Genomic DNA, 114,413 nt, shown 5'->3' on the forward strand with positions numbered 1-114,413 from the left:
GATCAGGCGCCTGCGCAGGAAGGCGTGCCCCTCGCGCGGCGCGACGACGGACATGATGAACCCGCTGATGACGAAGAAGATATCGACGCCGGCCTGCCCGAACGGAAGCGTGCCCATGTGATAGCCGACGACGGCGAGCGCCGCGAAGGCGCGTGCACACTGGAGGTTCCGGAAGATGCCGGTCTGGACGGGGAAGGTTTGCATGTCGGGTTTAGCGGGTGATGTCCTTGTGCGGCAGGCGGGCGGGAGTCGGCGTGCCGTTCGTCGCGGCATCGCGCTTTGGCCGGCGTCGACCGGCACGCGGTTCGAATCCCGCGAACTGAAGCGCGCACAGCAAGGCGACGCTGGACAGGTGGCGTGTATAGCTGCCGAGATCGGGTTCGAACAGCATCGATACGGCGACGTGACCGATGACGACGCAGGCGAGCAGGTCGCGGGCCGGATGTGTGCGATGCCGTGCACGACGCCACACGGCGGCCAGCGCGATCCACACGAACAGCTGCATCGCGACTTCCTTGGGGCCCACGTCGAACAGCAGCGGCAGATTCAACCGCAGCACCGCGTACGCATAGTTCGCGCAAAAGGCGACGAACGAATCGGGCGCGACCGGGTTGTAGAAACTCGTGCGCGCGCCGAACGGCGAACCGTAGGCGAGATAGTCGGCTGCCATGTCGCGGGGATGCTGGAGCAGGTAGTACACGTCCGGCGGCAGCAGGAACAGCGCGATCGCGGCAGTGCCGAGCAGCAAGGTCTTGCCGCGCCATGACAGGTGCCGGAACAGGAGCGCGGCCAGCGCGACCGCGAGAATCAGCGCGAAGTAGCTGCGCACGACGGCCGCGTAGCCGGCGTAGAGCGCAACGACGGCCACGAAGGTCCAGGCGGCCGGGCGACGCCGCGCGATGCTGGCCAGCACGAGCGCGATCAGCACGACGAGCGTGTCCTTGCTTGCGACGAACAGGTTGAAGAACACACACGGCGCCAGCAGTACGACGGTCGCGGCCAGCGACCCGACGCGGCGGCCTTCGCCGACGATCCGCCAGATGAACGCCGTGCCGATCGCGGCAACGAACAGCGACGTGCCGGCCGGGCCGAGCAGCGCATAGAACTTCGCGACCGCATCGAACGACGTGCCCTCGTAGGTGCTGCCGCCGCCGATCTGGCTCTGGATCTTCTCCGCGTCGCGGAACACGAACTCGGGCAGGAACGTGCCGGCCTTTGCGTAGACGATCCAGTAGACGAATACGATCATCGCGCCGACGGCGCGCGTCACGCCGCGGCTCAGTGCCGGGCCACCGGCAATCAGGTTACGCAGCATGCGGGGCGGCCTCCGTGCGTGCGGCCGCACGGGACCGGCCGGTGCGCGCGACGATCAGCGCCAGCGTGGCGACGATGCCGGCGCTTGCCGCCAGATGGGCGATGGCCGCCCCCATCGCACCAGCGTGAACGATCAGGCTCCATGCGAGCGGCAGGTACGTCAGCGCGAGCGCGATCATCGACAACATCGCGGCGCAGCCGGCACGCAGCGCGATCGCGGCCGTCCACAGCACGTCCGCCGCGCCGCGCAGCACGAACGACACGAGCAGTGTGGCGAGCAATGCGACCTGCCCGGTGCCCGCGGGCTCGTGCGCAAACGCGAACAGGTCGCGATGCAGCGCAAGGACCGCGGCCCCCGCGATCGAGGTGACGGCCACGCTGGCCACCGTCGCGCGCACGGCGAGCCGGGGGAACGTGCCCGGTGCGTCGGACAGCACGCGCACGAAGCGCGGGCCGGCCGTCACGACGACGGTCGAGAAGGCGAGCGCCTGGATCGCGTTGGCGATCGACCACGCGAATACGTACCGGCCGAGCGCATCGGCGCTCAGGTGGCCACCGCCGATGAACCGCTCCGCGTATTGCAATGACGCGAGGACGATGCCGGCCACGTAGAACGGCAACCCGTGCCGCCAGATCGACAGGACACCGCGCTCGCGCACGGCCGGTGCGCGCGCCGCCTGCGGGCGGTCGTGCGCCTGGCGTGCAACCGCGCCGATACGCCGCCACGAAAGCACGACGACGCACGTATTGGCCGCGAACCACAGCGCGAAAACCGATTCGATCGAATGCAGGGCGCCGACGAGCAACCCCGCTCCCGCGACGCCGGCCCATGCGCCGGTGCGGACGAACAGCAGCAGCGAGCCGGCGCGAGGTCGATGCAGCGAGAACAGCCAGCCGTTCGCCTCGAATGCCGCATGCTCGGAGAGCGCGACGAGCAGCACGCACCACGCGAGCCGCGTCGACAGGCCGACGCGGGCGAGCAGGGCCGCGTCACCGTTGGCGGTCGCCACGGCGAGCGTCGCGACGAGCGTCAAGTAGAGGCCGCCGTACGCGACGCAGAGGGTGCGCATCGCGCCGAACGCGGGCAGCGGATCGGGTTCGCTGAGCCGCCGGTTGAGTTCGGGACTGAAGCCGAGGCCGAGCAGTTTCGATGCGATCACGGCGGCGGCGACCGCGAGCCCGTACGCGGCGACCGCGTCGAAGCCGAGCGTACGCGCGACGATGATCGCGAGCGTGAATTTCAGGCCGAGCGCCAGGCTGCGCAGGAGCAGGCGCGTCAGCATGGCATGGCCTCGTCGGCTTCGACTTTTGTTTCGATGTCGGAATCCGCACGACGGGCCGCACGCAGTGCGTCGATCACGCGTGCGCGTGCGGCACGGATGCTCGCAAAGCCGCCCTGCGCGGCGTTCCGGAACGCCGCAGCTGCGCCAGGTGCGAGGATCGTCCGGCAGACGCGTGCCGGATCGAAATCCGCGCCGTTGACGACCCAGTCGTCGAGCTTCATGTCCGCATACGCACCGAAGCCCTTGCGCTCGTAGCTGACGTGGAAGGCGGGTACGCCGTGCAGGATCGATTCCAGCGCGCCGTGCAGGCGAACCGATACCGTGACGTCCGGCCGGTCGGTTTCGAGGAGCGTCTTGAGCGGCGTCAGCGGTTCCCGGATGCCGAGGCTGCGGTAGTACGCGGGATCGTCGTTGCCGCGCCCCGTGCTTTGCACGGCAAAGCTGACCCGGCACATTGCGCGCACCTGCTCGATCAGCCGCGCGATCGATGCGTCGTAGCGCGCGCGTCGTTTCGCGCTCCACGCGGGTGCGCGGCGCAGCACGAATGCAACATGGCGCGCGGTGTCGCTGTTCGGCGGGGTTTGCCGAAGGATGGTCTCGCTGCGATACCCGAAGTCGAGCACCGCGAGATCCGGCACGCGCCGCGTATTCGGATTCGCGGCGAGGAAGGCGGCGGAGCGGTCGTCGCGCACGAACACCGAATCGAACGCGCCGAGCAGCGACTGCAGATGCATGGCGACGGCGCGTGAGGACAGCACCGGGCCGATGCTTTGCGGCAGATAGACGGCGGGCTTGCCGGAGGCAAGCGCAACCCGCATTTGCAGCAGGTGGCCGGCTTCGAGCTTGAGCGCTTCGATGGCCGTGCGCGCGCGCAGATAGCCGCCACCGACGCCGACGATCAGGTCGACTTCGTCGAGCAGGCGGCGCAGTGCTTTCAACCTGCCGTTGATTCGAACGGGCAGCGCGGCGGTGGCGGCGCCGATCAGCCGGTTCGTGCCGCGCTCCGCGAGCACGGGCGCCGCGCATACGTCGTCGTACGCCGGAAATGAAGCCGGATCGGCCGCGACGATCGACACGCGGACGGCATCGCCGAAGGCCTCCCGGAGCAGGCCGACGGACAGGTCGACCAGCAGGCCGTCACCGGAATTGCGGGCGCTGTACGCGTGCAGCAGCGCGACGTGAATGGGGGGCGTCATGCCGGGCCTCGTCTGGAAAGGGTGTGATAGAGGTCGAGCGTGTGCGCGACCATCGTCTCGGCCGAGAATTGACCGAGGGCCGCCGCGCAGTTCGCTCGCATCGCGTCGCGTGCGGCCGGATCGTTGGCAAGCGCGACGATCGCGCGGGCGAAGCGCGTCGTGTCGTCTTCGTTCGGCACCACGACGCCGATGCCATGCGTGTCGATCAGCTCGGTCGCGCCGGATACCCGCGTGGCGACGATCGGCACATGCGCGGCCATCGCTTCGAGACACACGTAGGGAAAGCCTTCGTAGCGGCTCGGCAACGCGAACAGGTCGAACGCGGAGAAATAGCGGCTCGCGTGGTTCACGCGGCCGACGACGTGAAGATTCGGCGGAAGATCGTCGGCCTCGTTGCCGGCCGCCGTGACGAAGTCGCCGGACCCGATCGCGACGATCTGCACGGTGCGGCCGCATTGGCGATACACGCCGCGCGCGATCCGCACGAGACGGTCGATGCCTTTCTGATGATCGAAGCGCCCGACGAAACCGACGACGAGGGCGTCGCGCGCGACGCCGAGTGCGTGTCGTGCCGCCTCGCGCGGCATCAGGGCGGGCGGTTGGACGCCGTTGACGATCGTGTCGATGCGCGCGGCCGGAATGCCGAGCGCTTCGTTCAGGTGTTGCGCCTCGTCGCGCGAGACGGCGACGATCCGGTGCGTGCACAGGCGGCCGAGCAGCCGCTCGATGGTGCCGTAGAACCGGCGCTGGCGGTTACCCAGCGTCGGGTTCAGCGTATAGACCGCGTGCGGCGTGTACACCTGCCGCCATGGCCCCGGGCACAGGCGTGCGATCGCGCCGGCTTTCGAGCTGTGGCTGTGCACGATGTCGGGACGGATGCGCAGCAGGTGGCGATAGACGTGGGCGACCGCGAGCGCGTCGCGCCAGCCGACCGCGCGCTGCATCGGCACCGCATGCACGCTTGCACAGCGTGACAGCACGCGCGCATCGAGGATCGTTGTGTCGAAACGCGGGCCGTGCGGCACGATCAGGTGCAGTTCGATGCCGTCGATTGCGGCGAGTCCGTCGATCAGGTCGGCGAGATGGACGGCCACGCCGCCGCCCGCGGCTTCGACGACGAGCGCGATCCGCAGGCGCGCCGCGCGGGCCGGGGCTTGCCGGGAGCCCAATTCGGTCGTGGCGGAAGCGTCCGCCGGCGCGGCATCGCGTATCGCGACGCGTTCGAGGTGACGGGTATCGCTCATCGCGGCTCTCCCCGGCGGCGGGACACGAGCGCGCGCAGCGTGCGGCCGATCGACGATGCCAGGCCGCAACGCGGCGGTGCGTAACGGTACTGCGTATAGCGATAGGCGCCGTAGCGCGAGCCGTACCGGCCGACGTGCGGATCGACGCCGTTGAGCAGCACGCCGCTCGCGGCGATACCGTTGTGCGCGAGGCGCCGCATGGCTTCGTCCAGTTCGGCGACGCGTGTCGTGGCGGCACGCGCCGTGAGCAGCACGGTGCCGGCATGGCGGCCGAGCGTGACCGCGTCGGTCACCGCGAGAATCGGCGCCGCATCGATCACGACGACGTCGTAGCAGGCCGACAGCACGTCGAGCAGCGCGGCGACGCGTTCGTCGGCAAGCAGCTCGGACGGATACTCGGGCACCGCGCCGGTCGGGATGAAATCGAGGCGCGGCACCACGTCGCGGCAGGTCACGTCGGCCGGCGCGGCCGTGCCCGACAGCAGCTCGGCGAAGCCGCGCTCGCGCGGGACACCGAGCGATTCGTGCAGATGACCCTTGCGCAGGTCGCCGTCGACGAGCAGCACGCGCTCGCCGTTGGCCGCGAGCAGCGCCGCGAAATTCGCCGCGACGAACGACTTGCCCGCACCCGGCGCCGGGCCGGTCAGCAGCAGTACATTGTTGCGTGCGCCCTGCATCGCGAAGCGCAGCGCGGTGCGCAGGCTCCGCAGGCTTTCCACGGCCGGATCGTGCGGGTGCCGCGCGCTCAGCAGGTTCGGCCCCGGCGCGTGCTGCGCGATGCGCCGCGCCATCTGCCGCTGGGCCGCCGAATCGGGAATCGTCGCGTAGACGTCGATGTCGAGATGACGCTCGATCTCGTCCGCGTGGCGGACGCCGCCGAACAGGAAGTCGCGCGCAAAGGCGAGCGCGATGCCGAGTGCGAGCCCGATCAGCGCGGCCGCCGCGATCACGACGGGCCGCTTCGGGCGTACGGGATCCTCGGGCACGATCGCCGTATCGACGAGCCGCACGCTGCCGGTCTTGCCGGCCTTGACCAGCTCGAGCTGCTGCGTGTTCGCGAGCAGCGCCGTATAGAGATCGGTGTCGACCTTCACGTCGAGCATCAGCCGCACGGCGTTCTGCTGCAGGTCGGGCAGCCGTCGCACCTGATGCTCGAAGCCGCGCTGCTCGCGGCCGAGCGTGGCGATCTGCGCGTCGAGCGCGACCATGTCGGGGTGGCCCGGCGCGAAGCGCGCGGCCATCTCGTCGCGCTTTTGCTGCAGCTCGAGGCGGCGCGTGGTCGCGTCGGCCGTCTGCTGCAGGATCAGCTTCGCTTCCTCGGTCAGGTCGATCGTGCCGTTCGCGTTGCGCATGTCGGTGTAGCGCTGCTCGGCGTCCTGCAACTGGCGCTTGAGTACCGGCAGCTGCGCGTTGAGGAACGCGAGCGATTGCGCCGCGTCGGCGGACTTGCGCTCGATGTGCTGGCGCACGTAGTGGTTCGCGACTGCCTGAAGCTGCGCCTGGATCCGTTGCGGATCGGGGCCGCGCAGCGTCGCGACGATCACGCCCGACTGCTTGATCTTTTCCTGGACGTCGAGGCCGCGCCGCAGCGTGTCGATCGTCTCGGCGCGCGATTCGCGCACGAGCGTGAAGCGGGTGGCCGGGTTCGCATCGACGCGCGCGACGTCGATCGCGATCGGGCCGCTCGCGGTCGGGAAGGTTTCCACGTGCCCGATGCGGCCGGTGACGGCCGACGGCAGCGCGGGCCCGGTCAGCCGGTAGCGCTGGCCGTCGAGCAGCGTCAGCTCGAAGCGCTCGCCTTCGAGCGGCCGGGGCACGTCGAAGCGCGCGACCGCGATCGCTTCCTCGCCCCACGCATAACCGCCGAACCCGAGGAGGCCGGGGTGCGCGAGGCCGGTGTTGAAACGCGACACGAAATCGCCGACCAGCGGAAAGCGCTTCGGCTGCACGACGATGTAGCTGCGCAGCTCGTCGACGGCACGCGTGACGACGAGCCGCGACGCGAGAATCTGCGCTTCGGCCGCGGCGCTCGACTTGATGTCGAACAGCGACGACACGTCGCCGAGCATGCTGTTCGCGGCGGCTGGGTCGCCGCTGTCCTCGACCTGGAGCAGGATGTCGGCCTGGTATTGCGGCGGGGCGAGAAATGCGTACAGCGTGCCGGCGCCGACGCAGGCGGCGGTTGCCAGCGCGATCAGCCAGCGTTGGGACACGAGCACGTCGACGACGCCGGCGAGGTCGAGCTCGGCGCCGCGATCGTGCGATCGCTCGCGGGAAACAGGAGAGGTCATCGATTCGGTCCGGAAAGCGGGGTGGAGGGGGAGGCGGCCGGCGCGATGCGCGCGCACCACGCGTCGACACCGCGCTCGATGAGCCGCAGGCTGTGTTCGAACGACGCGCGCGGGCCGAGATACGGGTCGGGCACGTCGAAGCCCTGACCGGTGCCGCCGAGGCGGAACACGCGGCCGCACAGGAACGGGTGGCGGCGCTCGAGCCAGCGCTTCTGCTCCAGGTCCATCGTCAGGATCAGGTCGGCGCGTGCGGCGTGCCGTGACGACACCTGGCGCGCGCGGTGCGTGGCGAGGTCGAGGCCGCGCGCGCGCATCAGGTCGATGGCGTGCGGGTCGGCCGGCTGGCCGTCGAGCGCGCCGATCCCGGCCGACTGCACGTCGACGCCGGGCAGGCGCGCGCCGAGCAGCGCCTGCGCCATCGGGCTGCGGCAGACGTTGCCGACGCACACGACGAGCAGCGTGGCGATGGCGCTCATTTGACGGCGAGCGCCGCGGCGGCGCTGGTGCTGACGCCGGGCAGCAGCAGGCTCAGCACGCGGCTGAAGCGCACCAGGCCGTTGCCGTCGACGTAGACGATGTCCTTCGGCTGCAGCGCGAACTCGTTGGCGAGCACCATCGACACGGGGGAGCGCGCGTCGAGGTGGAACACCTGCGGATCGCTCGTCTGCGAGCCGCGGATCACGAACATCTGCGCGGCATCGGCGGTATTGGCGTTCACGCTGCCGGCCTGCGACAGCGCGTCGGACAGCGTCAGCCGGCCGTCGCGCAGCGGTACCGCGAGCGACGGCTTGTTCACTTCGCCCATCACGTACACGCCGTAGTCGCTGCGTGCCGGCACGTGCAGCAGGTCGCCGGCGGCCAGCACGACGTCGGCGGGATTGCGGCCGTCGCGCAGCATGCGCGTCAGGTCGAGCGGATAGGACACGCCGTCGCGCACGAGCGTCATGCGGCTCTGGTCGGCGGCCGTGCCGAGCCCGCCCGCGCGGCCGAGCGCTTCGTAGAGCGTCATCGGCACGTCGTTGACGGGCTGCGCACCCGGCGTGCGGACTTCGCCGTCGATATAGACCTGCTGCGAGCGGAACGACGCAACGCGCAGCGTGACTTGCGGATTGCGATAGACGCGCGACAGCGCGGCGGCGATGCGTGCCTGCGCGGCGTCGGCCGTGAGACCCGCGACCGGCACGCTGCCGGCGAACGGGAACGCCAGGTTGCCGTGCGAATCGACGACGAAGCCCGCGACCGGGTCGGCCGCGCGCGGCGCGTTCTGCTGCGCGGCGCCTTGCGCGGCGGCGAGTTCGGGGTGATCCCAGACGGTGATCTGCAGCACGTCGCCGGGGCCGAGGCGATAAGCGCCGGGCGCGGCCGCCAGCCGGTCGGATGGCAGGTGCTGTTGCTGCGCGGCCTGTGCGTCGAGTTGGCGAATCAGGCTGGCGTCGATCGTCGTGATCCGGAACGGAACGCTCCCGCCGGTGTTCGCGTGTCCGGCAGGCTGGCCGTCGGCGGCGGGGGGCGGTGCGCTCATCTGCATGCCGGGTGAGAATGCACAGGCCGAGAGCGCGACGCTGACCGCTGCGGCCAGCAGCGTGCGCATGCGGTAGGGACGTGCGGATCCGGCCCGCTCGATCGTGGCGGAAGTCATCAGTCATCCTTATCGTGATGCGGCGACGCGCGGTGGCGGTGCCGCGTGCGTATCAGTACGCGTTGCGGTGGGACCAGCCGCGCAGGGCGGTGGCCAGGACGATGCGCATGTCGAGGGCGAACGACCAGTTGCGCAGGTAGTGGAGATCGGCTTCGACGCGGCGCTGCATCTTTTCCACGCGATCGGTCTCGCCGCGCAGGCCGTTGATCTGCGCCCACCCGGTGATGCCCGGCTTGACGCGGTAGCGGTGGATATAGCCGTCGACGATCTTCCGGTAGAGGTCGTCGTGCTCGAGCGCGTGCGGGCGCGGGCCGACGACCGACATCTCGCCGCGCAGCACGTTGAGGAACTGCGGCAGCTCGTCGAGGCTCGTGCGGCGCAGGAACGCGCCGACCCGTGTGATGCGCGGATCGTCGCGCGTCGCCTGGTGCACTTCACTGCCCGTGTCGTGCAGCCGCATCGTGCGGAACTTGAAGATCGTGAACGCCTGGCCGTCCGCGCCCTTGCGTTGCTGGCGGAACAGGACGGGGCCGTGCGACGACAGCCGGACTGCTGCCGCGATCGCGAGCAGCAGCGGCGCCATGCCGACGAGGACGATGGCCGCGAACACGCGATCGAAGATCGCCTTGTGCAGCAGCGCGCGCGACGACAGCGGCGACGCGACCAGGTTGATCGCCGGTGCACCGACGAGGTCGATCATTTCGCCGTCGAACATCGCGAGCTTGCTGACGTCCGGCATGAAGCGGATGTTGACGAGATCGTCGCGGAATGCATCGAGCACGGCCATCACGATGCGCGCCTCGCCGATCGGCAGCGCGAGCCAGACTTCGGGAATCGCGTGCGTGCGGACATGCTGTGCGAACGTATCGAGATCACGGAAGCGCGGCATGCCGCCCGGGCTCGTCGTATCGGCGCGGGCGATATCGAACATCGCCGCCGCGCGGAATCCGGCCGACGGCACACTGGCGATGCGGTCGAGCACGGCGTCGCGATGGGCGCCGGAGCCGACGATCGCGACGAGGCGATCACTTTCCTGCGGGCGGCCGATCCGTTCGAGCGTCGTGCCGGCGACGACGCGCGACGCGACGAGCGCGATGCCGCTCGTTGCGGTCCAGAGCAGGTACCAGGGCAGCGGAATGGCGAGGGTCGGCGCGAGCACCCGCATCACGAGCGCCGCGCCGGCCTGCGCGATCAGCCACGCGAACGCGATGAGCAGTGCGGTGCGGTGCCTGGCGGGGCGGGCCGGTGCGTGGTAGAGGCGGAGTGCGGGAAACAGCATCAGCGCGAAGGTCGCCGCGCAGGCGACGGCGGCCAGTTCGGACGAACGGTCGACGTCCGTGCCAGGCAACACGAGCGCGGCGGCCAGCGCGCCGAACGAAATCAGTGCGACGTCGGCAATGCGCGCGATCAGGCCGCCTGCGGCACGCGCTGCATGTGCGTGCCGTGGTTCGAATGAAGTATCCATATACCCTCCTGCTGCCGTTCTGATTGAGATGGACGCCCGTTGTCCCGATTGCGACGCGATATCGCACGCTCGGCCGGAGCGGAGCGTGACCGCTGTTTCCACTGCATGGGAAATGCATCGGGGAAGGAGGCGCTGCTGCGGTGGTGCCGGTCGGCCTGATGAGTTGCGACGGATCTTTTCGAGCTTGGCGCCATGAAGGGCGAATGCTTGCGAAACGTTGCGGCCGACTCGATGGGGTCAATTTTCAGGAAGCAGGGGCCTGATTTATATAGAACGCCTACTAAATTCCAGGGGAATGGATTAGTACGAGTACGAATCAGTGGAATTTCTGTCCGAATGAACGAATGACGGAGTCGGACTTGACTTTAGAAAGACGTGCGATGCCGGGTCGTCGAGGTGGACGGATCGCAACAAGCGGAGCGCGGCGGGCGAAGAAGGGCGGGATTGTGGCAGCCGAAGAAATGGCGTGCGGGACGGCGGGCGCGTAGAGGGAGCCGCAGCAACGGTGAGCGGGGCGATTGCCGTGATCAACGCGCCGGCGCGCGACTCGTGGCACGCCGGCGTTTCATGTCAATCCGGTCGCCCGTTCCGGAAAATCTCGCTATACGCGCTCAACGCCGGCACGCCGCCGAGATGCGCATACAGCACCTTCGACCCCGGCTCGAATTCGCCGAGCCGGACCTTGTCGCGACAGGTGCGCTCGTTCATGGTACTCAAGGAGATTCTTTCGACGCATGCGCTGCCGGTGTAGCGCATCGTGATGCGGCTGACCGCGCATGCTGTGTTGGCGGCGTGCGGGCAAAACGAAGTGAGCACGATCGGCACACGGAGTCGCACCTGTTGCGCCGCACGACCACGGCCAACCTCCACGCGTTCGAACACGGCGGTAAAGGCATAGCCTCGCTCGTCGCCGTGACAAGTCGACGCGCTACCGCTTGCGCCGTGTCGGGTCGATGCCGTTTTGTTCGAGTAGCTTTCGCAGTCTTGTGTTATTGCCCCACAGCGTAGCGAAGGCTATCAACATCACGAGTTTTGTGGTCGCACCAAGCAATTCCGAGACCGTCGCATCCGGACCTAGCGTCTTTAGCGCGCCCATCATCTCAAATTGTGTGCTCGTGTTCCGCGACTATCTTGCGGGAAATGTGTCGAGTGGAGACTCGACGAAAATTCTTGAGACGGTTGAAAAAGCGCTCGACAACATTGCGTGTGCGCTCAGCGTTGCCACGGCGCTCCGCCGGGCTGCCGCACCGTTTTTCCGAGCCGTTCGCGCGCCGTGTGCAGCATTGCCTCATCGAGTTCACCGTCATCCGCCAGCGCCTTCAACGCGGCGAGCACGATGCTCGCTCGATCGACTTCGAAGAACGCGCGCAGCGCCTCGCGCGTATCGCTGCGGCCGAACCCGTCGGTGCCGAGCGTCACGTAGCGGCGCGGCACGTATGCACGGATCAGCTCGGGCACCGCGCGCACGTAGTCGGTCGCCGCGATCACGGGGCCTTGCGTCGCGGCAAGCTGCTGCGTGACATAAGGCTCGGCCGCCGTGTCGCCGAGTCGCGACAGCCGTTCGGCTTCCATTCCGTCGCGTTGCAGTTCGCTGAAACTCGTGACGCTCCACACGGCGGCATCGATACCCCAGTCGTCCTTCAGCATCCGCTGCGCGGCGAGCACTTCGCCGAGGATCGCGCCCGCGCCGAGCAACTGCACGTGCGCCGTTGCGTTCGAACCGGACGGCAGCCGGTGCATGCCCTTCAGGATGCCTGCGCGTCGCGTGGCCGGATCGTCGTCGGGCATCGACGGCTGCGCGTAGTTCTCGTTCATCACCGTCACGTAATAGAACACGTCGCGCTGTTGCTCGACCATCTCGCGCATGCCGGCATCGACGATCGTCGCGACTTCGTACGCGAACGCCGGATCGTACGCGCGGCAGTTCGGGATCGTGGACGCCGCAAGATGGCTGCTGCCGTCCTGGTGCTGCAGCCCCTCGCCGCCGAGCGTCGTGCGGCCCGATGTCGCGCCGACGAGGAAGCCGCGCGAGCGCTGGTCGGCGGCGGCCCAGATCAGGTCGCCGATGCGCTGGAACCCGAACATCGAGTAGTAGATGTAGAACGGCAGCATCGGCAGGTCGTGCACGCTGTACGCGGTCGCCGCGGCGATCCACGACGACACCGCGCCGGCCTCCGAGATGCCTTCCTCGAGGATCTGCCCGCGCGTGTCCTCGCGGTAGTAGAGCATCGAGCCGAGATCCTCCGGTTCGTAGCGCTGCCCGAGCGGCGAGTAGATGCCGACCTGCCGGAACAGGTTCGCCATGCCGAACGTGCGCGCTTCGTCCGCGACGATCGGCACGACGCGCGGGCCAAGCGCCGGATCCTTCAGCAGCGCGGCCAGCATGCGCACGAGCGCCATCGTCGTCGACATCTCGCGGCCCGCCGCATCCAGCGCGAACGCACCCCAGGCCGGTGTCGGCGGGACGGTGAGCCCCTCCGACGCCACCATCCGCCTTCTGGGCAGATAGCCGCCCAGGGCAGCCCGGCGAGCGTGCAGGTAGCGCATCTCGGGGCTGTCTTCGGCGGGTTTGTAGAACGTGAGCTGCTCGACGTCGAGATCCGACAGCGGCAGCCGGAAGCGGTCGCGGAACGCCTTCAGGTCGTCGACGTCGAGCTTCTTCTGCTGGTGGGTCGTCATCCGGCCCTGGCCGGCCGAGCCCATTCCGTAGCCCTTCATCGTCTTCGCGAGGATCACGGTCGGCTGGCCGCGATGCGCGAGTGCGCGCGCATACGCGGCGTGCAGCTTGCGTGCATCGTGGCCGCCGCGGCGCAGGCGATCGATTTCCGCGTCGGTGAGCTGCGCGGCGAGGGCGTCGAGCGCCGGGTCGCGGCTGAAGAAGCGCGCGCGGTTGTACGCGCCGTCGTTCGCGGAGAAGGTCTGGAACTGGCCGTCGACGGTGTCGGCGAACGCGCGGGCGAGCGCGCCCGCATGGTCGCGCGCGAACAGCGGATCCCAGTCGGATCCCCACAACACCTTGATCACGTTCCAGCCGGCACCGGCGAACAGCGCCTCGAGCTCGTCGATCACGCGGCCGTTGCCACGCACCGGGCCGTCGAGCCGCTGCAGGTTGCAGTTGATCACGAACACGAGGTTGTCGAGCCCCTCGCGCGCGGCGAGCGACAGCGCGCCGAGCGATTCGGGCTCGTCCATCTCGCCGTCGCCGAAGAAGCCCCACACCGTGCGCGCGGCCGTGTTCGCGAGGCCGCGATGCTGCAGGTAGCGCATGAAGCGCGCCTGGTAGATCGCGTTGATCGGGCCGATGCCCATCGAGCCGGTCGGGAACTGCCAGAAGTCGGGCATCAGCCACGGGTGCGGATACGAGCACAGGCCGGGCCCGGCGATCTCGCGGCGGTAGTGCTTCAGGTGCGCGTCGTCGAGGAAGCCTTCGAGATACGCGCGCGCATAGACGCCCGGCGACGAATGCGGCTGGAAGTAGACGAGGTCGCCGCCCGTGCCGCGGTCACCGTGTTCACCCTGTTCGCTGCTGCCGTCGGCCGCTGCCGCGCGGAAGAAATGGTTGAAGCCGACTTCGAACAGGTCGGATGCCGACGCGTAGCTCGCGATGTGGCCGCCGAGCTCGCCGTACGCGCGGTTCGCACGCACGACCATCGCGAGCGCGTTCCAGCGCAGCGCGGCGGACAGCCGCTCTTCGAGCTCGGCATCGCCCGGGTAGGGCGGCTGGTCGTGTGCGGCGATCGTGTTCAGGTACGGCGTGACGGGCCCGCGCGCCGCCGCCAGGCCGCTCGCGTGCGCATGGGCGGCGAGCCGGTCGAGCAGGAACTGCGCGCGGTCCTTGCCGACGTGCGCGAGAACCGCGTCGAGCGCTTCGAGCCATTCGGCGGTTTCTTCCGGGTCGGCGTCGGCGTGCGCGAGGTTCGCGCGCCGCGTGGCGTCGAGTCCGTTCGACAGGTCCGTCATCGCAGGTCTCCCGCGCACCGGTTCGAAGCGGTGCGCAATCAGTGGCAATCGGTCGGATCATGCTACCCGCCGATCTGCAAAATATGCGTCTGATTTCATTGGGATTTCTCGTGCGGATAGTGTAAATATTCCGGTTATGGCCACTCTTCCGGAATATTTCGACCATGAGCGCAAACCCGCGGCGGCTCGACCGCATCGACATCGGCATCCTGAACCAGCTTCAGCAGAACGCGCGGATCACGAACGCGGAACTCGCGCGCGCGGTGAACCTGTCGGCCACGCCCTGCTTCAACCGCGTGCGCGCGCTGGAGAAGCTCGGGCTGTTCCGGCAGCAGGTCACGCTGCTCGACCCGGAGCCGCTCGGGCTGCGGATCAACGTGTTCATCCAGGTCAGCCTCGAGAAGCAGGTCGAGGATGCGCTGCAGCGCTTCGAGGAAGCGATCTCGCAGCGGCCCGAGGTGATGGAGTGCTACCTGATGTCGGGCGACGCCGATTACCTGCTGCGTGTCGTGATGCCCGACATGCGCACGCTCGAGCGCTTCATCATCGAGCGGCTGACGACGATTCCCGGCGTGTCGAACATCCGGTCGAGCTTCGCGCTGAAGCAGGTGCGCTACAAGACCGCGCTGCCGCTGCCGGCGGCGGGGCTGACGCTGGTCGATCCGGACGAGTCGGCGTCCGACTGGAGCTGAATGTGCGTCGGCGGGCGAAACCGCCGGCTTGCCGACGAAACGGCGACAGTCGCCCGACACCGCCGAAAGGGATCGAACGAAACGTGCGCAAGTGCGTTGCACGTTCACGACGCCTCGCGAAACGATCGCGTATGCTCGTCCGTTCCGTGGCACAGGAGGCCATCGGAGTCGGTTCATTCGTGTGACGACCCATCAACGAGCGAGGGCACCATGGCAAGACAGACGATGGCGGAATACCTGGCGAAGACGCTGGCGGCAGCGGGCGTCGAGCGCATCTGGGGCGTGACGGGCGACAGCCTGAACGGCCTGTCGTTCAGCCTGAGCCAGATCGGCTCGATCCGCTGGATGCATACGCGGCACGAGGAAAGCGCCGCGTTCGCGGCCGGCGCGGACGCCGCGTCGACCGGGCGGCTCGCGGTGTGCGCGGGCAGCTGCGGCCCCGGCAACCTGCACCTGATCAACGGCTTGTACGACTGCCACCGCAATCACCAGCCGGTGCTCGCGATCGCCGCGCACATTCCGTCGACCGAGATCGGTCTCGGCTACTTCCAGGAAACCCATCCGCAGGAGCTGTTCCGCGAATGCAGCCACTTCGCGGAGCTCGTGACCAACGCGTCGCAGTTCCCGCGCGTGCTCGCGCGGGCGATGCGCACGGCGATCGACGAGCGCGGCGTCGCGGTGATCGTGCTGCCGGGCGACATCGGGCTCGGCGACGGCCCGGAAGAGCCGCCGGCGTGGAGCGAATCGGCCCCGCCGTCGATCCTGCCGGCCGATGCCGATCTCGACCGGCTCGCGGCACTGCTCAACGCGTCCGACGCAGTCACGCTGCTGTGCGGCAGCGGCACGCAGGGCGCGCACGACGAGGTGGTCGCGCTGGCCGACACGCTCGGCGCGCCGGTCGTGCACGCGCTGCGCGGCAAGCAGTTCGTCGAATGGGACAACCCGTTCGACGTCGGGATGACGGGGCTGATCGGCTTCAGCTCGGGCTACCACGCGATGGAATCGTGCGACACGCTGTTGATGCTCGGCACGGACTTCCCGTACCGGCCGTTCTATCCGTCGAACGCGAAGGTCGTGCAGATCGACTGGAAGGGCTCGCAGCTCGGCCATCGCGCGCCGCTCGCGCTCGGGCTCGTCGGCACCGTGAAGGAAACGATCGCGGCGCTGCTGCCGCGCTTGACGCGCAAGACCCAGCGGCGCTTCCTCGAGAACGCGCTGAAGCACTACGCGGCCGCGCGCAAGGGGCTCGACGATCTCGCGGTGGCCGAGCCGCCGGGCCGCGCGATCCATCCGCAATACCTGACGAAGATCGTCGACGAAGTCGCGGCGGAAGACGCGATCTTCACGGCCGACGTCGGCACGCCGACGCTGTGGGCCGCGCGCTACCTGACGATGAACGGCAAGCGGCAACTGCACGGCTCGTTCAATCACGGGTCGATGGCGAATGCGATGCCGCAGGCGCTCGGCGCGCAGGGCGCGCATCCGGGGCGGCAGGTGGTGTCGCTGTCGGGCGACGGCGGGCTGTCGATGCTGCTCGGCGATCTGCTGACCGCACGCCAGCTCAAGCTGCCGATCAAGATCGTCGTGTACAACAACAGCCTGCTCGGCTTCGTGTCGATGGAGCTGAAGGCGGCCGGCTATCTCGACACGAACGTCGACCTGAGCCCGACCGATTTCGCGGCGATCGCGAAGGGCGCCGGTATCTTCAGCGTGCGCGTCGAGCATTCGGAGAACGTCGAGCAAGCGTTGCGCACGGCGTTCGAGCATGACGGGCCGGCGGTGGTCGATGTCGTCACGTCGAAGTACGAACTCGCGATGCCGCCGAAGATCGAGCTCGCGCATGCGAAGGGCTTCAGTCTGTTCATGCTGCGCGCGATCCTCAGCGGGCGCGGCGACGAAATCGTCGAACTGGCGAGAACCAACTTGCGGTGAAGGTCGGTCGCGCGCCGTGTGGCGAGCATGGCGCGCGGTTCACAGCCCGGGCCGTGCCGCCGGCTCTCGCACGGCTTGGGCTGCCAACCTCCATGCGGCGGGCGGATAGTGGTTTGCGGGAGAGGGACATCGCGGGCCGAAGTCCCGACCCCATTTGTGTCGCCGGGCGCTGACAGTCGACGATTTCGCGGAGACCCGGACGGCGCTGCCGATCCGGCACGAATTAGTCAGGCAAATCAGGGTCAATCTTCACGTCACCTTAAGTTTGCGTTTCCTAGAATCGATTGACCGTCGCGCGTCCTGCGGCGGGTCGATTCGCCCCAGGAGGATGCGCATGAACCTTGCCCGTATCGCCGTAGCCCTGTCCCGCGCAGTCGTCGGCCCGCCGCCGCTGAGCGCGCAAGCGTTCGAGGCCCGCGTATGACGTGGCCGAACGCGTGGCGTGTCTCGGCACTGTTCGTGCGCGAGTGGGTTGGCCGGCCGGCTGCGGTGGGCGCGTTGTGCCCGAGTTCGCGGCATCTGGCGCGCGAGATGGCCGACACGGTGCCGGACGGCGACGGGCTCGTCGTCGAACTCGGCGGCGGCACCGGCGCGATCACCGCGGCGCTGCTCGAACGCGGCGTTGCGCCGCGACGCCTCGTCGTGGTCGAACGCTCGCCGGCGTTCGTGCGGCATCTGCGGCGACGCTTTCCCGGTATCTCGATCGTGTCGGGCGACGCGCGACAGCTCGAACGGTTGTTGCCGCCGGACGCCACGGTCGACGCGATCGTGTCGTGCCTGCCGCTGCGCACGCTGCCGCGCGAGGACGTGACGGCGATCGTCGGTCAATGTCATCGCGTGCTGTCGGCCGCCGGCGTGATGATTCAATTCACCTACGACCTGCGCCCGCCCGGCCGTCACCCGCTGGGCGATTCGTCGTTCGTCGCGTGCGACAGCCGAATCGTCTGGGCCAACCTGCCGCCCGCGCGCATCGTGACCGTGCGTTGCGCCGCCGCATACGCCGGCTGACCGCGCCGGCTTCTGCTTTGCTCGACGCCCCCCGCAGGCGCTAGACGCGCGCGCTGTCCGTCACGTGCACCGCGGGCCGCGACGCAACCCGCTTGATGAAGCGGTCGAGCGGCGTCGCATAGCCGCGTGCGATGACCGCACTCAATGCTGCCGACAGCGCCAGATAGGCGACCAGCAGCGCGAGCTTGTCGTCGCCATGCGTGGCAGACGGCGGCCAGAACGTGCGCAGCGCGCCGAGCACGATCAGATGGAACAGATACAGCTCGTAGCTGAGCCGACCGCTCCAGCGCAGCGGCGCGAGCAGGCGGCCGTGAGCAGATGCGTGTTTCGCATGCGCGCCGATCAGCAGCACGGCCGTGCCGAGCGCCATCGCGGATACGCCGAGCACGTGGCTTTCGGCGATCGGCCACGCGAGATAGAGCGCCGTCATCGCCGTTGCCGCGAGCCATTGCACGGGCGCGGCCGCGAGTCCCTGCCAGCGCGCGCGTTCGGCGAGCAGCGCGGTGCAGCAGCCGATCGCGATGCCGTCGAAGCACGCGAAGTACGCGTACAGGAAGCCGCCTTCGTCGCCGGGATGCGTGTAGCGATACACGGGACCGGTCGCGGCAATCAGCAGCCAGAACGCGAACAGCCGCGTGTCGCGACGCAGCGCGATGCACAGCAGCGGAAACGACAGGTAGAACACCTCTTCGACCGACAGCGACCACAACACGCCGAGCGCGTAGTTGACCCATCCGTATGCGCCGATCAACACGTTCATCCAGAACGTGAGCGACGCCAGGTTCACGAGCCAGTACGACACGGCGATGCCCTGCGGCGCATGGTTCGTGAAGATCGGCACGCCGGCCGCCGCGAGGCCGTCGACGAGCGCGAGCAGCAGAAGCAGGCACGGGACGATCCGCGCAATGCGCGACACGTAGAACGCACGCACGTCGAGCGCACCGAGGCTGCCCCAGCGGCGGCGCGCATTGGACGCGATCAAGTAGCCCGAGATCGCGAAGAACATCGTCACGCCGTAGTTGCCGTTGCGCACGATCGCATGGACCGCGTCCCAGCCGAGCACGCGCGCGAGCGCGGTGTCGCGCAACGGATACGCGATGTTGAAGTGATGCAGCAGGACGAGCAGGATCGACACGCCGCGCAGCAGGTCGATGCGGGCATTGCGGGGACCGGCGCTCATTGTGGCCGGGCCGGTTCGGCGAGCGTCGGCAGCGCCGCGAGGAACGTGTCGCGCGAGCGCAGGCCCGCATTCGGCGTTTGCCGCTCGTCGTCCTGGATCAGGTTCGCGAACACCAGCGTGCGCGGCCCTTTCGTCGCCCAGCCGACGAACCAGCCGTACGCGTGCGCAGCATCGTACCGGGAGCCCGGCGAGCCGGTGCCGGTCTTGCCGTGCACGGTCCAGCCGCCCGGTTGCGCGTCGATCAGCGTGATGCGCTCGGTCATGTCGTATGCGTGTGCGCTGACGGGCAGCGTCCGCTGCGCGATCTTGCGCATGAACGCGACCTGTTCGAGCGGCGAGATCCGTAGCGACGAATTGACCCATGCGCCCATCACGCCGGGGAGTTCGCCCTGCTGGCTGGTGACGTCGGCGTTGCCGTAGCCGAATGCGCTCGTGTACTGCTGGAAGCGTCCTTGCCCGAGCGCCTGCGCGACCTGCTCCGAATACCAGAAGATCGACAGCTTCATCCAGCGCGCCGGGTCGGTCGGTTCGCGCCACGGCGCGCCGCCCCAGTCCGGGTAGCCGGCGTGGAAGTCGAGCGTGGGCGTGTGCGCGTCCTTCAGCACGCCGGCGTCGAAGCCCATCAGGCTGATGGCGACCTTGAACGTCGATGCCGGCGTCACGCGAGTCGTGCAGTCGCCGTGCTGCACGAGCATCTTGCCGGTGGTCGCGTCGGCGACGACGGTGCAGACGGGATGGGCGTGAGAGGACGCGGCGGCCAGCAGGCCGGCGAAGACGAACAGCGTGTCGCGCCAGTGTTTCAAGTGCAGCTCCTTGGAAAGCATGCGGAAGGTGTGCGGGATGGGCGGGAAGCGGGAGGAAGGCCCGTGCGCAATCGAAGCGACGGCCGGCATCGGAGATGAGGTCTATTGCAGCCGTCGGGATGGGCCACAGTGTATCGGCGGATCGCCGGCTGCTGACCTGTCATGGTTGACGGGGCACGCGTGCGGCCTTCGCCGTTACCGCGGCTGCGGTCAGGGGCTGCCCGTGGTTGCGACGCGTTACTGGTCCGGCTCCAACCCGAAGTGCAGGAGCGTTTCCCGGCGACAACGTGCTTCCGCGTCGGCTACCGAGATGACGCTCAGCGTGCTCTTCGATCGGTCGATCGGCCCCACGTCGAAGACTTTTCGTTGCGGTGGCGCAGGCGAGTGGAGAACCGGCAGGGTATCGCGCGCGACGGTAGCCGTATTTGAAGCATGCGTGTGTCCATCACGACGTTCGTGCGTGACGAGCCCGGCAATGAGTGGCTTGAACTGCGAGAAGCGAATGGGACGATTGGCGTTCGGCGCGCGACGGCGTCCGGCCGTGGGCTTCGTGATCCGGAATCCGGCGATTGAACGGTGTTTCTGAGTCGTCCGTATATCCCTTTTTCGATCAAGTATCGTTGCAGCGCCAGGACGGACGCGCCATCAGGCACAACGTTGAACGTCATCACGCGATGCGATCCGGCCGCGCGCCAGAAGTCTCGCCCGGAGCGCGTCGCGTAAAGCGCACGCAGAGACCGAAGCGATCCGTCGGCCAGTCCGACCGGATAGCCCTGAAAATACTGGAACAATGCGGCCTCGTCGCCATGCGGGCCGGGAATGGGCGCATCGAAACCCAATCGTGGCCACGCGTGATACCCGCACAGCCGACGCCCACCGGGCTCGGGTGGCGCTTTACGGCCGCCTATTGCGAATGCGGTGATCCGCGCGATTTTCAACCTATCGCACGCCCTGACGATCCGCCACGGCATCGCCGCACCGAGCCCGACGACAGCGTTATCGGCGAGATCGACGGCCCCGAGTTCGGGTAGGGACGCGTCGTGGGTTTGAAGCACGGATACGCGGTTCTCCGATCGGATCAGTCCCGGATGGGTGACGGAGAATGTCAGTCGATTCGTGCTATCGAGATACACCTGAATATCCGACCCGGCAGGTGTGCCGCACAGCGAAACCGGCAGTTCGTCCGGCACGTCGCCGTCCAGGCCGAGGCGCGCGGCGATATCCAGATCGTTGCGATCGACCGTGAGCCGATCGTCGAAGTACGGCATCTCGTATGGCAGGACGCGACTGAGATCGACGCGCTGGACGATCATGGCTGCAGGCGACGAGTGGAAAGCACCCAGCATATCGCCGCGAACCCGGCGGGCCGAGTCCACCAAACGGCTGATCGGCGTCGAAGGGATTGCCCGACGGCGCAAGCGCGACGTGCGGGGCGCGATCCCTGCACATGCATGCCGTTTTTTGCACGACCGACCCGTTTTTTTGCACGGCGTTGATACGGCCTCTTCTAAGCTGGGCATGTGTCGAACAGCCGAGACGGCCTCCGTCCGCGCCATGACGTTCATTCATCCCTTTCCCACGTTCGATGTCACCGGCCGCCGGTTGCGCGCCGGCGCGCCCGCCAACGTCGTGCCGTCCCCGCCGCCGCGCCCGCGCGTGCAACTGCCCGTCACGCTGACGGCCGACTCCGTCGACGCCGCGCACGCCCGGCTTGCCGCGTTGCTGCATTCCCCGCTCGGCGTGTACGTCGTCAGCGCCCGCGCCGTGCGCAACGTGATCCACGTGCAGTTCGACATCGCGCCGGAAGACCTGGATTTCGCGCTGCACACGCTGATCGCGCAGCAAGTCGACGCGGTGATCGGGCCGGTCGCGCGTCGACTATGCGTCCGGCCCGCCGTCCGTTGAATCGGGAACGGCGATTGCTCGGCTAATCCGCCGCCGACTCGCCCGCCGCCGTGCTGTCCGCCGGCTGGCGACGGCGGACGTTTGTGCGCTGCGTCGAACGCGGCGCTACCCCTGAACAGGGAGGGCCTATGTACCTTACGGAAGAAGTGCGTATTGCGCGCCCGGCTGCCCGTCGCGCGCATACCGCGGCGTTGCCGTCGGGCAGGCAGCTTGCCCGGCAGTTGATGGTGACGGTTCGCGCGGCGGACGTGCTGCTGCGCCAGGCGATTCGCGTGCCCGATCGCCATCAGTGGTCGGTCGACGCCGAACGCGTCGATGCGGCCGGCGGGCCGCTTGCCGCGTGGGATTCCCACGTGACGTTCCGCATCGTCAAGGCATTCGCGCCGGCGTTCGATGCGGACGCGTGCGCGGCCGACCCCGATCAAGCGGCGGTCGAGATCCGATTGTTTCTTCCCGAACAGGCTTACGTCGCCGAGCGGCGCATCGGCGTCTTCGGCCGACGGCACGGCCAGCGGTTCAGCGCGACGCTGTCGGTCACGTCAGGCTCGCAGTGGGGCGGCCGGCGCAGCGAGCACGTTCCGCCGGCCGGGCGGTACGTGCATGGCGACACGCTGGAAGCGCTCGTCGATACGGTCGCCGGCATCGTCAATGCGGCGTTGCGCGCGGACTGGCATGGGTGACCTCGTGGCGAGCGGCCGCCGACGGGCTCACGCGTCGCCGGTCTGCCCGGTCTGCCGCTGCAGGTCTTCCATCAACTGTTCGGCGAGGAAGTCGCACGGCGGCCGTTTCGACTTCGTGCTGCGCGCGAGAATCAGCTCGAGCGGCGGCAGGTCGGGCAGACCGTGCGAGCGGCCGAGCATCGACAGTTGCGCGGGGATCGCGCAGCGGGCGAGCGGCGCGACCGCGAGGCCGGCCTCGACCATGCTGAGCAGCCCGAGCAGGCTCGGGCTTTCATACGACGTCCGGTACGGCACTTTCGCGCGTTCGAGGCTGCGGATCGCGTTCTCGCGCGCGACGCTGCCCGGCATGAACACCGCGATCGGCAGCGGCCGCTCCTCCCAGACGCGCGGCCCGTTCGTCATCGCGGCCCACGCCATCGGCTCGTGGCGGATGAAGTCGCCGGTGAGCCCCTTGATGCGCGTCCCGCAGACGAGATCGACGGTGCCCTCCTTGATCAGCGGCGCGAGCGCGCTGCTCGGCAGCCCCATCACCTGGATCTCGACCTTCGGGTAGGTCGCGGAGAATTTCTTCAGCACCGACGGCAGCAGCGACGACGCATAGTCGTCCGGCACGCCGATCACGACCTTGCCGGTCACTTCCGGCCGCACCACGGCCGCCCATGCCTCGTCACGCAGCGCCAGCATTCGCCTGGCGAACCCCAGCAACACCTCGCCCTCGCGCGTCAGCACGATGCTGCGCGGCTTGCGCACGAACAGCGGCCGGCCGATCGCGTCTTCCAGGCTCTTGATCTGCATGCTCACGGCCGACTGCGAGCGGTTCACGGCCTCGGCCGCGCGGGTCATGTTGCCGGTTTCCGCGACGGCGACGACGGTGGCCAGCACGTCGTGATCGAGCATCTTCATGGGTATCAGGAAAACTGAACGTAACGATCAGCATTATGCGTTTTTATTGTTGCTGTGTGTCTGCCATAGTGCGATCACGCTGGCGTTTCGCCCGAGGGGGCGCGGCGATCGGGCCGGACGATCCGGCGGGCGGGACTGAACAGGAAAGCGTGGTGAATCGATGATGGACCATCCGTTGCGCGCCGCACTGGCCGCGGAATTGCATGCCCGGCCGTTCCTGCGGCTCGCCGAAGCCGTGTCGCTCACGCATTACGCGATCTACGCGGACGGCCAGCCCGACATCCACGAAACGCTGCTGCACGCGCTGTGCCGCGAGACCGGCATCGACGCGCCGCACGAAGGCGCGACGCACTACGCGGTGCAGTCGCCGTGCGGCTGGCACCTGAAGTGGGAGCGCCACACCGAATTCTCGACCTTCACGTTCGTCGCGCCGCGTCGCGACACCGGTTATTTCGACGATCTCGCGATCGACGGCATTCCGGCTGCGTGGTTCGCGCGGCTCGCCGGTATCCGGTTCGTCGCGGTGCGGATGGAACTGCTGTCCGGCGACGCCGCGCGGCGCGTGTGCGGCGACCTGCGCCGCTGGATCGACGGGCCCGCGCTCGTCGGCAGCAACGTGCTCGGCGGCGGCAAGGTGTTCTGCGACTGGCACGTGCGCGACGATGGCTTCATGCGTTTTCTGGTGGTCGACGACGATTTCCGCGAGGAGCAGGGCGGCCGGCTGTTGCAGCGCCTGTACGAAATAGAAACGTACCGAATGATGGCGCTGCTTGCGCTGCCCGTCGCGCGCCGGATGAGCCGCGAGCTCGACGAAATCCACGCGGCGCTGCATGCGCTGATGCAGCGGATGGACGCGAGCGGCGCCGATGGCGACGACACGGCGCTGCTCGTCAAGCTCACGCATCTCGCGGTGCGGGTCGAATCGTTGTCGGGATCCGGCGCGCGCTTCAGCGCGTCGCGCGCGTATGAAAAGCTCGTGCTGGCGCGCATCCACGAGTTGCGCGAGGAGCGTATCGAAGGGATGCCGACGATCGCCGAATTCATGGAGCGGCGCTTCGCGCCGGCGATGGAAACGTGCCGCAGCGTATGGGCGCGCCATGAACAGATCGCCGCGCGGATCGCACGCGCGGTCGACCTGTTGCGCACCCGCGTGAATCTCGCGCAGGAAAAGGACGTCACGCGGCTGCTGGCCGGCATGGAGCGCACCGCGCGCAACCAGCTTCATTTGCAGCACGCGGTCGAAGGGCTGTCGGTGGCCGCTATTTCGTACTACGTGCTGTCGCTCGCGACCGCGGCGTTCAAGGCGCTGCACGTGATGAACCTGCCGGTCGATCCCGAACTGGCGGAAGGGCTGCTGATCGCGCCGGTCGTGTTCGCGGTGATTCACATCACGCGGCGCACGCGTGCGCAGCTTGCGCGGTCCGAGGCGGCGCATGACGGCGCGCCGGTGCCTGCGGCGGCGTTGAAGCAGGCTGGCTAGAACATCAACGACATATCAACGCAAAGGAGTGGAGATGACTTTTTCGCGGAATCAAGCGGGGTTTTACAGCGGTTTCGATGCCGTGTTCGACGAGCCGGTGCCGAACGATGCCGGTGTGCCGGAAGCGGCGCGCGTGACGTCGTATCAGGCCGTGCTGCAGGAACCGATGACGTCGCTCGTCGGGAATACGCTCGATCGGCCGGAGGTCGCGGCGGTGGCGATTCTCGGGTACAACTGACGCGCGTTTCGTTCGCATCGTTTCGACATAACGCCGGCGTGTCATTCGAGCGAAACGCCGGACGTCCGAGCGGAACGGCCTTGTCTTCCGTTCCGTGTGATTGCATTCAGCCGGACGCCTTTTGCGCGTCGCACGAGCGCTGCCTTCCCTCTTCGATCTTTCCGCCCCTGTGCGAGCGCCAGTTCGACGAACGCACGCGCGGTCGCACTCCGATACGCGCCCTTGCGCTGCAACAGCACGGCCGTGACGATCGGCGTGATCGTCGTGAACCGGATGATGATTGCGCACGAGCGGTGCCGGATGGCCGACTTGAAGGCGACGTTCGCAGCGGCGCGAACGCATGACGCCCCGCGATATCGAGCGACCATCACGCGTCGCCACGGAGCATGACGACGCGCTATAGTCGTGCGACGCCGGTCGCAGATGCCCCACGCCCGGTGGTCCTTTCATGCACGTGTTCGCCTCGATGACAGCCCATCCCGACGTTACCCTTCAATTGACCGACACCGAGCAACCGGCCGCCCGAGACTTCATCAGCCGCAAGCTCGGCGAATTCAACCACGCGATGACGGGGCGCGCCGATACGGCGGCGCTCGACGTTTACGTGACCGACCCCGCGACCGGCGACGTATTGGGCGGTCTCACCGGCCGCACGTCGCTCGGCCTGTTCTTTATCGATCTGTTCTATCTGCCCGAATCGCTGCGCGGCGGCGGCTTCGGCAGCCGATTGCTGCGCGAGGCCGAAGTGGAAGCGAAGCGGCGCGGTTGCGCGCGTGCGGTGCTGTACACGATCTCGTTCCAGGCGCCCGATTTCTATCGAAAGCACGGTTACGAGACGTTCGGCGAAGTGCCGTGCGAGCCGGAAGGCGCGGCGCGCGTGTTCATGGTCAAATTGCTTTGAAGCGGTTCGCGTTGCGCGGCAAGCACGCTCGCGCAGCGCGAAAGTCGGCATCCGGGCGTCGGCATCGGGCGTCGGCATCGGGCGTCGGCATCGGGCGTCGGCATCGGGCGCGGGGCGGGCATCGCTGAATGCCCGCCCCGCGCCGGCGGGGACCGGCCTCGTACGAACCCGCACGGGGCGCATGCCACGCGTATCAGCAATGCTCCAGCGCGTACGACAGGTCGGCGATCAGGTCGTCCGGATGTTCGAGCCCGACCGACACGCGAATCAACCCTTCCGACACGCCCGCCGCTGCGCGCGCCTCGGCCGGCACGCCCGAATGCGTCGTCGACGCCGGATGGCAGATCAGCGACTCCGTGCCGCCGAGACTGACCGCGGACTTGAAGAGCGTCAGGTGGTTGATGAACCTGAATGCCTGCTCGCGGCCGCCGTCGAGGATGAACGCGAACGTCGAGCCGGGCCCGCTGCACTGACGCTGGTAGACGGCCTGGTAGGCCGGATCGTCGATGAGCTCGGGGTGCAGCACGCGCACCGGCCGATGCGGATTGTCGGCGAGCCAGCGCGCGACGGCGCTGCCGCTGCGCGCGGCCTGCTGCATGCGCAGCACGAGCGTTTCCATCGAGCGCGTGATCATCCACGACGAATGCGGGTCGAGCTGCGAGCCGAGCGTGCTGCGGAACGCGCGGATCTTCGTGATCAGGGCACGGGTGCCGGTGACGCCGCCGGCGACGAGGTCGCTATGCCCGCCGATGTATTTCGTCAGCGAGTACACGCTCAGGTCGATGCCCTGGCGCGACGGCTTCTGGTACAGCGGCCCGAGCAGCGTGTTGTCGCAGACCGACAGCGGGCGATAGCCGTGGCGTGCCTCGAACGCATCGATCTCGCTGCGCAGCCCTTCGAGGTCGAACAGCGCGTTGGTCGGGTTGGCAGGCGTCTCGATGTAGCACATCCGCACGTGCCCCTTCTGCACGGCGGCTTCGAGCGCGGCGCCGATCGCCCGGGTGGACAGCCCGTCGGCGATCACCCCGGAGCGAATGCCCCACTCGGGCAGGAACTTCGAGATCAGCGTTTCGGTGCCGCCGTATAGCGGCACGGACTGGACGACGCAGTCGCCCGGCCGCAGGAAGGTCAGCAGGATCGCGGCGATCGCGGACATGCCGCTCGACGTCACGACGGCGGCTTCGGAATCGTCGAGCAGCGCGAGGCGATCCTCGACGATCTCGAGGTTCGGGTGATTGAACCGGCTGTAGACGAGGCCCGCGCTTTCACCTTCGGGCAAAGGCTTGCGCCCGGCCACGACGTCGAAGAATTCGGCGCCGTCCTCTGCGGTGCGGAACGCGAACGTCGACGTGAGGAACACGGGCGGCTTCACCGACCCTTCCGACAGGAAAGGATCGTAGCCGTACGACATCATCTGGGTTTCGGGATGGAGTTCCCGGTCTGCAATCTTGCGCTTGTGGTAGTTGCGATAGGCCATGCAGTGCTCCGTGCGGGGTGGTGAGGAACGGCCGTTGCAGCGGTGGCATGACGCGTGCGGCGCCGGGTAGGCACCGTTTGTCGCGACCGCGTGTGGCGATACTACCCCGAAGGCGCTGCTTCGTGACGCACCCCTGACACTATCGTCAGGGTGCGGCCCGCCCGACGATCATGTCGTAGAGCGCACGCGCCGCGGGCGACAGTTGCGCATTCCTGCGCGTGACAAGCACGAGCGTGCGCGACACCGACGGCTCGACGAGCTCGATCGTGCGGATCATCGGATACGCGTTCTTCTGGATCGCAAGCTTCGGCACGACGGCCGCGCCGAGCCCTTCCGCGACGAGCCCGAGCGCCGTCGAACTGCGCTGCACCTCGTAGAACGAATGCAGCGACACGCCGCTCGTCTTCAGCGCGCCCTCGAGCAGCCCGCGATTGCCGCTCACTTCGCCGGCGAAGATCAGCGGATGCGGCTGCAGCGCCGCCCAGCGGATGCGCCGCCGCTTCGCGAGCGGGTGATCGTCGCGGCACACAAGTACGTAAGGATCGTGCGTGAGCGGCACGCTGACGAGTTCCGGGTGCTGGTCGCCGGCGATGCTGATGCCGAATTCCGCCTCGCGCCGCAGCACGGCCTGCAGCACCGACGCCGACGCGTGATCGAGAATCTTCACGCGATCGTGCGGCCGGCGCCCGGAGAACGCGCGCAGGATACGCGGCAGGTACTGCACGCCGACCGTTGGCACGCACGCGATCGTGACGTCGCCGCGCTGGCTCAGGCCCGTCTCGCGGATTTCGGTCAGCGCGTCCGACAGTTCGTTCAGCAGCCGGCGCGCCTGCGGCAGGAAACGTCGGCCGATCTCGGTCAGCGTGGTGCGGCGCGTCGTGCGTTCGACCAGCGCGACGCCGAGATACGCTTCGAGCTTGCGCAGCCGCTGCGTGATCGCCGTTTGCGTGACGTGCAGCGTATCGGCTGCCTGCCGGAAGCTGCCGCCGTCGGCGATCGCGACGAAAGCCTGGACACCGAGCGTATCGATCTTCATCAGAATTTTGAATCAATCACGATATTAAATTCATTTTACTGAAGGTCGCCGGCCGTCGCAGAATGCGCTGCATCGACGGCCCGTTGCATCTCGTGCGCGGATGCGCCGCCGCTCCCCTGTCGACAAGGAGATTCATCGTGACGCCCCCCCTCGATCAATATGCGAACCAGTACGTGCAGTTCGAGGACGAACGCACGCGGCCGGTGCGCGACCTGCTGGCTGCCGTGCCGAACACGCCGATCCACACCGCGATCGATATCGGTTGCGGGCCCGGCAATTCGACGGAAGCGCTGATCGCGCGCGCACCGGACGCGACGATCCATGGGATCGACGCGTCGGCGGACATGATCGCGGCCGCGCGCAAGCGCCTGCCGGCGCTGCGTTTCGACCTTGCCGATGTCGCCGCCTGGGACGATCCGGGCGGCTATGACCTGATCCTGTCGAATGCGGTGCTGCAATGGGTACCTGCGCACGACACGCTGTTCCCGATGCTCGTCGGCCGGCTCGCGCCGGGCGGCCATCTCGCGGTGCAGATGCCCGACAATCTCGACGAACCGGCGCACCGGCTGATGCGCGAAGTCGCCGCGGCCGGGCCGTGGGCCGACAAGCTGAAAGGCGCGGCGCGCACCGAGCGGTTCGATGCGCGCTATTACCATGCGCTACTCGCGCCGCTGTGTTCGCGCGTGGACGTGTGGCGCACGATCTATTACCACCCGCTGCGCGGCGGCGCGGAGGCGGTCGTCGAATGGTTCAAGGGCAGCGCGCTGCGGCCGTTTCTCGCGGCGCTCGACGCGTCGGAACAGCGCGCGTTCGTCGCGCGCTATCGCGATGCGCTGGCCGGGCCGAACGGTTATCCGGTACAGGACGACGGCACGGTGCTGCTGCCGTTTCCTCGCCTGTTCATCGTGGCGACGCGCAAGTAACGCGGCAATGCCCCAGTATTGACGCGACGGATCGCGGTGCGTCAGCGCACCGGCTGCACCGATGCCGGGTCGACCGTGCGGCTTCGCGCGATCTGCCCGTCGCGCAGGTCCTTGTACCAGAACAGTGCGACTTCCCCGGCATGCTCGCCACCGGCGTACAGGAAGCGATCGTGGCCGCCGAGCGCGAAGCCCGCGCGCGCATACGTCGAGCACGCGGCGACGTTGTTCGCCTGCGTTTCGAGCCGCATGAAGCCGAACCCGTAGCTGCGCGCCCACGCTTGCGCGGCCGCGAGCAGGAGCTGCCCGATGCCCTGGCGCCGGCAGTGGCGGTCGACGGCCAGTTCCGCGATCTCGGCCATGCCGTTCCAGCTTTCCTCGATCGCGACGAACCCGGCGAGCCGTTCGCCGGCCGTCGCGCGAAAGAGCGCCGTTCGGCCCGACGCTTCGCTCGCCCAGCCGGCCGGATCGAAGCCGTAGTCCTTGCGCCGCGGCGGCAGCGCGCGAAGATCGAGCAAGTCCTGAAACGGTGCGTTCAGTTCCCACGCGATGTCGAACGAGAAATCGCATTCGTCCAGTTCGTCGGCGGCAAGCGCGATCGCCGGTTCGATGCTGATGTGTTCGGCTTGATCCATAGGTCGGTGTCCTGTCTTCGCCGGGATGGCGTGATGGTATCCGTGATGCAATCGTCGGTGCGATGAACACGCGCCGCATCGCGTCCTTGTCGTTGCTTCGTTCATTGCGCCGGGACGCCGACGCAGCGGCTCGGGTCAGCGCGGGATGGCCGGCGGTGCGCCACCGTCGTGCGATCCGGCGGCGGGGAGCACGGCGGTGGCCGAACCCCACGCGGCGAGTTCGCGCTTCGTGCGTACGCCGAGCTTCGCGAATGCGCGCTTCACGTACGACTCGGCCGACGCGACGCGCACGCCGAGAATGTCGGCGGTTTCCGGCACGGTCTTGCCGGAGAGCAGATGCTTGCAGGTTTCGTATTCGCGTTTCGACAGCTTCACGCCGTCGGCCGCGAGCCGCGCATCGAATTGCGCGAGCGGATGGACGTCGGGCGTCGCGTGCGCGATGCGCCGCGCGGCGGTGGTCGACGCATGCAGTTCGAGCAGCGGAAACAGCATGTCGCTGATGCTGCGAAAGCGGTTCATCTCGGCGAGCGTGAAAGGCGGCCGGTCGCGGCCGCGCTCCAGCGCGATCGAATGCTGCGAATAGCGGGTGCCGCGTGCGAGCACGCATTCATGCCCGATATGCACGTCGTCGAACAGCCGCTGGCGGAATTCGCCGGGCGGGATCGCCGCGATGTCGCGCACGACGAGCATCGTGCCGGTCTTGCCGCGCAGCCCCGCGAACAGCGGGTCGCTGTCGAGAAAGCGCTCGTAGTAGAGCGTCATCACGTCGGAGATTTCGGTGGACGCGGCGCCGATGCCGCCGCTGCCGATCCATTCGCAACGGTAGCCGGTGGGCATTGTGCCGTCGACGCGCGAGCGTTCGACGTGCGCGACGTCGAGCGGCACGATGTCGTTCAGCAGTTGCGTGAGGCGCGGCACGAAGTGCGGCGTGCCGACCGTCTCGATCAGGTCGCCCAATGCCTTGAACGACACGTTGAGGCGATCGTCGTCGCGATGGATGGAGTTCACGTTGAGCAGCATGCGGTTCCGAAGGGCCTGTTCCGCCCGTGACGCGCGTTCCATTGATACGAAAAAAGAAGGGGTTGGGCGGCCATGGGAAGGGCCATCCGTTCGCTCCGTAGAACGTCGCGTGTCACCCCGAAGCGGGCATACCGGGGAAGTGTAAACGAGTCACTGGCCTTCGCCGTTTCCGCGTGCGCCTACGCGTCGATACGCTCCACCTTGCCGACGAGCAGCCCGTACGACAGACTGCCCGCGAGCGCCATCGCGGCGATGTAGGTGATCGCGCGCGAGAAGTCCGCGCCGTCGACCAGCAGCCCGATCACGATCGGCGTTGCAATCGCGGACAGGTTGCCGATCAGGTTGAACACGCCGCCCGTGAGGCCGATGAGCCGCGCGGGCGCGAGCCCCGACACGAGCGACCACGTGATCGACGCGAAGCCGTTGCCGAAGAACGCGATCGTCATGAACGCGATCACCCAGCCGGTGGAGCTCACGTAGTTCGCGCCGACGATGCAGGTCGAGATCAGCAGCCCCGAGATGATCGGCAGCTTGCGCGCGAAGCCTTGCGAGGCGCCGCGCCGCATCAGCCAGTCCGACAGCACGCCCGAGCTGAGTACGCCGACGAACGCGGCGAGGAACGGCAGCGACGCGAGGAAGCCCGACTTGATGAAGTCCATCCCGCGATACTTGACGAGGTAGGTCGGGAACCATGTGAGGAAGAACCACAGCGTCGAGTTCAGCGCGAACTGGCCGAGGTAGATGCCCCACAGCTTGCGCCGGCCGAGCACGACGCCGAGGTCGCGCCACGTCGACGGCGCGCGTTCGGTGCGCGCCGCGATGCGGTCCTCGAGATCGACGAGGCCGCCGCCGTCGCGGATCAGCGCGATTTCGGCCGCATTGACGCCGCGCAACGCACGCGGCTCGCGATACACCGCATACCAGATCGCGGCCCATGCGATCCCGGCGAGACCGGTCGCGACGAACACCATCTGCCAGCCGAGATACGCCTGCAGCCACGCGAGCACCGGCGTGAGAAACGCGAGGCCGACGAACTGGCCCGACGTATAGCCGCCGATCGCGCTCGCGCGTTCGCGGGTCGGAAACCACGTCGTCACCACGCGGTTGTTGATCGGGTAGGCCGGCGCTTCCAGCGCGCCGACCGCGAGACGCAGCACGATCAGCCCGACGAACGAACCGGCGAAACCGAGCAGCAGCGTCGCGGCCGACCACAGCGCGAGCGCCCCCGCATACAGCACGCGCGGCGACACCTTGTCGACGAGCCAGCCGCCCGGAATCTGCATCAGCGCATAGGTCCAGCCGAACGCGGAGAACACGAGGCCCGCGCGGACCGGATCGATGTGCAGTTCCTTGAACAGCTCGGGCGCCGCGATCGACAGATTGCTGCGGTCGAGATAGTTGATCACGACCGTGACGAACAGCAGCGCGAGGATCAGCAACCGTTTGCGGCTCGGCGGCGTGGCCGGGGCTGTGGCCGCGGCTGCAGTCGCGCGGGCGGCGGATAGGGATTCGGACGAGGCGCCGACATGCGCGGATGGCTGCTCCGGCGGGTGGGCATGGGTGCGTGACGTGGATTGGGCCACGGTCGTCTCCTGTGTTCTATGCGCCGGCCGGCGCTCGCGAACGAGGCAGCCGGATCGAATGGCGTTGGGGCGAACGTTAGAGCCGTGGCGCGGCGTGCGTCAACATCTGGACAGGCATCCCTATTAATGGGAAGTTGGGCGTTCAGTATGTGGGAATGAGTGCAGGCGGGCCGGGGGTAGCGTCGTGGCGAAGGACAACGAGCGGACGGTCGGTCAGCCGTGCGTGCTGTCGTCACGATAGCCGCTCTTGCCGACGAAGATCTCCTTCAGCGCGGCGCGCAGCGTGACCGGATCGTATAGACCGGGCGCGAGATGGATCACGTAACGCGTCTGGCCGTCGAGACGCGCGGCGACGCCGGGCTCGATCTCGACGTCGATCGTATCGTCGGTCAGCCGCACCGACAGATCCTTGACGCGTACGTTGAGCTGGTCGCGCACCATCACTTCGATCAGCGTGTCGTCCGGAAAGCGCGACAGCGCGAAGCAATAGTCCTGTTCCGCATCGTGACAGTAGATGTTGGCGAAGCTTTCGTCGTCGTCGAGGTCGGACGTGGCCGCGCCGACGGTAGCGTGAAGTTCCATGAACGTGGTTCCTGCTGAAGGGTTATTTGTGAGCGTGCATCGTCGTTTCGGGTGCAGCCGCGGTGTCGGGTATCGCATCGGCCAGCACATCGCGCGCCTTCAGCCACAGCCCGAATTCGCGCATCACGTCGACCACCGGCCGCAGCCGGTCGCCGTCGGCGGTGAGATCGTACTCGACGCGCACCGGCACTTCCGGGTAGACGGTGCGCCGCACGAGCCCCGCGTCTTCCAGCGCGCGCAGGTCGAGCGTCAGCATGCGCTGCGAGATGCCCGGCATGTCGCGCCGCAGGTCGCTGAAGCGGCGCGGCCCGTCGAGCAGATACGACACCAGCAGCAGCCGCCAGCGGCCGCCGAGCAGGCGCATCGCTTCTTCAACGGAACATCCTGTCGCACTCGTTTTCATCGCGCCGAATCCTGGTCGGTAAATTTTTTGTGACTACGGCACAAACGACTGCCGTCTTCTCAGCACCGCGCCGATGCGAGATATTAGCGCCCGCGTCGCGGCGAATCGATAGATGGACAACCCACGAAGGAAACACATGAAGCTTTATCACGCTCCCGGCAGCTGTTCGCAGGCGATCTGCATCGTACTGCGCGAAGGCGGATTCGACGCGGAGATCGTCAAGGTCGACGCGCGCAAGCATGTCGTCGATGGCGGCCGCGATTACTACGACGTGACCGAACTCGGCTACGTGCCGCTGCTCGAACTCGACGACGGCACGATGCTGCGCGAAGGGCCGGTGATCGCCCAGTATCTCGCGGACCAGCGCCCGGAAGCCGCGCTTGCGCCCGCTTACGGCACACTCGCGCGCTACCGGCTGATGGAATGGCTGAACTTTCTCGGCACCGAGATCCACAAGGGCTTCATCCCGCTGTTGTATGCGGTGCAGGCGGGGAAGTACGTCGAGCCCGTGCGGCAGAAGCTCGACGGCCGCTTCGCGTGGATCGACCGCCAGCTCGACGGCAGGACGTTCGTCACCGGCGACACGTTCACCGTCGCCGATGCGTACCTGTTCGCGCTGACCGGCTGGGGCAAGGCCGACTGGATGCGCTCGGTGTACAACGCGGAAATCGACCTGAGCCGGCATGCGCATCTGCGCGCATGGTACGAGCGGGTGCGCGAGCGGCCGGCGGTACAGGCCGTGCTGGCGGCGGACAACCTGCTGCGATGACGCGCGACGGCCGTGGCGACGCAGCGCCATGCCGCAACAGCCCGCGCTATAATCGCCGCCATGAAACTGCTTCGGACCTTCATCCTGCTGCTGCTGTGCGCGGTGCTGCCCATCACTGGGCTGGCAGCCAGCGGCCTGACCGGCGAATGTCCGATGCAGCAGACGATGTCGATGGAGGCGGACACCGGCATGAAGATGGCCATGTCCGCCGACATGCGCGGCTGCGATTCGATGCAGCCGTCCTCCGCCGATCACGCGAAGGCCAAAGCCAAGGGCATGGCCTGCAAGGTGACGGCCCAATGCCAGTTCGGCAGTCTCTACCACCCGGCAGCCCGCGCCGACGTCAGTCGGCCCGCTGCATTCGCCAGCACGATCGTCTTCCACTACACGCAGTCCGTCCCGGCGCGCGACCCGAACGGGTTGTGGCGCCCGCCACGCATCAGCTGATCCCGATTTGACCGGTTCGCCGCGCACGCGGTGAGGTTCGTCCTGCGCGCAGGACGTGGAATCCCTTTGGGTTCCGATTTGGGGTTACACCATGTCATTCGCTTTCCGCACGCCGCGCATGCCGCGTGCATGTCGGCGCGCGCCCGTACCGTGGGCCGCGCTGCTGATGGCGGGCGCCGTTCACGCGCAGCAGTCGCCGCTGACGCTGGACGCCGCGCTGCAGTCCGCCACCGATCGTTCCGCGTCGATGCAGGCCGCGCAGGCTTCCGTGCTCGCGCGTTCCGAAGCGGCCGTCAAGGCCGGCCAGTTGCCGGACCCGATGCTCAAGGCCGGCATCGACAACCTGCCAATCAACGGCGGGCAGCGCTTCACCGTCGGCCAGGATTTCATGACGATGCGCCGCATCGGCATCGAGCAGGAATGGGTGTCCGGAGACAAGCGGCGGCTGCGTACCGCGCTCGCCGACGAACAGGTCGGCCGCGAGCGCGCCGGCTATCTCGTGCAACTGGCGGCCGTACGCCGGCAGACCGCGACGGCGTGGCTCGATGCCATCTATGCGAAGCAGGCGCTCGCGCTTCAGCAGGCGCTGCTCGGTCACATGAACCATGAACTCGACGCGACGCAGGCGTCGTATCGCGGCGCGAAGGCGAGCGCGGCCGATGTCGTCCAGGCGCGGGCCATGCTCGCGCAGACGCAGGACCAACTGCTGAAGGCGCAGCAGGTCTACCAGACCGCGCTCATTGCGTTGTCGCGCTGGACCGCCGTGCCCGTCGACGATGTCGCGGGCACGCCGCCCGCACCGGTGTCGTTCGTGTCGTCGTTGCCGCCCGATGAATTGCGGCTGTCGCAGCCGGCGCTCATCACGGCCGCGGACGATATCGCCGTCGCCGAGGCCGATACGGCCGTCGCGAACAGCGAGCGCAGCCCGAACTGGACGTGGGAAGTCGCGTACCAGCAGCGCGGCGGCGCGTATTCGAACATGGTGTCCATCGGCGTGACGATCCCGCTGCCGCTCGATCGCAAGAATCGCCAGAACCGCGACGTGGCCGAGAAAGCCGCGCTCGCGACGAAGGCGCGCCTGACGTACGAGGACACGCTGCGCCAGGTGCAGGCCGATATCCGCACGCAGTCCGCGACGCTCGCGAGCGGTCGCGCGCGCATCGCGCATCTCGGCGACGCGTTGCTACCGGCCGCCGATCAGCGCGTGCAGCTCGCGGCGGCGGCATACCGCGCCGGCACGGGGTCGCTCGCCGACACGTTCGCCGCGCGGCGTGCACAACTCGACGCGCAGTTGCAGGTGCTCGATCTCAGGCGCGAGGTCTCGCAGACCTGGGCGCAACTCGAATATCAGGTCGTGCCGTCGGCGACGGCCGCCGCGCAGTGAAGGAGACGCTCATGACAAGGCAATCACTGATGCGTGCGGCGCTGATCGCGTTCGCCGGTGCGGCGCTCGCCGGCGCCGGCTATTTCGCGGGCGTTCGCCATGCGACGCGCGGCGCGGCGACGGCCGCCATGCCCGCCGCCGCGCCGTCGGGCGTGCCGGCTCAGCAGGCCTCGCGCAAGGTGCTGTACTGGCATGACCCGATGGTGCCGAACCAGCACTTCGACAAACCGGGCAAATCGCCGTTCATGGACATGCAGTTGCAGCCCGTCTATGCGGACGAAGGCGGTGCCGCGGCGGGCATCCGGATCGATCCGGGCCTGCAGCAGAACCTCGGCATTCGCTATGCGACCGTGCGCCGGCAGCAGACGGCGGCCGGCTTCGACGCGGTGGGCACCACGCAGTTCGACGAAGCGCGCGCGGCGGTCGTGCAGTCGCGCGTGACGGGCTACATCGATCGTCTGTATGCGCGTGCGCCGATGCAGCGCATTGCGAAGGGCGCGCCGGTCGCATCGCTGTTCGTGCCCGACTGGCTCGCGCCGCAGGAGGAGTATCTCGCGCTGAAGCGCGGCGGGATGGACGGCAGCCTGCTCGATGCGGCGCGCGCACGGATGCGGGCGCTGTCGATCCCGGACGCGATGATCGCGGCCCTCGATCGCACCGGCCGCGCGCAGACGCACGTCGTGCTGAGCGCGCCGGAGAGCGGCGTCGTCAGCGAGCTGAACGTGCGCGACGGCGCGATGGTCGCGCCCGGTCAGACACTCGCGAAGATCGCCGGGCTGTCGACGCTGTGGCTGATCGTCGAGGTGCCGGAAGCGCTCGCCTTGAACGTGCAGCCGGGGATGTCGGTCGACGCGACGTTCGCCGTCGATCCGGCCCGGCATTTCAGCGGCCGCATCCGCGAAGTGCTGCCCGGCATCAGTACGGGTAGCCGTACGCTGCAGGCGCGGCTGGAGATCGACAACGCGTCGCTGAAGCTCACGCCCGGCATGCTGATGCGCGTGAAGGTCGCCGCGCAGGAGAAGGCGTCGCGCCTGCTCGTGCCGTCCGAGGCGGTGATCGCGACCGGCCGGCGCACGATCGTCATCGCGAAACTTGGCGACGGCCGGCTTCAGCCGGTCGCGGTGACGGTTGGCAACGACGTCGGCGGCGACACGGAAGTGCTCGGCGGGCTGAACGAAGGCGACACGGTCGTCGCGTCGGGGCAGTTCCTGATCGATTCGGAAGCCAGCCTGAAAAGCGTGCTGCCGCGGCTGGAGCGGGCGGCAGGCACAAGCGCGGCCGCCTCATCCGCGACGGCAACCGCGCCGGTCTACGAAACCACCGGCAAGGTGGAGAACGTCACGGCCGACGACATCACGTTCTCGCATCAACCGGTGCCGGCGCTCGGCTGGGGCGCGATGACGATGGCGTTCGGCAAGCCGTCGGCGCACGCGTTTCCGGACGTGAAGCCGGGCCAGACCGTGCGTTTCGCGTTCACGCAGACCGATGACGGTTACCGACTGACGAAGGTCGAGCCGCAGGGAGGCGAGCGATGATCGCGCGAATCATTCACTGGTCCGTCCATCACCGGTTTCTGGTGCTGCTGGCCACCGTGCTGCTCGCGGCATGGGGCGTGCAGTCGCTGCGACAGACGCCGCTCGACGCGTTACCCGACCTGTCGGACACGCAGGTGATCGTGAAGGCGTCGTATCCGGGCAAGGCGCCGCAGGTCGTCGAGGATCAGGTGACCTATCCGCTGACGACGACGCTGCTCGGCGTGCCGGGCGCGAAAACCGTGCGCGCGTACTCGTCGTTCGGCGACGCGTTCGTCTACGTGCTGTTCGACGACCGCACCGATCCGTACTGGGCGCGTTCGCGCGTGCTCGAATACCTGAGCCAGGTGCAGAGCCGCCTGCCGGCGGGCGCGACCGTGTCGCTCGGGCCGGATGCGACCGGCGTCGGCTGGGTATACGAATACGCGCTCGTCGATCGCACCGGTCACCACGATGCCGGGCAACTGCGCGCGCTCAACGACTGGTTCCTGAAGTTCGAGCTGAAGGCCGTGCCGGACGTATCGGAAGTGGCGAGCATCGGCGGCATGGTGCGCCAGTACCAGGTCGTGCTCGATCCGGACAAGCTGCGCGCGTACGGCATCACGCAGGCGACGGTCGCGGAGGCGCTCGGCAAGGCCAACCAGGCCTCCGGCGGCTCGGTCGTCGAGCTGGCCGAGTCGGAGTACATGGTGCGCTCGTCCGGCTACCTGCGCACGCTCGACGATTTCCGTCACGTCGTGCTGCGCACCGACGACACCGGCACGCCCGTCCTGCTCGGCGACGTCGCGCGCATCCAGGTCGGCCCGGCGACGCGGCGCGGGATCGCGGAGCTGAACGGGCAGGGCGAGGTGACGGGCGGTGTCGTCGTGATGCGTTCGGGCAAGAACGCGCTGACGACGATCGACGCGGTGAAGGCGAAGCTCGCCAACCTGAAGCGCTCGCTGCCGCCCGGCGTCGAGATCGTCACGACGTACGACCGCTCGCAGCTGATCGAGCGCGCGGTGGACAACCTCAGGGACAAGCTGATCGAGGAATTCGTGATCGTCGGGATCGTGTGCGCGGTGTTCCTGTTCCATCTGCGCAGCGCGTTCGTCGCGATCCTGTCGCTGCCGCTCGGCGTGCTGGCGGCGTTCATCGTGATGCGCTACCAGGGCGTGAACGCGAACCTGATGTCGCTCGGCGGAATCGCGATCGCGATCGGCGCGATGATCGACGCGGCGATCGTGATGATCGAGAACGCGCACAAGCATCTGGAAGCATACGACCGCGCGCATCCCGGCGAGCCGATCACCACTGCGCGCCGTTGGGAAATCGTCGCGGCGTCGGCCGCGGAGGTCGGGCCGGCACTGTTCTTCTCGTTGCTGATCATCACGCTGTCGTTCGTTCCGGTGTTTTCGCTGGAAGGGCAGGAGGGCAAGCTGTTCGCGCCGCTCGCGTTCACGAAGACCTATACGATCGCGGCCGCCGCCGGGCTGTCGGTGACGCTGGTGCCGGTGCTGATGGGCTATCTGGTACGCGGCCGCATTCCGCCCGAGCACGCGAACCCGATCAACCGCGCGCTGATTCGCCTGTACCGGCCGCTGCTCGAAGCGACCCTGCGGCGCCCGTGGGCCGCGATCGGCGTCGCGGTCGTCGCGCTCGTGCTGACCGCCGTGCCGTTGTCGCGGCTCGGCAGCGAATTCATGCCGCCGCTCGACGAAGGCGATTTGCTGTACATGCCGACCGCGCTGCCGGGCATCTCGGCGGACAAGGCGAGCGAGTTGCTGCAGCAGACCGACCGGCTGATCAAGACCGTGCCGGAGGTCGACACCGTGTTCGGCAAGTCGGGCCGCGCCGATACCGCGACCGACCCGGCGCCGCTCGAGATGTTCGAGACGACGATCCGCTTCAAGCCGCGCAGCGCGTGGCGGCCGGGCATGACGCCGGAGAAGCTCGTCGACGAACTCGACCGGACGGTGAAGGTGCCGGGCTTGTCGAACGTATGGGTGCCGCCGATCCGCAACCGGCTCGACATGCTGTCCACCGGGATCAAGACGCCGGTCGGCGTGAAGATTTCCGGGCCGGACCTGGCGGGGATCGACGCGATCGCGACGCAGGTCGAGGCAGCCGTGAAGCGCGTGCCGGGCGTGACGTCCGCGCTCGCGGAACGGCTGAACGGCGGCCGCTACATCGACGTCGACATCGACCGGCTCGCCGCCGCGCGTTACGGGCTGTCGGTGGCCGATATCCAGTCGGTCGTGTCGTCGGCGATCGGCGGCGAGGACGTCGGCGAAGTGATCGCCGGGCGCGAGCGCTTCCCGATCAACATCCGCTATCCGCGCGAGATCCGCGATTCGCTCGAGAACCTGCGGCAACTGCCGATCGTCACCGCGCGCGGCGCGCAGATCCGCCTCGGCGACGTCGCGCACGTCGCGATCGCCGACGGGCCGCCCATGATCCGCAGCGAAAACGCGCGGCTGTCCGGCTACGTGTACGTCGATCTCCGCGGTACCGATCTCAGCACGGCCGTCCGTGCGATGCAGCAGACCGTCGCGCAACAGGTCGCGTTGGCGCCCGGCTATTCGATCGCGTGGTCGGGTCAGTTCGAGTACCTCGAACGCGCGGCGGCGACGCTGCGCACCGTCGTGCCTGTCACGCTCGTCGTGATCTTCGTGTTGTTGTTCGTCACGTTCGATTCGGCGGCCGACGCGTTGCTGCTGATGTCGACGGTCCCGTTCGCGCTGGTCGGCGGGTTCTGGCTCGTATGGGCGCTCGGCCATGCGGTGTCCGTCGCGACGTCGGTTGGTTTCATCGCACTGGCCGGCGTGGCCGCCGAATTCGGCGTCGTGATGCTGCTGTACCTGAAGGGCGCGCTGCAGCGCCGGCTCGATGCCGGCGAACCGCTGACCGATGCGTTGCTGCTCGACGCGATTCGCGAAGGCGCGGTGTTGCGCGTGCGGCCGAAGGCGATGACGGTCGCCGTCGTGCTCGCCGGGCTCGTGCCGATCATGATCGGCCACGGCGCCGGCTCCGAAGTCATGCAGCGCATCGCCGCGCCGATGGTCGGCGGCATGGTCACGGCGCCGCTCTTGTCGATGTTCGTCATTCCCGCCGCGTGGCTTCTGCTTCAGCGCCGTCGTGCGCGAAGCGCGGGCCGCGCGCGGCATTCCGATGCAGTTCCTTCCGGCACGAACGTGCCATCTATCCCAACCGGAGAATCACGTTGAAGATGAATCAATTGATCGCTACTGCCACCGCTGTCGTCGCGCTGAGTGCGTTCGCGGTACCGGCGTTCGCCGCCGGCGAGATGTCGGGCATGGACATGTCCGGCATGAAGATGTCGTCGGACGGTGCGGCGGAATCGAATGCCGCGCTGACGGACGCCGAAGTGAAGAAGGTCGATGTCGCGAGCGGCAAGATCACGCTGAAGCACGGCGCGCTGGAGAACGTCGGGATGCCGCCGATGACGATGGCGTTCAAGGCGAAGGACGCAGCGATGCTTGCGCAAGCGCATGCAGGCGACAAGGTCAAGGTGCGGATCGAGAAGGTCGACGGTACGTTGACGATCGTCAAACTCGTCAAGGGTTCCTGATCGTCCGGATGCGGGCGTTGCCGTCGCCCGCGTCGGGTGCCATGAAACGCGCCGCGCCGACGGGTTCGTCGGCCGGCGCGCCCGACCGGCGCTTAGCGCGTCAGCGTCAGCACCAGATACCCCGCATAACCCGCGCCGTTCGCGAGCAACGCCCAGATCGCGAGCCCGCGCGTGCGTGCATTGACGCGCAGCCAGGCCGCCGCCGCGAGCGTGACGATCACGCCGGTCAGCACTTCGGGGCGCGGCTCCCACGGCGTCAGCATGATGCCGATCGCCGGCAGCAGCGTGCCCTGGAACACCATCGCGCCGGTGATGTTGCCGAACGCGAGCGTGTCCTTCCCGCGGCGAATCCACAGCACGCTGTTGACCTTCTCCGGCAGTTCCGTCGCGATCGGCACGATGATCAGCGACAGCAGCAACGCCGACACGCCGAGCGCGTGCGACACGCCTTCCACACCGTGAATGAAGCCCTTCGCGCCGCCGACCAGCAGCGCGACGCCGATCAGCAGTTGCAGCAAGATCGTCGACAGGTTGGTCGGCAGGCCGACGCGCGACAGGAACATTGCGTGCGGCGCCTCGGTGCCGTGACCGGCGTCGACGAGCCCGGTCGACGCGCGGAACGTCAGCACGACGTACACCACGTAGAGGCCGACCAGCATCGCGGCGAGCAGCGCGCGCACGGCCCAGTTGTGATGCGGGACGAACATCGCGACGGTCGCCAGCGAGAATGCGGCGAGGAAGGTGTTCATGTCGCGCACGAAGCCCGTGCGTTCGGGCGCGATCGTGCCGCGCAGCCCGCGCGAGCGGATCACGGCGAGCGCCATCAGGAGCGTGGTGAGCGTCGCGAGCATCAGCGGCGCGCCGAGAATCGCGCCGACGCCGATCTCCTCGTTCACGGCCTGGTTCGACGTGCCGCCGGCCAGCGCGAGCAGCGGCACCATCGTTTCGGGCAACGCGGTGCCGACGGCCGCGAACAGCGAGCCGGTCACGCCTTCGGAAATCTTCAGGCGTTCGCCGAGATGTTCGAGCGCATTGGTGAAGACTTCGGCGGCGATGAGGATGACGATCAGCATGAACGCCAGTTCGACGAACATGAAGGTCATGCGGCACCTCCGCGGGCAGCGGTGGCGTGAGGGAGACGAGCGGGAAGGAACATGGGGACTCCGTGGTCGGACGCTGACGAACCATGACACATCCGCCGGCGTCCGACCAGGAACGACGCGATGTGCCGATGGTCTCGCCAAGCCGATCAGGCCGAACGCGCCACGGCCGCGGGCCGAGTGTGTTGACGCGCTCGCTTTCCGGTGACGGAAAGCAGGCTACTCCCCAAAGACGAAAACCAGTCTAGCCGAGCGGTTTTCGTTCGACAAGCCTTCGTCTCGAAAAATATACCCCTCCATCCTATAGGGGAAATCGTCCGGAGATATACTCCCCTACCCTATACAGGAGCCATCGATGAGTCATACCGTTCGCGAGAAACAGAAGCTGCTGAACCGCGTGCGCCGTATCAAGGGGCAGGTCGAAGCGATCGAGCGCGCGCTGGAGGAAGAGCGCGGCTGCAACGACGTGCTGCAACGGATCACGAGCTGCCGCGGCGCGATGAACGGCTTGCTGGCAGTCGTGCTGGAAGACCACATCCGGTCGCATCTCGTCGATGCGGATACGCCCGACGCACACGAAGGCAGCGCGACCGAGCAGTTGATCGAGGTCGTGCACAGCTATTTCAAGTAAGTCACCGGATCGAAACATGAACGAATTCAACGGCGCGGCGGCGGGCGGCGCGCACAGCCACGCGTTCCTGGGCGCCGCACATGCGCGCAACGAGCGGAAGACGTGGATGGTCATCGGCCTGTGCACGGCGATGATGATCGCCGAGATCGTCGGCGGCACGCTGTTCGGCTCGCTGGCGCTGGTCGCCGACGGGCTGCACATGTCGACGCACGCGGGCGCGATGCTGATCGCGGCGCTGGCCTATACCTATGCGCGCCGGCACGCCGACGATCCGCGCTTCGTGTTCGGCACCGGGAAGCTCGGCGACCTGGCCGGCTTCACGAGCGCGATCGTGCTCGCGATGATCGCGTTGCTGATCGGCTATGAGGCGATCGCGCGCCTGCTGGCGCCGGTGCCGATCCAGTTCGGCGAAGCGATTCCGATTGCGGTGCTGGGGCTTGCGGTGAATCTCGCGAGCGTGTGGCTGCTGAGCGGCGATCATCATCACGCGCATGGGCACGGCCACCACGATGACCGTGATCATGACCACGACGACGCGCACCACGCGCATCATGCTCACGGTTCGCACTCGGCCGCGCATCGCGACCACAACATCCGGTCGGCCTACGTTCACGTGATCGCCGATGCGGCCGTGTCGGTGCTGGCGATCGTCGGCCTGCTGCTCGCGCGCGCGTTCGGATGGGTCTGGATGGACCCGCTCGCGGGCATCGTCGGCGCGCTGGTGATCGCCAACTGGGCGTATGGGCTGATGCGCGATACGGGCGGGATCCTGCTCGACGTCAACGTCGACCGCAGGCTGACGGACAACGTGCGCCGCGCGATCGAGGCGCTCGGCGACAAGGTCAACGACCTCCATGTATGGCGCGTGGGCCCCGGGCACATGAGTGCGATCGTGTCGGTCGAATCGGGCGACGCCGCGCGCGACGCGCGTTTCTACCATGCGCTGCTCGCGCGCTTCGACGGCGTGTCGCACGTGACCGTCGAAGTGATGACGCGTGGGAAGGCTGCCTGATCGTGGCCGTGAAATCGCCGTGTATCGGGCTGTGCGCGTTCGACGGCCGCACGGGCTTTTGTGTCGGCTGCCTGCGCACGCGCGACGAGGCGCGCGACTGGAAGAAGCTGACCGATCATCGCCGACACCAGATACTGAACGATCGTACGCGGCGGCAGGCGAAGCTGCGGCGCGACGCGGCGCGATAGCAAGCGCGCACGCGCGCACGCGCGCCTCGGTCTGCGATCAGGGTTGCGAGCATGCGGTAGCATCACAGGCATTCGGCATCACGATGCCTGAACCGGGAGCGATCCATGCAGACCGACGCACCGACCGGCATTCTTCGGCAGATTCCGCGCAGCGTGTGGGTGCTCGGCTGCGTCAGCCTGCTGATGGACGTGTCGTCCGAAATCATCCACAGCCTGTTGCCGATGTTCCTGATGGCGGGCCTTGGCGCGAGCGCGACGACGATCGGCGTGATCGAAGGGATCGCCGAGGCGACGTCGCCGGTCGTCAAGGTGTTCTCCGGCACGCTGAGCGACTACCTGCGCAATCGCAAATGGCTCGCGGTCGCCGGCTACGCGCTCGGCGCGCTCAGCAAGCCGCTGTTCGCGATCGCGCCGACGATCGGCGTCGTGGTGACCGCGCGGATCGTCGACCGCATCGGCAAGGGGATTCGCGGCGCGCCGCGCGACGCGCTCGTCGCCGACGTCACGCCCGTTCACCTGCGCGGCGCCGCGTACGGGTTGCGCCAGTCGCTCGACACGGTGGGCGCGTTCCTTGGGCCGCTGCTGGCCGTCGTCATCATGCTGGTGTGGCGCGACGATTTCCGCCTCGCGTTCTGGCTGGCCGTGATTCCCGGCGTGCTGGCCGTGGCGCTGCTCGCGTTCGGCATCGACGAGCCGGCGCGTGCGCCGGGCGAGAAGCGCGTGAACCCGATCCGCCGCGCGGTCGTCGCGCAACTCGGCGCGCGCTACTGGTGGGTCGTCGCCGTCGGCGGCGTGTTCGCGCTCGCGCGTTTCAGCGAAGCGTTCCTGGTGCTGCGCGCGATGGGCAGCGGCGTGCCCGTCGCGCTCGTGCCGCTCGTGATGGTCGCGATGAACGTCGTGTATGCATTGTCCGCTTACCCGTTCGGCAAGCTCGCCGATACGACGAGCCACACGAAACTGATGGTGATCGGGCTCGTGCTGCTGATTGCCGCCGACATCGTGCTGGCGCACGGCGCGCATTGGCCGGCCGTACTCGTCGGCGTCGCGCTGTGGGGACTCCATATGGGGATGACCCAAGGGCTGCTCGCGACGATGGTCGCGCAGGCCGCGCCGGCCGAATTGAGAGGCACGGCGTTCGGCGTGTTCAACCTGATCAGCGGCATCGTGACGCTCGTATCGAGCGTCGTCGCGGGCGTGCTGTGGGATCGGGCGGGCGCCGCGGCCACGTTCTACGCGGGGGCTATCTTCAGCGCGGCGACCATCGTGCTGCTCGTGTGCGTTCGTACGTCGTTCGCCGCCGCGCAGGAACGCTAGCGCCGAGCGCGGCGGCGCGTCGTCTAACTATCGGTGTCGCGCGGAAAGTAGAGCGCGAACGTCGTGCGCCCGTCGCGGCTCGCGACTTCCACCTTGCCGCGATGCAGCTCCATGATCGACTTCACGATCGCGAGCCCGAGCCCCGCGTTGCGCGCCGCGCCGTGCCGCGACGAATCGATCCGGTAGAAGCGCTCGAAGATCCGTTCGACCTGTTCGGGCGGAATCGCAACGCCGCGATTCGTGACTTCGACGACCGCGTAACCGCATTGGGTCGACACGGCCAGCTCGATCGTCGATGCGGCTTCCGCGTGTTCGAGCGCATTCGACGCGAGATTGCTCACCGCGCGCCGGAACAGCGTCGCGTCCGCGACGACCGGCGCTTCGCCATGCACGTCGATGCGCACGCCGGCTTCGTCGGCCAGCGCCTGGAAATACGACGCGAGCCGGCGCAATTCGCTGCCCGCGTCGAGTTCGGCGGCCTTCAGGTGCTGCCGCGCGTTGTCGGTGCGGGCAAGAAACAGCATGTTCTCGATCATCCGCTGCAGCCGTTCGCATTCCTCGATGTTCGATTCGATCAGCGCTTCGTATTCGTCGGCCGTGCGGGCACGCGACAGCGTGATCTGCGACGAGCTGATCACGTTCGCAAGCGGCGTGCGCATGTCATGCGCGAGATCCGACGAGAACTGCGACAGCCGCACGAACGCGCGTTCGAGGCGGTCGAGCATCCGGTTCACCGACGTGGCGAGCTCGCGCAATTCGACCGGGCCGCCGCGCGCGTCGAGGCGTGCGTTCAGGTTGTGCGCCTCGATGCGCGACGTCTGCCGGCCGAGGCTTTCGACCGGGCGCAGGCCGCGCGACGCGACCGCGTAGCCGAGCGCGCCGACCAGCAGCGCGCCGACGGCCGCCGCGAGCCAGATATCGACGCGATAGCTTTCGAGCAGCGATTGCCGATCGGTCGCCGTGCGTGCGAGTGCGACCTGGATCGTTTCGCCGGACGGCAGTGTCTCGCGTGCGGACACGCAGCGCGACGTGCCGATGCCGGGCGGCGCGCAGGTGAACGGGCCGTCGGCGCTGCCTGCCCGATGCGATGCGGCGATCACCGACGCGAGCGTGTTGCCGGCTTCGTCGGAATGCTCGACGAGCGGACGGTTTTGCGCATCGTAGATGCCGAGGTAGACGCCCGGATGCGACAGCAGCACGTCGTGGAACACGGCCGGGTCGGCGCGTAGCGCGGCCGTCGATCCGCTGGCGCGCGCGAGCTGCAGGAACTGGTTGAGCTTGCCGGAGATCTCGATGTCGTCGCGCCGCGTCAGCTCGGCGGACAGCGACCGGTACAGATACGCGCCGGTCAGCGCGAACACGAGCGCCGCGACCGCGGTGAACGCGAGCGTCAGGCGCCGCAGCAGCGAATACGAAGCGGCGTGTGCGGTCACGAACGATCCTCGAGCACGTAGCCCATCCCGCGGATCGTGTGGATCAGCTTCTTCTCGTACGCGTTGTCGATCTTCGCGCGCAGGCGCTTGATCGCCGCGTCGACGACGTTCGTGTCGCTGTCGAAATTCATGTCCCAGATCTGCGACGTGATGAAGGTGCGCGTCAGCACCTCGCCCTCGCGTTCCGCGAGCAGCTGCAGCAGCGCGAATTCCTGCGCGGTGAGGTCGATGCGGGTGTCGGCGCGCCGCACGCGGCGCTTGAGCAGATCGATTTCGAGATCGGCGACGTGCAGGATGTCGCGCACGTTGCGCGGCGCACGCCGCAGCAGCGAGCGGATGCGCGCGAGGAACTCGGCATACGCGAACGGCTTGAGCAGGTAATCATCGGCGCCGAGCTCGAGCCCGGCGACCTTGTCCTCGATCGCGTCGCGGGCCGTGAGCAGCAGCACGGGCGTCTGCTTCTGCGCGCGCAGCCGCTTGAGCACCTCGAAGCCGTCCAGTTCCGGCAGCATCACGTCGAGCACGACGAGATCGAAATCCTCGTGCAGCGCGAGGAACAGCCCGTCCTGGCCGTTTTCCGCGACATCGACCGTGTAGCTCGCCTCCATCAAGCCCTTCCGGAGGTAGGACGCCATCTTGGGTTCGTCTTCGACTATCAGTATCCGCATGGTGAGGCAGGCCGTCCGTGATTCCAGCCGGTCAGTGTAACGCCAGAGCGTACGGCGCCGCGCGTGCGCGAACGATGATCGGCGGATGACGGAATTGTCATGAAAGGCCGGTCATGTTTCGGCCATGTCGTCGTCACCGCGGCGGCGATAAGCTGCGGCCGTCTTGTCCCCGGAGCGCGCCGTCGTGCGACGCGCCGGCCCTAACGATCATTGCCTGCCTGATTTCGCATCCATGTCGTACTGGCGCACCTTCCTCGTCGTCGTGTTGCTGGCGCTGAGCCTGCCGATCCAGTCGTTCGCGGCTGTTTCGATGCCGTGCGCGGGCGCTGCCGTGCCGCATGAGGACCAAGCGCTGCACACGATGCCGACCGCGCAGGACGGCCATCACGATCACGCGCGGCATGCGTCGTCATGTGCCGCGTGCGTGTCCTGCTGCTTCGGCTCCGCAATGCCGGGCGCGCTCGAGGCGCCGGCCGCGGCGAGCGTCGGCGTCACGACCGTCGCGCCGCCGCGTTCGGCCGGGGACGTGTCGTTCCTGACCGGCGGCATCGACCGGCCGCCTCGCAGGATGCCCGTCTAGTTCCTGTCCGCGGCCGACCCGCCGCGATCCGCTATTTGCTCCGGCCACCGCATCACGCTGCGCCGGACGACTTACGACGAGACATGTTCATGCGATTGATCATTGCGGCGCTGTGGGGCGCGGCGGCCCTCGTGCCGTCGCTCGCGCCCGCGCAAACCGCGTTTCCCGACCCGGCGGACGCCGCCGCGTCGGTGCCGGACGTCACCGTGACGTCCGCGTTCGATGGCTACCAGCGGTATGAGGACGACGCAGGCCCGGGCTGGAAGCAACTGAACCGGGACGTGGTGGAGCGACCCGCGAAAGGGCGCACGAGCGGCGGCGCGGCCGGCAACGGCGCCGCCCATTCGACGCACGGAGGGGCCACGCGATGACGACGCTCGCGATATCGCCTCGGATCGGCGCGGCCGCGATCGTGCTGGCGCTCCTCGCGGGCTGCACGACGTTTTCGAAGGACGGCGGGTTCGACGCCGTGTCGTCGCTCGCATCGGAACGCATCGGGAAGGACGCGGTAGTGGTGCGGACTGACGCCGACCGCGAAGCGGTCGACCGGCGGACACGGGAATTGCTGGCGAAACCGCTGTCGATGGACGACGCGGTTCAGGTCGCGCTGCTGAACAACCGCGGGCTGCAGGCGTCGTACGCGGAACTCGGGTTGTCGGAGGCCGACCTCGTGCAGGCCGGCCGGCTGCCGAACCCGCGCTTCGCGTTCAGCCGCACGCGTGCCGGCGACGGCGAGCTGACGCTCGGCCGCACGTTCTCGGCGAACGTGTTCGCGCTGCTGACGATGCCGCTGGCAACGAAGATCGAACGCCGCCGCTTCGAGCAGACCAAGCTCGAAACGGCCGACGCGATGCTGAAGGTCGCGGCCGATGCGCGCCGCGCCTACGTGGAAGCGGTCGCCGCCGAGCAGGCCGCGAACTATGCGCAGCAGGTGCGCGACGCCGCGAGCGCGGCCGCCGAACTCGCGCTGCGCATGCGGCAGGCCGGCAACTTCAGCCGGCTCGACTACGCACGCGAGCAGGCGTTTCATGCCGATGCGGTCGCGCAGCACGCGAAGGCGCGTCAGCAGGCCGTCGCCGCACGCGAGAAGCTCACGCGTGCGATGGGGTTGTGGGGCGAGCGCACGCGGTACGCGTTGCCCGAACGCTTGCCCGATCTGCCTAAAGCCCGCCCGGACCTGCCCGATCTCGAACGCTTCGCGATGAGCAACCGCCTCGACATCCAGGCGGCGAAGCTGCAGACGCAGGGCGTCGCGTCGTCGCTCGGCCTGAGCAAGGCCACGCGCTTCGTCAACGCGGTCGAACTCGGCTACGTGAATGACTACGAAACCGGCAAGGGCCACGAGCACGGCTACGAGATCAGCGTCGAGATTCCGCTGTTCGACTGGGGCGGCGCGAAGGTCGCGCGCGCCGAGGCGATCTACATGCAGTCCGCGAACCGGCTCGCGAAAACCGCCATCGATGCGCGCTCCGAAGTGCGCGAATCGTACGCGGCTTACGTCACCAGCTACGACGTCGCCACGCACTATCGCGACGAAGTCGTGCCGCTGCGCAAGACGATCTCCGACGAACTGCTGCTGCGCTACAACGGGATGCTCGCGAGCGTGTTCGAGCTGCTGACCGATGCGCGAGAACAGGTCGGCGCGGTCAACGGCTACATCGACGCGCTGAAGGACTACTGGCTCGCGGAAACCGATCTGCAGATGGCGGTCGGCGGCCGGTTGCCGTCGTCGGGTGCTACGCCGCGCGCGACGAACTCCGCCGAATCAGCACCCGAATCCGCTTCGAAGGCCGACGCTGCGCCACAGCCGGCTTCCCCTCCCGCGGCGCCGCCGGCGCCCGCCACGCAACCGCATCCGGAAGGTCATTGACATGGTGTCCCGTCGACAATTTCTCAGCGGCTCGGGCGCCGCGCTGCTCGGTGCGGCGATGGTCAGCAAGGCCGGCGCCGCGTCGCTGCCCGAAGCGCCCACGATGGCGAAAACCGGCACGCAGCCGCCGCTCGTGCCGCCGAACGGCCGCCCGTACACGCCCGTCGCGACGCTGAACGGCTGGTCGCTGCCGTGGCGGATGAAGAACGGCTGGAAGGAATTCCACCTGACGGCCGAGCCCGTCGTGCGCGAGATGGCGCCCGGCATGAACGCGAACCTGTGGGGCTACAACGGCCAGTCGCCGGGCCCGACGATCGAGGCCGTCGAAGGCGACAAGGTCCGCATCTTCGTGACGAACCGGCTGCCCGAGCACACGACGATCCACTGGCACGGGCTGCGGCTGCCGAACGGGATGGACGGCGTCGGCGGCCTCACGCAGCCGCACATTCCGCCCGGCAAGACCTTCGTCTACGAGTTCCAGCTCGAAGCGCACGGCACGTTCATGTATCACCCGCACGCCGACGAGATGGTGCAGATGGCGATGGGGATGATGGGCATGTTCATCGTGCATCCGAAGGATCGCGGCACGATGCCGGTCGATCGCGATTTCGTGTTCCTGCTCGCCGCGTACGACATCGACCCGGGCAGCTACACGCCGCGCGTGAACGAGATGACCGATTTCAACATGTGGACCTTCAACTCGCGCGTGTTTCCGGGCATCGATCCGCTGCCGGTGCGCGCCGGCGACCGCGTCCGGATTCGTTTCGGCAACCTGACGATGACGAATCACCCGATCCACCTGCACGGCTACAGCTTCGAGGTCGCGGGCACCGACGGCGGCTGGATTCCGCCGGCCGCGCGCTGGCCCGAAGTGACGGCCGATGTCGCGGTCGGCCAGATGCGCGCGATCGAGTTCACCGCCGATCGCCCGGGCGACTGGGCGTTCCATTGCCACAAGTCGCATCACACGATGAATGCGATGGGCCACCAGGTGCCGAACCTGATCGGCGTGCCGCAGAAGGATCTCGCGAAGCGGATCGGCAAGCTCGTGCCCGACTACATGGCGATGGGCAGCACGGGCGGCGCGATGGGCGGCATGGAGATGCCGTTGCCCGACAACACGCTGCCGATGATGACCGGCACGGGCCCGTTCGGGCCGCTGGAGATGGGCGGCATGTTTACGGTGCTCAAGGTGCGGCAGGGGCTCGGCCGCAACGACTATCGCGATCCGGGCTGGTTCCGGCATCCGAAGGGCACGGTCGCGTACGAATACACCGGCGAATTGCCGGACGGCTGAAGCAGCACGCGGCGGCCGCACCGATGCGGCCGTCGATTTCCATTCACTCACACGGGAGTCGACACGATGAAGAAAGGACTGGTTCTGATGGCGACGGGGTACGCGCTGGTATTCTCCGCCGCGTCGTACGCGGCCGGCGACATGGCCGGCATGGACATGAGCGGCGGCGCGAAGCAGGGCGCCGCGGCGGCGCAGCGCATGTCGCACGGCGAGATTCGCAAGATCGACATGGCCGCCGGCAAGCTGACGATCAAGCACGGTCCGCTGGAGAACCTCGGGATGGATGCGATGACGATGGTGTTCAAGGTCAAGGACCCGGCGATGCTGTCGCAGGTCAAGGTGGGCGATACGATCGATTTCGTCGCCGAGGACGTGAACGGCGCGCTGACCGTCGTCGAACTGAAGAAGCCGTGATGCGGAGCGCGAACATGACCAGCACGATTTCCGGAGGGCTCGCCGCGTTCGCCGCGGCGGCCGCCCTCTTCGCGATGACACCGGCCGCGGCTTCGGCCCACGGCAAGCTCGAAGGCGCGGTGCCAGCGGCCGGCGGCACGGTCGACGCGGCGCCCGACGCGTTGCGGCTCACGTTCAACGAAGATCTCGAACCGGCGTTCAGCTCGGTGAAGGTGTCCGACGCGAGCGGCAACGCCGTCACGCAGGACAAGGCGAAGGTCGATGCGTCGAATCCGCGCGTGATGACCGTCGCGATACCGAAGCTTGCGGCCGGCGCGTACACGGTGCAGTGGGTGGCGATGACGGCCGATGCGCATCGCACGAAGGGCACGTATACGTTCCGGGTGAAAGGATGAACGACGGCCTCGTCGGCCTGCTGAGGCTCGTGGCCGTGGCGACCCAGAACGCCGGGTTCGCGGTCGTCGTCGGCGCGTTGCTCGGCCGGCACTGGCTCGCGCGCGGCGCATCGGTGTGGCAACACGATGTCGGGCGGCGACTCGTCGCGACGCTGCGCAGCGCGTCCGTCGTATCGCTGCTCGCGAGCGTCACCGCGTTCTGGGCGCACTGCGCGCTGATGAGCGAAGTGTCGCTGTTCGACGCGGGGCCGGCGGTTTATTCGATGCTCGCGGGCACCGGGTTCGGCCATGCGTGGCTGGCCGGCACCGCATTCATGCTCGTCGTCGTGCTGCTGTCGTTCGTCTCGCATGCGAACGACACGCGGTTTCCGTTCGCGATGGTGGCCGCGCTCGCCGGTGTCGCGCTCGCTCGCAGCAACGGCGGGCATCCGGTGGACGCCGGGCCGTTCAGCGTCCCCGTGTGGGCCGACTGGCTGCATCTGCTGGCGATCAGCGCGTGGGTCGGGCTCGTGCTCGTGACGGCGTTCGGCGTGATGCCGCGGCTCGTCCGCATGCCGGCGAGCGAACGCGCGACGGGCGCATCGTTCGTGCAGTCGCTGTCCGATGCGTCCACTTACGCGCTGGTCGTACTGTTCGCGACCGGCACGTACAACGGCTGGCGCGGTGTCGATACGCCCGCCAACCTGTTCGCGTCGACGTACGGGCAGATCCTGCTGCTGAAGCTCGTGCTCGTGCTGATTGCCGCGATGCTCGGCGGACACAACCGGTTCTTCGGGATGCCGAAGCTGCTCGCCGCGTTGCAGGACCCGGCCGTCGCGATGCCGGCCGGCGCGTTGAAGCGGTTCGGCACGGTGCTGCGCGTCGAGGCGGTCGTGCTCGGCGGCGTGCTGATGGTGGCGGCCGTGCTCGTGTCGAGCGCGTTGCCGGGGACGGTCTAGCGCGGCGTTTTTTCGGCGGAGGATTCGCGGCATGAGCGACGCGCGGCAGTACGACGCATGGCGATCACGGCATGATGACGACAATTACATCGGCCTGTCTGCCGATTACCAAAAACTGTCACCGAGCGCCGCTAAGCTTTCGCCACCCTCACAACCGGGATTCCCGCCATGCGTTCGACAATCCGCCTGTTTGCCCCGCTATTGCTGCTCCCGACGCTCGCCGCGCCGGTATTTGCCGCCACTGCCGCGCCCGTCAGCGCGAACTGCGGCGGCAGCACGACGCCGATCGCCGATATCCAGGGCCCGGGCGCGCCGTCGCCGCTCGCCGGTCAGAACACGTCGATCGAAGCCGTCGTCACTGCCGATTTCGGCGGCACGGACGGCTTCGGCGGCTTCTTCGTCCAGCAGGCAGACGCGCAGCGCCGCAACCAGCCGGGCGTGTCCGAAGGCCTGTTCGTCTATGCGCCGAAGGTGCGTGCGAAGGCCGGCGATCTCGTGCACGTGACGGGCAAGGTCGAGGAGAAATACGGGCAGACGCAGCTCACGCTGGCGGGCGCGATCGCGGTGTGCGCGAACGGCCAGACGGTCACGCCCGCGACGCTCACGCTGCCGGTCGACAGCCCGAACGCGTTCGCCGCGTACGAAGGGATGCGCGTGCGCCTGCCGCAGACGCTGAGCGTCACCGACAACTACGAGCTCGGCCGCTACGGCAGCGTGATGCTGAGCAACGGCCGCCTGCGTACGCCGACGAGCGTCGTGGCGCCCGCGCAGGCCCGGACGCAGATCGATGCGAACGCACGCAACCGCCTGATCCTCGACGACGGCTCGAACAAGCAGAACCCCGCGACCGTGCCGTATCCGGCGCCGGGCCTCGCGGCCGCGAACACGCTGCGCGCGGGCTACACCGTGCGCGACGTCGAAGGCGTGCTCGAAGTGCGTTACGGCGCATGGCGCGTACAGCCGATGCCCGGCGCGGCCGTGCCGGCGTTCGACAAGCGCGAGAACCCGCGCACGAACGCACCGGCGCGCGATCCGAAATCGAACCTGCGCGTCGCGTCGTTCAACGTGCTCAACTACTTCAACGGCAACGGTCTCGGCGGCGGCTTCGACGATCCGGACAACCGCGGCGCGAAGACGTTCGAGGAATTCCAGCGCCAGGAAGCGAAGATCGTCAGCGCGCTGAAGGCGATCGATGCCGACGTGATCGGCCTGATGGAAATCCAGAACAACGGCTACGGCGAACTGAGCGCGGTGCGCCAGCTCGCGGCGAAGCTCGGTGCCCAATGGCGCGTGGTCGATCCGGGCACGTCGCGGCTCGGCGGCGACGCGATCTCGGTCGCGATGATCTACGACAGCCGCAAGGTCGAACCGGTCGGCCGCGCGGCGACGCTCGCGATCGACGACAAGAACCGCCAGCCGCTCGCGCAGTCGTTCCGGCTGGTCGGCGGCAACAAGCAGGCGCTGACGGTGGCCGTGAACCACCTGAAGTCGAAGAACTGCCCGGATGCCACGAACGACGATCTCGACCAGGGCGATGGTCAGGGCTGCTGGAATCCGACGCGCACGCGCGCGGCGGCGAAGGTCGCCGACTGGCTGGCCGGCAACCCGACGGGCGTCAAGAGCCAGGGCGTGCTGCTGATCGGCGACTTCAACAGCTACACGTACGAAGACCCGATCCGCGCGCTCGAATCGCGCGGCTACCGCAACCTCGTCGCGCGCTGGATCGGCGCGAATGCGTACAGCTACGTGTACAACGGCGAAGCCGGCTATCTCGACCACGCGCTCGCGACGCTGCCGCTCGCGTCGCACGTGAAGGCCGTGCACGAATGGCACATCAACGCGGACGAGCCGCTCGCGCTGCAGTACACGCTCGCGTACAAGTCGGCCGAGCAGCAGAAGACGTTCTACGCGGCCGATGCGTATCGTTCGTCGGATCACGATCCGGTGCTGATCGATATCGCGCTGCCGGGCGGCGGGAAGTGATCGTGGCGTGAGTCATCGCAACGGGCGACGTGCGGCGATGCCGTACGTCGCCGTGCGCACGGCAAAGCCGTTCGAATGCCGGGTAAATAATTCCTCGAAATATTAATCGAACCGGTATTTTATGGATGACGCAGTGCACACCGGAACTGCAATTGAAGCGTGATCGAAGCGAATCGAATCGCTGAATGGCATATATGTCGCGGCATCGCATTAATCGATCGGCGATAATAAAAATGAAAGAAATGCCCGCTCGATCCGAAGGCCTTGGATGCGCCGCGTCAATACAGGAAAGGCTGCTGCTTTGCGCGAGAAAGGCAAAATACTCGACGCGGCAATGCCGATAACGCGTACCTTGCACGAATAATTCCGTTTTCTTTCAAATTCCAGACACTGTCCGCCCTTCGCATCATTGCGGGAATTTTAATATCCGAATGATCTTTGACAACGCGGCGCGGCACCGCCTATTTTTGTGGTGTCGTAAATTTTAGTCATATAAAAGTTGGCCAAACTGCAGGGGGCGCGTCCGAGCACCATTCTCGCCAGCAGTTTGCTGTGTCTGTATCAAGTTCAGTCTCTGAGAAGTCCCATCCCCAATCGCCGACTGCCGACCGTGCAACGCGAGTGGCGGGTCGGCCTGCGCGTGTCGCAGGCGTTGGCGGCCTTTGTGACGCGGTATCCGAAGCCAAAGGAAAGAGATGAAACCAGACAGGAGCAGTACCGGCAGCCGCCGTGTTCGTCGCGGCCGGCTGGCCGGGCTAGGCGCATTGACCTTCATGACACTGGCGCTCGCGGCGTGCGGCGGCGACGATTCGTCGTCCGTCGGCGCGTCGAGCCTCGCGCAGGCCACCGCGAGCCGGCAGGCCAGCGCGCAGGCGGCCGGTACGCAGGCGCCGGCCGCCAACCAGCCGTACGTCGACCCGGTCGCGTACTCGATGAACGCGACCGACGGCCTCGCGCCGTCGCAGGTGTCCGAGAAGGCGGCCGTCATGCATTACCAGTGGACCGGCGGCGGCAAGACGATCGACTACACGACGACCACCGGCCACCTGACCGCGCAGGACGCTAACGGCAATGCGGAAGCGTCGATGTCGTATGTCGCGTACACCGCGCCCAGCACGAACGGCAAGCCGCGCCCGGTCACGTTCGTCTACAACGGCGGGCCTGGTTCGTCGTCGATCTGGCTGCGGCTCGGCTCGTTCGCGCCGACCCGCGTGGCCACGCCCGACCCGCTGTTCGGCAACAACTGGCCGAACTATCCGCTCGTCGACAATGCGGAGAGCCTGATCGACACCACCGACCTCGTGTTCATCGACCCGCCCGGCACCGGGCTGTCGGAAGCCGTGTTGCCGAACACCAACCAGAAGTACTGGGGTTCCGACGTGGACGTGAACATCATGCGCGACTTCATTCAGCGCTACCTGAACGTCAACGGCCGCGGCACGTCGCCGATCTACCTGTACGGAGAATCGTACGGCACGCCGCGTACCGACATGCTCGCGCTCGCGCTCGAATCGGCCGGCGTGCACCTGACGGGGATCGTGCTGCAGTCGGCGATCCTGAACTACTTCGCGGATGCAGTGGAAGCGGTGGCGATCACGCAGTCGACCGAAGGGCTGCTGCTCGATACCGATACGGTGGCCGGCTATCTGCCCGGCTATGCGGCGGTCGCCGCGTACTTCAACCAGGTGTCGCCGGCGCCGGTGAACCAGGATCTGTACGCACTCCAGACGGAACTGTTCACGACGCTGATCTACAGCCAGTTGCAGAAGTACTCGCAGTCGTGGGTATTGAGCCAGCTCGGCATTCCGGATGCGCTCGGCACGCCGGTGTTCCCGAGCGATGCGACGCTGAGGCTGTGGTCGATCCCGTCGAGTCTCACGCAGCAGGCGCTGCGCGACTACTTCAACGCGAATCCGTTCGGCACGAGCCTCGTGCCCGGCACGACGATCGGCCGGTATGACGGGCGCGTGTCGCTGCCGAATTCCGACCCGCGGCTGCAGAACGACGGCGATCCGTCCGACATCCTGATCTCGCAGCCGTTCACGAACGCGCTCGCGACGCAGATGCCGGACTACCTCGGCTATACGGCCCCGAACGCGACGTACCTGCCGCTGAACGACGACATCATCGGCGTCTGGGACTTCTCGCACGACGGCCAGCCGATGCCGGACACGATCCCCGATCTGCTCGGTGCGCTGCAGCTCAACCCGAAGCTTCGCGTGCTCGCGGAGAACGGCTACCACGATCTCGCGACGCCGTTCTTCAACACCGAGAAGCAGCTCGCGCGGCTGCAGACGGTGAAGGGCCTGCATCCGAAGCTGCAGGTGAATTTCTTCCAGGGCGGTCACATGATCTATCTGGACGACGTCGCCCGTCCGCTGATGAAGCGGGATTTGCAGACGTTCTACAAGGGCGCGCGGATTCCGACGGCGCTGACGCTGCACATGCTGCCGCCGCCGTGGCCGGATGAAAACCCGCCGAGCGTACCGACCGGCAGCGCGCCGGGTGCGACGACGGCGACCACGCTGGCGGCCGCCCCTTGAGCGACGGAGTCCTTATCAAAGGAACCTTCTATTCATCCATTGAATGCGAGCGATCATGTCCCTAATCCAATTGATGCGGCGTATGTCTCCGTTGATCGTGCTCGGCGCCGTGATGAGCACTGCCTACGCGTTGCCGCCGCAGGCGGTGGCGCCGGTGAAGCTGCCGCACGGCGGGCGCGGTGTCGACGGTCCGTTCTTTCCGGCCACGCGGGCGGCGCCGGTGTTGCCGTCGACCGGCGCGACGTTGCAGCAGCAGGCGCAGCAGCGCGTCGACGCGCGGCTCGGCGGCAACACCGTGCTGAGCAACGGCGCGGCCGTGACGAAGGCGCAGGCGCAGAGCAGCGGGCTCGGTTTCGTGTCGAAGCACTTCGACGAGATCGACGCGAAGCACACCGGCCGCGTGACGATGAGCGATGTGCGGCAGTTCATCCGGCAGCGGCAGGTGCAGGTGCAGCAGGAACAGCAGGACGAGTGATGTAGCAGGCAGGGTGGCGGCCGGCGCGGCTTTCCGTCGCGCGGGCCGGCTTCGTGCGTGAACGCAGGGGGGCGGGTGTAGTGGCGGGCGGTTTACGCCGTGCGTCGTTCGGACAGCCGATTCCACAGCATGCCGGAGCGGCTGCCGCTGCGGCAATACGCGAGCACCGGCTTCGGCAGCGTGTCGACCAGTGCGCCGAACGCGTCGACTTCCGCGTCGCCGATGCGGTCGCGTTCGACCGGCAGGTAGCGCGCGTCCATGCCCAGTTCGCGCGCGGCAGCGGCGATCTCCTCGAACGCCGGCTGATCCGCGCCTTCGCCGTCCGGCCGGTTGCAGATCACCGCACGGAAACCGGCATTGCGGATCGCCTTCAGGTCGGCCGGCGTGATCTGCCGCGACGCGGTGAAGCCGGTCGCCGCCGCCGACCGACATTGCTCGATCGCCCGCGCGAAACAGGCGACCGCGAAGTCGACCTCCTGTTCCGTCGTGAAACGCCCGAAACTGATGCGCACGGTGCGGCCGGCCGTTTCCGCATCGAGACCGATCGCGGTCAGCACGTGGGACGGCGCGCCGCTGGTCGAATTGCAGGCGGAGGTGGACGACACGGCAAGCGCTTCGCCGAGCATGAACGGGAAAAAGCCCTGCGCATGTACCGTCAGGCTCAGCGTGTGCGGGATGCGGCGGGCCGCGGCTGCGTTCTGCGTGACGTCGCCGAGCGCGAACAGCGCGTCGGTGAGCCGCGCGCCGAGCGCCGCGATCCGTGCGGCTTCGCCGTCGAGTTTGTCGGCGGCGAGTTCGCATGCGACGCCCATGCCGACGATCTGATGCGTGGCGAGCGTGCCCGAACGCAACCCGCGCTCGTGGCCGCCGCCGTGGATTTGCGGGGCGATCCGGCTCGCGATCTCGCGGCGGACGAACAGCGCGCCGATGCCCTTCGGGCCGTACACCTTGTGGGCGGACATCGACATCATGTCGATGCCGAGCGCGCGCACGTCGATCGCCGTCTTGCCGAGCGCCTGCGCGGCGTCGACGTGGAGCAGCGCGCCGGCCGCGTGCACGATGCGAGCGATCGCGCCGATGTCGGTCAGCGTGCCGATCTCGTTGTTCACGAGCATCAGCGACACGAGCCCGGTGTCGGGGCCGATCGCGGCCGCGACTGCGTCGGCGGTGATTTCGCCGTGCGCGTCGGGCGTCAGGAAAGTGACCTGCATGCCGTGCTTCGACAGGTTCGCCATCGTGTCGAGAATGGCCTTGTGCTCGAGGCGGCTCGTGATCAGGTGACGCTTGCCGGTCGCGTTTTCCGCATAGCCCTTCAGCGCGAGGTTGTTCGATTCGGTGGCGCCGGACGTCCAGACGATTTCGTCAGCATCCGCGCCGATGAGTGCGGCGACCTGTGCACGGGCGTGCTCGACCTTGTCTTTCGCGAGCCGGCCGGCGACGTGCGAGCTGGATGCGGGGTTGCCGAAGATGCCGTCGAAGCCGAGGCAGGCCGTCATCGCTTCGATCACGCGGGGATCGGCGGGGGTCGTGGCTGCGTAGTCGAGGTAGTGCAGCGGGGGGGTGTCGCTCATGTCCGTCTCTTGCTGATTGCGTAGTGACGGAAATGATACGGGGGACAGAAGGGAAAAAGGATCCAAAGTTGGCTGAGGATTCAGCTGTAAGTGGAATTAATTTGTCTTTTTATGGGAAGTGGGGGAATTTGTTTCTCCACGGGTTCGCTGGCCGGAATCGTCGCGATTACGTCGCCCCATCGAGGCCGGGTTGGGTCGATAACCGGTGCGCATCCCGTACCCATGCCAGCAGCGCCTGCTCGTACCTCGACGGAATCGTGACCGTGAGCGTCGTGAGGCGGGCGGCGTTGCATGGCAGATCGAGATAGCGTCGCCAGGCTTTTCGCACAAGTTGCGACATCGCGGAGTGCGTCATGCCGAGTTCGGCGGCCAGCGCCCGTTGTGATCGGCCCTTCACGAAAATCTCGTGCAAGGCCCACTGGTTCAGCGGCTTGATCCGCGTATCCTGCATCCGCAACAGCCGAAACTGTTCGTCGGTCATGCGTCGGGGCGTCGGCATTCAGACCCGCCCCGAATGTTGAAGCGACGAGATCAATTCCGCGCCGCACGAAGTCTTGTGGCCGTCGAACGCGGCGGCCCCGCCTTCGATGTCGAAGGCCGGGTCGCCTTCGGCAATCGTGCAGGCGCCATGAATCGGACACGAGCACGCGTCGCCGATACGAGCGACCGCGCGCCCCATCACCGTGCTTTTTCGGGCGCCGGATTCGACCCGGCCGCCGTGGGTGTGCGTATCTTCTACCCGGATAATTCCCCGCATGGGATTCCGTCCTCCAAATGGTTTGAGGTCTGACGCGGGGATCACGTTCGGACGAAGCGATTTGCCGCGCCGGTGTGCGTCACCATGAATAGCCCTGCATGCCGTAATTCGTATCGTGTCGGCGGCCCCACCACGGCAGGTAGGCATTGTTGCCGCCGCGTGCGCGGAACCAGTCCTTGTCGGGGTCGATCGTCGTGAGCTTCGACGGTGGCCGGACAACGACCGCGACGGGATGCTCGGGATCGGTCGTGCCGGCGACGAGTGCGTTGCCGCCGAAGTGGTTGATCCGGCCGATGGCGAGCGCGACGTCGGTCAATGCGCTGCCGGTTCCCATGTCGCCGAGCAGGGCGGCCGTGTTGAAAGTCTGTTTGCTGTGGTCGTATTCGGGGAGGGTTTCGGTCAACGTCTGCGCGAGGGTGGCAAGGCGCGCCGACGATGCGTCGCTGCCTTTACCTGCGTCGTGAACGATGTAGTTGACGCCGGTTGCCGCGATGCCGGCATTGCGCGCCGCTTGCTCGAGGGTCGCCTTCCACGCCTGCACGGCGCGTGTTGTGCCGACCTTCTGCGGAAAATCATGCGTGTTGCCGGTTGCGGCTTTGCCGATCCAGGCGAGCGGTTCGCGCTCGGTGTTGAAGGTTGGGCCGGCGAGGAACAGCACGACAAGGTTCTCGTTGATCTGTGCGTCCGTGGGCGGGAAGTTGGGCGCGTCCCAGTTCACTACCCAGACGCTCTTGTCGGGATTCGCCTGCAAATAGTCCAACGCGTTGTTCAGGGATGTGAATCCGGCGTTCGCGCCGCCTTGCGTGATTTGTACGTCGGGAGGCGTGTCGCGGCTCCACAAAGTCTTGGGTGACGGCGGGCCGATTTCGAAGTATTCGACAATCTCCTTGGTCAGGATAGCTTTGGCATAACCCGGTTCGAGCCTGACGGGTATGGCGAGTTCGACGTGAACTCCGGCGAGTTCGCGCCAGTCTTTTGAATTGTCAGGATTAACTGTGTAGAAGTACTTTGCGTTTGTCGCGTAACGCGTATGCATCAATCCAAGCGCCTCATTGATGTACTTGTGATAAAAACCTTTAAACGTCTCTTCCCCTTCATTGCCATATGCAACACCTGCTACTGATTGCAGCGTTGTGAACGACTTCGGATCGGTTCGTACCATGTCATCGTTCTTGTTCGGTGCGGCGAGTCCTTGGGTCCACAATAATTGCCATTGAGTCGGGTAGTCTTTACGCTCCAATGGATTTAGCCAGATTAGCCCAACGACCTGTGCGACGAACGGCTTCACTGCTTCTTCCGCAGAGGATCCCGCATGCGTTACGGGTTCCGTTGCCGGTGCCGCGTGCGCCGGCCGTACCGTGGCCGTGGTGAACAGGAGCACCATGAGTGCCGCCAGGCTGGGCACGACGAAGAATCGTTTCATCCAATCCCCTATTTCCAGTTGTATCGGGTCCGGTTGTTCTACCTGCGCCATCAACGACGCCATGAGTACGGCCGCGATCATCCATGCCGCGACCGCAACGGCGGCACGTCTAGGCCATGTAGCGATCAGTGCCTTCATCAGTTGCTCCGAGAAACCCCGTCCTTCAGGACGGGGAGGAAAGGCGTGCTGTTAACAGGCAGCTTTTCCCACGGGTTAGGATCACCGGCATGATTCTTGTCTACCGCTACCGGGTGAAATCGCTCAACGGACTGCTTAACAAGCAGAGCCGTGCGGTGAACTACGTCTGGAACTTCTGCAACGACACGCAGAAGCACGCGCTCAAGTGGAACAAGAAGTGGCCGACCGGTTTCGACTTGAATGTGCTCACGACCGGCAGCAGCAAGGCGCTCGGCATCCACTCCGGCACGATCAACGCGACGTGCGAGCAATACGCGAAGTCGCGCAGTCAGCACCGTCGCCCGTACCTGCGTTATCGCGGCAGGAAGTCGCTGGGCTGGGTGCCGCTGAAGGGCCGCGACCTGAAGCGCGAGGGCGACGCGTTTCGCTTTGCCGGCAACACGTTTCGCGTGTTCAACAGCTGGCCGCTTCCCGAAGGCAAGATCAAGGACGGGACGAACTTTGCGCAGGATGCACGCGGTAATTGGTTCTTGAACATCGTGATCGAGATGCCCGATGTGCAGGCTCGTCCGATCCGTTCCGGTGTCGGCATCGATCTCGGCCTGAAAGACTTCGCCACACTTTCGACCGGCGAGAAGCTGCCAAATGACCGGTTCGGCAGGCGCGCGGTGGATAAGCTGGGGAAAGCTCAGCGGGCGCGAAAGCACAAACGACATATCGCGAAGCTGCACGCCAAGGTGGCGAACGCCCGTGCCGATTTCCAGCACAAGCTCGCGCTCGATCTGGTGCGGCGCTTCGATTACATCGCGGTCGGCAACGTGTCGGCCGCAAAACTCGCCAGAACCAGGATGGCGAAGAGCGTCTACGACGCGTCCTGGTCGTCCTTCCGGAACAAGCTCCGCTATAAAGCGATCGCGCACGGGGCCACGTTCGAGGAAGTCGACGAAAGCGGTTCGACCCAGTCCTGTTCGTCGTGCGAGCCGAAAGACAGCACGACGCGGCCGAAAGGTATCGCGGGACTGAGAATAAGAGAGTGGACCTGCAGTGACTGTGGTGCCGAGCATGATCGAGATACCAACGCTGCGTTGAACATTCTCCGATGCGGACGTGCATCGCCAGGTGTGGGAATCCTCTCCCTTTAGGGAGTGGAGGACGTCAAATCGCTCCCCCGACCTTCAGATAGAACTGACCTTCTCGTTCATCCACGATCGTACCGGGCATGTTTCCTTCGCTGTTTTCAGCGTGGACCCATTCATACAACGGCAATCTATCAAGCTCTCCTTTTGTGAAATAGATTGCATATTTCCCGTTTGGATTGTCTTCTGGGATACCCGTGCCCATCCGCCAATCCGCCTCAATCCGTAGCGCTTTCATTTGCTTGGGCGTCAGATAGCAAACCCCGATCGCCACATCGTACGCAAGCGCCTTTTCGGCATGCTCCGGATTGGTCATCGTCGTGGAGTGATTTGTCGGGCTGTTGGTCGAGCCACGATCTAGCCAATCGACAATCTGCTGATCGCGCCATTCCTTGTAGCCTTCCGGCATTTCGCTCTTGCCGTCCTCGCCGATCACGTGGCCATCACCATCGAGCCATTCCGTATTCAGCGTTCGCCGCGCCTCCATCCGCATCAGCGCGCGATCCTCATAACGCTGTCCGGCTTCGCTCTCTGCCGTACCTTGCGCGACGCTGTCATTGTTCTTCGCCTTGTACTGATCGTAGGGATCATCAGCGCGCTTGTCGGCGTCTGTCTTGCTTGCGTCGCGCCATGCGGCCGGCGGATCGTTGCCTTCGTTGAAGTCGCTTGTCGCATTGCCGTCCTTCGTTTCGATGGGCTTGCCGAACCGCAACGCCTTCGGCGGGAACGGTTCGTCGAGTGCCGGAGCGTCCGCCACCACGCTCCAGCCCTTCGGCGGATTGGCGTTCACGCGGAACATATTCAATGCCGAGCTGATCTGGGTCACGAAAAACATGATCGGCGCGGATGCAAGCGTGGCCGCCACCCCGAACACGGACTCGTTTCCCTTGAGTGCACCGATGAGATTGAACTTGGCCGGCGGCGAAGGCGGATACCAGAATCCCGACGTCGTTCCCTCTTTGCCATGCCGCCAGTCATCCTCCCGATACCGATAGCGTTTCTGTACGCCAACCTTGAAGCCGGAGGCAAAGACGCGCTGCGTCAGCACGCCGGGGACACTGATATCGTTCAGCTCGTTCTCGTCGATGCCGCGCCAGCCGATGCCTTGAACCGTGACCGCCGAAATCACCTGATCGTGCGGACAGCAATACGCGGTGACGCGACCATACGTCGATCCGTTCAGGCCGTGGCGAATCCGATCCTCTTGCGCCGAATAAGACCGCTTGCTGGTCGGCGATACCCGTTCGTTGGCCATGTCTTCATCGATCTTGTCGGTGGAAAGTTCGTATGCCTTACGAGTGCCGATGATCGACAGAAACTTGCCGAATGTTTTCGTGCGCGCGGCGTAGGTCTGCCGTCCGCGACGACCGCTGCCGTCCCTGGTCGCGCGTTGCGACCAGGTATCCATGAACGTATCGGATGGATTTGGGCCATCTGCGCGCGCAAGACTGTACGGCGCATTAGCCAGTACGTAGGCATCCGCCACGCAATGCCCGCTACGTCCCCACGGATCTTCGACATCGGGCAGTGCATCGCCGAAGAACGCCGCCGTCAGGCCCACGATGTTGCCCTGGCTATGGCATACGACGGTAATCGGCACGTCGGCCTGCATGCGGCGAATCGACTCGATCAGCCTCGCGAGGCGCAACGCCGCGAGCACGCCATATGCGCGGGGCGGCGCGCGATACAGCGGCCGGTTGGTCGGGTTGATCCCCTGGACGGTCAACCACCCGGCCGCGCGGTCGTCGAGGCCGCCGTGCCAGAGATCGGGCAGACTCGCGCAACCGTTCGTGAACGGGCCGCCGCCCCAATAGTCCTTCTCGTTCAGGAAAATCTTGTCGCCGTACTCTTTCAGCTCTGCGGCGGTTGCCCGATAGCCCCATCGGAAATGAATGACGGGAGAGAAGGACGGGTCAGATTTGATGTAATTGCCGGACCAAAGCTTCGGATTCAGAAACCCGTCCGGCGTCACGCTTTCCGTGTACTTCGCCGGCACCAATTGCCCGGCGTCGATGCCGTGATACATCAATTGATCGTCCAGCCGCCCAAGCCGGCGATTCAGGCCATCGCACAGCCCTTGCTCGGCGGCTTCAAACCATTCGCCTTCGGAGTTCACGCCATGGACGAAGATGACGACACCAGGCAACGGCATTTGCTTGATACAGATCAGCCGGGTGTCTTTCGTCCACATCGAGACTCCGTCGCTCCGACCGACGACGATCTGAGGTGGCTCCGGGCGCGACGCAGCCGCGTCGGGCACATCGGCCCGCGAGGCGTGCTCGTCGGTGCGTGCGTCCTCTTCCGGCCGAGGATCGAGAGATGAATCAATCATCCGGACTCCTGCGCTTGCGTTAAACATTCTTCTTGGCGAACTGCACCGCCAGCCTCTCGAACCGGTCGGTATCGACCGCCGGCAGTTCCCCGGCCGTGTCGGTCGTCAAACTCGACAGCGTTCCCGATGCCTTTCGAATCTGTCCTTCGAATCCCGGCGCCGCGTTACCGTCCGTTGGCCGAATCAGCTTCGGGACGCGGCCGAGCGGACTTTGATCGAATGTCGGCAGGTCGACGCTCATGCTGGCGGGGCCGTCCCACGCATGCCCATCGGATTTCACGGTGAACTTGCCGGGGCATCCCAGTTCGATATCGCCACCATGCAGCTTGAGATACGCGCCGCCCGCCGTGACGAATACGACTTCGTCGCTCGCCGTGCCGGCCAGCCTGCCGTCGGCCGCGGTCAACTGGATGTTTTTGCCGGACTCGATTTGCGTGTCGTCGTGCTGCGATTGCAGGGCCACTTTCCCGTGGTTCGCAATCGCCGATATGCCGTCGCCGTGCGCGAACATCGCGACGCCATGCCCGGCATGCAGATTGATTCGCTCGCCGCTCGTGATTTGCATGTGTTGCTGCGCGATCTGATCGATGTTCTCGCCCGCATACATGACGTGCGTTTTCGGCGTGACGTTCAGCGATCCCGCTTGCGCACCGAACGCCATGAACGCGGAGGCATCGCCGGTGGCGCCGGATTCCGACCCGCCGGGTTTCCAGTGACGGAATGCGTTGGCGATGTTGTCCTGGCCGGCCGTGTCGGCGGATTGCCCGCCATGCTGGCCGGCGTGATCGCCGAGCGACTTGAACAGCGCCGTGCATTGATCGAGCAAATGGATCAGCTCATCACGATCGAGTTGACCGCCGGTTGCGTGCGACCGCGCATAGGTCGTCAGCAGCATGCCTTGGGCGGCGCGCAAGGCCGCAGCGGCGTCGGTGCGCAGCTCCGCGCCTTCGCCTCGATCGTCCCCGTGTCCGTCCACGCGCGGCTGCGTCAGGTAGCCGAGATTCAACTGGGTATGCGCATGTTCGCTTGCCAACTGCGCGGAGATTTGCGACGGCGTATCGTCCAGGCGAAGCTGGTTGTGCCGGCGGCCCTTGATTTCCCGCGTCTTGATCCCGGACACGTAGCGATTGCCCGGCAGCCCGCCGGTATGGCTGAAAGTCGCGGGTGGGTTCGCGCCGTTGCTCAACACGCCGATGATCACCAGACGGTCCGGATCGCCCGACAGGCTCCCCAGCAGGACCTCCATGCCGACGCGCGGCAGGAACAGCGCGCCGAAATACTCGCCCGCGAGACTCGCCGCGACGCGAATCGGCGCGCTGTCGCCGGCCAGGCCGTTCGTGCCGGCGCCTTGCGCGTGCGCATGGTCCGCCGGATCCAGCCCGTGAATCTGCACACGCACGCGGCCGGCCTTGTCGCAAAACACCTCTTCGCCCTGCGTGCCGACGATCGTGCCGGTCAGCAGGTGAACCGGCGGCACGTCGATCGCCGGATCGTAGGCGGGCTTCAGCGGCACACCGCGCTGCACGCACGTGAAACTGTTCTCGTAGCGCGTGTCCGTTTGCGCCGATGCATCGGGCGGCGGGGCGGTCGGCGTCAGGTTGCGGCTTGCCGCGAATAGTCCGCTTGCGCGGCCCGACAGGTCTTTCGGCAGGTTGTTCCAGATGACGTGTCGAATCGACGTGGCGACGAACCGACGACGATCGATCGACTTCATATCCAGTTCGGGGTCGCCCGTCAGCGTGAACCCGTGCCCCACCAGCATGTCGCGCACGGTGCCGATGCCTTCGAAGCGCGCGGCCGCGAACTGGTGGGCCAGCATCCGGTCGTGCGCGATGCGCGCGTGATCGTTCCACGAGTCGCCGACGTGCGGGATGTCGATCGCGACGTCGGTCAGCAGGCGCGCAAGATCGTTCCCCGACTCGCCCTGGTCGAGGCCGGCGACGGCCTCGAAGTCGTCCATGCGAGCGGTCTTGTAATCCCACGACGGGCGGCGGACCTTGCCGGGCGACAGGCTCTGGTCGTACGCAAAGAGGGTGACGGTGTCACGTTGCTCGACGCCGGCGTCGCGCGGGTGAAGGCGGACGATACCGGCCGGCGCGTCCGGCAGACGATGTGGATCGTCGCAGAACACGAGCGTGTGAATCGGGCGCTCATCGGCCACGCCGCGTCTTCCGTCGACCGGCGCGGCCTTTGCAAAGACCGTGATGCCTTCCCGGCGCAGCAGACGCCGGATGAAGCGTGCGTCGGATTCGTTGACTTGCCGCGTCAGCTCGCGTGCCGGATACCGATCGGCCCGCAATGCCGACAGGTCGAAATCGAACGCTCGCGCGAGTGCGGGGCTACGCTGTTTCCACTCGTTCATCAGCGTCGCGAGAATGTCCGGCACGCTGCGCGAGCGGAACAGGCGAGCGTTCGTGCGACGGTCCATCAGTGAAAGGGCGTCGCACACATGCAGCTGATAGACGGTCAGTTCGCCGTCGGATTGACCGGCTCGCACTTCGCGCACGATCGCGTTGATCGCCTGGATGTTGCCCCGATCGGTCGTCAGCCGGACCGATACGGGCAAACCGAGAAACAGCGCAGGCGGCAGATGATCGTAGGTCGACACGCAGGTCAGTTGCCCTTCGATGCCCGACATCAGTCCCTCGCGGATATCGGCGTGATGGAGCGCCAGCAGATGGCCGACTGCGCGTTGCGCCTGCCCGAAATGCAGGGAGACTGGACGCTTGTTCAGATCGATCAGACCCGACGCAAAGTTTCTAAAAGTTGCTGCGATCGACATAACGACAATCTCGTTATTTTTTGTTCCGGATTCGGATGGGTTCGAATCCGCCTATCAGGGTGGCAATGCAACGGCCTTGGGATTTCGGTGCGAAGAATAGCAAGCTATTTCTAGCTTTAATCGATATTTTTATTTTGAGATGTTGAAAAATTCATTTTGAAACAGTGATTAATGATCGTTTGATTAGAATGAACTTTTTTATTTAAATGAGAATGTATCGAATCGAATATTATGAATTGGTATTTGTCATGCCTCGTCTTCGCATATCGTTGGTGTGGGGCTTTTTTGGCTCGGACATGATTGAATTGGAATTTGAAAATTCAGAGTTGTCCCGACTCAAAATGAGTAGCGGTACGTCACGCCATTGAAACCGGTGCGAGCGGGCTTGCGCGCTGGCGCGCGATGTGCACCCCGCCGATCGAATTCGATGGGCGCCGCTGCTCGCTTTCCGTCGGTTGTTGTCGCCAAGGCAACACGGTAGTGTTGTGTTGGCCGTTGACGTGCCGCCGGGCCGACAAGGAGCCTATGGCGAGGCGTGCCGGCATCGGCGAATTTCAAGCGGCGGGTGCGTTGCCGATCGTTCCGCCCTATAGTGCTCGTCGTTTATCGATCCGCAAGCATTCGGGAGTTCGTCGTGTTTCACCGGACATTCAAATTGGGTTGTTCGCGCTTCGCGTGCATCGTCGCCGTGACGACGATGCTGGCGCCCGTCGCGGCGCATGCGGAGGGGGCGGCCGGCGACGCCCCGACGCACGTCGCGTCGGCTGTCGATCACGACACGTCCCCGGCACGACCGATTGTCGGCGACGATCCGGTTGCCATCCGGGAGGCGCTGCAGAAGGTGCATGCCAGCACGCTCGCGCCTTCGTTGCGTGACCGGGTTCGCGGCGCCGTCGCCGGTGCCGCCGGCCGGCACGGCGCGAATCCCGACCTGGCGGCCGTCGGTCTGGACCGTGACGTGACCTTCGTGGTGCCGGTGCGGTACGGGCTGAGATACCGGTCGCGGCGGCAGTTGCTGACGCTGGATGTCGACCTGTTCGATGCGGAGCGCGACGGCCGGGACGGCATCCTGCTCAGCAAGGTGACGAAGGGGCCGCGCGGGCGCGGGCTCGTGATTGCTCCGGAGGCGAAGTCGAAAGGGTACGTCCAGCACGTCGACATCATCGAGCTCGACGCCGGACAAGGCAAAAAGACCACGGTTCGGAGCCGCATGCGGCTTTCGCCCGCCGAGTACGCGCAAACGCATGGCGACTTCGCACTGGTTTTTTCCGGACGCCTGGTTCGGCCTTACCTGACCGAACAAACCGAACATGCCGACCCGAGTATCGAGGAGCCGACGGACATTTCGACGCGGATCTCCACGGTGCACATGGATCTTCGTGACGTCTGGCTGGTGAGTCCGTCGAGTGGCGTCGTGGTGTCGAAGAAGCTGCGGTTGTCGAAGTAGGGGGTTTGGGCGGGCGGGTCGTGCAGGCGCGCGGAGAGGCCTTGGACGATATTTTTCCTGGTAAGTGAGCGGTAAGTCGACTGGTCCTACAGTAGCCCCGGTTTCGACCCTCGACACCAGGAAACGATTGTGAAAATTGCCTCTCGCCGCGCCCGCCCGTTATGGCTGATTGCCGCTTCATTCGCACTTTCATCTGCTTCCGCGTGGGCGGACGACGGCATGAGCCCGCCCGATCCCGATAACTCAGGGCTGACCATCCTCAACAACGCGACGAACGTCACGCATTGGGGATTGGGCGCGGGCGTCGGCATCGAGCCGTCGGCCTACAGGGGCGACGGCACCCGCGTATTGCCTTTTCCTCTGGTCTACTTCGACAACAAATGGGTGCAGGCCATCGGCACCACGGTCGATCTGAAAATCGGCAACTGGAGCGGCGTCAATGTCGCGCTGCGTGGCCAGTTTTCGCTGTTCGATGGATACAGCGGCTCGGATGCCCCGATCCTGAACGGCATGGAAAAGCGCAAGGGCGCGTTGTGGTATGGGCCCGCGCTGTCATGGAGCACCGGCTTCGGCATGTTGTCGGGTAGCTTCCTGCTCGGCGGAAACAAGGGCGAGCGCGCGAAAATCGGCTTCGAGAAGGCGTTCGCGTCAGGCGCGTTCTCGATCACGCCGCATGTCGGCGCGGAATGGCTGAGCAACAAATACGTCGACTACTATTACGGCGTGCGACCATCCGAGGCGCGTGCGTGGCGCGCCGCCTACAGCGCGGGTTCGGCCGTGAACGTATCGGCCGGCACCCGTGTCGACTATCGGTTGACGAAGCAGCAGACGATTTTCGTGGACGTCGGCGTGTCGCGTCTCGGCGACGGCATCACCGACAGTCCGCTCGTCGGCAGGCGGTTCATTCCGGAGGCCCGGATCGGCTACATGTATCGGTTCAAGTGAGTGCGAGCATGCCAAGAGTGGCGATAGTCGAGGATCACGAGCGCCTGGCCGGCCTGTTGTCTCAGGCCTTGGCCGCGGCAGGCATCGAATCCGATCGGTTCGGCAATGCACGGGAAGCCGCTTACGGTATCGACCGGGCCGATTACGCGCTGCTGATCGTCGACCGCGGGTTGCCCGACGGAGACGGCCTGACGTTCCTGCGGACGCTGCGTGCGGCGGGCCGCATGATGCCTTGCCTGATGCTGACGGCACGCGACGCGTTGCATGACCGCATCGACGGACTCGAAAGCGGCGCCGACGACTACGTGACCAAGCCGTTCGAAATGAGCGAGCTCGTCGCCCGCGTACGTACGCTGATGCGGCGCCCGGCGCTGCTCACGACGCTCGTCGCATCGTTCGCGGATGTGACCGTGGACCCGCCGCAGCGCGCGATGCGTTGTGGCGACCGGACGGTGCTGCTGGCGCCGGCCGAGCTGCAGGTCATGCTCTGCCTGATCGGAGCGGCGGGCCGGACCGTCCGGCATGCGGTACTCGAGCATGCCGCATGGGGATTCGCGGAGGCGGTCACGCCGAACGCGCTCGAGGTGACCGTGCACCGCTTGCGCAAGAAACTGACGGCGATCGGCGCCACGACGCGGCTCACCAATATCCGCGGCGCCGGCTTCGCGCTGCGGGACGCGTGACGATGCTTCGCCGCGTTTCGCCAGTTGCCGCTCCCTGGTAAAAAAGCCGCCATGTTCCGTCATTGGATCCTGCGCCTGTCGACACGTCTGTGGGCGACCAACGTCGCCGCGTTCGCCATCAGCCTGGCGCTGCTGTCCGCGCTATCCGTCTATTTTCTGGATCGATATCCCGAGTTCTTGGGAAGGCGGCAGCAGATGGAGAGCATCCGTCATATCGTGGCCGGGATGCGTTTCGATGCGGCCGGGCGCCCGGCATCCGTGCGATTGGGCGAGCATCCGGCGGTGATGTTCCGGCTCTTGCCGGCCGACGTGAAGTATCGCGTGCTCGATGCGACGGGGAAGGTGTTGCTGGCGTCGGTGCCTTCGAGCGAAGATCGACCGTGGCTGACGGAGGACCTTGCGACGGCGGCCGGCAAGGTGCTGCCCGCCACGATCGACGGCAAGGCGTACGCGGTCGCGACGCAGCGCGCGTTGAACGGGAGCGTCGTCTATTACGTGCAGGTGGCGCATAGCAGGCAACTCGTTGATGCGCTCGTCAGGACGCGGATCGATCCGATACCGAAGACCATCGCTTATGTGCTGGTCATCGCGACCGTCATTTTCGGACTGACGCTGCCGTTGACGATCGGTCATGTGCTGAAGCCGTTGCGGGAGGTATCGCGTGCCGCGCGGGAAATCGAGCCACGCAACCTGAAAACGCGGCTGTCGTCGGCCGGGATTCCCAGCGAGATCAAGCCGTTGATCGATGCATTCAACGACGCGCTGACCCGGCTCGAGAATGGTTTTGCGGTCCAGCAGCAGTTTCTTGCCGACGCCGCGCATGAGTTGCAGACACCACTCACGCTGGTCAGAGGGCAGATCGAGCTGCAGCCGGACATCAGCCAGAAGGCGCTTTTGCTTCGCGAGATCGATTTGATGGCTCGGCAGGTGAAGCAATTGCTGCATCTGGCCGAAGTCAGCGAAGCGCAGAACTTCAGTTTCGGCGACGTGAACGGCGTCGACGTCGCGCGGGACGTCGTGAGCCTGCTGGCCGGCAAGGCCGATGCGAAGCAGGTGACGCTTCATATCGAAGCGCGCGATTCCGCGTCGCCGATACGCGCGGACGGCGGGGCGCTTTTCATCCTGCTCAAGAACATTATCGAGAATGCGATCAATGCGTCGCCGTCGGGCGGTGTCGTCGTGCTGACTGTGCTCGAGACGGCGATTCATGTTGAAGATGAAGGGCCGGGTATTCGGCGGGAACATCTGCCGCTGCTTTTCGACCGATATTGGCGGGCGCCGGATTCGCGGTATGACGGTGCGGGCCTCGGGCTGGCAATCTGCAGGGAGATTGCCGAGGCCCATCGATGGAAACTGACGGTCGATGTGCTGATGACGGGGACGCGGTTCAGTGTTTGGTTTTAGTCGGGGCGGTGGTCGTGCCGTGGCCGGCTCCCGCGGTAAAGGGGGGATCGAACGCGCTATCCGGCCGAATTGCGGCTTTCCCGGGGGCTTGTTCGGCGTCGGGTTTTCGGTATAATGGAGCCACGTTCGGAATGTCGAACGTGAGAAATCAAGCATCCAGAGTCGGATCATCCGACGCCAACCTGCCCTCCCGGGCAAGGTGGACGCCCTTGGGGCGATGCGGCCGATTGACGGCAACGAAACGGGAGCAGCATGGCTGGCACCGGTTCGATAACCATTCATCCGGAGCAACCATGAGCCAAGTTTCCTCCGCTTCCCATCCGACAGTCTGTGAAGACTGGTCGCATTTTCTTCCCGGTTTCACGTTGACGCATACGGTTCATCTCGTTTCGAGACGGAATCCGGGTATTGTCTCGACCGCGGCGGCTGTGCTCGAAGGTGAAACGGCGACCGTCGATCGGTGGGCCATCACGCGCTGTGGTGACGTGCTCGAACAAAAAATCGTGCTCGGTGAGATGACGGAAGGGCAAGCGGTTCGGCTGCGTGAACGGCTTGCTGCGCTCGATGGCGTGCTCCGCACGAGGGTGGAGCATCATTTCGTTCGGGGTAGTTCGGCTGTCGCCGAAAGTGCGGCGAGGAGTAACCGTTAGGCGTGGCACGTGCGTCGCCGCCGTATCGGTTGAAAACGACAGGTTCTAACAGTTTTCCTTAAAGCTATGGCCAAGTGAGGGCTTCCTCGCTGAAATCGAGGATTCTCCGACTGATATAGGTCTTTTGCTATTGTGCGCTTCTACTTCGTCGTCCGGGCCCACGGCCGGCTGAATGCCCAAGCCAACGCAGAATGAGTACATCGAATCGTTCAACGGCAATTTTCGCGACGAATGCCTTAACGAGCACTGGTTCACGACGCTCCGGCTGTCATCGCGGCATGGCGTCAGGACTACAACAGTGCACCGAACTGCCTTGCGCCGTCAGAGTTTGCGGCGAAACATCGGGCAACCGCGGATGCTCCTGCCGCTTTCTAGAAGCCGGTTTAAAGGGACTTTGCTAGAAGCCAATCGACCCTATTGAAGCGGGCAGGTCAACATCTGTCGCAAACGCTAGGTGCCGGTGGTAGCATCGAGCGGCGATGCGGTATCGTCTAATCCTGCGGGAACAACAATTGCCGCCGGGGTATCTATGGAGGCGGCTTCGACAAGACTCGTCGGAAGTGTCTTGGAAGGTTTTACACCCATATCACGAAGTAGTTCCGCTTGGCGGATGACATTCCCCTTGCCCGTTGCGAACTTGCTGTGCGCCTGTTCATATGCCTTCTGCGCCTGTCTGATTTCCTTGCCCACTTGCTGTAAATCATCAACGAACCCGCAAAGCTTGTCGTACAGTTCGCCTCCTCTACGCGCGATATCCTGCGCATTCCGACTCTGTTGCTCCTGCCGCCAGAGGTGTGCGACGGTCCGGACCACAAACAGCAGCGTCGATGGGCTCACGACCAAGACATTCTTACGCCATGCGTCCATGAAGAGGTCGTTATCGTTTGCAACCGCGAGCATGAACGCCGGCTCAATCGGTATGAACGCCAGAACGAAATCGAGAGACCGACCATAGAGCGCCTGGTACTGTTTTTCCGAGAGCGACCTGATATGTCCACGAACTGACTCAACATGCTGCCGTAGCGCGGCTGCCCGTTCGCCGTCGGTCGCCGCAGAAGCGTATCGTTCGTACGCATTCAGCGACACTTTTGAGTCCACGACCAGTTTTTTATCGTCAGGCAGATTTATGACAACATCAGGTTGGGCACGAGTCCCGTCCTCACGTACCTGACTGTCTTGGACGAGGTATTCTTCCCCTTTTCGCAGGCCCGACGATTCGAGCACTCGCTCGAGAATCAGTTCGCCCCAGTTACCCTGAGTCTTCGCGGACCCCTTCAGGGCGTTCGTGAGGTTCTTAGCGTCCTCACTAAGCACCTGATTGAGGTCGACAAGTTGTTTCACTTGCGCTGCCAGTGCGGAGCGGTCCTTACCCTCCTGGATATAGACCTCTTCCACCTTACCTTGAAACTCCGACAATCTTGCTTTGAGAGGCTCGAGCAACGCTCCGATGTTCGTCTGGTTCTGCTCGGTAAAGCGTTTCGATTTTTCCTCGAGGATTTCGTTGGCTAACGTCTTGAATTGATTGCCGAGTGCCTCTTTCGCCTCTTGCAACAACGCAAGCTTTTCTTCGCTACTCTGACGTTCGGCGTCGGTCCGCGCCCGAAGCTCAGTCAATTCGTCGGAACGACGTACAGCGTCCTTTTCAAGCGATTGTTTTGCAACCTTTGTCTTGTCGAACTCTTCGCGCATCGACGCCGAAGCCGACCGTTCCGCATTGAGCTCTGCGGTCAACTTCCCTAATTGGTGTCCGCTCGACTCTCGCAACTCCGACAATTCGCGGACCTTCGCCGTCAACGATTCCGTCAGCTGAAGGACCTGTGTCTCGAGACCCGGAATTCGTGAGACCTGCTCCTCGAGCGCAGCCTTACGTTCGTTTGATGCCTGGGATTCGGCTGAAACTCGCGTTAACCTCTGTCGCATGTCCTCGATTTCGGTATCGAGCTCGACGTTCCGGTCTTTCAGCGAGTCTACAAGCTGTTGTTTTTGGGCTCCACTTGCCGTTGCGATACCCAGTTCCTCAGTGCGGGCGGCCAACCTTTCATTTAATGACTGTATTTCACGTTCTAACGTAGGCGTTCTAGAGGCTCTTTCTGATAGTCTCGCCTGCTCCTGACGGGACCCTTCCAGTTCCGCGCGCATATTACTCAGCCTGTGCTCAGCTTCGTCACGTTCCTTATTCGCAGACTTTGAATCTTCATCGGCGACCCGAAGTCGCTCTTCTAGCTGCACCAGTTGAATTTGTGACTCCGATTTGGCTGCTGTTATTGCATTCTGCAGCCGCAGCGCTTCGCGCCCCCGAAATATCACCCACGCAATCAGAACACCACACAAAAGGCTAATAACCGCAATGCAGAAGCCTACAGCCATGTCCATGGTGTTTCCTCTCCGTCTTACTTAGCGCAACGATTTTCTCACGAACTATCTCTGAGAGAAGCTACGCGACGCCACTTTAGCACCAGCTTCCGCTTCTAGCCGCCTTTTCTGTAACGGCCATGCAGGTCAGCAATTCGAGCATCGAACGCATCCGTCAGGCATGCCATGTCCGAACAGCTCCTCGTCACTTTGGCTAGCCAGTTTTCCTGCTCAATCCGCAAGCCAACGTCTTTACCCCCGATTCGTCCCTGCGCCTCTTCATATTCCATGACTTCACGGCTATACGCTGCCGCAAGTGTTCCACTCTTGCAAACGTTACCGCCGAAGAAGGTACCATCGTCGATGCAACTCACGCTACCCGTGCTGACCTGCGGCGATATGCCTTCGCTTTCGGCAGAAATATTGGATTTCTGAATGTCGGAGTCCGCCACCGTCTCCGGAGTGACAATGCGCTCGTTTGACCCCAGCGCCACACTACTATCGGTTTTTTGTTCCGCTGGCGTTGGGTCCAGCTGTACCACATTGCTGGATACAGGAGCTGTTTCGCTTACAACCGTCGGCGCCGAAGCGATGACATTAACGGCGCTTGAAGTATGTGCGCCTTGTCCGGAGGGCGACGACAGACTCGTAACCGCCGCACCGACAATACAAATCCCAATGCCATACAAAACGCGCTTCGCCGAACGGCCGAAATCGCGGTCATCAGGTTCGTTGTTTTTATATCCAGTCTTGAACCGGCGGTCGACCTTGCGTGTATCGAAGAAGCCGCCGATTCCGACCAGCGCGGTCAGTATCCCCAGCAAGACCAACCCGACCCCGAAATTCGCCATTTTTTAGCTCACGCAGGCAATTAGCCTCGCGTGCCATAAATAGTAAGTGAACTGTTCTACTTTTGAACTATTCCGCCGTGAGAAGTGCATGCGTCGCCCGGTGCCTTCATGGCTCGTCGATACCACCGTTGGGCCACCTGCAACGGGTAATGCGTCTGAGTGCCATGAACCAGCCTCTCACGGCTCCGTGCTTTCGAACTGCCCGCAACGCATATTCGGAGCAGGACGGCTCGTAGACGCATGCTTCGCGAAGTCGTACAGGTGCATAGCGTCTATAGACTCCGATAAGCTGCTCACTCGCGCTAATCAGGGCGTCGGAACGTGACAACATAGTAGGTCGCTGACTGAGCTTTACGGCCGAACAGAGCATCGAAGCAACCCGGCTGCACATTCACACCGATGCTGTCTACGCGATAGAACTCCCACCCATCACGAGCATGCTGGTTGACGACACCTTCCAGGTAGACTGCGGCCTCGTTACCTCGATGCTCGCGCGCTCGTACTGCGATGTTAGGTGGTACCTGCACCATCTTGTATTCGAATGTCATAGACTTCAGTCGTGTTGAAATCCAGTTTGACGACACTGACACTAAAAACTTTAGCCGTCTGCTAAATTATTTTTACGTCTTGAGCAGTCGTCAAAGTGACGACAAACGGTTCGCAGCGTAACCCTCAAAGCATTGGAAGCGTTCTTGGGAAATCAACGGGTACCTGCCGCATGCATTGGCGACAGTCTGCTCAAACGTTCGTTCTGATGCCGCGAGGTCAGGTGCGGCTGCAGGCCCTCCTGCCGCTTTCAAACGCTTTAGATAGGTCGTATGTTCCGCTGCTTGCGCAGTGTTCCGCTTGTATTCGCTGGAAGGGTTGAGCTTCGACAGTGACAACGCGATTTTCTGCGCGCCCGAGAGCGACTCGTCGTCGGTGCTAGCGCAATAAAGTAAAGTGGTCGGACGGTTAGCCGTGAGGACGAACGCATACACGCACGATTGCGCTACATTCGACGCCGACGACGACAAACCTGCGGCTGAGCCCCGAATCGCGATGCCGCCCGGGAACTGAATTGGCGTAAGGAGTCCAGCGTTAGTAAACCCTGCCTTGGTAACCGCGTTAGCCTCTCCCCCTAGCTGACGGGTTACGGCATCAGGCTGTAACGCGCGCAGAGATTGAAGGGCATTGTCGAACCATGAAACAGGGACGAAACGGCCTTGCTGCGTAACGACGCGAAGTTGCCACGACGGTGCCTTGTCGACGGTAGTAACTCCCTGACAGATACCAACTTCGTCGTCCGTTGACCCGGGCATCATGCATTGCGCATTTTCACCCGACGACGGAAGCGTCGCTTTGAAGCGGAGCGGCCCAAGGTTTAACGTCAGCAACTTCCATGCCACCGGTGTCTTTCGCTTGGTCTCGATATTTTGCGCCGCCGATGCGGCTGGTGCGCTTGCAGTATCGAGAGAAGGAGTTGCCGTGGACGGCACATTCCTGTTGGCCCCGGATATGAGCACGCCAGCAGCAACAGCCACCGCCAAACCGAAATATGCTGGTGCTTTACTTGCGGACATGATTCTTGGATTATTATCATCTCAAGATTAAATACTAACGCGCGGCTCTGAGCTTAGCCAGCACCGCTTAGCGAGAAGACCATGAGTGAAGCAAATTTCGCTACGCAAGTAGCGTTCGGCACGGATAACTTTGCCGAAAACCCCGAACAGCGATGCCCCTGCATCCTGGTTCTTGACCGTTCCGGGTCTATGGGCGGCCAACCCATTGAGCAACTCAACGCCGGTCTCGTCACCTTCAAGGACGAGCTTGCCGCAGACTCACTTGCAATGAAGCGGGTGGACACTGCGATTGTTTCATTCGGCCCGGCGACACTTGAGATGCCGTTTCATACCGCTCAAAATTTTTTCCCGCCTACGTTGACCGCGCAGGGTGATACGCCGATGGGTTCTGCCATCAACTTGGCGCTCGACACGCTTGAGGCCCGCAAGGCCGAATACAAGGCGAACGGTATCTCCTACTACCGGCCCTGGGTGTTCCTCATTACCGACGGCGGTCCTACGGATGCATGGCAGCAAGCCGCCGCTCGAGTGCGCGAAGGAGAAGCATCAAAGAAGTTCGCTTTTTTCGCGGTCGGAGTACAGGGCGCCAATATGGATACGTTGGCGCAGATATCGACCCGACAGCCGCTGTCGTTGCAGGGTCTCAAGTTTCGGGAGCTGTTCCAGTGGCTCTCTGCGTCGATGGCTGCGGTCTCTCGGTCCGCGCCCGGCACTGAAGTTCCGCTGGTGGCTCCGACTGGCTGGGCCTCGGTGTGAGCTGGAAGGTCATTGGAGCGTCCGTAGTCGGCAGTTCCCACGTTCACAACTCGGCACCCTGTCAGGACAGCTGCTTCTATCATGTCGCATCCGATAAGGCTGGAACGGAGGTCCTGGTTGCCCTAGTCTCTGACGGCGCCGGGAGTGCGCAGTTTGGTGAGGTTGGCTCCGAAATCGCCTGTGAGGCCGGAGGCAAAAGACTTCTCGAAATCGTTGAGACGCGTGGCGAAGCCGGACTGGAGTTGAGCGTGGCAATCGAGGTACTCGACGTCATCAGGACGCGGATAGAAGAGGCTGCACACGCCCGAGGCGTGACGCCGCGCGCTCTCGCCTGCACGCTGCTTGGAGCCGTCGTTGGACCGACGCGCGCGTTCTATTTCCAGGTGGGGGACGGCGCAATAGTGTCACGGGAAGGCGGAGCGCTTGCGCCGGTATTCTGGCCTGAGTCCGGTGAGTATGCCAACACGACTTATTTCGTTACGGACGCAAACGCGACCGAGCATCTCCGGTCTGACCTGCGCAACGCGCCAGACGAGCTATCGCTTTTTAGCGATGGAATTCAGCGACTTGCTTTGGTATTCGCGACTGAAACAGCCCATGAACCATTCTTCGAGCCGATGTTCAAGGCCTTACGGGGCTCCTCGGACGAGCAGACGGATTCACTGTGCGCAGCGCTTGAGCGCTTCCTGAGCAGCGACGCAATCAACGAACGAACTGATGACGACAAGACGCTGATTCTTGCGACGCGTCCGCTGGGGGTTGGCAGTGTCAGTAGCGTTTGACGAACTCGGCAACCAGCTTCAGCTCGGAAAAAAGCTTGGTGAAGGTGGTGAGGGCGCCGTATTCGATACGACGCACAACGGTGAAAACGTTGCTGCAAAAATATACTCGCACGCTCTGCCGCCCGAGCGACAGGCAAAACTGCGAGCAATGGCACAGGTTGGCGATACATATCTCAAGCAGATTGCCGCCTGGCCAATCAACGTCCTGCTTACCAAGCGCCCCGGGCCAGTAGCCGGCTTCACGATGCCCAAGTTCTCAGGCTACCATGCCGTGCATGAACTTTACGGCGTTGGAAGTCGCCGACAGACGTTCCCGAAAGCAGATTTCTCGTTTCTTGTAGGAACGGCTCGGAACATAGCCGCGGCGTTCGACGCTATCCACGCGCATGGGCACGCTATCGGTGACGTCAATGAAAACAACATCATTGTCAGTCATCAGGGAACGGTCAAGCTTCTTGATTGCGACTCGTTCCACGTTAATACGCCAACTATGAGTTTCCCGTGCACAGTGGGCGTCCCACACTACACGCCGCCAGAGTTGCAAGGTCTCGGCTCCTTCCATGGCGTTACACGGACAGCCAATCACGACAACTTCGGGCTCGCGGTCCTGATATTTCAGTTGCTGTTCATGGCCAGGCATCCGTTCTCTGGAATACCGAAGGTGTCGGGCGACCTACCGCTGGACCGGTCTATCAAGGAATTCCGCTTCGCGTATGGGGCCGATCGTCTCGCGCGATTGAACGACATGCCACCAAAGGCCTTGGGGCTGGACTATCTTCCTTCCGGCTTTGGAGACCTTTTCTGGCGTGCTTTTACTGAGACTGGAGTCAAGCACGGGCGCCCCAAGGCGAAAGAGTGGGTGGCAGCGCTTGATAGCCTGTTGCATTCGTTACGGTCATGCAGCGTCGAGCCGCGGCATAAGTATCCGGGGCAACTTCGCACCTGTATCTGGTGCGAGCGAGACAAGCAGGGAACGCCATATTTCACCCCCGCTTCAGCAACCGGGCCAACAATCAATTTTCAGGCTGCAAGTGCCAGCGTGGCTGCGCTCTGGTCTCAGATTCAGGGACTCAGTTCGTTGCCTGCGATGCCTGTGTTCGCCGCTCCTGCCCTAACGCTGGCCGGCCGTCCCGCTCCAGCATCCGCTGGTTCCTCTGTGACCAGGAACCGCCTGGCGTATGCAGGCATCTGCTTCGTTGCCTTCGTGCTTTCAATCGTAGCCCCGAAACTCTGGTGGCTTTGGCTGACTGCGGGTGGATTCGCCATTCACGGCATCAAACCTCGCTCGTCGGTCGAACTAAACACCCGCAAAAGCGCGTTAGCCGTTGCACAGCGAGGATACGACGCGGCTTTATCTGAATATGACCGGGCACGCGGGGACCGTCGGCTTGCTGACGCGTTCCGCAGCCTCGGGCAACTGAAAGCGCAACTGGATGACCTGCCGCAAGTTCTTGCGCGGGAAATGAAACAGTTGCAAGCGACTCTAGTGGCACGACAACTACACGACTTTCTCGACAGGCACCTTATCCGAGGTGCCAAGATTGCAGGTGTAGGGGAACAACGCAAACAGACGCTTGCATCTTTCGGCATTGAAACCGCTGCGGACATCTCTGTTTCGGCCATCGGTGCAATTCCCGGATTTGGCGCTGGTTTGACGAATAATCTGATGGCATGGCGGAGGTCCATCGAACAGAAATTTGTACCGTTTAATAACGTCACGCCGACTCCACAGGACGTGAGCTCCGTCAACGCAAAGATAGCGTCAATGCGCGCGAAGCTTGAACAGCAACTCCGAGACGGAGCCACGCACCTGCATTCCGTCAGGAACGAAGTTCTCGCTCGCCAGAACACCGTTAAGGGAACGCTCGAGGCTGCGTATCACAATCTGGCACAAGCCCAGGCTGACCTCGCTGTCATGCAGAGGTCCCCATGACAAAAACCTCCCGGTACCCGAAGGGGGCAGTCGTGAGGGCGTGCGTCATCATGTTCGTGACGTGCGTCACGGTCGCGGGGCATGGACAGGAGGCACCCAACCCGGTCGGTGAGTTTCTAAATGCGTTCCATGGCAAACCTGTTGGGCCCGTAACCCCTCCGTCAGTCAGCCCTCCCGCCGTTGGCGGATCACAGACGGCCGCGGTCAACGCAACTCCAGCGGCAACGACAGCGGCAACGACAGCGGCAGGGGCCGATGCGCCGGTGAACACGCCGTCCTGTCCTCCCGGCGTTGACCGCTTGGGATGCCCGAACTCGTCGGCCCAACGGATACGAAACGACTGCCCGGCTGGAATGACCACTGGGCCCGGAGGCTGCGTTCCAATGGCAATGCCGCCAAATGCTCACCGAGTATCTGATGACGGGCAGTGGCAATGTGACGACGGCTTTACGAGATTTGGCGCAGTCTGCATGGCAATCCAGTCGACGCCTTCGAACGCTCACTTAACGGGAACGGGAATGAACTGGGAGTGCAATACGGGATACCGACGGCTTGGAAACGCGTGCGTTGCTGTGAGCGTTCCGCCCAATGCGCACTTAGCCAACACGTGGAACGGCTGGGAATGTGATTCCGGATATCGGATGGTCGGCAACTGGTGCATCGCTCACTGAGAATCGGGGGAGCAAATGGGACTTAGTTACAGGAAGTCAATTTCCGCAGGACCATTCCGCTTTAACTTGTCTGGAAGCGGTATTGGTGTTTCGGTCGGGATGCCAGGCTTTCGCGTCGGCACTGGTCCTCGCGGCAATTACGTCTCGATATCAAAAGGTGGATTCACCTATCGCGCGACTCTGCCGTCTTCTGGAATACGGCTGCCCGCCTCCTCCCAACCGGCTTCCCGGACGCCCGAGGCAGACCCCATATATACTTCGCCCGCCACGGCCACAGTCGGTCCGATGATAAGCGTCACATCAGCAACAGCTGACCAACTGACTTCCTCATCCCTAGATTCACTAGTTGACGAAATCAACCAGAAGGCCGGAATGATGCCGCTTTGGCCATGGTGCGCGGCGCTCGCACTTGCAAGCGCCGCGTTCGCCATACTCTCGTCGGACGGCGGCCTGTTCGTTGCGTTCGCGAGCGGTGCTCTTGCCGCGGCTGTATGCGTGGCGTCGCTATGGGCTTACTACTGGGACGTGGCCCGCCGGTCAACGGTACTTTTCTATGACCTCGATGCGACATCGGAGCAGGCATTCTCGTCAGTGATTAGTGGGCTGACACAACTTGCTGCCTCAGCCGGTAAATGGAGAATCGATGCCACCGGCAGAGTTTTAGACGGCAAATACCACGCTGGTGCTTCCAGTGTCGTCCAGCGCAAATCTCTGCAGCTCGGCATCGGACCATTTTCCAAAGTCAAATGCAATCTCGATGTTCCGTACATCGTCGCCGGGGCGAATGTTCTTTACTTCTGCCCTGACCGTCTTTTCGTCGTTACGGGACACAAAGTCGCGGCCGTCCGTTACGATGACCTGAATCTGCGCAATGGCTCAACGCAATTCATCGAGGAGGAAAGTGTGCCCAGAGACGCGGTCGTAGTCGGGCGTACGTGGAGATACGTCAACAAGTCGGGCGGCCCTGACCGAAGATTCAAGGACAACCGGGAGTTGCCCGTCGTTCGCTACGACGAACTCTCGCTCACATCGGCAGCTGGCTTGAATGAACTCTTTCAGTTTTCGAAGTCCGGTGTCGCCGCTGCCTTTTGCCAGTCGACGAGACATCTTTTGACGCTACGACCCGCAGGTACTCCATAACAGAGCCCTTTATCGAGGGGTAGTTGTCATCAGGTTGGAGTAAATCCATTTGCGTCTTAATTTCTGGATTAGATATCCTATCCTTCAAATTGGCTCATGATTTCAGTATCATGACCTCGGCGCACTAAAAATATGACAGGCTCCTCTAGTTCTATTGGTTTCCTTAAACCCAGTTTGCGGTCGGCCTGAAGGCCTTAAGGAAAATTTCTGTAGCGATCTTTAAGTAAAACTATTAGAACTTGCCAGGCTTGACATGAAAGACGGTTGCTCACTCCACCGTCACCGACTTAGCCAGATTCCTCGGCTTATCAATATCCGTCCCCCTTGCCAGCGCAGCGTGATACGCGAGCAGCTGCATCGGCACCGTATGCAGGATCGGCGACAACGGCCCGTAGTACTCGTTGAGCCGAATCACCTCGATCCCGTCACTAGGCACCAACCCACAGTCCACATCCGCGAACACAAAAAGCCGCCCATTCCGCGCACTGACCTCATGCATGTTCGACCTGAGCTTTTCAAGCAGCATGTCATTCGGCGCAACCGCGATCACCGGCATTTCATTGCTGACGAGCGCCAGCGGCCCATGCTTGAGCTCCCCCGCCGGATAAGCCTCCGCATGAATATAGGAAATCTCCTTCATCTTCAGCGCGCCTTCCAGCGCGATCGGATAATGCATCCCGCGCCCGAGAAACAGCATGTTGTCGCGTCGCGCGAGCAACTCCGACCACGCCATGATCTGCGGTTCGAGCGCGAGCACCTTCGACATCGCATCGGGCAGATGCCGCAGCGCGCGCAAATGTTCCTTTTCTTCATCGTCACTCAACCGCCCGCGCACCTGCGCCAGCGACAGCGTCAACAGGAACAGCGCAACGAGCTGCGTCGTAAACGCCTTCGTCGAAGCCACGCCGATCTCGACCCCCGCACGCGTCACGAACTGCAGCGCACATTCGCGCATCAGCGCACTCGTCGCGACGTTGCAGATCGCGAGCGTGTGCATCATCCCGCTGCGTTTCGCGACGTGCACGGCCCCAAGCACATCAGCGGTTTCACCGCTCTGCGACACCGCAACCACCAGCGTGCGCGGATTCGGCACACTGTCGCGATAACGAAACTCGCTGGCGATCTCCACGCTGGCCGGCAGCTTCGCGATGCTCTCGATCCAGTACTTCGCGGTCAGCGCCGCGTGATAGCTGCCGCCGCACGCGAGCAGCAGCACCGAATCGACGTCGTTGAACACGCGCCACGCGCCGTCGCCGAACAGCTCGGGCATGATCGACGAAACGTCGAGCAGCGTATCGGCCACGGCCTGCGGCTGTTCGAAGATCTCCTTCTGCATGTAGTAGCGATACGACCCGAGATCGGCCGCGCCGCTATGCGCGGCGACGCGTTGCACCGCGCGCTCGACGCGCTGGCCGTTCGCATCGACGATCCAGTAGCGATGCAGCTGGATATCGGCGACGTCGCCGTTCTCCAGATAGGCAATGCGATCGGTGATGCCCGACAGCGCAATCGCATCGGACGCCAGAAAATTCTCGCCTTCGCCGACCCCGACGACGAGCGGCATCCCGTCGCGCGCGCCGACAATCCGGTGCGGCTCGTCGCGGCACATCACCGCGATCGCATAGCTGCCGCGCAGTCGCGCCACCGCACGCCGGACCGCATCGAACAGATCGCCGTCGTACAGGTGGTCGATCAGGTGCGTGATTGCCTCGCTGTCGGTCTGACTCGCGAATACATAGCCGTGCGCCTGCAGTTCCGCGCGCAGTTGATCGCAGTTCTCGATGATCCCGTTGTGCGACAGCGCGATGCGCGCATTCGCGTCGCTCGGCGAGAAGTGCGGATGCGCGTTGAGCGTGACGGGCGCGCCATGGGTGGCCCAGCGCGTATGCGCGATTCCCGTGTAACCGGACAACGCCAACTCGGCGATCTCGCGCTGCAGGTTGGCGACACGATCGACGCTGCGGGCGCGCGCCAGCGCGCGGTCGCGGTAGACCACGACGCCGCACGAGTCGTAGCCGCGGTATTCGAGCCGTTTCAGGCCGTCGACCAGGTTCGGCAGGATGTCCCGCTGGGCAACCGCCCCGACGATTCCACACATATCGCGCTCCGTAAATGTCCTGTCTGGATCAGTGAGAGCGATGGTAGAGCCAGTGAAATGGAATTAAATTTCAAAAAACTGCAAAACATGAAATTGGTGGATGATCGCCTATCATGTTGAAATTAAATTTCACTTTCTGACCGGAAGGAGTGCGCGATGGCCGGCATCACCCTCGACGACCTCGACCTGCGCATCCTCGCGATCCTGCAGGACGACGCGTCGGTATCGAACCTGCAACTCGCCGAGCGGGCGCTGTCGTCGCCACCTACCTGCATGCGTCGCGTGCGCCGGCTGACGGAGGCTGGCGTGATCCGTCGGCAGGTCGCGGTGCTCGATCCGGTCGCGATCGGCACGGGCGTCACCGCACTGATCGAGATCAGCCTCGACCGGCAGACGGCCGAAGACTACGACGCGTTCGAAGCGTACGTGTGCGCGGAGCCGGCCGTCACGCAGTGCTATCGCGTGTCGCCGGGGCCCGATTTCGTCGTGATCGCCGATCTCGCCGACGTCGCCGAATACGACGAATTCGCGCGGCGGCTGTTCACCGGCGCGTCGAACGTCCGCAACGTGCGGACGTTTTTCTCGACGCATCGCGCGAAATTCGAGGCGAACGCGCGGGTCGCGCATGCGATGCGCAAGCTCGCGTAGCGTGAGGTAACCGCGTCGTTCGTCCCGCATCACGCAGTCGGGGCCGCGCCCGGCAGTTGCAGCGGCTTGCCGTATCCGAAGCAATGCGCAGGTTCGGGAAACACGCGCTGCCGCACGTCGTGCGCGTACTGGCGGATCGCGTCGCGCATCACGGCGTTCGCATCCGCGTAGCGCTTCACGAAGCGCGGCGTGTACGCATCGAACGCGCCGATCATGTCCTCGGTCACGAGCACCTGCCCGTCGCACGCGGGCGATGCACCGATGCCGATCGTCGGGATCGTCAGCGTTTCGGTCAGGTGGCGCGCGAGCGCTTCGGCGGTGCCTTCGATGACGACACTGAATGCGCCGGCCCGCTCGGCCGCGCACGCGGCGTCGAACACCTGCGCGGCCGAACGCGGGTCCATGCCCTGCGCGCGGAAGCCGCCCGTCGCGTTGGCCTGCTGCGGCATGAGGCCGACATGCGCCATCACCGGAATGCCGCGATCGGTCAGGAAACGGATCGTGTCGGTCATCTCGCAGCCGCCTTCGAGCTTCACGGCCTGCGCGCCGGTTTCGGCGAGGAGCCGCGCGGCGGAGCGATAGGCTTGCGCGGGCGATTCCTGGAACGTGGAGAACGGCAGGTCGATGACGACGCACGCGTGCGCGGCGCCGCGCACGACGGCCGCCCCGTGTGCAATCATCATGTCGAGCGTGACGCGCAGCGTATCGGGCATCCCGTACAGGACCATGCCGACGGAGTCGCCGACGATGATCACGTCGGCCACGTCGTCGACGAGTTTCGCCATCGGCGCGGAATACGCGGTCAGCGACACGAGGCTGCCGATGCCTTTGGTCGAGCAGATCGCGGTGACGGTGTTGCGGGTGATGCGGGTATGAGCGCTCATGGGCGGAAGCCGTGTGACAAAGGAGCCGCCACGGTAGCATCGCGCTCGTTCGTGCAATGACCTTCGGAGGACGTCTTATGTTGCTGGCGGGACAACCCGGCGACCCTTACGCAGTGCCGCCGATGGCGCGCCTGCCGAGGCCGCTGTACGTGCGTGCGTTCGGGATTCCTCGCAACGTGAGCGTCGACGCGCACAGTCATCCGTGGGCGCAACTGATGTATGCGACGAGCGGCGTGCTCGAGGTGACGACACCGTCGAGCCGGCAACTGCTGCCGCCGCACTATGCGATGTGGATTCCGCCACACGTGCCGCACGCGGTGTCGACGCGCGATTGCGTCGCGTTCCACAGCCTGTATCTCGACGCAGCCATCGCGCGCGGCGACGTGAACGACGATTGCACGATCCTCTGCATGACGCCGCTGCTGCGCGAACTGGTGCTCGCGACCGGCGAGTTGCCGGTGAACTACGACGAGACGGGGCCCGACGGTGCGCTCGTGTGCCTGATCGCGGACCGGATCGCCCGCATGCAGCCGGCGCCGCTCACGGTGCCGCTCCCGCGCGATCCGCGCCTGCTGAAAATCGCGCGCGCGTTGCACGCGGCGCCGGGCGATACGCGCAGTCTCGACGAATGGGGCCATCAGGTCGGCGCGACGCGGCGCACGCTGTCGCGGCTGTTCCGGCAGGACACGGGGCTGTCGTTCACCGAATGGCGGCAGGCCGTGCGGCTGCTCGCGTCGCTGCCGCTGCTCGATGCGGGGGCACCGATCGGCACGGTGGCCGCGCAACTGGGTTACGACTCGACGTCGTCCTTCATCGCGCTGTTCCAGGCGAAATTCCGCGTGACGCCCGGCGCGTATGCGAAGCGTGAAGCGCGTCGGCCGGTGTTGAGCGTGTGATGCGTTCCGTCGATCAGAACGCGAGCGCTTGCTGCACCGGGTGCCGGGCATCGCGCGAAAACCCCGCGCCTTCGAGCGACAACAGCGCACGCTTGCGGTCGATGCCGCCCGCATAACCGGTCAGGCTGCCTGACGCGCCGACCACGCGATGGCACGGCACGATGATCGATACCGGATTGCGGCCGACCGCGCCGCCCACCGCGCGCGCGCCGCTCATCGGCAATCCGACGCGCTCGGTGATGTCGCCGTACGACACGAGTTCGCCGAACGGAATCGCAAGCAGTTCCTTCCATACGCGTTGTTGAAACGCGGTGCCGCGCAGGTGGATCGGCACCGAGAACGTGTCGCGCGCGCCGGTGAAGTACTCGGCGATTTCTTCCGCGACCCGGCGTGCGACCGGCGACCTGGCGAGCGCGTCCGCTTCGCGCACGATCGCCACCGACGGAAAGTATTTCTGGCCGACGAAGTACAGGCCGGTCAGCGCATCGTCCTCGATGCGCACGGCGATGTCGCCCAGCGGGCTCGGAATCAGGTGAGCGGGAGTCATCGCGCTACATCTCCATGAAGGCGCCACCCATGCAGGGCGGCATACGCGCGCCACGGCGCCCAGCGCGCCGCCGCGTGCGGTGCGGAGGACGGCCCGCGCGCGAGTTCGGTGCGAGCGGGCAGCCACGCGTCGTCGGCCGGGAACGCGTTCGGCCAGGCCATCGCGCGCATCGCGACGTACTGCACCGCGCGTTCGTCGAAGCCGGGCAGCGCGCGCAGCGCGGCGAGCGTCGCGTCGAGCGGCGCCATCGGTTCGAGCGCGAGCGTGCCGTCGTCGATGGCGCGGGCGACGGACACGATCGCGCGCGCCGTGTCGTGTTCGATGCCGATCGTTTCGAGGGCCGAAGGCGGCAGCGCGGCCAGCGTCGCGGCGCAAGGCAGTGCATGCGTGAGGCCCGGCGGCGCGCCGTCGACCGCCGTGCCGAAGCGTTCCGCGAGGCGGGCCAGCGACGGCGTATCCGCCTGCGCCGACGCAAGCTGCTCGCCGACGATCGCACGGATCGCGATCTCGATACCATCGAACGCACCGGGCACGCGCAGGCCCGGCGAGCCGCTTGCGAGATCGCCGAGATGCGCATCGATCACGTCGGGGCGGCTGTCGAGATCGAACAGCCGGCGCACGCGTGCGAGCACGGCCGGCACGACCGGCGTCAGCGCGGGCGACACGGTGACGGCCAGCGCGAAGCGCTGCGGCAGGTGCGCGACGGACAGCCAGCCGGTCACGCGGCGGCCGTCGTTCCGGTCGGGCAGGTCGACGATGCGGGCATAACGCTGCGCGTCGATCCGCTCGACGCCGTCGATCTGCCGCTGCGCGAGAAAACGCATCAGGTCGGCCCACGCGAACGGCGGCCGGTACGGCAGCGGAAAGGTCATGTCGCCGTCGGCCGCTGCACCGGCCCCCTTGCGCAGCCGCAGCGGATTGAGGCCGTAGCGCTGGCGGAACAGGTCGTTGAAGCGCCGCACGCTGCCGAAGCCGGCCGTCGACGCGACGACGGCCACGGGCAGCGCGGTATCGGTCAGCAGCCGCTTGGCCATCAATAGCCGCTGCGTCTGCGCGAACTCGACGGGCGACACGCCGAACTGCGCGCCGAAGATCCGCCGCAGATGGCGTTCAGTCACGCCGACGCGCCGCGCAAGCGCATCGACGGAATGCGCGTTCAGGAAACCGTCGTCGATCAGTGTCGCGGCCGCGTCGGCGAGATTGCCGGACAGGTCGAGCAGCCCGTGGCCGGGCGCGAGCTCGGGTCGGCAGCGCATGCAGGGCCGGAAGCTGGCTTTCTCGGCGGCCGCGGCGGTCGGGTAGTAGCTGCAGTTTTGCGCCTTCGGCGGCCGCACCGGGCAGACGGGGCGGCAATACACGCCGGTCGTCGCCACGCCGACGAAGAACCAGCCGTCGAAGCGGCGGTTCCGCGAAAGCAGGGCGTCGTAGCAGGTGTTGGGATCGAGGCGCATGCGACGACTGTAAACCATCCTCGCGGTCGATTCTGGCTGGAATCGGACATGTATGTCGGCCGCCCCGCGCCTGCCGCGCCGCGGCGGGAAAATCAGCGGAAAAACGGTTAATGCCACTCTGCGAAACAGTCGTCTCTTTTGCCGCGACCAATTTGAGATGACTCATCGAAATCCCCGACTGACACGGTACCGGCACGCGGCCTATCCTTTTGAAAAACGTTTTCCAGATTGGTTGGTGAAAAGGGCCCGTGCGTCAGCGCGTGGGCCGTTCGCCCCGGCGCCGGTCGCCGGTCAACGAACTTCGTGCGGCGCGACGGGCGCGACCGCGCATCGGAGACATTCATGCCTTCTGCCGTCGTCGGCGCGGTGCGCGCGGCCGCCAGCCGCTACCGCTGGACCGTTTGTGCGCTGCTGTTTTTCGCGACCGTCATCAACTACATGGATCGGCAGATCCTCGGCCTGCTCGCGCCGATGCTGCAGCACGACATCGGCTGGAGCCAGGTGCAGTACGGCCGCATCGTGATGGCGTTTTCGGCGTTCTATGCGCTGGGTCTGCTCGGCTTCGGGCGCATCGTCGACTGGCTCGGCACGCGCGTGTCGTACGCGGTGGCGATGCTGGTATGGAGCATCGCCGCGATGCTGCACGCGGCGGTCGGCTCGGTGACGGGCTTCGCGGCCGTGCGCGCGCTGCTCGGGATCGGCGAGGGCGGCAACTTCCCGGCCGCGATCAAGACGACGGCCGAATGGTTTCCGCGCCGCGAACGCGCGCTCGCGACCGGCATCTTCAACTCGGGCGCGAACATCGGCGCGGTGTTCGCGCCGGCGATCATCCCGGCGATCGCGGTGGCCTACGGCTGGCGCGCGGCGTTCGTGATCATCGGCGCGATCGGCATCGTGTGGCTCGCGGTGTGGCTGGTGATGTATCGCACGGCCGACACGCGCGCGCTCGCCGCGGAATACGACGAGCCGCGCGACGAAGCCGAGGCGCTCGACGCGGCGAACGCGAACGCCGGCGCGCCGCGCTGGGGCGAACTGATCCGCAAGCGCGAGACGTGGGCCTTCCTGGTCGGCAAGTTCCTGACCGATCCGGTGTGGTGGTTCTACCTGTTCTGGCTGCCGAAGTGGCTGAACGAGTCGCGCGGGATGGACATGCAGCACATCGGTTTGCCGCTCGTCTGCATCTATGCGCTGACGACGGTCGGCAGCATCGGCGGCGGCTGGCTGTCGTCGATGCTGCTGCGCGCGGGCTGGAGCGTGAACCGGGCGCGCAAGACGGCGATGCTGATCTGCGCATGCTGCGTGCTGCCGATCGCGTTCGTGTCGCAGGTGCAGAGCCTGTGGATCGCGGTGCTGATCGTCGGTCTCGCCGCGGCCGCGCACCAGGGCTGGTCGGCGAACCTGTTCACGACCGCGTCCGACCTGTTCCCGCGCCGTGCGGTCGCGTCGGTGGTCGGCATCGGCGGGATGGCCGGCTCGATCGGCGGCGTGCTGTTCTCGGAAGTGATCGGCCAGGTGCTGCAGCGCACCGGCCACTACTGGGTGCTGTTCGCGATCGGCGCGTCGGCCTACCTGATCGCGCTGGCCGTGATGCACGTGCTCACGCCGAAGATGAAGCCCGCGAAACTCGATGCGTGATGGCGTATCGGCCAAGCGACAACGCCGCCCTCGGGGCGGCGTTTTCAGTTCGGGGACGTGACGCGCGTCGCGATCGCGTCAGCCGGCCGAGGCCGTCGACGCGCGCATGATCAACCGCGGCTCGAACGTCGAATAGCTCGCGTCGGTGCGCCCGGCGAGCGCGTCGATCAGCTTCTGCATCGCGAGCTCGCCCATGTTCTCGCTCTGGATGTCGACGGTCGTCAGCGCGGGCGCCGCGTATTCGCCGTACGGCACGTTGTCGATGCCGGCCACCGACACGTCCTGCGGCAGCCGGAAGCCGAGCGACGCGGCTTCCTTCATGAAGCCGAGCGCGATCAGGTCGTTGTAGCAGATCACGGCCTGCGGGCGCTGCGGCCCGAGCATCACGCGGGAGCACGCGCGCTCGCCGGCCTCGGCGGTCGGCGCGTGCGCGTCGTGCACGTCGAGCGTGAGCCCCGCTTCGGCGAGGCAGTCGCGCGCGCCCTGGATCCGTTCGTCGTTCACGCGCGCGGTGCCGAAGCCGAGATACGCGATGCGCGTATGGCCGAGATTGAGCAGGTGGCGCGCGAGCATGTAGGTCGACAGCCGGTTGTCGATGCCGACGCTCGGAATCGGCAGGCCGGGGCTGCGGCGCAGCAGCACGAGCGGCTTGTTGAGGTCGAGCATCCAGCCGGCTTCGTCGTCGGGCATCCGCGTGCTGACGATCAGCCCGTCGACGCGCTGCGCGAGCGCCTCGATCAGCGAGCGTTCGCGCGCCTGGCTCTCTTCGGTATCGACGAGCAGCAGCGTGTAGTCGTGCTGCAGCGCGACGCGGTTCGCGCCTTTCACGACGTTCGTGAAGTGCGGGTTGCTGATATCGAGGATCACGAGGCCGATGGTGCGGGTGCGGCCGGTGATCATCGAGCGCGCGAGCGGGTTCGACCGGTAGCCGAGCCGCTCGATCGCCTCCTTCAGCCGTGCCTCGACGGTCGGCGAGAAGCGCTGCGTGCCGTTCACGTACTTCGATACCGTCGCGACCGACACGCCGGCTTCCGCGGCCACGTCGCGGATCGTCGAGGAAACTTTTTTCATGCGAAGGGTAACGTTTTCGTTCGATAACGCCCGATTGTGGCAGAAAAAGCCGGCGCGCAGATCGCAGCCGATATCGGGAAAGTGCGGATGGCTGCGAGCAGCTTCGACCATTGACGCTCGGCGTCGCGTCCGCGTATAGTTGGAAAACGTTTTCCGTCTTAGCCAGATCCAAGGAGATTCGATGAACGCCTCATCCCCCGCCGCGCGCAAACCGTTCGGCCGCCTGTTGCTGACGGGCGCGGCCGGCAACCTCGGCCGCCAGTTGCGCGGCGCGCTCGCCGACTGGGCCGACGTCGTGCGCGTCAGCGACATTGCGGCGCTCGGTGACGCGGCCGCGCATGAAGAGCTCCGCGTGGTCGACCTGGCCGACCGGCCGGCCGTGATGGATCTCGTCGACGGCGTGGACGCGATCGTCCACCTCGGTGGCATTTCGGTCGATGCGCCGTTCGACGATCTGGTCGGCGCGAACATCACCGGCACGTACAACCTGTACGAAGCCGCGCGCAAGCACGGCGTGAAGCGCGTCGTGTTCGCGAGCTCGAACCATGCGATCGGTTTCCATCCGGTCACCGACGTGCTCGACGCCGATGCGCCGCTGCGGCCCGACAGCCTGTACGGCGTGACGAAGTGCTTCGGCGAATCGCTGTCGCGCTACTATTTCGACCGCTTCGGGATCGAGACGGTGTGCCTGCGGATCGGGTCGTCGTTCGAGGTGCCGAAGAACCCGCGCATGCTCGTCACGTTTCTCAGCTATCGCGACTTCATCGAACTCGTGCGCTGCTCGCTGCTGACGAACCGCGTCGGGCACGCGATCGTCTACGGCGCGTCGGACAACCCGGTGAAGTGGTGGGACAACACGAAGGTCGGCTTCCTCGGCTTCCGCCCGCGCGACAGTTCCGAGCAGTTCGCCGGGCTGTTTCCGGTGACGGCGCCGACCGCCGAGTACGACGATCCCGCGCAGCGGTTCCAGGGCGGCGGGTTCGTCGTCGGCGAGCCGATGGAGCGGAAGGCGTCGTAAGCATCGTCGGCGTCGAGCCTCAACGCAGAATGTCGGTCGCCTTGTGCCGCTCGTCGACGCCGTCGATCAGGATCAACGGGCCGCTCGCGTGCCGTGCGCGCAGCGGCTGGATCTGCCGGTACGCATCCGATTCGTACCATTCGCGCGCGGTGTCGAGATCGGGAAACGCGATCGCGATCAGGTCGCCGCGCCACACGCCTTCGCGCACTTCGGGCCGTGCGCCGTGAATCACGAAATGGCCGTCGTACGGCGCGAGCGTGCCGTCGATCCGTTCGAGGTACTCGACGATGTCGTCGCACATGTCGACGTCATGCAGGTGGGCGATGGCGTAGGCGGTCATGGGAGGCTCCTTGGCGGGATGCGGTTCGAGAGTCGATGGAGCCATGATCGCGGCGCGCGCGGCGCGCGTCGATTACCTGCGACGTAAGCAAATCGCGACGACCGCGCTACATCGTGCTTCAGGCCGCGGCGCGCATCGATCGACGGGACGGTGCCGTGCAATTCCGCATCGCAATCGATCACGCCCGCTTGCGCGCCGGCCGCACGACGGGCACGGGCTCCAGCGGCTCGGCGGCCTGCTCGCACAGCCGGTCGAGCATCCGCTGCGCGGCACCCGCGCAATCCTCGCCGGCCGGCTTGTTCTCGATCTCGTCGATCAGCGTTTCCAGATGCTGCCGGTTCTGCGCGAGACGCCGTTCGAGCAGCGCGATTTCGTCGACCTTGTGCCGCAGCGCGACCAGCAGTTGATCGTGCGGCCATGCGCCGAGATCCGGCGGCAGCACCGCACGGATCTCGTCGAGCGAGAAGCCCGCGCCCTGCGCGCGGTCGATGATCGCGAGCCGCGTCAACGCTTCCGGGCCGTACTCGCGATAGCCGTTCGCCTGCCGGCGGGCCGGCTCGAGCAGGCCGCTCGCCTCGTAGAAGCGGATGCGCGACGCCGCGAGGCCGCTCGCCTTCGCCAGTTCGCCGATTTTCATGGTGGGCTCCAAAAGGGCTTGACCTTAAAGTTGACTTTAAGGTTATCGTGGGCCATCGTCAATCGAGGATCTGCCGCCATGAATCTGTTTGCGCCCCTCACACTGCCCAACGGGGCGGTGATTCCGAACCGTCTGGCCAAGGCCGCGATGGAAGAAAACATGGCCGATGCGGACCACGCACCGTCCGACGCGTTGCTGCGCCTGTACCAGGCCTGGGCCGACGGTCAGGTCGGGCTGATCCTGACCGGCAACGTGATGGTGGACGGCCGCGCGATGACGGGACCGAACGGCGTCGTGCTCGAAAGCGACGCGCATCTCGACCGATTCCGTCGCTGGGCGCAGATCGCGCGCTCGGGCGGCGCGCACGTATGGATGCAGATCAATCACCCGGGGCGGCAGATGCAGGCGGCGCTCGGCCAGACGACGCTCGCGCCGTCGGCCGTGCCGCTCGCGCTCGGCGCGCTGTCGAAGCAGTTTCCGGTGCCGAAGGAAATGACGGCAGCCGATATCGCCGACGTGCAGCAGCGCTTCGTGCGCGCCGCGCAGCTCGCGGAGCAAAGCGGCTTCACCGGCGTGCAGGTGCACGCGGCGCACGGCTATTTGCTGAGCCAGTTCCTGTCGCCGCTGACGAACCGCCGACAGGATCAATGGGGCGGGAGCATCGAGAATCGTGCGCGCCTGCTGCTCGATATCGTGAAGGCGGTGCGCGCGACGGTGTCGCGGGCATTCGTCGTCGCGGTGAAGCTGAACTCGGCCGATTTCCAGCGCGGCGGTTTCAGCGCGGACGACGCGAAGCGCGTGGTCGAACTGCTGAATCCGCTCGGCGTCGATCTCGTCGAACTGTCGGGCGGAAGCTATGAAGTGCCGGCGATGCAGGGCGAGGCGCGCGACGGGCGCACGCTGGCGCGCGAAGCGTATTTCCTCGAGTTCGCGCGCGACATCACGGCCGTCGCGCGGATGCCGCTGATGGTTACGGGCGGTATTCGGCGCCGCGCGGTGGCCGAGCAGGTGGTGGACAGCGGCGTGGCGATGGTCGGCATCGCGACCGCGCTGTCGATCGACCCGAACCTGCCGCGCGACTGGCGCGCCGGCAAGGACAGCGCGCCGGTGCTGCAGCCGATCCGCTGGAAGAACAAGGCGCTGGGCGCGCTGGCGAACATGGCCGTCGTCAAGTTCCAGCTCACGCGATTGAGCGAAGGGCGCCGCACGCACCCGCAGGTGTCGCCGCTGCGTGCGCTGGTGCGGCAGCAACTGGCCGCGCAATGCCAGACGCGGCGCTACCGGAAGTGGATGGCGGGCCCGCGTGCGTGACGGGCGCGGGCGGGCCGGCAGCGGCGCGACCGGACACTGACCGGCCCGCCGCCGCGCACCCGTTGCGCGCCGGCGCGCCGCATCAGAACCGGTAGTTCGCCAGCACCTCGAACCGCCGGTCGTTGCCGAGCAGATACTGCGTTTCGTTGTAGTACGCGGACTGCACGTAGCGGCGATTGAACACGTTGTACGCGCGGGCGGTGATCGTCGTGTCCTTGCGCGGCTTCCATGCGAGGCCGAGATCGACGGTCGTGTACGACGGCATCACGAGCTGGTTCGCGGTATCGGCGAACCGCTTGCCGACGTATTTCACGCCTGCGATACCCGTCCAGTCTGGCGCAAAGCGCCAGCTCACCCACAGGTTCGCGAGCCGCTGCGGCACCGACACCGGCACGTTGCCCGCGCGCGACACGGCCGTGCCGCCGGACGACTGCTGGAAATCGTCGTATTTCGCGCGCAGGATCGACACGTTCGCATCGACGCGCCAGTCCTTCGCGATCTCCGCGCCGACCGTCGCCTCGAGCCCGCGCGACGACTGCTGGCCGACCTGGATCGACTGGTTCGGGTTCACCGGGTCGGCCGTCAGCAGGTTGCGCTTCACGATCCGGTACGCGGCGAGCGTCCATTCCGCCTTGCCGTCGAGGAACGACTGCTTCACGCCGATCTCGATCTGCCGGCCGGTCGCGAGCGTGAAGTTCGCCTTCGACGCATTCAGCGACAGCAGCGAGCTGACCGGATCGGCCGCGACCGAATACTGGCCGTACACGGCGAGGCCGGGCTGCACGTCGTACACGGTGCCGATGCGCCAGCCGGTGTTCGCGAACACCTTCGTGAACGCGCCGCCGTTCACGAGATCGTCGCGGTTCACGCTCGCGTGGTCGTAGCGCAGCCCGCCGATCACCGACCAGCGCGGCGTGATCTCGAGCCGGTTCTCCGCGAACAGCGCGTACTGGTTCGACTGGCTGCGGTACTTCGGAAACGTGCCGGCCGTATTGATGAAGCTGCCCGGATCGAAGTCGAACGGATCGACCGTCGACGTGCCCGCATACGGCGAGTTGTTGTCGTGCTGGAACGTCGTGTGGTTGAACTCGACGCCCGCCGAAAACGTGTTGCGCATGCCGAACAGCGCGCCGCCGACGGTGGCCGTCGTCATGTTGCCGTATTGCTCCTGGTCGTGAAAGATCTCGGTATAGCTGCTGCGCCGGACTTGCGCGCTCGATGGCAGGTACGTGTAGTACTCCGCATCCTTCCAGTGACGGTTGCTCTTCATCCGGTAGAGCGTGCTCGTCACGTTCAGGCTGTCGCTCGGCTGCCAGTTCGCCGAGACGGTCGCCCAGCTGTCACGGAACGCGATGTCGGCGTCGCCGACGTTGTAGTTCTTCTTGTCGAGCCCGCGATCGCGCGCACCGTTGACGAGCGGCACGCCGAAGTACTGCATCGGATGCATGAAGCCCTGCGCGTACGACGCCGTCACGAACAGGTCGGGCGTCACGTCGTAGCGCAGCGCGCCGGAGACCGACAGGTTGCGCGAATTGCCGTGATCGACCCAGTTCGACGATCGGTTGCCGCTGATGTCGAAGCGGTACGACAGCCTGTCGTTGATCGCGCCGCCGCTGCCGAACGCGGCCCGCGCGGTGCCTTCGGTGCCGCCGCCGACCTGCAGTTCGTTGCGGATCGGCGTGCGTGTCGGCTTCTTCGGGACGATGTTGACCACGCCGCCGATCGCGCCTTCGCCGTAGATCACCGAAGCGGGGCCGCGCAGCACGTCGATATGGTCGACCGACCACGTGTCGAACGGGAACGTGACGCCGATCGCGCCGTACGGGCGCACGCCGTCGTAGAGCTGCGTGACCGACGACGCGCCGACGAAGCCGCGCGCGGCGAGCTCCGAGTTGCCGTTGCCCGGATGCGGCGACGCGCTGATGCCGGCGGCGCGGCTCACGGCGTCGATGATCGAACGGTCGCCGCGCGTGTCGAGTGTCGCGCGGCTGATCTGCTCGACGCTCGCGGGCGTTTCGAGCGACGACAGCCCGAGATGGCTGCCGGTGTCGAGCGGTTGCATCAGCGCGGGCGCCTTCTGCGCGTCGACGCGAATCGGTGCGAGCGTGGCGCCGGTGCCGTCGACGCCGTTTTCCTGTGCGTGTGCGTGCCCGGCCGGCGACAGCGCCGCGAGCATGGCAGCAGGCAGCATCAATTTGAACTTCATCAGAATTTGCTCCGAGAGCCCCCGCCATTGATGGCGGGAAGGAAAGGCGTGCTGTTGACAGGCAGCTTTTCCCACGGGTTAGGATCACCGGCATGATCCTTGTCTACCGCTACCGGGTGAAATCGCTCAACGGACTGCTTAACAAGCAGAGCCGTGCGGTGAACTACGTCTGGAACTTCTGCAACGACACGCAGAAGCACGCGCTCAAGTGGAACAAGAAGTGGCCGACCGGTTTCGACTTGAATGTGCTCACGACCGGCAGCAGCAAGGCGCTCGGCATCCACTCCGGCACGATCAACGCGACGTGCGAGCAATACGCGAAGTCGCGCAGTCAGCACCGTCGCCCGTACCTGCGTTATCGCGGCAGGAAGTCGCTGGGCTGGGTGCCGCTGAAGGGCCGTGACCTGAAGCGCGAGGGTGACGCGTTCCGTTTCGCTGGCAACACGTTTCGCGTGTTCAACAGCCGAACGCTTCCCGAAGGCAAGATCAGGGATGGAACCAACTTTGCGCAGGATGCGCGTGGCAACTGGTTTCTCAACATCGTGATCGAGATACCCGATGTTCAGGCCCGCCCGATCCGTTCCGGCGTCGGCATCGATCTCGGCTTGAAAGACTTCGCCACACTTTCGACCGGCGAGAAGCTGCCTAACGATCGGTTCGGTCGATGCGCGGCCGAGAAACTCGCGAAAGCGCAACGGGCGCGAAAACACAGGCGGCATATCGCGAAGTTGCACGCCAAAGTGACGAACGCCCGTGCCGATTTCCAACACAAGCTCGCGCTCGATCTGGTGCGGCGCTTCGATTACATCGCGGTCGGCAACGTATCTGCCGTCAAACTTGCCAGAACCAGGATGGCGAAAAGCGTCTACGACGCGTCCTGGTCGTCCTTCCGGAACAAGCTCCGTTACAAAGCGATCGCGCACGGAGCCACGTTCGAGGAAGTCGACGAAAGCGGTTCGACCCAGTCCTGTTCGTCGTGCGGGTCGCAAGCCAGCACGACGCGGCCGAAAGGTATCGCGGGACTGCGAATAAGAGAATGGGCCTGCAGTGGATGTGGTGTCGAGCATGATCGTGATATCAACGCTGCGCTGAACATTCTCCGATGCGGACGTGCATCGCCAGGTGTGGGAATCCTCCGCCTTTAGGCGGAGAAGGACGTCAATGCTTCGGTTTCCTTCGAATGGGGGGAAGCGCTTGCGTCGGTCACGCCGCGGCGCGCGCCGCGCGGCCGAACAGCAGCCGGTCGAGCAACCAGACCGCGACGATCGTCAGCCCCATCAACGGGAACACGATGCCGAGCAGCACGAGCCCGGCGATCCAGCCGCGCATCGGCGGCGCGCCGCGTTCGCGCGACGGTGCGCCCAGCGTCCGGGCCGGGCGGCGCTTCCACCACATCACGGTGCCCGTGACGGCCATCGCGGCCAGCCCGAGCGACAGCACCGCGCAGAGGATCTGGTTCGCGAGCCCGAAATAACGGCCCATGTGCAGCGACGTGCCGTACGACACCGCGCGCGATACCGCGCCGTAGTCGTCATAGCGGATGTCCTTCAGCACGGCGCCGCTGTACTGGTCGACGTAGATCGTGCGTTCCGCCTTCGGGTCGGCCGGAAAGTACGACGCGGTGAACACGCCGTCCGCGCCGGCCGGCAGCGCGAGCGTGTAGCCGCTCGTCACGCCGAGCCCGGCGACGATCGCGATCGCGCGGCCTAGCGGCAGCGGCGCGGGCGTCGGCGCGGACGGTGAATGCGGGACGGGCACGTTGCCGACCGCCCACGGCGTTTGCGGCAGCGGCAGGTCGTCCATCACCATCCCGGGCATCGATTCGTCCGATTCGTGGTGATGGCCGGACGGGACGGCGGCCGGCGCACGCGCAGTGTCGGCCACCGCGGCGGCGCCCGGGCGCGTCGAGCGCACCGACGCGCCGCCCCACGCGCCTTCCGGCGCGCCGAGGTTCACGGTCGCGGCGAGCGCCTTGAAATTCTTGCCCCACGAGCCCGACCACGGCAGCCCGGACAGGATGAACGCGATCGTGCCGGCCGCGAGCCAGATGCCGGCCGTCGCGTGAAGGCTCTTCCACAGCGGCCGGCCGCGCAGCGACAGGTCAGGCTGCAGCGCGCGCCCGACGCGTGCCGCGCCGCGCGGCCACCACAGCGCGATGCCCGTGCCGATCATCACGAAGGTCCAGCAGGCGGCGAGTTCCATCAGCAACTCGCCGGTCTTGCCGAGCAGCAGCTTGCGATGCAGCATCCGGTCGACCTGCATGAAGCGGTTCTCGACGCTCAGCGTGCCGAGCACGCGGCCGTCGTACGGGTTCACGTACACGCTCTCGCGGCTGCCGTCGCGCAACCGGAAAACGTACTCGGCGCTGCGGTCCGGCGCGGCGGAGACTTGCACGGAAACCGGCGTTGCGCCGGCCGGCATCGCGGTGCGGGCGCGAGCGAGCAGCGTGTCGGCATCGAGCCGCGGCGTCGCGCGCGGTTCGACGACCAGCCGGTGCGGATACAGCAGCGGCTCGATCTGCGGCTGGAAGCAGTAGAGCGTGCCCGTGATCGCGAGGATCACGAGGAACGGCATCACGAACAGGCCGGCATAGAAATGCCAGCGCCAGAGCGTCCGGTAACCGGCGCTGGCGGAACGGGCGGGCGAGATGGCCCGATCGACGATGGTCGACATGGTATGAACTCCTCGGGTTCGTCGAGCGGCGGGGCCGGCGCGGGCCGGCGGCCGTCAACGTGCGTCGCACCCGCGTGCATGCGTCGGCGCGGCAGGCGGCACCGCGCGCTGCGCAAACGGGGCGCAGGGCGGCGTCGCCCGCGCGACGCGGGCATGCGGGTGAACGCGTGAATCAGGTCGGGCGAAACGAACGGCGTGAACGCGCATGCACGTCGACGTGCATGCGTCCCGGGACGGAACGTTCAGCAGAACCGGGGAGGCGCGCGGGAGGGCGGGCGATCGTCGAATATCGATCGCACGAAAGGAGGGCTGTAGAAGTGAACGCGGAAGCGCCGCGGCGCCGCCGCGGGAAACAGCAGCACCAGCAGCACGAACGACGCGAGCGCGGTGAACAGCGCGGCGCCGAATGCGCACAGGCCGTCGCCGTCGCCGGAGGACGCGGCCTTGTCGGCGTGCGCGTCATGCTTGAGTGCATCGACGAGCGCGAGCGCATCGTTGGCCGGCGTGATCGGCGCGCTCGCGTCGAAGCGGGCGGCCAGTGCGGCGCCGGCGACGATCAGCGGGCCGCGGCCCGAACACAGCACCACCGAGCCCGCCTCCGGACCGTCCGGATCGAGCATCACGGCGCCCGACATCAGCGCGCGGGACAGCAGCGTCACGAGGAGCAATCCCCACAGCCACTGTCGCGCGACGCCTGGCCGGAGCAGGAAGCGGCGAAGTGCGTTCATGGCGCGCGATTGTACCGCCGTTTGCGCGCAGGAGCAGGCGGGCCGTGCGTGTGCGGAGGCGAATCGCGCCTGGCCGGCGTGGCCGCAAGGGACGTGCGCGGCCTCCGGTCCGTTGCGCCGGCTTACACCGGATACGCGTCGTCGACCTTCAGGTTCGCGAGCCGGAACAGCGTGCGCAGTGTCTGCGGATGAATGTCGCGATGCGCGGCGAGCGACGTCAGCATGAAGTCGAGCACCTTCGCGTAGCGCAGCAGCACGAGGCAGCGCGCGAGATCGGGCGTGCGGCCGCGCATGTCTTCGGCGAGCGTGACCATTTGCGTCGACAGCGTGTGCGCCATCTCGAGTTCCATCTGCTGTTTTTCGGTCCAGTCGGGCAGCGGCTGTTCGAGCACCTTCGCGAGGAAGAGCTGGAACGACGAATCGGACGAGTTGGGCTGCGCATCCATGGAGAGCCTCGTTGCGTGTGCATGTCGTACGGGCGGATCCGGGGAGCGCCCGAGGGTGAATTCATGTCCGCGCGGTAACGGGCGCGGCTTCTGCCCGAACGGAATGCAGGTTCCGTACCAGCGCCGCCGCGCGATTGTTGAGTAATGTTGAGCCGCGATCCGGCATCGCGCGGCGAGTCCCGTCGGGACTGGATCGCGCAGGCGATCGAGGAGCGTGTCTATCGGCTGCAGGCAGACGGTATCGGACGCCGGAAGCGGCGCGACGATGCGAAATGCTTCACGGATGTAACGTAACGCGGGCATCGGGCGCGTCGCGCGTTTCTGCCGGCGAAAGGCCGCAACGGCGCGTGCCGGGCGGTTCGGCCACGCCCGTCGTGCGTTCGCCGACGGGAAACGACTGCATGGAGCGCCCGCCGCCGCATCGCGCGAACCGGCGGCGAATGCGCCAGTTGTTTCAAAACAGAGACGGTCCGGGCGTGGCGACTGGTTGCATGGCCACACAACTGGCCCAGCGAATTGCCGTGCAATTGTCCATGGGCAGACGGCGCAGGTTTGCCAACAATCTCCCGATCGTCTCCGCGAGCTTCGACATGAACGTCCACGCCTTCTTCTCCGCCAACCTGCTGCTTGCCTACACCGCGTATTTCATCGGCACGGCCAGTCCCGGGCCGAGCAATCTCGCGATCATGTCGGTCGCCGCGAACCAGGGCCGCAAGGCGGCGTTCGCGTTCGCGCTCGGCGTAATGTCGGGGTCGATGTTCTGGGCGACGGTGGCGGCGCTCGGCGTCTCGGCCGCGCTGCTCGCGTGGTCGAAGCTGCTGGTCGCGATCAAGGTGTTCGGCGGGCTGTACCTGCTGTGGCTCGCGTTCAAGTCGGCGCGCACGGCGTTGTCCGGCCCGCCGGCGGCAGCGGCGAACGCCGCGCGCGAGCAGCGGCTGTCGCGCTTCTACGTGCGCGGCGCGATGCTGCACCTGACCAATCCGAAGGCGATTCTCGTGTGGGTGTCGATCGTCGCGCTGTCGTCGAACGGCGCGGGCGGCGCGCACGGCGCCGTCGTGCCGGGTTGCCTCGCGATCGGCTGCCTGGTGTTCGGCGGCTATGCGCTGGTGTTCTCGATGGACGGTGCGCGCCGGTTGTACGTGCGCGGGCGGCGCGCGATGGAAGCGTGTCTGGCTGTCGTGTTCGGGGTGGCGGGCGTTCGGCTGCTGGTGACGAACGTCTAGGGTCAGCGCAAGCCCGTTATTAGCGTGAACAGGCCCTTGCCCGCGTGGAGCTTTGCCGGAAGCCTCCGCCGCACCGACGTGCGACGGAGGCGCCGGCATCGATCAATACCGCTTCAGAAAATGAAGCCCGTATTGATGAACTTCGAGTGGTGATCCGACACGATCGAATCGAGCAACTGCTTGCTGCTGTCGGTCTGCTTCGCCGCGACCATCGAGCGGATCGAGAACGCGCGCAGCGCATCGCTCACCGACAGCGTGCCTTCCGCCGAATCCTTGCGGCCCGCGAACGGGAACACGTCGGGCCCCCGCTGGCACTGGCAATTGATGTTCACGCGGCACACCTGGTTCACGAGCGGATCGACGAGCGCGCCGATCTGCGCGGGATCCGAACCGAAGATGCTGACCTGCTGGCCGTGCTCCGACGTCGTCACGTAGTCGAGCGCGGTGTCCACGTCGTCGAACGGCGCGACCGGAATGATCGGCCCGAACTGCTCCTCGCGGTACAGCTTCATCCCTTCGGACACCGGATACACGACGGCCGGGTAGAACAGCGTCTTGCTGAACTCGCCGCCCTGATGGTTGATGACCTGCGCGCCCAACGCCCTCGCGTCGTCGATCGCGTCGGTCATGTACGCGGTGCGATGCATGCCGGGCAACGGCGTGATGCTGACGCCCTTTTCCCACGGCATGCCGATCTTCAGCTGTTCGAGCGCGGCGGTGAAGCGCTTCAGGAATTCGTCGACGATCGAGCGATGCACGAGCAGCATCTTCAGCGCGGTACAGCGCTGGCCGTTGAACGACAGCGCGCCGAGCAGGCACTCCTTCACGGTGAGGTCGAGATCGGCGTCGGGCAGCACGATCGCCGCGTTCTTCGCGTCGAGGCCGAGGATCGCGCGCAGCCGGTGCGACTTCGGATGCTGCTTCTTCAGGTGATCGGCGACCTTGCTCGAGCCGATCAGCGCGAGCACGTTGATCTTGCCCGACGCGAGCATGTGCGGCACGACCACCGCGCCCGGCGCGTAGATCGTATTGATCACGCCCTTCGGGAACGCGTCGCGGAACGCTTCGAGCAGCGGTTCGAACAGCAGCGTGCCGTACTGAGGCGGCTTGAACACCACGGTATTGCCCATCAGCAGCGCGGGAATCAGCGTCGCGAAGGTTTCGTTCAGCGGATAGTTGTACGGGCCCATGCACAGCACGACGCCGAGCGGCGTGCGGCGGATCTGGCCGATCGTGCCTTCCGCGATCACGAAGCGCGAGTTCGCGTTGTCGAGCTCCTTCAGCGCGTCGATCGTCTGCGTCATGTACGTGACGGTGCGGTCGAACTCCTTCTGCGAATCGGCGAGGCTCTTGCCGATCTCCCACATGATCAGGTTCACGACGAGTTCGCGCTGCGCGACCATCCGCTTGATGAAGTCCTGCATGCACGCGATGCGCTGCTCGACCTTCATCGTCGGCCACTCGCCGCGGCCGGCGTCGTACGCGCGCACCGCGGCGTCGAGCGCCGCGTCGCTTTCCGTTTCGCCCATCACCGGGTAGCTGCCGATCTCGACCTGCTCGACGCTGCCATCCGCCTGCCGCACGCACACGGGCGACAGCACGGTCTTGGTCGCGCCGTCCCACGGTCGCAATTCGCCGTCGACGAGCGACACGCGCTGGTGAATCGGCGAAGCCAGCCGGAATTCGGCGGGGATGTCCTGTAATGCGGGAAACAGGTGCTGCAGGGAGGCGGAATCGGGCATGACGGTCTCGTTTGACGGGGTGTCCGGGAAGGACGGGCGATGCGAATCCTGAACGGAATGATCCTCGATCCTGAATCGGCATCATGACGCGCACGCGGCTGCGCGTCACGCACGAACATGGCCGATTCAACGAATGGAACCAGTTCCATTTAAAAGGAACGTCGCGACGAATGCAACACAGAGGGAATCGTGTCGCAATTACCGTAAGCATTTGGAAAGACTGTTGCCGAATCGCCGGTATAACAGCTTGAGTGCAACCGCAAACGTTTTACTTCGGCAGAATTGAGCGGATAATGGCCCGACGCGGTGAGGAAAAAAATGCAGTGAACCTGAGAGCAGACGTAGTGAAGAACAGAAGAAGATCCGCCGCGCCGCCGATACGAGGTCGGCTGGCCGGAGCGCCGGGCCGGGGTTGCCCGGTCCGGCGCACACCGGACTATTGAATCCGTCCCGCCTGCTTGTCCCGATCCTTCGTGATCCTTCCCAGTTTCTCCGTCGCCCTCCCGAATCTCGCCTTTTACCGATCGTTGCCGCATGAGGCGACTGATCCAATGCTTTCTTTTTCATTGCGATTCGGGCCGCCAAATGGCCTGAATAGAAAGGCATTCGTCAGGAATGCGGGACGCGATAAGCGTTCACGTTGCGGGCAGGCGACACGATGAAAATTAATTAAAAACACGAATCATTCTCGTTTATTATTTCGCCGCATTACGGGCCGTGACGGGGCGTCACGGCTTTTTTCGTGCCGGTTGCGCCGGCCGGCAGCGATACGCGCCGGCCGTTCGCCGTTTTCTTCACCCCCTTCCACGTTCACGATGAAACTCAACACGAGCGCGTGCCATGCGCTTCTGATCGCCACGTCGCTGGCCGGCGCCCGCACTTCGTTTGCGCAGGCGGCCGACGCCGCGGCGACCCTGCCCGCGATTTCCGTCAACGCGGCCGCCGAGCATGCGTCGTACGACGGCGGCCATTCGCGCGCGGCGACCAAGACCGACATGTCGCTGATGGACGTGCCGCAGACCGTGAACGTCGTGCCGCACGCGGTGATCGAGGATCAGAACGCGACTTCGCTGCAGGACGCGTTGCGCAACGTGCCGGGCGTCGGCTTCTCGGTCGGCGACGGCCAGCGCGACCAGATCACGATCCGCGGCTTCAACAGCATCACGGATCAGTACGTCGACGGCATTCGCGACGATGCGCTGTACTACCGCGACCTGTCGAACGTCGATCGCGTGGAGGTGCTGAAGGGGCCGGCGGCCGTGCTGTACGGGCGTGGCTCGGCGGGCGGCATCGTGAATCGCGTGCTGAAGCGGCCGCAGGCGAACCCGGTGAACGACGTGGGCGTGACGCTCGGCACGCGCGGCGAGCGGCGCGGCGAATTCGACCTCGGGTGGAACCCGAACGACGCGGCGCACTTCCGCATGACCGGCGCGGCCGAGAATTCGAACAGCTTCCGCGACCAGTTCCAGCTCAACCGGCAGGCGATCGCGCCGTCCGCGCAGTTCAAGCTCGACCGCGACACGGTGCTGAACGTCGAATTCGACTACCTGCACGACCGCCGCACGTCCGACCAGGGAGTGCCCGCGTATCGCGGCCGGCCGGTCGACGTGCCGATCAACACGTACTACGGGTCGGCCGACGGGGTGAACAGTTCGTACAACGACGTCTCCGCGAAAAGCGCGACGGTGTCGCTCGATCACCGCTTCAACGATTCGCTGTCGTTCCACGGCGCGATCCGCGCGTACGACTTCTCGCTCGAGCGGAAGAACTACGTGAACTACGAGCCGATCAAGACTGCCGCGCACCCGGTCGTCACGCTCGACCAGTCGACGCGCCAGCGTACCGATCACGGCATCGACGGGCTGTTCGAACTCACGCAGAAGACGTCGCTGTTCGGCATGCGCCACGAGCTGCTGTACGGGCTGGAGCTGTCACAGCAGCAGAAGTTCGACACGATCTACAGCGTGACGAAGGTCGCGACCTACGATCTCTTCAATCCGCAGCCGGTCGTCCTGCCCGGCGTGCCGACCGGCGCGCGTGCGAAGACGAACGCGTCGACCGTCGTCGGGCTCGCGGGCGTCTACGCGCAGGACCTGATCTCGCTGACCGAACACTGGAAGGTGCTCGCGGGCCTGCGCTTCGACTACCTGAACCAGATCCGCCACGACTACACGTCGTCGAACGTCAATCTCGACCGTACCGATCATGCGTGGAGCCCGCGCGTCGGGCTGATCTACGAACCGCTCGACTGGCTCACGCTGTACGGGTCGTTCAGCCAGTCGTTCTCGCCGCTGGCCGACACGCTGATCAGCTCCGGCGCGTTCTCGAACGGCGCCGCGCTCGCGCCACAGAAGACCACCGCGTATGAAGTCGGCTCGCGCTTCGACCTCGGCGGCAAGGCGACGGCCAGCGTCGCGCTGTTCGACATGCGCCAGACCAACCAGCAGATCGGCGATCCGGCGAATCCCGGCTACGCGCTGCCGATCGGCACGCAGCACGTGCGTGGGATGGAGCTCGGCTTCACCGGCGAGATCGCGCCGAAGTGGTCGGTGTATGCGGGTTACGCGTACCTGAACGGCACGGTGGACGGTTCCGCGCAATCGACGGCGGCCGGCCTCGCGGTGTCGAGCAACACGCCGGGGCTGATGCCGCGCCACAGCGCGAACCTGTGGCTCAAGCGCGAGTTGCCGTACGGCTTCTATGCGGCGGCCGGCATGCAGTTCCAGTCGGCGCGCTATACGTCGGCGAGCGATCTCGTCACGCTGCCGTCGTTCACGGTGTTCAACCTGGGCGCAGGCTATCGCAGCAAGAAGGTCGACGTGACGCTCACGCTCGACAACCTGTTCAATCGCCGCTACTTCATCTCCGCGCACGGCAACGCGGACCTGTACAACATGCCCGGCGATCCGCGCACGCTGACCGCCACGGTGAAGTGGCACATGTAACGCACGCGGTGCGCGACAATGCGGGTCTTCGTCACGATGATCCGCACTTCGCTGCCCATGATCCGCCCCGCGATTGATGTATCGAGCATGACCGGCCGCGCCCGCGCGCTGTTTTTATCGTTGCTGGCGTGCGGCCCGCTCGCGGCCGGGGCGCAGACGATCCCGGCGGATGCCGAGCCGGCTTGCCATGCGATGCAGATCGACCGGACGATCACGCTGTCGGGGCGTTACGCGCTCGACTACGGCGACGAATCGATCGGGTCGGACGTGTGGTTCGAAGAGGACGACGCATCGGCGCGACGCTTGCCCGCCCGCTCGCAACGCGCGGGCGTGATCGTTTTCACGAACCAGCACGAGGCGAGACGCGGGCTACGGCTACCGGCCGTGCAACCCCGCGGCGTATGCCGGTTCGACGGGCGTGCGACGCTCGTGATCCGCGATCTGGAGACGGCGTGTCCCGGGCTGGAAACGCCCGATCGTGCGCGGCTGGTGAAGATCGTGGCGGCCGACGTGCCGTCGCGACACGCATGCGCAGCCGCCGCGCGATGACGCCGGTGCGACGCCGCCGTTACTCGACGTCCTCGTCGTCTTCCTCATCTTCCGCATCGGCGTCGTGCGCATCGCGCTCCGGCGCCGCATACGCGCTCGCCTGTTCGAGCAGCCAGCCGCGGAACGATTCCAGCGGCTTGCTGTGGCTGAACTCGGTCGGATACACGAGGTAGTACGCCGAATCGCCGACGGTTGCCGCATCGCACGGCACGACGAGGCCGAGCTGCTGCAACTGTTCCTCGACGAAGAACTTCGGCACGAGCGCGACGCCGAGCCCGGCCGCGGCCGCGCTGATCAGCATCGTATGCAGTTCGTAGCGCACGCCCTGCATCGTGCGGATGTCCTCGACGCCGTGCGTCTCGAACCACTGCGCCCACGCGCCGGGGCGCGTCGTCGAGTGCAGCAGCGGATACGCGAGCAGATCCTCGACACGCTCGACCGGCCCGTTCAGCAGCGCGGGCGCGCAGATCGGCACGACTTCCTCGCCGAACAGGTAGTCGGACGACGTGCCGGGCCAGGTCGGCTTGCCGTAGTGGATCGCGGCTTCGAAGTGCGTGTCCTCGAACGAGAACAGGTCGGTGCGGCTGCCCATGTTCACGCGCACGTCCGGCGTGCGGTCGTAGAAGCTCTTGATGCGCGGAATCAGCCAGTGCGACGCGAAGGTCGGCAGCACCGCGAGTTCCAGGTAACCGCCGCCGCTGCCGTGAGCGATGATCGACAGCGTGTCGCGGTCGAGCGCTTCCAGCGCGCGCCGCACCTGCGTGCCGTACAGCTTGCCGGCGCGCGTCAGCACGACGCGCTGCTTCACGCGCGCGAACAGCCGCACGCCGAGGCTCGCCTCCAGCGTCGCGATCTGCCGCGACACCGCGCTTTCGGTCAGGAACAGCTCCTTGGCCGCGTGCGTGAAGCTCTCGTGGCGGGCGGCGGCTTCGAACGCCACCAGCGCGCCCATGTTGGGAATCTTGAATTTACGCATGATGTTCGATTCGTCTGACGAACGCACCTGCCCGGTGCGGGCCGGCGGGCGGAGCCGGGAGCGGCCAATAATTCCAAAAACTCATCACATATCAATTTAATCTCGCTTTACGCCCGGCTGCAACCCTTTGAATAATGCTCCCCACGCAAGGTCAGGCGCTCGTGGGGCGGCCGGCCGACGAGTTGCCGGCACGTTTGCCGGCGGTCCCCGACACGAGAATCCCGATGCGCAATCCGAATATCGACAGCCTGCTGACGAAGCTGCTGGGACAGGCGAAGACCGACGCCCTGTTCTCCACCCTGAACATGCCGGCCATCCTCGAGGAATGGGAAGACGGCGTCGTGACGCGCGCGGAAATCGCGCAGGCGATGAACATGGCGCTGTTCGAAGGGCTGCTCGAGCGTTCGGCGAACGGCCGCGCGTACACGGCCGACGCGGTCGAAAGCGGCGGCTCGGTCTATTTCGACCACGGCGCGTTGCGCACGGTGCGCTGGCCGCACACGGGCGCGCTGCCGCCGGGCGAGGCCGCGTTCACGCGCATCCTGCGGCCGCTCGGCTTTCGCCTGAACGGCCGTTACCCGCTCGACAAGCTCGGCATGACCGGCCGCGCGTATGCGCATGAGGACGCGCCGGACGAAATCGCACAGTTCTTCGTCAGCGAACTGCATCCGGAGCGCTTCTCGAAGGAATTCCAGCAGGCGGTGACGAACGTCGTCGGCTCGTCGCGCGATCCGCTGTCGCCGGCGGCCGTCGCGCTGCTGTGGGAAGTCGAGCGCGAAGGCTGGCTGTCGCTGGAAGCTGCGCATGCGCTGCTGCCGGAGATCGTCGGCGCGTTCGCGCGTCAGCACGACGTGCCGAACGAACTCGACTACGAGACGTTGCTGATGGAATCGGCGGAAATGGCGTGGATCGCGACCGAGGGCAATGCGTTCAATCACGCGACCGACCGCGTCGCCGACGTGTTCAAGCTGTCCGACGACGAGAAGGCGAAGGGCCGGCCGATGAAGCCGGAAGTCGAACGCTCGCGCTCGGGCCGCGTGTTCCAGACGGCCTATCGCGCGGATACGGTCGAGCGCGAGTTCCGTACCCGCGACGGCGGCACGGTCAAGCGCAACGTGCCGGGATCGTTCTACGAGTTCATCACGCGCAAGCGCACGTTCGACCAGGCGGCGCGTCGCTGGGTGACCGACCTGCGCTTCGACGCGGGCAACGCGCAAGGCATCTTCAAGATGACGGCAAACGCGGCGAAGTAAGCGCGACGCATCGCATACAGCATGCAAAAGCAGACGGGCCGGCGGCTGGTGTCAGCCGTCGGCCCGTTTTCGTCGACGGGGCGTCACGTGCATCAGAAGAGGTGCGTGACCAGATAAAACAGCACCAGCAGCCCGATCGGTACACCGAGCAGCCATGCGATCAGATATTTGCCCATGTCGTTGTCCTCCGCGTGGCCGCGACGCGGCATGCGTCGCGGCGGGGTGAGACGACTGGCGCGTTACAGCTCGCGGTCGAATTCCTTCAACTGCCTCTCGGCTTCGTCGCGGGCGATCCCGTAACGCTCCTGGATCTTCCCGGCCAGATAATCGCGATTGCCTTCCGCGACCTGGAGATCGTCGTCGGTCAGCTTGCCCCACTTGGCCTTCAGCTTGCCGGTGAGCTGTTTCCACTGGCCCTTGATCTTGTCTTCGTTCATGGTGTGCTCCTTGTGTACGGGGAGAAAAGTGCGGCGGTCGGCCGCCGCGTGGTAGCTCAGCCCTTCGCCTTCAGGCCGGATGCGTCGACGTGCTTCACGCCCTTGACCGCGCGCGTCACGGCGACGGCCTTCTTCACGGCGGTCTTGGTCGGCAGCACGCCCGTGAGCGTGACGACGCCGTCGACCGTCTTCACGCTGACGTCGGTGCTTTCCACGCCCTTGGTGGTGGCGAGCTCACCCTTCACCTTGGTCGTGATCCACGTGTCGGTGACAGGCTGGTTCGATTCGGTCGCCATGCCGCTGTCGGTCGACGAGGCTTGGGCGTGCGCGTTCGTGAGCGGGGCAGCGGAAAGCAGGAAAGCCGCGCTGACGGCGAGCAGCGTCGAAAGGTGCGAGGTCTTGTTCATTGATGTTCTCCTTCGATTGGCGGGTTGAATCAGTTGCTGCGGGAGCACGGATCGTTCCCGTGCACTTCGGCGCGTTAGCGGGCGATCGGCGTGTCGTAGCCGGGCTCGCGCGGCGGCATGTCCGGGCGCGGCACGTCGGGCGGCAGCGGCACCGGCGGATCGGTGCCGGGCGCCGGTTCGGGCGGGTGATCCGGGGCCGGCTCGGGCCGCGTCGGATCGGGTGTCTGTTGCAATTTCATCCGGTGTCCTCCTCTGCGGTATGAAAGGGCGGCGCCTGAGCGCCGATGCAGTACCAGCGTACCGACGCGAACGCGAGCGGACATCGCGCAAATTCACCTGATCGGCTAGTGCGTTTGCACTGGGGACGGAACGGACGGGCGGGCACGCGACGTGCACCATGACCTGGGCAATGCTGCGTGACGGGCGCGCGGGCTGCGCTGCGCCATTGGGCGGGGCGCCGCATGAAACGCGGGCGGCGTGCGAATGTACTATTCGAGATAGTGCATCCGCGCCTGTCGCGCCGTTGCGCCGCACGTGATCATCGCCGCACCCGCCGGCCGGCGCGTGACGCTGCAACGGGCGCCCGGCCGCACTGTTGACGCTCATGTTTGACGACAGGGACAACGAATCGATGAACGAACCAGTAGACGAACAGGTGCTCAAGTCGCATACCGACCGGCGCCAGCTGCACCAGATCATCGCGGGACTCACCGAGGGCGTGATCCTGATCGAGCCCGACCAGCGGATCGTCTGGGCGAACGAGGCCGCGCTCGCGATGCATGGCGTGACCGAGCTCAAGGCGCTCGGCGCGAACGTCACCGAATACCGCGAGCGGTTCCGGCTGCGCTACCGGAACAACCATCCGGTGCGCGACGGCCACTATCCGATGGATCGCGTGATCGCCGGCGAGGAGTTCAGCGACGTGACGGTCGAGGTCGAATCGGCCGCCGACGAGTCGGTGAGCTGGGTTCACCGCATCCGCAGCCTCGTGCTGACGAACGCGGCCGGCGCACCCGACTGCCTCGCGCTCGTGCTGCACGACGCGACCGAATGGGCGAGTGCCGAGGAGCGCTTCGAGCGCACTTTCAACGCGAATCCGGCGCCGGCCGTGATCTGCCGGCTCGACGACCTGCGCTACGTTAAGGTCAACCAGGGCTTCCTCGACATGACGGGCCACGCACGCGACGACGTGCTCGGCCGCTCGGTATACGAGGTCGACGTGCTCGAACAGGCCGAGCGGCGCGAGCTGGCGATCGAGCGGCTCGGCGAAGGCGCGACGATCCCGCAGATGGAAGCCGTGCTGAAACTGGCCGACGGCAGCACCAAGGCGGTGGTCGTCGCCGGGCAGCCGATCGACATGAACGGCGAGGCGTGCATGCTGTTCACGTTCATGGATCTCGAGCCGCGCAAGCAGGCCGAGCGCGCGCTGATGCAAAGCGAGGAACGCTTCGCGACCGCCTTCCGGATGGCGCCGGTCGCGATGGCGATCGTCACGGCTGACGGTTTCGAGCTGCTCGACGTGAACGACGCGTTTGCCGCGATGACGGGCCACGCGCAGCCCGACCTGCTCGGCAAATCCGCGGACGAGATCGGGCTGTGGGCCGAACGCGGCGTATGGCCGCGCATCGAAGGCCGGCTCGTGCGCGACGGCAACGTGCGCAACGCGGACGTGCAGATCCGCACGCGCGACGGCGACGTCCGCGATTGCGTCGTGTCGGCCGACCCCGTCGCGATTCACGGGCGCGACTGCCTGCTCGTCGCGCTGCTCGACATCAGCGATCGCAAGCGCACCGAGATGGAGCTCGTCTATGCGATCGAGACCGCGATGCAGGATGCGTCGTGGTTCAGCCGCACGCTGATCGAGAAACTCGCGAACGTGCGACGCGCGAATGCGCCGGATGCGGGCGCGCAGTTGTCCGACCTGACCGCGCGCGAGCGCGACGTGTTCGACCTGCTGTGCCATGGTCTCGCCGACAAGGAGATCGCCGGTCGTCTCGGGCTGGCGCCGAACACCGTGCGCAATCACGTCGCGACGATCTACGCGAAGCTCGACGTGCACAGCCGCGCCGAGGCGATCGTCTGGGCGCGCGAGCGCGGGATCGTCGGCGCGGCCGCGGCCGAAACGAACGGCGCGCGTGGCGACAAGGGAGGCGCGAAGGACAAGGACTGACGGCGTTCGGTGCGAATGCACCATGCGCACTGGTGCATCCGCATCTGCCGCGCGCGGCGCCCGCTTGCGATCCTGTCCGCTCGGCGGTGCCGCGCAGGCCGCTGCATTGCCGGCTTTCCTCAACCATCGCAGGAGAAGACCATGGACAGGAATCGCATCGAAGGCAAGCTCAAGCAGGTCAAGGGTTCGGTCAAGGAAGCACTGGGCAAGGTGACGGGCGACCGCGAGACCGAAGCGGAAGGCGTCGCCGAACAGCAGGCCGGCAAACTTCAGGAGAAGGCCGGCGAGGCGGCCGATGCGGTGCGCCACCACACGGGCACCGACCGGCACTGACCGATGATGCGGCGCCGGCTGTCGGCGTCGCGAAGGCCGGACGGCGTCGCCACGATGATGCGTTGCCGGCATGACCGCGCCGGCCTTTACCCGGCGAAGCGACCGCCATTTCCCCTCGGAACACCTCCCTCCACGGCCCGCCGTCGTACGGGCCGCGGAT

The 114,413-nt window shown here is 65.9% G+C and carries 101 protein-coding genes, 3 pseudogenes and 2 riboswitches (1 of these 106 only partly in view); of the genes and pseudogenes, 53 read left to right on the top strand and 51 right to left on the bottom strand.

Annotation, left to right across the window (positions count from 1 at the left end):
- The 10 genes and pseudogenes from HWX76_RS23460 to HWX76_RS23505 form a co-directional block, all read right to left on the bottom strand.
- Positions 1 to 204 carry the start of an acyltransferase gene (locus tag HWX76_RS23460; protein ID WP_124631820.1) on the bottom strand. Its footprint begins 831 nt before the window's first position, so only the first 204 of its 1,035 coding nucleotides appear in the window; its start codon is at positions 202 to 204; its stop codon lies beyond the left edge, outside the window.
- 7 nt (positions 205 to 211) lie between these two features.
- Complete coding sequence (locus tag HWX76_RS23465; RefSeq protein ID WP_050018197.1) at positions 212 to 1,315, bottom strand: hypothetical protein; 1,104 nt, start codon at positions 1,313 to 1,315, stop codon at positions 212 to 214.
- Complete coding sequence (locus tag HWX76_RS23470) at positions 1,305 to 2,597, bottom strand: polysaccharide biosynthesis protein (RefSeq protein ID WP_124680809.1); 1,293 nt, start codon at positions 2,595 to 2,597, stop codon at positions 1,305 to 1,307. The genes HWX76_RS23465 and HWX76_RS23470 overlap by 11 nt, the downstream gene beginning before the upstream one ends.
- A complete protein-coding gene (locus HWX76_RS23475; RefSeq protein ID WP_176016403.1) occupies positions 2,591 to 3,793 on the bottom strand; it encodes a polysaccharide pyruvyl transferase family protein in 1,203 nt (400 codons plus the stop codon). The genes HWX76_RS23470 and HWX76_RS23475 overlap by 7 nt, the downstream gene beginning before the upstream one ends.
- Entirely contained in the window at positions 3,790 to 5,037 is a 1,248-nt protein-coding gene (locus HWX76_RS23480; RefSeq protein WP_176016404.1) for a glycosyltransferase family 4 protein, read from the bottom strand. Before HWX76_RS23480 ends, HWX76_RS23475 begins: the two co-directional genes overlap by 4 nt.
- On the bottom strand, positions 5,034 to 7,328 hold the full coding sequence (locus HWX76_RS23485) for a polysaccharide biosynthesis tyrosine autokinase (RefSeq protein ID WP_176016405.1): 2,295 nt from the start codon (positions 7,326 to 7,328) through the stop codon (positions 5,034 to 5,036). The genes HWX76_RS23480 and HWX76_RS23485 overlap by 4 nt, the downstream gene beginning before the upstream one ends.
- A complete protein-coding gene (locus HWX76_RS23490) occupies positions 7,325 to 7,804 on the bottom strand; it encodes a low molecular weight protein-tyrosine-phosphatase (RefSeq protein WP_089488957.1) in 480 nt (159 codons plus the stop codon). The genes HWX76_RS23485 and HWX76_RS23490 overlap by 4 nt, the downstream gene beginning before the upstream one ends.
- Entirely contained in the window at positions 7,801 to 8,967 is a 1,167-nt protein-coding gene (locus HWX76_RS23495) for a polysaccharide biosynthesis/export family protein (protein ID WP_050018202.1), read from the bottom strand. Before HWX76_RS23495 ends, HWX76_RS23490 begins: the two co-directional genes overlap by 4 nt.
- A gap of 52 nt (positions 8,968 to 9,019) precedes the next feature.
- On the bottom strand, positions 9,020 to 10,432 hold the full coding sequence (locus tag HWX76_RS23500; RefSeq protein ID WP_050018203.1) for an undecaprenyl-phosphate glucose phosphotransferase: 1,413 nt from the start codon (positions 10,430 to 10,432) through the stop codon (positions 9,020 to 9,022).
- Between the two features lie 570 nt (positions 10,433 to 11,002).
- A pseudogene (locus HWX76_RS23505) lies at positions 11,003 to 11,119 on the bottom strand (aminocyclopropane-1-carboxylate deaminase/D-cysteine desulfhydrase family protein); the annotation flags it as partial.
- 1 nt (position 11,120) lies between these two features.
- Between HWX76_RS23505 and HWX76_RS36780 the strand changes: the two are divergent.
- Positions 11,121 to 11,183 (top strand): annotated as a pseudogene (locus HWX76_RS36780) (Lrp/AsnC family transcriptional regulator); the annotation flags it as partial.
- A 461-nt stretch (positions 11,184 to 11,644) separates the two neighbouring features.
- On the opposite strand, the gene mdeB reads toward HWX76_RS36780, so the two are convergent.
- Positions 11,645 to 14,392 (bottom strand): alpha-ketoglutarate dehydrogenase, encoded by a 2,748-nt coding sequence (mdeB, locus tag HWX76_RS23510; RefSeq protein WP_176016406.1) that lies wholly within the window; start codon positions 14,390 to 14,392, stop codon positions 11,645 to 11,647.
- Positions 14,393 to 14,556: 164 nt separating this feature from the next.
- Here mdeB and HWX76_RS23515 point away from each other — a divergent pair, with 164 nt between their 5' ends.
- From HWX76_RS23515 to HWX76_RS23525, 3 genes are all read left to right on the top strand, one after another.
- A complete protein-coding gene (locus HWX76_RS23515; RefSeq protein WP_050017644.1) occupies positions 14,557 to 15,084 on the top strand; it encodes an Lrp/AsnC family transcriptional regulator in 528 nt (175 codons plus the stop codon).
- Positions 15,085 to 15,294: 210 nt separating this feature from the next.
- A complete protein-coding gene (gene poxB / locus HWX76_RS23520) occupies positions 15,295 to 17,016 on the top strand; it encodes a ubiquinone-dependent pyruvate dehydrogenase (RefSeq protein WP_176016407.1) in 1,722 nt (573 codons plus the stop codon).
- A 420-nt stretch (positions 17,017 to 17,436) separates the two neighbouring features.
- Positions 17,437 to 18,024 carry a methyltransferase domain-containing protein gene (locus HWX76_RS23525; protein WP_050017647.1) on the top strand — a complete coding sequence of 196 codons (588 nt, stop codon included), beginning with the start codon at positions 17,437 to 17,439 and terminating at the stop codon, positions 18,022 to 18,024.
- 40 nt (positions 18,025 to 18,064) lie between these two features.
- Here HWX76_RS23525 and HWX76_RS23530 read toward each other — a convergent pair whose 3' ends face one another.
- The 3 genes from HWX76_RS23530 to HWX76_RS23540 form a co-directional block, all read right to left on the bottom strand.
- On the bottom strand, positions 18,065 to 19,204 hold the full coding sequence (locus HWX76_RS23530) for an acyltransferase (RefSeq protein WP_176016408.1): 1,140 nt from the start codon (positions 19,202 to 19,204) through the stop codon (positions 18,065 to 18,067).
- Positions 19,201 to 20,007: an OXA-1043 family class D beta-lactamase gene (blaOXA, locus tag HWX76_RS23535; RefSeq protein ID WP_124631813.1), complete on the bottom strand. Its 807-nt coding sequence runs from the start codon at positions 20,005 to 20,007 to the stop codon at positions 19,201 to 19,203. Before blaOXA ends, HWX76_RS23530 begins: the two co-directional genes overlap by 4 nt.
- 317 nt (positions 20,008 to 20,324) lie before the next feature.
- Complete coding sequence (locus HWX76_RS23540) at positions 20,325 to 21,320, bottom strand: hypothetical protein (RefSeq protein WP_244138004.1); 996 nt, start codon at positions 21,318 to 21,320, stop codon at positions 20,325 to 20,327.
- A 241-nt stretch (positions 21,321 to 21,561) separates the two neighbouring features.
- Here HWX76_RS23540 and HWX76_RS37030 point away from each other — a divergent pair, with 241 nt between their 5' ends.
- Both HWX76_RS37030 and HWX76_RS23550 read left to right on the top strand, forming a co-directional pair.
- Positions 21,562 to 21,912: a hypothetical protein gene (locus tag HWX76_RS37030; RefSeq protein WP_050017652.1), complete on the top strand. Its 351-nt coding sequence runs from the start codon at positions 21,562 to 21,564 to the stop codon at positions 21,910 to 21,912.
- Between the two features lie 128 nt (positions 21,913 to 22,040).
- Positions 22,041 to 22,592, top strand: a complete 552-nt coding sequence (locus HWX76_RS23550) for a hypothetical protein (RefSeq protein WP_124639404.1) — start codon at positions 22,041 to 22,043, stop codon at positions 22,590 to 22,592.
- A 27-nt stretch (positions 22,593 to 22,619) separates the two neighbouring features.
- Here the strand turns inward: HWX76_RS23550 and HWX76_RS23555 are convergent, their stop codons facing one another.
- The gene (locus HWX76_RS23555) at positions 22,620 to 23,495 is read right to left on the bottom strand and encodes a LysR family transcriptional regulator (RefSeq protein ID WP_027782171.1); all 876 of its coding nucleotides are present in this window, start codon (positions 23,493 to 23,495) and stop codon (positions 22,620 to 22,622) included.
- A 160-nt stretch (positions 23,496 to 23,655) separates the two neighbouring features.
- On the opposite strand from HWX76_RS23555, the gene HWX76_RS23560 reads away from it, so the two are divergent.
- The 3 genes from HWX76_RS23560 (at position 23,656) to HWX76_RS23570 (ending at position 26,114) form a co-directional block, all read left to right on the top strand.
- Positions 23,656 to 24,975: a DUF3422 domain-containing protein gene (locus tag HWX76_RS23560; protein ID WP_124631812.1), complete on the top strand. Its 1,320-nt coding sequence runs from the start codon at positions 23,656 to 23,658 to the stop codon at positions 24,973 to 24,975.
- 34 nt (positions 24,976 to 25,009) lie between these two features.
- Entirely contained in the window at positions 25,010 to 25,213 is a 204-nt protein-coding gene (locus HWX76_RS23565; protein ID WP_050017655.1) for a hypothetical protein, read from the top strand.
- A gap of 466 nt (positions 25,214 to 25,679) precedes the next feature.
- Positions 25,680 to 26,114 (top strand): GNAT family N-acetyltransferase, encoded by a 435-nt coding sequence (locus HWX76_RS23570; RefSeq protein ID WP_050017693.1) that lies wholly within the window; start codon positions 25,680 to 25,682, stop codon positions 26,112 to 26,114.
- A 193-nt stretch (positions 26,115 to 26,307) separates the two neighbouring features.
- Here HWX76_RS23570 and HWX76_RS23575 read toward each other — a convergent pair whose 3' ends face one another.
- Positions 26,308 to 27,591: a cystathionine gamma-synthase family protein gene (locus tag HWX76_RS23575; RefSeq protein ID WP_176016409.1), complete on the bottom strand. Its 1,284-nt coding sequence runs from the start codon at positions 27,589 to 27,591 to the stop codon at positions 26,308 to 26,310.
- Between the two features lie 145 nt (positions 27,592 to 27,736).
- A complete protein-coding gene (locus tag HWX76_RS23580; protein WP_089488966.1) occupies positions 27,737 to 28,627 on the bottom strand; it encodes a LysR family transcriptional regulator in 891 nt (296 codons plus the stop codon).
- A 137-nt stretch (positions 28,628 to 28,764) separates the two neighbouring features.
- Between HWX76_RS23580 and tam the strand changes: the two genes are divergently transcribed.
- Entirely contained in the window at positions 28,765 to 29,550 is a 786-nt protein-coding gene (gene tam, locus HWX76_RS23585) for a trans-aconitate 2-methyltransferase (RefSeq protein WP_124631811.1), read from the top strand.
- Between the two features lie 41 nt (positions 29,551 to 29,591).
- Here tam and HWX76_RS23590 read toward each other — a convergent pair whose 3' ends face one another.
- The 5 genes from HWX76_RS23590 to HWX76_RS23610 form a co-directional block, all read right to left on the bottom strand.
- On the bottom strand, positions 29,592 to 30,182 hold the full coding sequence (locus HWX76_RS23590) for a GNAT family N-acetyltransferase (RefSeq protein ID WP_124639396.1): 591 nt from the start codon (positions 30,180 to 30,182) through the stop codon (positions 29,592 to 29,594).
- Positions 30,183 to 30,317: 135 nt separating this feature from the next.
- On the bottom strand, positions 30,318 to 31,202 hold the full coding sequence (locus HWX76_RS23595) for a helix-turn-helix transcriptional regulator (RefSeq protein WP_176016410.1): 885 nt from the start codon (positions 31,200 to 31,202) through the stop codon (positions 30,318 to 30,320).
- A gap of 179 nt (positions 31,203 to 31,381) precedes the next feature.
- Positions 31,382 to 32,785, bottom strand: a complete 1,404-nt coding sequence (locus HWX76_RS23600) for an MFS transporter (RefSeq protein ID WP_176016411.1) — start codon at positions 32,783 to 32,785, stop codon at positions 31,382 to 31,384.
- A gap of 213 nt (positions 32,786 to 32,998) precedes the next feature.
- Positions 32,999 to 33,367: a hypothetical protein gene (locus tag HWX76_RS23605; RefSeq protein WP_176016412.1), complete on the bottom strand. Its 369-nt coding sequence runs from the start codon at positions 33,365 to 33,367 to the stop codon at positions 32,999 to 33,001.
- A gap of 22 nt (positions 33,368 to 33,389) precedes the next feature.
- The gene (locus HWX76_RS23610) at positions 33,390 to 33,770 is read right to left on the bottom strand and encodes a helix-turn-helix domain-containing protein (RefSeq protein ID WP_050017663.1); all 381 of its coding nucleotides are present in this window, start codon (positions 33,768 to 33,770) and stop codon (positions 33,390 to 33,392) included.
- Between the two features lie 136 nt (positions 33,771 to 33,906).
- Here HWX76_RS23610 and gstA point away from each other — a divergent pair, with 136 nt between their 5' ends.
- The 6 genes from gstA to HWX76_RS23640 all read left to right on the top strand — a co-directional run bounded on the left by gstA (position 33,907) and on the right by HWX76_RS23640 (position 41,473).
- On the top strand, positions 33,907 to 34,539 hold the full coding sequence (gene gstA / locus HWX76_RS23615; protein WP_124554324.1) for a glutathione transferase GstA: 633 nt from the start codon (positions 33,907 to 33,909) through the stop codon (positions 34,537 to 34,539).
- A 60-nt stretch (positions 34,540 to 34,599) separates the two neighbouring features.
- On the top strand, positions 34,600 to 34,986 hold the full coding sequence (locus HWX76_RS23620; protein ID WP_176016413.1) for a hypothetical protein: 387 nt from the start codon (positions 34,600 to 34,602) through the stop codon (positions 34,984 to 34,986).
- Positions 34,987 to 35,077: 91 nt separating this feature from the next.
- Positions 35,078 to 36,370: a TolC family protein gene (locus HWX76_RS23625; protein ID WP_089488969.1), complete on the top strand. Its 1,293-nt coding sequence runs from the start codon at positions 35,078 to 35,080 to the stop codon at positions 36,368 to 36,370.
- An 11-nt stretch (positions 36,371 to 36,381) separates the two neighbouring features.
- Positions 36,382 to 37,905, top strand: coding sequence for an efflux RND transporter periplasmic adaptor subunit (locus HWX76_RS23630; RefSeq protein WP_124631806.1), 1,524 nt, complete (start codon positions 36,382 to 36,384; stop codon positions 37,903 to 37,905).
- Positions 37,902 to 41,108 (top strand): efflux RND transporter permease subunit, encoded by a 3,207-nt coding sequence (locus HWX76_RS23635; RefSeq protein WP_176016414.1) that lies wholly within the window; start codon positions 37,902 to 37,904, stop codon positions 41,106 to 41,108. The genes HWX76_RS23630 and HWX76_RS23635 overlap by 4 nt, the downstream gene beginning before the upstream one ends.
- Entirely contained in the window at positions 41,105 to 41,473 is a 369-nt protein-coding gene (locus HWX76_RS23640) for a copper-binding protein (protein WP_089488971.1), read from the top strand. Before HWX76_RS23635 ends, HWX76_RS23640 begins: the two co-directional genes overlap by 4 nt.
- A gap of 92 nt (positions 41,474 to 41,565) precedes the next feature.
- On the opposite strand, the gene HWX76_RS23645 is transcribed toward HWX76_RS23640, so the two are convergent.
- The gene (locus HWX76_RS23645; protein ID WP_050017672.1) at positions 41,566 to 42,576 is read right to left on the bottom strand and encodes a sodium:calcium antiporter; all 1,011 of its coding nucleotides are present in this window, start codon (positions 42,574 to 42,576) and stop codon (positions 41,566 to 41,568) included.
- 69 nt (positions 42,577 to 42,645) lie between these two features.
- Positions 42,646 to 42,813: riboswitch (yybP-ykoY riboswitch) on the bottom strand.
- Between the two features lie 115 nt (positions 42,814 to 42,928).
- Here HWX76_RS23645 and HWX76_RS23650 point away from each other — a divergent pair.
- The 4 genes from HWX76_RS23650 (at position 42,929) to HWX76_RS23665 (ending at position 45,718) form a co-directional block, all read left to right on the top strand.
- Positions 42,929 to 43,204, top strand: coding sequence for a metal/formaldehyde-sensitive transcriptional repressor (locus tag HWX76_RS23650; RefSeq protein ID WP_124554331.1), 276 nt, complete (start codon positions 42,929 to 42,931; stop codon positions 43,202 to 43,204).
- 16 nt (positions 43,205 to 43,220) lie between these two features.
- On the top strand, positions 43,221 to 44,216 hold the full coding sequence (gene dmeF, locus HWX76_RS23655) for a CDF family Co(II)/Ni(II) efflux transporter DmeF (protein WP_050017675.1): 996 nt from the start codon (positions 43,221 to 43,223) through the stop codon (positions 44,214 to 44,216).
- A gap of 2 nt (positions 44,217 to 44,218) precedes the next feature.
- Positions 44,219 to 44,404: a DUF1289 domain-containing protein gene (locus HWX76_RS23660; RefSeq protein ID WP_176016415.1), complete on the top strand. Its 186-nt coding sequence runs from the start codon at positions 44,219 to 44,221 to the stop codon at positions 44,402 to 44,404.
- Between the two features lie 105 nt (positions 44,405 to 44,509).
- Positions 44,510 to 45,718 (top strand): MFS transporter, encoded by a 1,209-nt coding sequence (locus tag HWX76_RS23665; protein WP_089488972.1) that lies wholly within the window; start codon positions 44,510 to 44,512, stop codon positions 45,716 to 45,718.
- A gap of 23 nt (positions 45,719 to 45,741) precedes the next feature.
- Here the strand turns inward: HWX76_RS23665 and HWX76_RS23670 are convergent, their stop codons facing one another.
- A complete protein-coding gene (locus HWX76_RS23670) occupies positions 45,742 to 47,151 on the bottom strand; it encodes a heavy metal sensor histidine kinase (RefSeq protein WP_176016416.1) in 1,410 nt (469 codons plus the stop codon).
- Entirely contained in the window at positions 47,148 to 47,819 is a 672-nt protein-coding gene (locus HWX76_RS23675; RefSeq protein WP_050017679.1) for a heavy metal response regulator transcription factor, read from the bottom strand. The genes HWX76_RS23670 and HWX76_RS23675 overlap by 4 nt, the downstream gene beginning before the upstream one ends.
- Before the next feature lie 232 nt (positions 47,820 to 48,051).
- Between HWX76_RS23675 and HWX76_RS23680 the strand changes: the two genes are divergently transcribed.
- The 10 genes from HWX76_RS23680 (at position 48,052) to HWX76_RS23725 (ending at position 58,314) form a co-directional block, all read left to right on the top strand.
- A complete protein-coding gene (locus HWX76_RS23680; RefSeq protein ID WP_050017680.1) occupies positions 48,052 to 48,399 on the top strand; it encodes a hypothetical protein in 348 nt (115 codons plus the stop codon).
- A gap of 89 nt (positions 48,400 to 48,488) precedes the next feature.
- The gene (locus HWX76_RS23685) at positions 48,489 to 48,770 is read left to right on the top strand and encodes a hypothetical protein (RefSeq protein ID WP_176016417.1); all 282 of its coding nucleotides are present in this window, start codon (positions 48,489 to 48,491) and stop codon (positions 48,768 to 48,770) included.
- Positions 48,767 to 50,269: a TolC family protein gene (locus HWX76_RS23690; protein WP_176016418.1), complete on the top strand. Its 1,503-nt coding sequence runs from the start codon at positions 48,767 to 48,769 to the stop codon at positions 50,267 to 50,269. Before HWX76_RS23685 ends, HWX76_RS23690 begins: the two co-directional genes overlap by 4 nt.
- Before the next feature lies 1 nt (position 50,270).
- On the top strand, positions 50,271 to 51,566 hold the full coding sequence (locus tag HWX76_RS23695; RefSeq protein WP_050017682.1) for a copper oxidase: 1,296 nt from the start codon (positions 50,271 to 50,273) through the stop codon (positions 51,564 to 51,566).
- 66 nt (positions 51,567 to 51,632) lie between these two features.
- Positions 51,633 to 51,980 (top strand): copper-binding protein, encoded by a 348-nt coding sequence (locus tag HWX76_RS23700; RefSeq protein ID WP_124654129.1) that lies wholly within the window; start codon positions 51,633 to 51,635, stop codon positions 51,978 to 51,980.
- 14 nt (positions 51,981 to 51,994) lie between these two features.
- On the top strand, positions 51,995 to 52,375 hold the full coding sequence (copC, locus tag HWX76_RS23705; protein ID WP_050017697.1) for a copper homeostasis periplasmic binding protein CopC: 381 nt from the start codon (positions 51,995 to 51,997) through the stop codon (positions 52,373 to 52,375).
- Positions 52,372 to 53,313 (top strand): CopD family protein, encoded by a 942-nt coding sequence (locus HWX76_RS23710; protein ID WP_176016419.1) that lies wholly within the window; start codon positions 52,372 to 52,374, stop codon positions 53,311 to 53,313. Before copC ends, HWX76_RS23710 begins: the two co-directional genes overlap by 4 nt.
- A gap of 168 nt (positions 53,314 to 53,481) precedes the next feature.
- Complete coding sequence (locus HWX76_RS23715; RefSeq protein WP_089488978.1) at positions 53,482 to 55,296, top strand: ExeM/NucH family extracellular endonuclease; 1,815 nt, start codon at positions 53,482 to 53,484, stop codon at positions 55,294 to 55,296.
- A gap of 695 nt (positions 55,297 to 55,991) precedes the next feature.
- Positions 55,992 to 57,839, top strand: a complete 1,848-nt coding sequence (locus tag HWX76_RS23720; RefSeq protein ID WP_089488979.1) for a peptidase S10 — start codon at positions 55,992 to 55,994, stop codon at positions 57,837 to 57,839.
- Positions 57,840 to 57,921: 82 nt separating this feature from the next.
- A complete protein-coding gene (locus tag HWX76_RS23725; RefSeq protein ID WP_239468951.1) occupies positions 57,922 to 58,314 on the top strand; it encodes a 2-oxoglutarate dehydrogenase in 393 nt (130 codons plus the stop codon).
- A gap of 92 nt (positions 58,315 to 58,406) precedes the next feature.
- Here the strand turns inward: HWX76_RS23725 and HWX76_RS23730 are convergent, their stop codons facing one another.
- From HWX76_RS23730 to HWX76_RS23745, 4 genes are all read right to left on the bottom strand, one after another.
- Complete coding sequence (locus HWX76_RS23730) at positions 58,407 to 59,885, bottom strand: aminotransferase class V-fold PLP-dependent enzyme (protein WP_124654139.1); 1,479 nt, start codon at positions 59,883 to 59,885, stop codon at positions 58,407 to 58,409.
- Positions 59,886 to 60,051: 166 nt separating this feature from the next.
- Entirely contained in the window at positions 60,052 to 60,366 is a 315-nt protein-coding gene (locus HWX76_RS23735; RefSeq protein WP_050017699.1) for a TrfB-related DNA-binding protein, read from the bottom strand.
- An 18-nt stretch (positions 60,367 to 60,384) separates the two neighbouring features.
- Entirely contained in the window at positions 60,385 to 60,642 is a 258-nt protein-coding gene (locus HWX76_RS23740) for a PAAR domain-containing protein (protein WP_050017691.1), read from the bottom strand.
- Between the two features lie 79 nt (positions 60,643 to 60,721).
- The gene (locus HWX76_RS23745; RefSeq protein WP_244138006.1) at positions 60,722 to 62,203 is read right to left on the bottom strand and encodes a virulence factor; all 1,482 of its coding nucleotides are present in this window, start codon (positions 62,201 to 62,203) and stop codon (positions 60,722 to 60,724) included.
- 89 nt (positions 62,204 to 62,292) lie between these two features.
- On the opposite strand from HWX76_RS23745, the gene HWX76_RS23750 reads away from it, so the two are divergent.
- Positions 62,293 to 63,345 carry an RNA-guided endonuclease TnpB family protein gene (locus HWX76_RS23750; protein ID WP_089488983.1) on the top strand — a complete coding sequence of 351 codons (1,053 nt, stop codon included), beginning with the start codon at positions 62,293 to 62,295 and terminating at the stop codon, positions 63,343 to 63,345.
- Between the two features lie 13 nt (positions 63,346 to 63,358).
- Here the strand turns inward: HWX76_RS23750 and HWX76_RS23755 are convergent, their stop codons facing one another.
- Both HWX76_RS23755 and HWX76_RS23760 read right to left on the bottom strand, forming a co-directional pair.
- Positions 63,359 to 65,671 (bottom strand): hypothetical protein, encoded by a 2,313-nt coding sequence (locus tag HWX76_RS23755; protein WP_089488984.1) that lies wholly within the window; start codon positions 65,669 to 65,671, stop codon positions 63,359 to 63,361.
- Between the two features lie 19 nt (positions 65,672 to 65,690).
- Positions 65,691 to 68,453 carry a type VI secretion system Vgr family protein gene (locus HWX76_RS23760; RefSeq protein ID WP_176016421.1) on the bottom strand — a complete coding sequence of 921 codons (2,763 nt, stop codon included), beginning with the start codon at positions 68,451 to 68,453 and terminating at the stop codon, positions 65,691 to 65,693.
- A gap of 535 nt (positions 68,454 to 68,988) precedes the next feature.
- Here HWX76_RS23760 and HWX76_RS23765 point away from each other — a divergent pair.
- From HWX76_RS23765 to HWX76_RS23790, 6 genes and pseudogenes are all read left to right on the top strand, one after another.
- The gene (locus HWX76_RS23765) at positions 68,989 to 69,900 is read left to right on the top strand and encodes a hypothetical protein (protein WP_347880200.1); all 912 of its coding nucleotides are present in this window, start codon (positions 68,989 to 68,991) and stop codon (positions 69,898 to 69,900) included.
- 219 nt (positions 69,901 to 70,119) lie between these two features.
- A complete protein-coding gene (locus HWX76_RS23770) occupies positions 70,120 to 70,845 on the top strand; it encodes a MipA/OmpV family protein (RefSeq protein WP_244138007.1) in 726 nt (241 codons plus the stop codon).
- Positions 70,846 to 70,853: 8 nt separating this feature from the next.
- Positions 70,854 to 71,528 carry a response regulator transcription factor gene (locus tag HWX76_RS23775; protein ID WP_176016424.1) on the top strand — a complete coding sequence of 225 codons (675 nt, stop codon included), beginning with the start codon at positions 70,854 to 70,856 and terminating at the stop codon, positions 71,526 to 71,528.
- Between the two features lie 51 nt (positions 71,529 to 71,579).
- Positions 71,580 to 72,932: an ATP-binding protein gene (locus tag HWX76_RS23780; RefSeq protein ID WP_176016425.1), complete on the top strand. Its 1,353-nt coding sequence runs from the start codon at positions 71,580 to 71,582 to the stop codon at positions 72,930 to 72,932.
- Between the two features lie 147 nt (positions 72,933 to 73,079).
- A riboswitch (SAM-I-IV-variant riboswitch) is annotated at positions 73,080 to 73,183 on the top strand.
- A gap of 42 nt (positions 73,184 to 73,225) precedes the next feature.
- A complete protein-coding gene (locus HWX76_RS23785) occupies positions 73,226 to 73,582 on the top strand; it encodes a hypothetical protein (RefSeq protein ID WP_176016426.1) in 357 nt (118 codons plus the stop codon).
- A 178-nt stretch (positions 73,583 to 73,760) separates the two neighbouring features.
- A pseudogene (locus HWX76_RS23790) lies at positions 73,761 to 73,957 on the top strand (transposase); the annotation flags it as partial.
- Positions 73,958 to 74,032: 75 nt separating this feature from the next.
- On the opposite strand, the gene rmuC reads toward HWX76_RS23790, so the two are convergent.
- The 4 genes from rmuC to HWX76_RS23810 all read right to left on the bottom strand — a co-directional run bounded on the left by rmuC (position 74,033) and on the right by HWX76_RS23810 (position 78,347).
- A complete protein-coding gene (rmuC, locus tag HWX76_RS23795; protein WP_124680780.1) occupies positions 74,033 to 75,955 on the bottom strand; it encodes a DNA recombination protein RmuC in 1,923 nt (640 codons plus the stop codon).
- Between the two features lie 95 nt (positions 75,956 to 76,050).
- The gene (locus HWX76_RS23800; protein WP_124680779.1) at positions 76,051 to 76,758 is read right to left on the bottom strand and encodes a hypothetical protein; all 708 of its coding nucleotides are present in this window, start codon (positions 76,756 to 76,758) and stop codon (positions 76,051 to 76,053) included.
- Positions 76,759 to 76,891: 133 nt separating this feature from the next.
- On the bottom strand, positions 76,892 to 77,176 hold the full coding sequence (gene yidD / locus HWX76_RS23805) for a membrane protein insertion efficiency factor YidD (RefSeq protein ID WP_331000229.1): 285 nt from the start codon (positions 77,174 to 77,176) through the stop codon (positions 76,892 to 76,894).
- Between the two features lie 247 nt (positions 77,177 to 77,423).
- Positions 77,424 to 78,347 carry a hypothetical protein gene (locus tag HWX76_RS23810; RefSeq protein ID WP_176016428.1) on the bottom strand — a complete coding sequence of 308 codons (924 nt, stop codon included), beginning with the start codon at positions 78,345 to 78,347 and terminating at the stop codon, positions 77,424 to 77,426.
- 81 nt (positions 78,348 to 78,428) lie between these two features.
- On the opposite strand from HWX76_RS23810, the gene HWX76_RS23815 reads away from it, so the two are divergent.
- The 4 genes from HWX76_RS23815 to HWX76_RS23830 all read left to right on the top strand — a co-directional run bounded on the left by HWX76_RS23815 (position 78,429) and on the right by HWX76_RS23830 (position 83,629).
- Positions 78,429 to 79,103 carry a VWA domain-containing protein gene (locus HWX76_RS23815; RefSeq protein ID WP_124681188.1) on the top strand — a complete coding sequence of 225 codons (675 nt, stop codon included), beginning with the start codon at positions 78,429 to 78,431 and terminating at the stop codon, positions 79,101 to 79,103.
- Positions 79,100 to 79,885 carry a PP2C family serine/threonine-protein phosphatase gene (locus tag HWX76_RS23820; protein WP_124681187.1) on the top strand — a complete coding sequence of 262 codons (786 nt, stop codon included), beginning with the start codon at positions 79,100 to 79,102 and terminating at the stop codon, positions 79,883 to 79,885. The genes HWX76_RS23815 and HWX76_RS23820 overlap by 4 nt, the downstream gene beginning before the upstream one ends.
- Positions 79,869 to 81,818, top strand: coding sequence for a hypothetical protein (locus HWX76_RS23825; protein WP_124681186.1), 1,950 nt, complete (start codon positions 79,869 to 79,871; stop codon positions 81,816 to 81,818). The genes HWX76_RS23820 and HWX76_RS23825 overlap by 17 nt, the downstream gene beginning before the upstream one ends.
- 1,043 nt (positions 81,819 to 82,861) lie before the next feature.
- Positions 82,862 to 83,629, top strand: coding sequence for a hypothetical protein (locus HWX76_RS23830; protein ID WP_244138008.1), 768 nt, complete (start codon positions 82,862 to 82,864; stop codon positions 83,627 to 83,629).
- Positions 83,630 to 83,897: 268 nt separating this feature from the next.
- Here HWX76_RS23830 and glmS read toward each other — a convergent pair whose 3' ends face one another.
- On the bottom strand, positions 83,898 to 85,727 hold the full coding sequence (glmS, locus tag HWX76_RS23835) for a glutamine--fructose-6-phosphate transaminase (isomerizing) (protein WP_050018088.1): 1,830 nt from the start codon (positions 85,725 to 85,727) through the stop codon (positions 83,898 to 83,900).
- Positions 85,728 to 85,883: 156 nt separating this feature from the next.
- Here glmS and HWX76_RS23840 point away from each other — a divergent pair, with 156 nt between their 5' ends.
- Complete coding sequence (locus HWX76_RS23840) at positions 85,884 to 86,375, top strand: Lrp/AsnC family transcriptional regulator (protein ID WP_089488990.1); 492 nt, start codon at positions 85,884 to 85,886, stop codon at positions 86,373 to 86,375.
- A 29-nt stretch (positions 86,376 to 86,404) separates the two neighbouring features.
- On the opposite strand, the gene panB is transcribed toward HWX76_RS23840, so the two are convergent.
- Complete coding sequence (gene panB / locus HWX76_RS23845; RefSeq protein WP_176016429.1) at positions 86,405 to 87,259, bottom strand: 3-methyl-2-oxobutanoate hydroxymethyltransferase; 855 nt, start codon at positions 87,257 to 87,259, stop codon at positions 86,405 to 86,407.
- A 77-nt stretch (positions 87,260 to 87,336) separates the two neighbouring features.
- On the opposite strand from panB, the gene HWX76_RS23850 reads away from it, so the two are divergent.
- A complete protein-coding gene (locus HWX76_RS23850) occupies positions 87,337 to 88,155 on the top strand; it encodes a helix-turn-helix transcriptional regulator (RefSeq protein WP_089488992.1) in 819 nt (272 codons plus the stop codon).
- A 13-nt stretch (positions 88,156 to 88,168) separates the two neighbouring features.
- Here the strand turns inward: HWX76_RS23850 and HWX76_RS23855 are convergent, their stop codons facing one another.
- Both HWX76_RS23855 and HWX76_RS23860 read right to left on the bottom strand, forming a co-directional pair.
- Positions 88,169 to 88,702, bottom strand: coding sequence for a methylated-DNA--[protein]-cysteine S-methyltransferase (locus HWX76_RS23855; protein ID WP_089488993.1), 534 nt, complete (start codon positions 88,700 to 88,702; stop codon positions 88,169 to 88,171).
- Positions 88,699 to 90,171, bottom strand: a complete 1,473-nt coding sequence (locus tag HWX76_RS23860; protein ID WP_176016430.1) for an AlkA N-terminal domain-containing protein — start codon at positions 90,169 to 90,171, stop codon at positions 88,699 to 88,701. Before HWX76_RS23860 ends, HWX76_RS23855 begins: the two co-directional genes overlap by 4 nt.
- Before the next feature lie 324 nt (positions 90,172 to 90,495).
- Between HWX76_RS23860 and HWX76_RS23865 the strand changes: the two genes are divergently transcribed.
- Positions 90,496 to 91,788, top strand: a complete 1,293-nt coding sequence (locus HWX76_RS23865) for an MFS transporter (protein WP_050018104.1) — start codon at positions 90,496 to 90,498, stop codon at positions 91,786 to 91,788.
- A gap of 78 nt (positions 91,789 to 91,866) precedes the next feature.
- Here the strand turns inward: HWX76_RS23865 and HWX76_RS23870 are convergent, their stop codons facing one another.
- A complete protein-coding gene (locus tag HWX76_RS23870; protein WP_050018094.1) occupies positions 91,867 to 92,970 on the bottom strand; it encodes a LacI family DNA-binding transcriptional regulator in 1,104 nt (367 codons plus the stop codon).
- Between the two features lie 70 nt (positions 92,971 to 93,040).
- On the opposite strand from HWX76_RS23870, the gene HWX76_RS23875 reads away from it, so the two are divergent.
- A complete protein-coding gene (locus HWX76_RS23875) occupies positions 93,041 to 93,877 on the top strand; it encodes an NAD(P)-dependent oxidoreductase (RefSeq protein WP_050018095.1) in 837 nt (278 codons plus the stop codon).
- Between the two features lie 19 nt (positions 93,878 to 93,896).
- On the opposite strand, the gene HWX76_RS23880 is transcribed toward HWX76_RS23875, so the two are convergent.
- Positions 93,897 to 94,217: a DUF1330 domain-containing protein gene (locus tag HWX76_RS23880; RefSeq protein WP_050018096.1), complete on the bottom strand. Its 321-nt coding sequence runs from the start codon at positions 94,215 to 94,217 to the stop codon at positions 93,897 to 93,899.
- A 178-nt stretch (positions 94,218 to 94,395) separates the two neighbouring features.
- Entirely contained in the window at positions 94,396 to 94,854 is a 459-nt protein-coding gene (locus HWX76_RS23885; RefSeq protein WP_050018097.1) for a MerR family transcriptional regulator, read from the bottom strand.
- Positions 94,855 to 94,932: 78 nt separating this feature from the next.
- Between HWX76_RS23885 and HWX76_RS23890 the strand changes: the two genes are divergently transcribed.
- Positions 94,933 to 96,165, top strand: coding sequence for an NADH:flavin oxidoreductase/NADH oxidase family protein (locus HWX76_RS23890; protein WP_050018098.1), 1,233 nt, complete (start codon positions 94,933 to 94,935; stop codon positions 96,163 to 96,165).
- An 82-nt stretch (positions 96,166 to 96,247) separates the two neighbouring features.
- Here HWX76_RS23890 and HWX76_RS23895 read toward each other — a convergent pair whose 3' ends face one another.
- Positions 96,248 to 98,371 (bottom strand): TonB-dependent receptor, encoded by a 2,124-nt coding sequence (locus HWX76_RS23895; RefSeq protein ID WP_176016431.1) that lies wholly within the window; start codon positions 98,369 to 98,371, stop codon positions 96,248 to 96,250.
- Positions 98,372 to 98,463: 92 nt separating this feature from the next.
- Here HWX76_RS23895 and HWX76_RS23900 point away from each other — a divergent pair, with 92 nt between their 5' ends.
- A complete protein-coding gene (locus HWX76_RS23900; protein WP_124594203.1) occupies positions 98,464 to 99,516 on the top strand; it encodes an RNA-guided endonuclease TnpB family protein in 1,053 nt (350 codons plus the stop codon).
- 58 nt (positions 99,517 to 99,574) lie between these two features.
- On the opposite strand, the gene HWX76_RS23905 is transcribed toward HWX76_RS23900, so the two are convergent.
- The 3 genes from HWX76_RS23905 to HWX76_RS23915 form a co-directional block, all read right to left on the bottom strand.
- Positions 99,575 to 101,044 carry a PepSY domain-containing protein gene (locus tag HWX76_RS23905; protein WP_124638361.1) on the bottom strand — a complete coding sequence of 490 codons (1,470 nt, stop codon included), beginning with the start codon at positions 101,042 to 101,044 and terminating at the stop codon, positions 99,575 to 99,577.
- Between the two features lie 242 nt (positions 101,045 to 101,286).
- Complete coding sequence (locus tag HWX76_RS23910) at positions 101,287 to 101,772, bottom strand: DUF2946 family protein (protein ID WP_050018101.1); 486 nt, start codon at positions 101,770 to 101,772, stop codon at positions 101,287 to 101,289.
- Positions 101,773 to 101,894: 122 nt separating this feature from the next.
- On the bottom strand, positions 101,895 to 102,218 hold the full coding sequence (locus tag HWX76_RS23915) for a hypothetical protein (protein ID WP_050018102.1): 324 nt from the start codon (positions 102,216 to 102,218) through the stop codon (positions 101,895 to 101,897).
- A gap of 590 nt (positions 102,219 to 102,808) precedes the next feature.
- Here HWX76_RS23915 and HWX76_RS23920 point away from each other — a divergent pair.
- On the top strand, positions 102,809 to 103,441 hold the full coding sequence (locus tag HWX76_RS23920; protein WP_124554362.1) for a LysE family translocator: 633 nt from the start codon (positions 102,809 to 102,811) through the stop codon (positions 103,439 to 103,441).
- A 113-nt stretch (positions 103,442 to 103,554) separates the two neighbouring features.
- Here HWX76_RS23920 and HWX76_RS23925 read toward each other — a convergent pair whose 3' ends face one another.
- Positions 103,555 to 105,183, bottom strand: coding sequence for an NADP-dependent glyceraldehyde-3-phosphate dehydrogenase (locus HWX76_RS23925; protein WP_176016432.1), 1,629 nt, complete (start codon positions 105,181 to 105,183; stop codon positions 103,555 to 103,557).
- An 815-nt stretch (positions 105,184 to 105,998) separates the two neighbouring features.
- On the opposite strand from HWX76_RS23925, the gene HWX76_RS23930 reads away from it, so the two are divergent.
- Together HWX76_RS23930 and HWX76_RS23935 are read left to right on the top strand one after the other, a co-directional pair.
- Complete coding sequence (locus HWX76_RS23930) at positions 105,999 to 108,128, top strand: TonB-dependent siderophore receptor (protein ID WP_176016433.1); 2,130 nt, start codon at positions 105,999 to 106,001, stop codon at positions 108,126 to 108,128.
- An 87-nt stretch (positions 108,129 to 108,215) separates the two neighbouring features.
- On the top strand, positions 108,216 to 108,677 hold the full coding sequence (locus HWX76_RS23935) for a hypothetical protein (protein ID WP_176016434.1): 462 nt from the start codon (positions 108,216 to 108,218) through the stop codon (positions 108,675 to 108,677).
- 19 nt (positions 108,678 to 108,696) lie between these two features.
- On the opposite strand, the gene HWX76_RS23940 is transcribed toward HWX76_RS23935, so the two are convergent.
- Positions 108,697 to 109,653, bottom strand: a complete 957-nt coding sequence (locus HWX76_RS23940) for a LysR family transcriptional regulator (protein WP_050017281.1) — start codon at positions 109,651 to 109,653, stop codon at positions 108,697 to 108,699.
- Positions 109,654 to 109,877: 224 nt separating this feature from the next.
- Between HWX76_RS23940 and HWX76_RS23945 the strand changes: the two genes are divergently transcribed.
- Complete coding sequence (locus HWX76_RS23945) at positions 109,878 to 110,906, top strand: DUF1338 domain-containing protein (RefSeq protein ID WP_050017280.1); 1,029 nt, start codon at positions 109,878 to 109,880, stop codon at positions 110,904 to 110,906.
- 239 nt (positions 110,907 to 111,145) lie between these two features.
- Here HWX76_RS23945 and HWX76_RS23950 read toward each other — a convergent pair whose 3' ends face one another.
- From HWX76_RS23950 to HWX76_RS23960, 3 genes are all read right to left on the bottom strand, one after another.
- Entirely contained in the window at positions 111,146 to 111,343 is a 198-nt protein-coding gene (locus tag HWX76_RS23950; protein ID WP_050017279.1) for a CsbD family protein, read from the bottom strand.
- A 56-nt stretch (positions 111,344 to 111,399) separates the two neighbouring features.
- A complete protein-coding gene (locus HWX76_RS23955; RefSeq protein WP_050017278.1) occupies positions 111,400 to 111,750 on the bottom strand; it encodes a BON domain-containing protein in 351 nt (116 codons plus the stop codon).
- Between the two features lie 74 nt (positions 111,751 to 111,824).
- Positions 111,825 to 111,989, bottom strand: a complete 165-nt coding sequence (locus tag HWX76_RS23960) for a hypothetical protein (protein ID WP_162838130.1) — start codon at positions 111,987 to 111,989, stop codon at positions 111,825 to 111,827.
- Positions 111,990 to 112,381: 392 nt separating this feature from the next.
- Here HWX76_RS23960 and HWX76_RS23965 point away from each other — a divergent pair, with 392 nt between their 5' ends.
- Entirely contained in the window at positions 112,382 to 113,920 is a 1,539-nt protein-coding gene (locus tag HWX76_RS23965) for a helix-turn-helix transcriptional regulator (protein WP_050017277.1), read from the top strand.
- A 141-nt stretch (positions 113,921 to 114,061) separates the two neighbouring features.
- On the top strand, positions 114,062 to 114,253 hold the full coding sequence (locus HWX76_RS23970) for a CsbD family protein (protein WP_050017276.1): 192 nt from the start codon (positions 114,062 to 114,064) through the stop codon (positions 114,251 to 114,253).
- The last annotated feature ends 160 nt before the right edge of the window (positions 114,254 to 114,413 follow it).

This window comes from Burkholderia sp. BCC0398 (genome assembly GCF_902833245.1).
GTDB classification, from domain to species: domain Bacteria; phylum Pseudomonadota; class Gammaproteobacteria; order Burkholderiales; family Burkholderiaceae; genus Burkholderia; species Burkholderia sola.

Coding starts and splice junctions, on each gene's coding strand:
- HWX76_RS23465 (WP_050018197.1), bottom strand. CDS start 1,315: ATGCTGCGTAACCTGATTGCCGGTGGCCCGGCACTGAGCCGCGGCGTG.
- HWX76_RS23470 (WP_124680809.1), bottom strand. CDS start 2,597: ATGCTGACGCGCCTGCTCCTGCGCAGCCTGGCGCTCGGCCTGAAATTC.
- HWX76_RS23475 (WP_176016403.1), bottom strand. CDS start 3,793: ATGACGCCCCCCATTCACGTCGCGCTGCTGCACGCGTACAGCGCCCGC.
- HWX76_RS23480 (WP_176016404.1), bottom strand. CDS start 5,037: ATGAGCGATACCCGTCACCTCGAACGCGTCGCGATACGCGATGCCGCG.
- HWX76_RS23485 (WP_176016405.1), bottom strand. CDS start 7,328: ATGACCTCTCCTGTTTCCCGCGAGCGATCGCACGATCGCGGCGCCGAG.
- HWX76_RS23490 (WP_089488957.1), bottom strand. CDS start 7,804: ATGAGCGCCATCGCCACGCTGCTCGTCGTGTGCGTCGGCAACGTCTGC.
- HWX76_RS23495 (WP_050018202.1), bottom strand. CDS start 8,967: ATGACTTCCGCCACGATCGAGCGGGCCGGATCCGCACGTCCCTACCGC.
- HWX76_RS23500 (WP_050018203.1), bottom strand. CDS start 10,432: ATGGATACTTCATTCGAACCACGGCACGCACATGCAGCGCGTGCCGCA.
- mdeB (WP_176016406.1), bottom strand. CDS start 14,392: ATGACGGACCTGTCGAACGGACTCGACGCCACGCGGCGCGCGAACCTC.
- HWX76_RS23515 (WP_050017644.1), top strand. CDS start 14,557: ATGAGCGCAAACCCGCGGCGGCTCGACCGCATCGACATCGGCATCCTG.
- poxB (WP_176016407.1), top strand. CDS start 15,295: ATGGCAAGACAGACGATGGCGGAATACCTGGCGAAGACGCTGGCGGCA.
- HWX76_RS23525 (WP_050017647.1), top strand. CDS start 17,437: ATGACGTGGCCGAACGCGTGGCGTGTCTCGGCACTGTTCGTGCGCGAG.
- HWX76_RS23530 (WP_176016408.1), bottom strand. CDS start 19,204: ATGAGCGCCGGTCCCCGCAATGCCCGCATCGACCTGCTGCGCGGCGTG.
- HWX76_RS23540 (WP_244138004.1), bottom strand. CDS start 21,320: ATGATCGTCCAGCGCGTCGATCTCAGTCGCGTCCTGCCATACGAGATG.
- HWX76_RS37030 (WP_050017652.1), top strand. CDS start 21,562: ATGACGTTCATTCATCCCTTTCCCACGTTCGATGTCACCGGCCGCCGG.
- HWX76_RS23550 (WP_124639404.1), top strand. CDS start 22,041: ATGTACCTTACGGAAGAAGTGCGTATTGCGCGCCCGGCTGCCCGTCGC.
- HWX76_RS23555 (WP_027782171.1), bottom strand. CDS start 23,495: ATGAAGATGCTCGATCACGACGTGCTGGCCACCGTCGTCGCCGTCGCG.
- HWX76_RS23560 (WP_124631812.1), top strand. CDS start 23,656: ATGATGGACCATCCGTTGCGCGCCGCACTGGCCGCGGAATTGCATGCC.
- HWX76_RS23565 (WP_050017655.1), top strand. CDS start 25,010: ATGACTTTTTCGCGGAATCAAGCGGGGTTTTACAGCGGTTTCGATGCC.
- HWX76_RS23570 (WP_050017693.1), top strand. CDS start 25,680: ATGACAGCCCATCCCGACGTTACCCTTCAATTGACCGACACCGAGCAA.
- HWX76_RS23575 (WP_176016409.1), bottom strand. CDS start 27,591: ATGGCCTATCGCAACTACCACAAGCGCAAGATTGCAGACCGGGAACTC.
- HWX76_RS23580 (WP_089488966.1), bottom strand. CDS start 28,627: ATGAAGATCGATACGCTCGGTGTCCAGGCTTTCGTCGCGATCGCCGAC.
- HWX76_RS23590 (WP_124639396.1), bottom strand. CDS start 30,182: ATGGATCAAGCCGAACACATCAGCATCGAACCGGCGATCGCGCTTGCC.
- HWX76_RS23595 (WP_176016410.1), bottom strand. CDS start 31,202: ATGCTGCTCAACGTGAACTCCATCCATCGCGACGACGATCGCCTCAAC.
- HWX76_RS23605 (WP_176016412.1), bottom strand. CDS start 33,367: ATGGAACTTCACGCTACCGTCGGCGCGGCCACGTCCGACCTCGACGAC.
- HWX76_RS23610 (WP_050017663.1), bottom strand. CDS start 33,770: ATGAAAACGAGTGCGACAGGATGTTCCGTTGAAGAAGCGATGCGCCTG.
- gstA (WP_124554324.1), top strand. CDS start 33,907: ATGAAGCTTTATCACGCTCCCGGCAGCTGTTCGCAGGCGATCTGCATC.
- HWX76_RS23620 (WP_176016413.1), top strand. CDS start 34,600: ATGAAACTGCTTCGGACCTTCATCCTGCTGCTGCTGTGCGCGGTGCTG.
- HWX76_RS23625 (WP_089488969.1), top strand. CDS start 35,078: ATGTCATTCGCTTTCCGCACGCCGCGCATGCCGCGTGCATGTCGGCGC.
- HWX76_RS23630 (WP_124631806.1), top strand. CDS start 36,382: ATGACAAGGCAATCACTGATGCGTGCGGCGCTGATCGCGTTCGCCGGT.
- HWX76_RS23635 (WP_176016414.1), top strand. CDS start 37,902: ATGATCGCGCGAATCATTCACTGGTCCGTCCATCACCGGTTTCTGGTG.
- HWX76_RS23645 (WP_050017672.1), bottom strand. CDS start 42,576: ATGACCTTCATGTTCGTCGAACTGGCGTTCATGCTGATCGTCATCCTC.
- HWX76_RS23650 (WP_124554331.1), top strand. CDS start 42,929: ATGAGTCATACCGTTCGCGAGAAACAGAAGCTGCTGAACCGCGTGCGC.
- dmeF (WP_050017675.1), top strand. CDS start 43,221: ATGAACGAATTCAACGGCGCGGCGGCGGGCGGCGCGCACAGCCACGCG.
- HWX76_RS23665 (WP_089488972.1), top strand. CDS start 44,510: ATGCAGACCGACGCACCGACCGGCATTCTTCGGCAGATTCCGCGCAGC.
- HWX76_RS23675 (WP_050017679.1), bottom strand. CDS start 47,819: ATGCGGATACTGATAGTCGAAGACGAACCCAAGATGGCGTCCTACCTC.
- HWX76_RS23680 (WP_050017680.1), top strand. CDS start 48,052: ATGTCGTACTGGCGCACCTTCCTCGTCGTCGTGTTGCTGGCGCTGAGC.
- HWX76_RS23685 (WP_176016417.1), top strand. CDS start 48,489: ATGCGATTGATCATTGCGGCGCTGTGGGGCGCGGCGGCCCTCGTGCCG.
- HWX76_RS23690 (WP_176016418.1), top strand. CDS start 48,767: ATGACGACGCTCGCGATATCGCCTCGGATCGGCGCGGCCGCGATCGTG.
- HWX76_RS23695 (WP_050017682.1), top strand. CDS start 50,271: ATGGTGTCCCGTCGACAATTTCTCAGCGGCTCGGGCGCCGCGCTGCTC.
- HWX76_RS23700 (WP_124654129.1), top strand. CDS start 51,633: ATGAAGAAAGGACTGGTTCTGATGGCGACGGGGTACGCGCTGGTATTC.
- copC (WP_050017697.1), top strand. CDS start 51,995: ATGACCAGCACGATTTCCGGAGGGCTCGCCGCGTTCGCCGCGGCGGCC.
- HWX76_RS23710 (WP_176016419.1), top strand. CDS start 52,372: ATGAACGACGGCCTCGTCGGCCTGCTGAGGCTCGTGGCCGTGGCGACC.
- HWX76_RS23715 (WP_089488978.1), top strand. CDS start 53,482: ATGCGTTCGACAATCCGCCTGTTTGCCCCGCTATTGCTGCTCCCGACG.
- HWX76_RS23720 (WP_089488979.1), top strand. CDS start 55,992: ATGAAACCAGACAGGAGCAGTACCGGCAGCCGCCGTGTTCGTCGCGGC.
- HWX76_RS23725 (WP_239468951.1), top strand. CDS start 57,922: ATGTCTCCGTTGATCGTGCTCGGCGCCGTGATGAGCACTGCCTACGCG.
- HWX76_RS23730 (WP_124654139.1), bottom strand. CDS start 59,885: ATGAGCGACACCCCCCCGCTGCACTACCTCGACTACGCAGCCACGACC.
- HWX76_RS23735 (WP_050017699.1), bottom strand. CDS start 60,366: ATGACCGACGAACAGTTTCGGCTGTTGCGGATGCAGGATACGCGGATC.
- HWX76_RS23740 (WP_050017691.1), bottom strand. CDS start 60,642: ATGCGGGGAATTATCCGGGTAGAAGATACGCACACCCACGGCGGCCGG.
- HWX76_RS23745 (WP_244138006.1), bottom strand. CDS start 62,203: ATGAAGGCACTGATCGCTACATGGCCTAGACGTGCCGCCGTTGCGGTC.
- HWX76_RS23750 (WP_089488983.1), top strand. CDS start 62,293: ATGATTCTTGTCTACCGCTACCGGGTGAAATCGCTCAACGGACTGCTT.
- HWX76_RS23755 (WP_089488984.1), bottom strand. CDS start 65,671: ATGATTGATTCATCTCTCGATCCTCGGCCGGAAGAGGACGCACGCACC.
- HWX76_RS23760 (WP_176016421.1), bottom strand. CDS start 68,453: ATGTCGATCGCAGCAACTTTTAGAAACTTTGCGTCGGGTCTGATCGAT.
- HWX76_RS23770 (WP_244138007.1), top strand. CDS start 70,120: ATGAGCCCGCCCGATCCCGATAACTCAGGGCTGACCATCCTCAACAAC.
- HWX76_RS23775 (WP_176016424.1), top strand. CDS start 70,854: ATGCCAAGAGTGGCGATAGTCGAGGATCACGAGCGCCTGGCCGGCCTG.
- HWX76_RS23780 (WP_176016425.1), top strand. CDS start 71,580: ATGTTCCGTCATTGGATCCTGCGCCTGTCGACACGTCTGTGGGCGACC.
- HWX76_RS23785 (WP_176016426.1), top strand. CDS start 73,226: ATGAGCCAAGTTTCCTCCGCTTCCCATCCGACAGTCTGTGAAGACTGG.
- rmuC (WP_124680780.1), bottom strand. CDS start 75,955: ATGGACATGGCTGTAGGCTTCTGCATTGCGGTTATTAGCCTTTTGTGT.
- yidD (WP_331000229.1), bottom strand. CDS start 77,176: ATGTGCAGCCGGGTTGCTTCGATGCTCTGTTCGGCCGTAAAGCTCAGT.
- HWX76_RS23810 (WP_176016428.1), bottom strand. CDS start 78,347: ATGTCCGCAAGTAAAGCACCAGCATATTTCGGTTTGGCGGTGGCTGTT.
- HWX76_RS23815 (WP_124681188.1), top strand. CDS start 78,429: ATGAGTGAAGCAAATTTCGCTACGCAAGTAGCGTTCGGCACGGATAAC.
- HWX76_RS23830 (WP_244138008.1), top strand. CDS start 82,862: ATGATGCCGCTTTGGCCATGGTGCGCGGCGCTCGCACTTGCAAGCGCC.
- glmS (WP_050018088.1), bottom strand. CDS start 85,727: ATGTGTGGAATCGTCGGGGCGGTTGCCCAGCGGGACATCCTGCCGAAC.
- HWX76_RS23840 (WP_089488990.1), top strand. CDS start 85,884: ATGGCCGGCATCACCCTCGACGACCTCGACCTGCGCATCCTCGCGATC.
- panB (WP_176016429.1), bottom strand. CDS start 87,259: ATGAGCGCTCATACCCGCATCACCCGCAACACCGTCACCGCGATCTGC.
- HWX76_RS23850 (WP_089488992.1), top strand. CDS start 87,337: ATGTTGCTGGCGGGACAACCCGGCGACCCTTACGCAGTGCCGCCGATG.
- HWX76_RS23855 (WP_089488993.1), bottom strand. CDS start 88,702: ATGACTCCCGCTCACCTGATTCCGAGCCCGCTGGGCGACATCGCCGTG.
- HWX76_RS23860 (WP_176016430.1), bottom strand. CDS start 90,171: ATGGTTTACAGTCGTCGCATGCGCCTCGATCCCAACACCTGCTACGAC.
- HWX76_RS23865 (WP_050018104.1), top strand. CDS start 90,496: ATGCCTTCTGCCGTCGTCGGCGCGGTGCGCGCGGCCGCCAGCCGCTAC.
- HWX76_RS23870 (WP_050018094.1), bottom strand. CDS start 92,970: ATGGTCGAAGCTGCTCGCAGCCATCCGCACTTTCCCGATATCGGCTGC.
- HWX76_RS23875 (WP_050018095.1), top strand. CDS start 93,041: ATGAACGCCTCATCCCCCGCCGCGCGCAAACCGTTCGGCCGCCTGTTG.
- HWX76_RS23880 (WP_050018096.1), bottom strand. CDS start 94,217: ATGACCGCCTACGCCATCGCCCACCTGCATGACGTCGACATGTGCGAC.
- HWX76_RS23885 (WP_050018097.1), bottom strand. CDS start 94,854: ATGAAAATCGGCGAACTGGCGAAGGCGAGCGGCCTCGCGGCGTCGCGC.
- HWX76_RS23890 (WP_050018098.1), top strand. CDS start 94,933: ATGAATCTGTTTGCGCCCCTCACACTGCCCAACGGGGCGGTGATTCCG.
- HWX76_RS23895 (WP_176016431.1), bottom strand. CDS start 98,371: ATGAAGTTCAAATTGATGCTGCCTGCTGCCATGCTCGCGGCGCTGTCG.
- HWX76_RS23900 (WP_124594203.1), top strand. CDS start 98,464: ATGATCCTTGTCTACCGCTACCGGGTGAAATCGCTCAACGGACTGCTT.
- HWX76_RS23905 (WP_124638361.1), bottom strand. CDS start 101,044: ATGTCGACCATCGTCGATCGGGCCATCTCGCCCGCCCGTTCCGCCAGC.
- HWX76_RS23910 (WP_050018101.1), bottom strand. CDS start 101,772: ATGAACGCACTTCGCCGCTTCCTGCTCCGGCCAGGCGTCGCGCGACAG.
- HWX76_RS23915 (WP_050018102.1), bottom strand. CDS start 102,218: ATGGATGCGCAGCCCAACTCGTCCGATTCGTCGTTCCAGCTCTTCCTC.
- HWX76_RS23920 (WP_124554362.1), top strand. CDS start 102,809: ATGAACGTCCACGCCTTCTTCTCCGCCAACCTGCTGCTTGCCTACACC.
- HWX76_RS23925 (WP_176016432.1), bottom strand. CDS start 105,183: ATGCCCGATTCCGCCTCCCTGCAGCACCTGTTTCCCGCATTACAGGAC.
- HWX76_RS23930 (WP_176016433.1), top strand. CDS start 105,999: ATGAAACTCAACACGAGCGCGTGCCATGCGCTTCTGATCGCCACGTCG.
- HWX76_RS23935 (WP_176016434.1), top strand. CDS start 108,216: ATGACCGGCCGCGCCCGCGCGCTGTTTTTATCGTTGCTGGCGTGCGGC.
- HWX76_RS23940 (WP_050017281.1), bottom strand. CDS start 109,653: ATGCGTAAATTCAAGATTCCCAACATGGGCGCGCTGGTGGCGTTCGAA.
- HWX76_RS23945 (WP_050017280.1), top strand. CDS start 109,878: ATGCGCAATCCGAATATCGACAGCCTGCTGACGAAGCTGCTGGGACAG.
- HWX76_RS23950 (WP_050017279.1), bottom strand. CDS start 111,343: ATGAACGAAGACAAGATCAAGGGCCAGTGGAAACAGCTCACCGGCAAG.
- HWX76_RS23955 (WP_050017278.1), bottom strand. CDS start 111,750: ATGAACAAGACCTCGCACCTTTCGACGCTGCTCGCCGTCAGCGCGGCT.
- HWX76_RS23960 (WP_162838130.1), bottom strand. CDS start 111,989: ATGAAATTGCAACAGACACCCGATCCGACGCGGCCCGAGCCGGCCCCG.
- HWX76_RS23965 (WP_050017277.1), top strand. CDS start 112,382: ATGAACGAACCAGTAGACGAACAGGTGCTCAAGTCGCATACCGACCGG.
- HWX76_RS23970 (WP_050017276.1), top strand. CDS start 114,062: ATGGACAGGAATCGCATCGAAGGCAAGCTCAAGCAGGTCAAGGGTTCG.